Genomic DNA, 115,343 nt, shown 5'->3' with positions numbered 1-115,343 from the left:
ATCCGTCGCACATCGATTTTCGGCGGATGAGCCTTGTCGGCCAGGCGCAGGATCGCCGCGTGATAGTCGTCGCCGACGTCCCCGCCGATCGTGCCCAGGTCCGCGGTATGGATCGCACGAACCGACGTGGTGGCCTGCTCGAGGATCGTCAGCCAGTCGATGACGGTGTTCCACTCCCACACCGTGGCACTGCGTGAGGGAATCTGCGCGAGAATCTCTTCGGCGCGTTCCAACTGCCGATCGGCGATAGATCGCAGCGGCTCGATCTCCTCTCGCGCCCCGGACGCGTCGATCAGGCTCTGCGCTATACCCAGCGCCCGCTCCACCAATTCGGGATCTTTGCCCAGCAGCACGTTGAATCGCATTCGCAGGTCGTAGTAGGCGCTACTGGTCGGATCGGTCGCGGGATCGGCGCTGCCGTCGGTGGGCAATTCCGCGCCGAGGGCGAGGCTCAGACGTTCCCGCAGTGCGAGCGGCGGAATCCGGCTGCCGTTCTCGATCTGCTGAATGAGACTGCGAGAGCAGCCCGCCCTGGTGGCGAGCGTCGCCTGGGTGTAGCCGCGTTCCAGTCGTAGCCTGCGAACCAAGTTGCCGACCTGCTCACGGGAGCCGGAGCCAGCCATACCGAGCCTCCATCCTGCACCTTGCGTACGCATGCTCACGCAGTGTCACGTTGCGACATTCTAATCATCAAGTGTCAAGCGGCGTCGGATGAAACGCTTTCGCCGAATTTCGTTGCCAACAAGAGATTCGACCGCACGAGCAGCGACCCGAAGCCGAGTGAAGCCAGACTGCCACACAAGCTCGAATTTCCGCTTCACAAGGTCCGCCCAGTGATGAGAAACCACAGATCGTGACATCTGTTGAGCCATATGACCATTCTCGAACTCTGACGCTTAAGAAGTATCTTCAGAAAGCGTTGAAGCTTCATTGACAGCACGAGGTGTCCTTACCTAGCCTTGTGTCAAAGCCACCGCAATTCGATTTCGGCGCAACGTGTTCCACCTACATTCGCCGACCTCGGTGGCCCGATAGCTCTAGGAGGTGCCGGACACGGATACCTCGATATGGCGCGGGCCGGGCCGCACCTGCGGCCAGGCGTGATCGACCGACTTCCGCCGCTCGCGCCGATCTGCCCGAGACCCTCGGGCCCGAGCAATTCAGGCACGGACGATTCCGCCGCGTTCGGGCCGTGGCCGAGCACGGCCACCGTCCCCGTGACGAGCGGCGGGTCCGCGTCATCCCGGAACAGAGTGAATGAGAGCGGATCATGGCACTCGACATCACCGATTCGATCATCACCAGCGACATCACCCCGGAAAGCGCGCGGCTGCTTTCCTTTTCCTCCGGCGAAGTCTGGGAACTGAGCTGGCTGCCCACCGTAGGATGGACTCGCGCACAGGCAGTCAGCGGCATGGTCCTGGACGAAATGCTCAGCGATCCCCGCACGCTCACCAGCGACCTCGCCCTCGAAGTGGCCGCCATTCACGCCGCCGAGCTGGGCCTCACCCTGCGCGAGGTGCTGATCCGGCTGTACGCCCGCATCGCCGAACGCGACAACGCGGCAGCCCGCTGCGCCGAAACGCCTCTTTCCGCCGCCTGAGCGGCCTGGTGGAGAACCGCCGGAAATGCGAGCGGCCAGGCCGCCGCTTCCGCTCCGATTCGTCCTGCTTGCCGCACGACTTCGGCGGGCGCGTAGCCCGATTCTCCGCTGGGCCGATGCCTCATCGATGCACCGGCGTCCGGCACTTGCGTGCGGCCACCGAGCGGCGAACGATTGACTGTGCGCCGGCCGCCGTCGCGGGCCGTGCGGTGTCCCGCTCCTCGGTGGACCACGATGTGACGGGCCGGCGACACCGCGGAGTGGTCACTCCGCCCCAGGAGGAACCGATGTTCATCCAAGTCATTCAAGGAAAAACCGCCGACCCCGCCCGCCTGCGCCGATGCATGGATCGGTGGAACGAGGAACTGCAGCCGGGAGCCGTCGGCTATCTCGGCACGACGAGCGGACTGTGCGACGACGGCACCTTCATCGCGCTGGCCCGATTCGAATCCGCGGAGGCCGCCCGCCGCAACAGCGAGCGTCCCGAACAGGGCGCTTGGTGGGAGGAGACCAAGCAATGCTTCGACGGCCCGGTCACCTTCATGGATTGCGCCGATGTCACGCAGTGGATGGGCGGCGGCTCGGACCGCGCCGGATTCGTGCAGGTCATCGAGGGTCACACGCGTGACGCGCGCCGGATGCGCGAGATCTTGGCGCAGTCGGGCGATCGGGTGCACGAAGTACGCCCGGAGATTCTCGGCGGCACGCTGGCCACCTTCGGCGACGACGGATTCGTCGAGACGGTGTACTTCACCTCCGAAGCCGAAGCCCGCGAACACGAGAAGATGGAGATACCGGACGATCTGCGGTCGCTGTTCGAGGAGGAGAACGCGCTGATGGGCGACGCCACCTACTTCGACCTGCATGAACCGCAGCTGAGTTCACCCCAGAAGTAGTGGCTTGCCGACCCCGGTCGAGTCATTCCCACATGAGGGAAGAGGTAGCGCGCCGCCAAAAAAGTTCCAATAGGACAATGTCTTCTCTCGGTGTCGTTGACGCAGGGTGAAGGGTTTGCCGCGGTATGGCTCAATCGTTGCGGGTGGATGCGGACCTGCTGCGAGCCCTGACCCCGGAACTCGCCGCCATCGCCGAAACGGCACAGCAGGAACTCGCGCGCCTGAAGGAAAGACTGGCGAGCGAGGGCAAGTGCTGGGGCCAGGACGAGCCGGGCCGGGTCTTCGGTGACAGCTACGAACCCGCGGCCGAGAAGGGAATCACCGGATTCGAGAACCTGGTCCACAATCTGCGCGGAATGAGTAGCAGCGTCGCGGACGCCGGCCACAACCTGCAGGATCAGGACCAGAACTTCGGCTCGCAACTCCGCGAGCAGGACCCGTTCTCCTCCGTCCCGGTTATCAGCCCCTCCTATGACCAACCGCTGTGGCAGAGCCCGGCGACCCAGCCCGTCGTCGCGCCGGATGTCATCGGCCAGGATTCCGCCCCCCGCACCGCCGCACCCGGCCGGACTCCCGACCCCGACGCCGTCCAGACATCGAACCAGTCCGGTTCCCAGCCGGGCAGCAACCCGGTGATGCCGGAGCAGCCGTACCCCGGCGAGTACGGCCCGAACAACAGGCCCGACCAGCAACCGTCTTCCAACTCCACACCCACACCATCGTTCCCCGACCGGCCGACGCAGAGCGCTCCGAACCCCGCCCCGAGCGCCCGGACACCGACGGCACCCACCGCTTCCGCACCTCCTGCTGCCGCACGTCCTGCCGCGACGCCACCCCCGGCCAACCCACCCGCCGCGACAGCGACCCCCAAACCAGGGGCACCCGACCAGGCAGCCGTGCGCCGCCCGCCGGAGAACCGATGGTCGCGGCCACCCGCCGATTCACCTTGGCTGCGAAACACCCCCGGCACGCCGTGGTCGCGCGGCGGCTCCACACCCGGCCAGGTCCCCCCTCCGCACCGCCGGGGTCCCCAGTCCGACGCGGCGAAACCGGCGAAATCCGGCAAGGAAGGCAAACAGCGCAAGCCGAAGCCGACCTCGACGCGAGCGAAGCGCTCCCGCGTGCGGACCGACCCCGATGCCGTGGCCGCCGCCGACGCGCTCGCGGCCCGCCGTAAGCTGCGGATCGCCGGATTCGGTACCTCCGGCGTAGCGAAGCCCACGGTCGAGGAGATCGCGGCTGCCGTCGACACCATCCTCGGCAAATACCCGTTCGTCCAGCCGGCCGGAATCGAGATCACCGATCTGCCGGATAGCGCCGTGTCCCGCGTGGTCTGGGATCGCGAGATCGTTGAGGGGGAAGAGCCGGTCCCCGGCGGATGGATCCTGCTCGACCGCGTGGCAGCGGCCAGTCCCGTGCTGCTGGCCGAGAAGGTCGGCGCCGCAATTCGGTCGGGCGAGCGTGTGGCCGGGTCCGAGGATCGGCCGATGTATGCGACCGTCGTGCGCGATCTCGGCCGGATACTCGAAGCGGGCGCTGGTCCCCATGTCCGGCAGTCGGCGCACCGGTCGTTGGTCATGGAGTACCGGCGCATCAGCGGTCCGTGGGACCGCGGCGACACTTTGGCGGAGGTCGTGCGCGGGTACCGCCAGTGGCGCGCCCAATTGATCCGGGCCTGCTTCCCAGACGGCCTTTTCGATCCGCTGACGGCGGTGGTGGAAGCGTTCACCGAGGTCGAATTACGTGGCGACAAAGCGTGCGCACCGGCGAAAGTGCTGCACCGATCGCTCATCGAGCACGCACGCGGGCGATCGAGCGGCTAGTGGTACAGATCCCGGACTATTTTCCCGAGTGGCTGACCACCATGGTGCTGGGTCACTTTCCGGAGGGGGACCCGGAGGCAATGCGGCGCGACGGGGACGCCTGGTCGGACTCGGCGAACACGCTCGTGGTGGTGCTGCAGCGGACCCGGGCGGCGGCGGAGCGGTTGGACAGGGCGGTCGAAGGGGAGACCGGCGCGGCGATCCAAGAGCAGTACCGCAAGATCATCGCCCACACCCAGTCGCAGATCGAGTTCAACAACACCATGGCCAAGCAGTTGTACGACAACGCCACGGCCATCGAGTACCAGCAGTACGTCATCATCGGCATCGCGGGAGCGCTGCTGGCCCAGGTGATCATCGATATGGCGATGCCTCCGCCCGGCAGCATCGTGAAGGCGATCGCCGATCGCGCCGAGGCGAGAGCGGGGATGGAACTCGCCAAGCGCGACTTGGTGCTGGCCATGCTGGGAAAGGCCGCGCGGTTCGTCGCGGAGCATCCACGGCTGGCGCTCGCCACGAAAGGTGTGTTCTTCGGGACGGCCGTCGGTGGTGGGGTTCCCTATGTCGCGCAGCGTGTTCAGATGGCGCAAGGCCACCGGCAGGTGGTGGATTGGCAGCAGGTCAAGATCGGGGCGGCAGCAGGCGCCGTCGGTGGATTGGTCGGTGTCGAGGTCGGTCGTCGCGTCGCGCCCGCGGTGATGCGAGTGGGCGGCCGGGTGCTCGGCACCGTGGCCGCGGGCGGCGTGGGTGGTATGGCCGGTGGTCTGGCGGGCGGCCTGACCGCATTCGCTTTGACAGAGGGCGAACTGCGCGGCAAGGACCTGGCCACCATGGTGTGGACGGGGTTCGGCTCCGGCCTCGTCGGGTCGCTCGGGGCATCGGTGCGGGCGGCTCGGACCAGTGCGTACATGGGTTCGCCCGAACGGGTCGCGTCGGAGAATCCGGCGCTGCCCCCGGACGCTGCCGGGCCACTGACCAGGATCTCCGCGCCCGGAGATGGTCAGCCGCCGCAAACGCTGGCGGCGAGTCCTGAAGGTATTTCCACCACCAGCGAGGTAGGCCCGCCGCAACCGGGGCGGCCCGCGGCCGGGTTCGATGGCTCCGTGCCGCCGCCGGACGGCCTGACTCCCGAGCTGATGGCGGAGGGCGAGCAGATCTTCCGCGATATGTTCGACAACGCGACGGTGTCGGAGCGCAACGACCTCGCCCGGTTCCTGGACAGCGACGGCCCTGGGCAGCTGCCGGACGGAAGCGGCGGAACCACCTTGCCCGGGAACGCGCCGAACCACCCGTCGGGAGGGCCAGCGCATCCCTCGTCACCCTCGTCTTCTGGACGCGGCGGCCCCTTCCCCGCCTGGGGAGATACCGCAGTCGCACGTACCTCGTCCGCCGTGGTCCCACATCCCGAGGGCGGCTCGGCGACACCGATGCAGACCCGTCAGTTCCAGATCAGCGATCCTCAGGTCCGTCCGGACCAAAGGGGGATCACGGTGATCACCGAAGGAACCGTCGCCCAACCGGACACGCCCGCGTTCGGCGCCGAAGTGCTCGCCGACGGGAGCGGTACTTATGAGAGTCCGTACATGATCAAGCACGGGCCTGACGGAAGCCTGTACATGGTGTCGCCGGAGCAGACGGCCGGTGGCACTGCCCCGGACGCGACGACACCCCCGTCTACCGGCAAAACGCTGGAGGAAGGAACCACCGCCCCCGAGGAACAGCCGCTCCTCGACGTCGACGCGGAATTCGCGCGCATGGCAGCGGAATTCACGGCGACCGCGGACAAGACGGATTCGAGCGATCCCACCGCCTCGGTGGATGCGCGGAAACAAGCCGTCGACGTCACGCCGCAGGCATCACCGACTCCCGATACGAGCAATCCCCAAGTACCGCCGAGCACACCGAAGCAAGAGGTCACACCAACGGCGGCGACCGCACGCCCCACCGCAGAGGCGGACAACCCGGTCGGTCATACGAACCCACCGCGGCCGGTTCCGGATGCCACGCCGTCGCCGACGCGCCCCGGAACCGACACGAACAGCTCCGGCACCCCCCCTGTCTCGTCGAAATCGGATACCGCCCCCACACCATCGGCGTCGACCGCTTCCGCCCCGGGCGCAAACAACTCCGCCACGCACCCCCCATCGTCCCCGGGCCATCCGCAGCCTCCTGGCCGCGGCGGGGCCGAAACGAGCGACCCTGCGCGACAGACGAGGTCACCGCAAGCCCCTTCTACCGCTTCCGCGCAAGCTACGGCGGGCAGAACACCCTCTGGCGCAACCCCGCCGAACCCCATCCCTTACGCCGCACCGGCGGCGCTGTCGGGTTACACACCGGATAGTTCTGCCACGCACACGAGCACGTCGACTCAACCCACAGGATTCCTGACAAACAACCCCGGAGAAACCCCCCAGCCAGCCGCAACGCCACCGGATCCCATCGCCGCGACCGGCCGTCCAGACGCCGACGAACCCGATGCAGATCCAGAGGAGTTCCCCACGCCACCGGGAACCGTCGTGGACGACCCCCGCGACCACAACGTCTGGAAAGACCCGCGGGAGCACAGCGTTTGGGAAGACCCCCGGGACCACAGCGTCCAGAAAAAGCCGGCGGGAGATCACGTCACCATTCCCGGTGTCTCCTACCCGCTGGAGGACGAACCACCCGCCGACGCCATACCTGTCATCCCGCGCACACCCGCGCTGAGTCCGCTGCCTGTCGATTCCGTCGGCTTGGGCCGTGCCTTCCAAAACCCCGACAACCCCGACTCCGCGTCACCACGCCCTCCGGACATCGCCAACCCCCTGTCGGATCGCCACGTCGCCGCACCGGAAACCGGTCTGGACGCCGGGCTCGACAAACCGCCCGCGTCACCCACCATGGCCACGCGGTATGCCACCGAACCGAACCCCGGGACCCCCGGTGCTCCGCAGACACCCGCGGGGCCGCACCTGAACCCGCATTCCCTCGAATATCACCAGGACCCCAGCCGTCTACCCCCCGTAGGCGGCGTTCCGCACCTCCAACCTGCCCCCCAACCGAGTGGAAAGACGGAGCATAAGCGCCTCATCGCCCAGATGGGTGGCGGCGACAAACCCCGAGGGCGCAAGAAACAACCCTCACCCGAACCGGAGCCGACGCCCACACCACCACCACAGCCGACGCCCGAACCCCCGACACCCACACCGAAACCGGATCCGCGGCCGAAGCCGAAGCCGAAGCCGCGTGGCCAGCCCTCCACACCGCCGGTCCCTGAGCAGCTGGTGGAGCGCGAGGGCGCCGAAGCGACCGGAGCGGTCGGTGCGAAAGGTCAGCGCGCCTCCACGACCGCGCGCGACGGCTCTGACCGTAAACGTCCGCATTCGGGTGTAAGTCCGGGAACGTCCGCAGGACAACCGGATCCGCGTTCGCTCCTGCATCGGGCACAGCAAGGTGACCCGGAAGCGTTCAACGAGCTGCGCGAGCAGTACGGACTCGACACCCTCCACCACGTGCGCCGGGCACTCGGGGTATCCGAGTCGGAGTCGACCGACCAGGACGAGCAATTAGCGCAGGCGGCAGGGGCGATCAACGGAGCCGTGTTCCGGTTCGCGGAACAACAGCGGTGGCCTGTCCCCGCGGGAGAGGATGTGGGCAGTTGGTTGCGCCGCGTCGCGGATGATGCGGTCATCCAATCCGGCGTCCTCGGGGGAATGCCGGACACAGCGGCGGCCGAATCGGCCGCGCCCACCGACCTGCACGAGGTCTCCACCGGAAGCCCCATTGCCATCGAGTCCGGTAACCCGGTGGACGCCACCACGGACGTGGGGCGTCCTGCCGCCCCGGTCGCCCAAGCAGTTGCCCTCGCGAACGAAACCGCGATCGGCCCGTCGTACGGCGCGCACGCGCCCGACGTCGAAAACGCGCCCCTGGCAACTCCCGACGATCAATTCGGCGATGCCGCGAATGATCAGCCCCCGGTCGACAACTCACCGGAGGCTGAACAGGGCGCCGACCAAGTTGTCGATGCGATGCGCCAGGCCGCGGAAGCGGTGCTCGCGGACTACTACGCCCAATCCGGACCCGATATTCCAGAGGCCGACCGGCTGAACAACATTCCGGCCGCCACGCTCGCGGAGATGCTCCGCAGCGAGGACCCAGCCGACGCCACGGCAGCGGTGATCGAGGTGATTCGCCGCGGCGAAGACAAGATCTTGCGCTGGACCCAGGTCGCCGCCGTGACGGAGATGCGTCGAGTCCCGGTGAACATGGACGCCGGAGAGGGCAAATCCCTTGTCTTCCTCGCCCATGCCATCCGCGAGGCCATCGAACACGGTGCCGTACAAGTCATCACCACCCGTGACAACCTTGCCAACCGCGAAGTTGCCAGATACGTCGCGGTTCTGGCCGAGTACGGCATCGATATCGTCCGCATGAATCCCGACCACGCCCCTCGGCCCCCCGAACCCGGCCGGCCCACCATCTACATCGGCACCCAGCAGGACGTCGGCTTCGCCGCGCTACGCGACAACTGGGTTCCCGGTCGCAGTGCGGCGATCGACGAGATCGACGAAGCCCTCATCCACGCCGACACCCAGTACATCCTCTCCGACGGCGCCGACCAGCTCGCCGACGCCGCCACCGCCGCCCAGGTCACCGATGCCCGCGATTTCCTCACCGCGGCACTGCGCGACAACCGGCTCACCGAAGACGATTTCGGGCGCACCCCCGGCCAACGCGGCGGACCGGCGCGGCTGACCGAGGACGGTAGGCAAAAGCTGGAGCAACTGCTCGGTCGTGCGCCCACCGAGACCGAATCGACCCGCATCGCCATGGCCGCCGCAGCCCGGTGGGAATACGTGGAGAACGTGCACTACGTCGTGCACAACGACAGGGTGTTCATCATCGATCAGACCACCCACAAAGTCCTCTTCGATCCTCAGACCTCCTCCGAGAGCCGCTGGAACGGCGGCCTCGCGCAAGCCATCGAGGCCGAACACGGCTTGCGAATCCGCAACGACCCCGCCAGTTCGAAATCCATCACGGCGCAGCAACTGTTCAGCCAGGAGAACTACGACCACGTGACCGGCGCTTCCGGCACCGCCGAGGGTTCCGCCACTCAGCTACAGCAGCGCTACGGCATGGGCGAGGTCGCCAAGATCGACCGTTTCCACGAATCCCAGCTCATCGTCCACACCGACAGCATCTCCCCGGACGAGGCCTCGAAGCTGCGGACCGCCGCCGCCGATATCAAGGCCATGCAGGAAACCGGCCGACCGCAACTGGTCCTGGCCGACCGCAACGATCTCGTCGATCCGCTGTCCGCCCTCCTGGACGACCTCGATGTCGCACACACCGCCGTCGACGCGAAATGGTTCCTCGACCACGGCACCGATGCCGAGACCGACCTGCAAGCGATCTTCGATCACGCGGGCGAACACGGCAAAGTGCTCGTCATCAACATGCAAGGCGCTCGCGGCGTCGACATCCCGATCTCCGACGCCATCCGCGAACTCGGCGGCCTGCACGTCATCGTCACGGGCCGCTCCGCCCGCTCCCGCGACATCGACATCCAGGCCGAGAACCGCTCGGCCCGCAACGGCGACCCGGGCAGCGCCCGCTACTACACCTCACCCGAGGACGACCTCTACGCCCTGTCCCCTCATCCGCTCGTACAGACCGTCGTCGTCCAGTACACCCAAGCCGCCGCCGAGCATCAGACCCAACCGACTTCCGAAACCGAGGCAGCGCTCAACCAGGCAGAAGACGGCCTCCGCGCCCTCGTCGACCCGCTTCAGGAATTCGCTGCCCTGCTACACCAGCACACCCATTCACCCACCGATCCCACCGCAGGCCCGACCACACGCGGACCACCCGCCACACCCACCGACCGAAGCGCCCGGCAACCACAACACCCGCCGCCTATCGGTTTCCAGCCGCCCATCTCCCCGCGGCAGGATGCTGCGGAGCCGTCGCCCCGTGCGGACGACTCCCCCGCGCCCACCTCCGTCTCCGATGCCGGGACGGCTGTCACACAGCACGCATCCGCTGACATCGAGCAGCCGCGGCAGGCTCCCGAAGAACAGCGCTTCCTCGACTGGTATCGAGGGCGGCTGGCCGATCGATCAGGGTTGCCTCGTCAAAGCCTGGCGGAGTATGTCGAAATGCACCGCCTCGAGCTCGATCAGGTGCGGCGATGGCTGACACGAGCGGGGATCGAGGCGAGTAGTCACGCGGCGGAGCCGATCGGGCAGCTTCCATGGCCGGGCGACGGCGACAAAACGGCGTGGCTGTCCGAAATGCGCCGATATCTCGGGGTTGCACCAGCGGAGATGGACGCACTGGTAGGCGCGGCGCATGGCACGTGGGAGGCAATCGAGCAGGGGACTCGGGACCTCGAACTCGAGCAGATCAGAGCCTTGCTCCGTCGGGTGCCGTACGCCCGGAGAATGTACACGGATGCGTCGTCCTATTATCCGGAGCTACTCACCGACAACGGCGCTGCCGCATATCCCGAAGGTTATTCTGATATCGGGAAATACATTCGATCCCTGCGCACCGAATCCGGGCTGGAGGAAGAGGACTTGGCTGCTGCGGTAGGCAAGTCGAGCGGCACCGTCAAGAAATGGGAAATAGGAGATATCTGGCCCCCGGCAACAGCGGTTCGAATAGTTACCGAAGCCTCGCCGTTCTCGCACAACGCCACCTATGACGAACTTGTGGAGTGCTTTACATATCTCCCCAGAGCCACCCCGGCATTGCCCGATCCACGCGCCGTCGCATCCTTCGGCGAGTATGTCCGGTACTTCCTCCGAGTCAACCAGATGAAGGACTCGGACGCTGCGCGCGTTTTCGGACTGACACGAGTACAGATCGGGCGTCTCAAAAAGGGTGCAGAGATCGACGAATTGACGATTCTGCGAATGTACCGTGATGTTCTGCGCGGGGGCGGGATCGACCGATGGAATGATCTGGGCGAGGCGTGGGGTCTCACCTACCGGATGGACCCGGCAGGTGAGACCGTCCCCGACCCGGCCTTTTTCTCGACAGTTCATGATTGGCTGACCGCAGTACGTCTTTACTACGGAATGAGCCGGTCGGATTTCGCCTCGCTAATCGGAGTAACGAAGAACACGGTCGCACTACGAGAGAGGCGAACCACACCGAGCGTGGTGGCTCTCCGGCAACTGCGGGACCTCCTCGAAAATCTGGATGAACAACTGCCGGGAGAACCTTTCACCAACGACACCCTGGTGAAGGCCTTGCAGAAATTCTACGCCCGCCAGGACGTGGGAATCGGAGACGAAGAGGATACTCGCCTGCTCTGGGATCTGATAGCAACTCGGCCAGAGTCTCCCGAGGAGCGGGAAATTCGAAGCCGGCTTCTGGAAAAATATCTCTGGATTGCGGAGGCAGCGCCTCGGTTCTGGACAGTGCCGGGAGAAGAGTACCAAGATCTCGTCCATCGAGCCATCGAGGCCATCGCGACGGCCACCAGTACCTTTGTTCCGCCTGGCGAATTTCCCCGGGCCGCCATGGCGAATGCCCGCTGGGCCATGAAGCTCAACTACTACAAGCAGATGTATCCGAACTTCGGTTCGAAGGATTTCGAGCTGATCTACACCGTGGATACGTACATCAGGAATCGAACCGATGTCCCTGGATCGGCCGAACCGGATGACGCCGAGATCGGTGCGGCTCTCGGATTGGATCTCGCCACCGTCAAGAAGGCGAAACAGTGGATCCAGCTGCGCAAACCGGTATTCCTGGAGCATTCGAATCACAGCACCGCCGAATCCGAGCCAGACGGGAGTGACAATACTTTCCCGGTCGACGTCGTGGCACCCGACGGCACCCGCTCCTCTTCGGAAGAAGAACTCTTAGACGAGGACTTCGCGGTGAAGCTGAGACAAGCCCTGCCCGATCTGTCCGAGGCAGCGCGGCGCGCCGTGCTGCTCTACCTCATACAGGACATCTCGCTGGCCGAGATGTGCACGCGACTGGATATCGGGCAAGAATCGGCTCAGGACCTGATAGCGAGGGCCACCGAAAGCATCCGGCAGGTCTACGTCGCCGAGCGGGATGGTGACCCCACTGACGCCTCGCGCCCGGACGCCGAGCAGCCGGGGCCCTCCGCCGAACCCACCGGCGATCGCGGGCCGGGACGGGACAACAGCTCTCACGATGATCCGCTAGAGGGCCGGTTCGCCCCCATCCGTGCATCTCTCTCCGATTTCCCGGACGGACACATCGATGCCGCCGAAGCGATGTTGGCCGCCCTGCTGTCGTCGACTCATGGGCGTACACAGGTGCGGCACGGTGCTTTCGGAGATCGCGGCAACCGGTGGGTAGTGGTCGAGGTGATCGAGGAATTCGACCCGTCGTTCGACGTGGCGTCCGAACCAGCGCTGCCCGTGCGCGACGCACCCGGCGCATCGACGGACGCGGGCCGGCTCACAGCGTTGCTCGACGCGAACGCCGCGGCTTGGGGCTACGAGTTGAGTCACTTCGGGCAGCACGCCCGCAGCGGACACGGAGGAAGAAGGAAGAGGTGGTTCAAGCTTTTCGAATCTCCCGGGCAGCATGACCCGTCGAATGTGCTGACCGACCCGATCGTGAAGCTGAACTTCGCGAGCGAATCGGTGCCACGCGGAGTCGGGACCTCGCGCCATGCCGTCCGCGAGGTGCTGACCGGCGCGGGGTGGGAGGACACCGACCAGATCGAAGACGTGGAGCTTTCGGTCACCGAGCTGGTCACCAATGTGCACGTGCACGAAGCAGGGGACGCCGAGGTCCGGTACTGGTTGTTCGACGATGTGTTGCGAGTAGAGGTCGCCGACCAGAGCCGAGGTCTGCCGAAGTGGCAGCCGGAGAGCAACTTCGCCGCACTGGAGGACACCTCACAAAGCAGCCCTGACGAGGCGGCGGCCGAATTCGAGGTGGACGACTTCCTGAAGGCCATCGATTTGGACGCACTGATGGCGGGTCAGCGAGAACCGGGCATGCGCGGCCGCGGCTACGGGCTGCTGGACGACATGGCCACCGCGTGGGGCGTAGACCTGGCCCGCACCGGGGGCAAGACGATCTGGTTCGAGGTGCGACGGAACATCCCACCGGGGACCGCCCAGACCGATCCCGGAGCACCGGGCGCCTCTCCGGCGGCTCCCCAGCTCCCTTCGGATACACGATCCGGCCAGGTGTCGCAGGTACCTCCACGGACAGAACCGCCACATGACATCGCGGCCACGGCTGAAGACTCCCCAGCGAATGGCGTGACCGGTCTCGGTGAGAACCAAGCGGCAGGGAATCCGGAACCCGGGCGCACTGTAGCGCCGACGGATCCCGACGCATCGGTCGAGCCGCAGGCTGCGCCGAAGCAGTATCCGGGTACCCCGGACGACGCGTTGGATGCGCCCCCGGGGCGCGTAGCGCGGGGTGACGGTGCAATGGCCGTAGCTCCCTATGCGAAGAGATTGCCAATCGAGGGACCACTGGTCTTTCACACACCGCCCGGTGATGTACCAGGCGTTGGTCGAGGCACGTCGGGTCAGGATGCGGACGGCGGCCTCGATGCCCTCGCCCGACTGCGTGCCGCCGTCGATACCGACCAACTGGAGTTGGTGATCGAGGGGGTCCAGGCGGAACGCGAAGCCGCGGCGGTGGGCGTGCCCACGGAGGTGGAGCCGGTCGAGCGGATCGAACAGATGCTTGCCGGGCTCTACGAGCTGCGCGCCGCGATGGGTCAACCGAACGTCCAGGTCTCGCCGACGCATTTCCAGACACTGGTACAGCTCTACCACGCGGTGATGGAGCGACTGGCGGCATTGACGGACGCGAACAATCTCACCACCGCGAACCACCTTTCTTCAGGCGGAGTGCAACAGGTTTTCGACCTTCGCGACCGCAGCCAGCGGGTCGCCGAAGCCGGACAGCGGTTCGCCGAAGCCGACAGCCGGGTCGATCAGCTCGCGGCGAGGTTGGACTCGACCCCGGCCAGCGCACCGACGAACGCTGGAGACCGGGGTCTGCTGGAGACTGTCGACATCGGTCTGCTGCGGACGTTGCAGGCGCACCTCCAGACGGCACGCGATGCCGCGAGGGTGGATCCGCGTACAGCGACACCGGCGCAGATAGCGAGATATCAGAAGCTCAGCGGTATGTTCCGCCTAGTCGACGAACTGCTGAGGACAGCGGACGACCCGGATGCGGAGATCGCCCAGGATCGCCTGCGGAACCTGGTCTTCCACTTCCACGCGGCGACGGAGTGGGTGGCATTCGAGAACGCGAGCGATGCCGATGCGACGAGCGTCCGGAACGCCTACGTGCGTGGACGAGAAGACCTGGTCAGGGCAGCGGTTGACCGTTTCCGCACTGCCGACGAGCGTGTTCGCTCGCTGACGCATGCCCTGTTCCCGAGCGCGCCGGACGACGCGCCCCCCCGGTCGGCTCCTGCACAGCCGAAGCCGGGGACGGCATCCGAAGTACCGGTACCCGGACCGGTCGTGGCGCCGCAGGCGGGAAGCGAAGTAGCTCTCGACACCCCGCAGCTACTCGATGCACTCCGGCAGATGTTTCCGAACGCCTCGTTCGACGACATCGTCGCGTTGCGCGAACTGTCCTTCCAGCGGAGTGGGACGAGCGCACCAGACCGTTCCCGCGAGAGTTTGGAAATCCTGCTGCGCAAAGCATGGGAGAGGCGAGCGGAGATCGGTACGCCGTTCCAGATCTACTCCATACAGATCGGCTACGGGGAAGGTGTTTCCACCTCTGATCCCGTCTCCTATCTCCGCGAGCTGGTGGAAATCCTCGAACATCGCTCTCCGGAGAACAGGATCGCCTACTCGCAAACTTCTGCTGGCGAGCTCGAGGTGCGCCTCGGCGACCTGGCTGCCGTGACCGGAGATCCTGCCGCACTTCCCTTTCTGAGATTCTCCCGCCCCAGCGAACCGCGGATGCGCGGCTTCCGCGTCTATATTCATCCGGCTCCGGACACCGCGCCCGATCTGATGCGCGAGTTCGTGCGGGAGGTCATCGACCAACCGGATCGGTTCCCCGGTGTCCGCAGCGCGAAGATCGCCGGACCGGTTGTACCCAGGAATGACGGCATCGTCACCAACGTGAACACCCTGGCGGATGCCGTACGGGTCCTCAACTGGCTGCGTGATTATCAGCAAGCCCATCCTGACTCATTCCTGTGGTCCGTACCGGCGATGACTTTTCAGGTGCTGCCCGGCGTGAGCCTCGGTGCGGAACCGGTTTATCCGCTGAGCTTCGGCGAGGTGCGCTCGCAAGCCATCTTCGTCGCGCTTCGATCGACTCTGGAAGCCGACGGCGATTTCGCCGCATTCCGGCAGCAGGCACTCACCACACTGGCCGCGGCCGACGTGGATCCCGACCATCCCTGGCTGCCTGCGGGCTCGTTCGCGTGGCGGGACCATCACGAAGTCGATCTGATCTCGGCAGCCGGTGTGACCGACCGGGGCGGGCGGGTCGGTGAGCGGCACGACGGGAACGAGGATTCCTTCGGGCTCACGACAGCCCGAGTCGGCGACGAGCAGTGGACCGCGGCGGCAGTTGCCGACGGTGTGTCCACTCAAGGGCACAGCGAAGAGGCCTCGGAGGCGGCCACCCAAGCGGCCACGGCAGTCCTGCATACGGAGGCAGCCCGTGTCGCACGCGGTGAAAGGCCGGACCCCGAGGCAACCGCGAAGAGAGCGTTCGAGGCCGCCGAGCGTGCCGTTCACGAGTTGATATCGACGAAATACGCTGATTCCGAAGTACCGCCGGCCACCACGCTGGTGCTCACCATCGCCACTTCGGCAAAGCTCATCACACTATCCCGCGGTGATTCACCCGCATTCTGGATTCCTCGCGACGGCGGCCCCGCGATCCCGTTGACCGAGGTCGACCCGGCAATGGTCGAATTGGCCGAGAGCCTCGGTATGAGTGTCGACGAGCTCAGACACTCCTGGCTGGCCTCGAGCCTGCGGGACTACCTCGGTAAGGACACCGAATCGGGCGAGCTGAATCCCCTTGTCCATGACGTCACCGAGCACGGATTCGTAGCACTGTTCTCGGACGGCGCGGTGAACATCTACTACGAAGACGAGTCGAGCGCGGACAGTCCCGAGCAGAGGATCGCCGACACGCTCCGCCAGAAGCTGGCGGAATCGTCGGGCAATCTGCTCGGTGCGGCGAGAGCGTTCGTGCAGCACGCCATCGATGCGGAAGAGCACGACAACGTCACAGCCGTGCTGATCGACAGCCCTTTCCAGAACCCTGGTACCGCGAATTCCCTACCCATTGCGACCGAAAGTGGCGAGCCACTCGCCGCACATGATCCCGAAGCGTCCGATGCCGAGCAGCGCATGGCGAAACGCGGAACCGATGTCGGCGAGCATTACGAGATCGCGGATCGTCCCGGGCCCGCGGCTGCTCAGGGCAGCGAATTATCAGCCGACCTCGCTGCTCGGGAAGGCCCACCGCAAACCGACGTGCCGCGAGAACGTCTGGCCGCGTATATCCAGCTAGGGGAACTCCAGCCCGGAACACCCGAGCATGAGCGCTCGGCCGCCGATATCGCTCGACGCGACGCACTGGCCCACGATTGGCTGACGCTCGCACTGGGCATGTTCACCTTGGAACACCAGTTGGCCGCACCGGGTCTCTCCCCAGCCACCGCGGCCGAGCTGACTCGCCGGCGCGACGAGCTGCGTACCGAAGTCGAACGCGCCGGCCGGGCGCTGGCCCCCGGACACACCGATCCGGCCGCGCTGCTGGGGACGCCGCCTGATGCGCGCCTCCAGTCGTCGATCATGCAGCCGGAGGAAGCGCGACTGGCTTTTCAGGTGGTCAACGACCGCTACGGACGCGAGGTGGTCCCCATACCCACCGGTGTGCGAACGGCTCTCATCCATTCCCGGGGAGATCTCACGCGGGCGGTAGGTGACGACAACCTGCATGAGTTCTCCTCCCTGACCGGAGCTTTCGACCTCATCGACCAGATGCCCGCCAAAGCGACAGCGATCGTGCGAACGCTGTCGAACGTCAATACCGACAACGTGGTGGTGTTCACCAAGGACAGCGGCGGCCCGGTCATCGAAATCAGCCCCCCGATAGCCCGCATGAAGCCGATCGACCGCTCCACGGGTGCCGCGCAATACGATTCGGTCGTCCGCAAAGTCTGGGTCGCGCTCTACGACGAGAACGGCGTGCTGGTTCCCCCTCCGGCGCCGAACACCGACGCCCCCTCGAGCCACCCCGCGCAACAAAAGCGTCCTGGAGGCGGCAGTCCGTCCCCCGGCCCGGTGGTGTCCTTCCAAGCCGTCGATCCCTTCGCCCCCGAGCGCCCCGCCCGCAGGCGTCACCGCACATTGACCGGCATCCTCGGACCCGACGGACTCGATTGGGGCGTAGTCAACTACAAGAATCCCGTCACCGGCCAGCTCTCGGGTATGGGCGAGCCCGAGGAACCCGCCGACAACTCGAACTCGGAAAGCGCCGCGACCACATCCGGGCTCACCGGAGCGAACCAGCAACCAGTCCCCCGCGAAGACACCACTACCGGCCCGCCCGCCCACAACACACAGTTCACGGTGCGCGCGCAAGGTCCTGACCCCCGGAGCGAGCTGGCACGCATGCGTGCGGGCTCGCATGCCTGGGATCAGCTGAGTGAGCTGCTGTTCGACTGGCCCGCCGACACGATCGACGACTTGGGGTTGGAACTCGCTGAGCGCGTGGTGACCGCCCTCGAGGACAGCGATGGCGGCAGCGTTCGGGTAGCACTGGAGGAGAGCGGCAACCCGGGCGAGCGCCTTCTCCGCGTGACAGTGGCTGATTCGACCTTCGAATTGCGGGAAGCTCACGAGCTGCCGCAGTGGCTGGCCGAGATCATCGCACCGGTACGTCACGTGCGCCTGAATGTGCCTGGGGAGCTGGCTATCGCAGTGCGGTTCCGCGACATCCCCAAGATCGCCAAAGCACTCGCGCCGCACAACCATCTCGGTGCCCCGGCTGATGTCGCACAGGACGATATCGACCGCGGGTTGCGTCATCGGGCGCGAATCAACCGCGGGCGACTGCACGCGTCGCTCCGCAATGTCCTGGCCGAACCGACCTTGTACCGCTCCGGCGACTCCGTGGTGGAACTCAATATCTACCCGTTCTGGGACCAGGACTTCCGGAGCGGGCTGAGTCAGCTGAACCTGACCGGACGCGACGATCGAACGCTGCCGCTCGATGAATTCGTCGACGCCATAATCACCGACCTCGAGCAACGCAGGCAAGCAGCCGGGGCGGATGACCAGCCACAGCAAGTCCCCCACCCCACCACGCCCTCCGCATCCGCGCAGGACAGCGCAGCTGAGCCTCGCCTCGTGCCGCCACAGGTGAACGCACCCGATGTCTTCCACGACGACCGCGCCGCGACACCGCCGCGTCTCGACGCTGCGCCCACTCCAGAGCGCGGGTCGGCACACTCCGCCTCCCAAGACTTCCATCACCACGAAGACGATCCGCTGGGTCGGCCCGATGGCCCGGGCGCACGGCATCAAGACGATGGCGAATCGGGCCGCCGAGAGAACTCGAACCTACGGCAAGTGCTCGACCAGATCTCCGAACGGTTGGTCTTCGACGGCCGCGGTGCTGCCGTGTTCGACGCCGACGGCCTGACACAGCGGGAGATCGAGGTCTATCAGCAGCAGTTCGCTTTGCTGAGCGGAGGTGCCGGCACTTTCCATGACCAGGTCATCGAGCAGATGCGCCAGGCTGCCCGGCATGCCCCCCTGGACAGGTACGTCAACAGATACGGCTTGAACACGCCCATCGATGAATTCCACCCTCCCGAGGGAATCGCGGGAGAGGTCGATCGTGACGGAGTACTGGAAGCCAACGTCTACGCAACCGAACGCACGCCGAGCGGGTCGGTGATGTTCGACCAGATGATGGACGAGATCGGCCATCACGTGCGAGGAATCCGGGGAGCCTGGGAAGTCGGTCTCGGGGAACGCGACAATCTCGACACGTTCAACGCGCTGATCCAGGATCTGTGGTCGTCCCCGGAGGACGCGGCCCGGGGTACCTTCACCGGAAAGATCGCCGTCCGTTACGGGTTCACCCATGTCTCGTTCGAAGGACTGGTCGGCTCTCTCGGTGACTATTCCCACGTCCGGGTGCTGTTCACCAAACCAGTCACGGAAGCGACCGAACCCGACCAGCCCGACGGCAGCGACATTCCCACGCCTGGTCGGCAAGTCGGAGGAGGTGCGACGCCATCTCCACGCGAGCAACCGCATTTCTACGACGACGTCGACCCGCACGCGGCCCTCGATACCCCCGCCCGAAACCAGCGCATCGGACGCCGAGCCGGACCCGACCCCCGCGTCTTCCATCACGACGAGAACGATCGGCTGGGCCGACCCTACGGGCAAGCCGTACCACCTACCCCGCCCGATGCGGGCGAACCGTCACCCACCGCTTCCGGCCATGGGACCGAAGGCTCCGCACACGCGGGAAGCGACGATCCGCCTGTGCGACGACCATTGTGGCCGGACAAGGCCGGCGAGAAAGCTGAGCCTACGCCGGGTGCTGCGCCTCGCACGGCTACACCGGGCAGCGAGCAGGCCGCGCCGGAGAACTCGGACCACGCTGCCCCGTCGGCCACGCAGTCAGCGGAAGCAACGCTGACGTCATCGCCCAATCAGCGGCACACGCCCGACCACGCAGTCACCCCTGCGGCACAGGGCCGGACGTCGCCTGCCGCTGCCGGCCAGGTTCCGGATTTCCGCAGGCCGAGCGATGAGGCGGTGGAGCTGTTCCATCGGATACTCGACGCGGAGCAGGCCGATGACCCGCATGCGCCCGAACTCCGGGCAGAGGCTGAACGGCGCATCCCGGATGACGGGGAGCGTGCTTACCTCGAACGTTACGTCGGCAATGAACGCAGGGCCGCGGCGTTGGCGGCGGAGCTGGGAATGACACCGGAGCAGCTGCGTGTGTCGATGACCGAGGAGCTGAGGCAGGCATTCAGCGGGGAGATCGTTATTCGCACCAGGGCCATCACTCTGGTGCGCATTCTCGAGAGCGGCAGATTCAAAACCATTTTCGAGACCGCGGCTAAAAGCCTTCTGGGGCGAGCGCAGTTGGCGCGTAGGGCGGAGATCGAACAGAAGCTGTTCGGATACGCACACGACCTGGCGGCGACACTACGGCCGGTATATGCCCGTGTTCGTACGACCCAGGGATCGTGGGCTCACGAAGGCGATATCGCCAAAGACCACGGCGACGTGGACGTCATACTCAAATCGACTGTGTTACAGCGTACAACGGCGAGCGTCGGTGACCCATGGGGCGTGAAGGCGATCCCGAGCAGCATCACCGACCCGCAGCCCGAGTCTTTCGCGGCCACCCCGAGCAACCATCGCGAACTCGCCTACTTCGGGCTCGAAGGCATCGGCCGCGATTATGGCGGGGAGAGGTTTCTCCGTAACAGCTATATCGAGGCCCAAATTCACGGTGGTGTCCCGGTCGCCGATATCGCACACGTCGTCTTCCATCGAGATCCGCCGGACAGGGCATTACAGGCAGCGCTTGCTGCCCACGGCATCCCATGGTCGATGGCCTCCGATTACTCGAGCAACCCGCGACAGCCGAACAACGGTCGACCGTCGGACAGCCCTGATCGCCCTCGGGGTGCCGCCGAAGCTGGTTCAGCTACTACATCGACGCCCGTCCACGGGGCCGTACCGGATTACGATTCGACCGACGGCAACGCCACCACACCCCAACCGACATCCCGCTCGAGCACACCATGGGGCAGTCATCCCACCGCGGCGACGACGCGCGGCTCGGACCAGGTACAAACCCAGCAGACGAGCACCAACGACGGCGGCGCAGCGACCACCGCACTCGATCCCAGCGCCCAGGCCGCTGCAGCTCCGGCAACGAACCCTTGGAATCGAGCCGCGCAAACGAACACCGCAGACGGGGCGCCGAGTCCGCGAGACCACGAACCGGAGCCGGCAAGCAACGCATCGGGGACCGCCGGCACTCCCGATCGACAGGACAATGGCACTCGGTCGCAGAGCACCGGCGCCACACACACGCCGACATCCACCACGAACCCGTGGGCTCCCGGTACCGCCGCTGCTAGCGATCACCGACCTGCGCCTAGCGACTCACCCGACACCGATGCGGTGCCGGAGATCGCGCGGACCGAGCCCGCCGAGCCGACGCCGCAGCACAGCCCGACCGCGCGCACCACCCCATGGAACCGCCGCACACGCACCGCGCGCGAGACCGCTGCGATCTCGGCGCAGACATCGACCGGCACGCCTACAGGGAAAGCCGAGTCCGAAGGTGAAGGCGCCGTCGTCGATCCGGACGGCACACAGGACAGCAGTGGAGCGCGTGGTTCCGAGAGCGGCGACAGGGCCGATGGCGGCGGTGATCCGCAACGAACTCGCCGACTGGGCGATGCGACCTCGGAACCGGAGGCCGGCACGGCCGATGCCGCCGCAAACACAACCGGCCGAGAAACTGGGGTCCGCACGAAATACGATGCCGTGTCACTGCCGTCGGACAAGTACATGTACACGCCGGAAGTCGCCGCATCGCTGGACTACACAAATGTGTATACCGCTGTCGGGGGCGGGATTCACGACGAAGACGCGCCCTATACCACCGGCCCGGAAGGTGATGTATTCTTCCTGACCGCCAATGGCGACCGCTCGATGCCGACCCCGGCTGGAACGCATGCCTTGCTATACAGTTCATTTCCCGAGCCCGACATACATGTATATTCATTCGGGCACTGGTTCATCGACGGCGGTCGGCAGGTATACATTATCTTCGGCAGTAATATGCTCCCGAAGGCATCGGCCGACTTGAAGTACGTCGCCCAAGGCCTGTTCGAAATGGCCGAGCGCGGTGTACCGGTGGAATTCGACGACACCATCCTCGGTGACCTGTGGCGAAAGCAGATTCCGGTCGGCGTGCCGACCGCCGGTCAACTGATCGACCAGCGCGGCGAAAGCCCCCACCCAGCAGTTCCCGATGCTCGCGCTATGTTCCCGGGGGCCACCGCTCAGTTTTGGATGTACGTCACGGCCGTTGTCCCGGCGGATGATTCGCTGTCGATCGTATTTTCGATCAACCCGGTTCTCGGTAAGCAGGGCCGGATCACCCTCGTACTCACGCGCGAAGATGACGTAATCACGGCCGAATACACGGATGTCGTCCTCGGCGAGGACGCCGATCGGGTATCCGCCGCGATCGACGAATTCCACACCAGGGCTGTGGATCCGTGGCTGGCCAGGTCGGGAGCTATTTTCACCGGCAGCGATGCGCCTGTGGACAGCGCGGCCGATGATCCGGGAGCTCGCCTGCAAGAACTGCGCATTCGTTTGGAATCGACACGGGCCGAACTCGCCGAGGCATTGGGCGGCGTGCTCACGGATCTGGTGCGAGCCGGGTGGGTGCGACAGGCGGTGACCATCGCTCAGGGGTGGATTCGGGGGCTGAGCGAGACAGGCTGGGCGGCGGTAGCTACAGCCCAGGAGATGGATCTTGTCATCGACTGGGTCGCACTGCGGCTTGCCGTGCTTCGGGACATCGAAGCCGCGAATGCGGCGCAGGCCGATCCGGTGACACAGCAGCAGCTCGCAGATTCAGGCGAGGAGTTGGATCGCAAATTGGCGAACCTACTAGGACTATCGGAACCTGGCCCGACAGCCCACGCATCCGCCGACAATTCACTGATAGAGCTACGCGCGCTCGCCGATGCGACGAGCAACCCGGACCTCCAGCGACTCGTCGATGCGATCGAGAACTTCCTGCTCGCCGACCACGCCGTCACTCGGCTCGAGAATGAGATGCGTGCCGGCAGCGAGCGCCGCCGCGGGCGAGCGGAAGCTACCGAAGCACCGGACGATGCCGCGTCCGAGCCAGACGAACCAACGCTGTCCGACACCGGTGTGGTCGACTCCGGCTCGTCGCCGCAGGCTCCTTTTTACGGTTGGGACGATACTGGTGGCTACATCGAATTCGAGTTCGACGATATTTGGATCATTCCCGTGTCTTCGTCCGACGGGAAGATTTCTGGCGCAGGATTTCCAGGGGACGAGCAAAATGCCGATGAGATCCGAGCGTGGGGCCTGACGGACAACAGGCCCGGAAACCGAGAATTTATACCCGTCTGGCCGGTGTCGGATGTGGCAACAAGAATGCCGGATATAGCTCCGACATCGCAGTGGGCTGAGGACCCGCAGCCCGAGAAAGCGCCGTACTTCGATGCGGATACGAATTCTGAGCCGATCGTCTTGTTCGCGCACGCAGAAGAAAACGGCTATCTGATCAATATCGAAGATCGGCAGACCGGGCAGCGTCGGGGAGTCCTCGTCGACGGAATCGTATTCGGCCGTATTGTGTGGTCGAGTGGTTACTTCCAAACCGCTTCCGCCCAACACCCGGGAAGTCAGTTGCTGCTGATCGGGTGCAGCGCGGCGGCCGGACACGCACATCGGTTGCTGTCGAACTATCTGCACGAACAAGGTTTCACAGGGGATGTCTGGGGCGGCCGAGACATCATGCTCACGAGTGATGAGGGGCATGTATGTATTCGGATCGAAGTGGCACCGGACGGCACCATGGTTCCGCCATTCGACGTTACGCGCGCTCCCGGATCTCCTCGGGAGGATGCCCCCGCAGAGTTGCCGCCGCAGCAGGCGGCACAGCCGCAGGTGCGTCCGCCCAGCCAGGTGGCTGAACCGTCAACCACCCCGGGCGGACTCCCACCCAATCCGCTACCCCCGGGGGTAGAACTCTTCCACCATGTCGACCCCAACCCTATCGACGCCCACTTCCCACACCGCCCACACGGCATCGGAGCGAACAAACAACGAAACCTCAACCAACACCTTCTCGAATTCCACCACCATGGCAACGGCGATGACCGATTGTGGAACGAACCACATCCGAAGGACGCTCGGGACACCAGCACCGACCCCGGCGCCGGCGAGGCATTGCTGGCGGTCGAAGCAGCGGCCAAGGCGGCTCTGGACGCAGCCGCCAATGGGGACGAGCGCCAGCTCAAACGGCTGCGACGGACCATCCGACAACTCGGCAACCCCGACTACGAGCAGTACCTCGAACTCCGTTTTCTGCAGGATCTGACGGTTGCCGACGCCACGGCCGCGATCAGCGCCAACCGTACGGCTGATGCTGCCAAGTCGCTACGGCGCCGCGCCGTCCACGCTCTCGCCGCGGTGCTCCCGGTGAGCCCGGCAGAGTTGCTGGACAGTCTCGACGCAGCAGCGCCGAACGCGACCCTGGTGGAGCTTGCCGACCGGATCAGTTGGCAGACCGCGCTGACCCAAACGTTACGGGCGGCGATCCTGTCGGGTCGGTTGGCCGCAGGCCGTTTGCTGCCTGTCGATGACGCATTGGCCAAGCACTTGGGCCTCTCGTCCAGAGACGTTGTCGATAGCGCGTATCGGCAGCTCTCCCGCGAGGGTTATGTGGTGGTCCACCGTGGAGGGGTCGGAACGAAGGTAGCGAGCCGCGATCAATGGCCTGGTACGCCGCCATCGGAGGTCGCTTCGCCGATTACTCCCGAAGAGATGCTGGGGATCTTCACGGAGGAGGCGCCGATGAGCGAGTTGTTGCAGGCAGCCGGGGGGAACTTGAAAGTGATGGTCTTGTCCGCGTTGCGCCGAGCGGTGCTCTCGGATCGTTTGGCCGGTCGGATTCTGCCTCGGGCAGAGCAACTCGGCGCCGCTATGTATATGTCGAGAGGCCCCGTGGAGAAGGCTTATCGTCAGTTGAGCGTGGAGGGGTATGTAGCCATCACTCCCGGGTTGGGAACGACGGTTAAAAGTCGGAACCGATGGTCGACCCCGCCTCCGGCGACGCCTCCCCGAGGGCATGGCCTGTCCGATCTCGACGTCGAAGTGCTCGAGCTGACCGCGGCAGGCCTGTCCGTCGGAGAGATCGCCGAGGCCGCCGGTGTCCCTCGGAGCAAGGTGAATTACAGCTTCGAACGTATTCGCGTCAAGCTCGGCCTCAGCGGTGATCGAGCGGAGATCGTGGCGGTAGCCAAGCAAAGACGGATCATCGGCGACCACGACCATCTCGAGGCGCGCAACGCTTCCGGTGAAGACCACAAGAGCCGTAGACCGCCGACCGATGTCGAACCGGAGGGCTCCACCAACAAGCGCGACGGCTCCGAACCACGGCATGTCACTAGGCACGTAGGCATGATCGGGCACGCAAGCGTCCCCCCCTGGAACGACATCGACGGCGCCGGTGCCGTCTCCGAGGGTGGCCTCTCGAATCTCGGAAAACCGCGCCAAGTGCGCAGACGGCTGCACGAGCTCAGCGAGACCCACATAGATGGGGGTGGTTGGGTCTCCGGAGGAGGGCGACAGCACGAGCAGGGTGACGGTGCCGTGTCTCCGGATTCGAACGATGGGTTCCGCTATTCCGGCCGGAACTATCTCGATCCCTACGAGGCCGCCGTTGCCGCGGTACGAGATCTGCCGACGGATCGGGGAGATCTGAACCCGGATCTCACCCTGGAATTCTTCCCGCTCTACGCACCCGATGGTCTGCGGACCGAGGAGGACTTGGAGGCGGTCGCGACGGCCGTGGGCGACCTGATGCACGAGCGTGGCTGGCGAGATCGGAGTCAGATCGAAGCCGCCTCCGAGGTGGTGCGCGTTGCGGGGCGCAACGCGATGACGTACATGGAGCGGTATACCCGCTCGCTGCAACGGTCCGGCGTCGAGTGGTATGAGGAACAGACCGCCGTGCAGGACATGAAGGCTCGGCTCACACTGCGGATGTCCACGCAGGCCGATGCTCGGTCGCTGTACGTGTCATTCGACGTGGACCAATACCGTCCCGAGCGATCTCCCGACATCGAGCTGTTCACGTGGCATGCGCCGCTGTTCAGCCATACCGAGGTCGGAACCGAGGTGCGGGAACTGCTCGACTCGGCCACCGTGTCGGGTGTCGAGCAGTGGGGTGAGGTCTGGGCTCGGTTCGACGAGCCGCGGTCGGAACCGCGCGGCGACAGCGTCGCGCCGCCGCCTCGGAGCGATCTCGAAGCGAAGGCCCGCATCGTTCGGAAACTGTACGACGACCACCATATCCGTTTCTCCGAGTGGGAAGATCCGGTCGTCACGGTGCAAGCCGTCGAATCCGTCGACCGTGCGCTGCGACACCTGATCGCGGAATACGGCGGCCGATTCGCACTGCGCGATTTCAGGTTCGACGAAGAAACCGAGGGCTTCGGCGTGACCCGAAGTTTCGGCACCACCACTCCTGACACCAGGGACTACTACGCGTCGATCAGGCTCAACAGAAGAATCTTCACCGATCCGGAATTCGCCCAGTCGTGGGCGGATCAAGTTGCCGACCACCGTTGGGCGGAGTCGGCCGAGGACATGATCTACCAGTTGACGCACCACGAGTTCATTCATGTCGTGGCGGACGAGGGTAACTGGACGCTCCATGACCTCGCACCGGCGATGCTGCGGGCGGCCTACGAGCTTTACCGTGGATTCGATCTGTTACCGGCCGAGGTCCAATTCACCGACTGGCTTGCCCTGCTACCTCATTACGCACTGCTGTCGTTCGTACACCCGCTCCTGGATATGTTCGATTCGGTCGAGGGTGTGGCCGAAGGAGCCAGGACCGGTGCGGTCGTATCGTCCTTGCCGTTGACCGATCCGGCACGAGTGCTGCATTGGCTGACGGTGACACGTGACGGATCGTCGCCGGCGGAGTTCTTGGCACGATGGGCACAGCGGCGAGCATCGGGCGAGCCGGACGTATCACTACTTTTGCAGGACTTCCGCGACCTCACCGGCCGGGACGATGTCGCGATACCAAACCGTCTCCGTCCTGAGCACACGACAGCCGACGTTCTGGCGGCCGCAACCGGCGGGCAGCTGCGCCGTTTCACGGATGTCGGGCAAATCGACGCCGAGTTGCGCGCCTCGAGGCAGTCGCCAGATGGTCGAGACGACGATCGCGGCGATGGTGTATCGGCGATTGTCATCGAGCCGGACGGCCGCGCCTACTTACTGGTGCGCCGCGTCGCCGAGGACGGCCCAGTCCGGATCGAGCTGCGCAATCCGGCCGAGGGCATCCTGTATGCCAATCACGTGCCACCGGCAGCATCGCCGGGATCGCCGGGTTTACAGGCCATCTTCTTCGACAAGTCCGGCGAGGGCTTGTCGTCCGTAGTGCCGCTAAGGGAAGTTGATGACGCGGAGCAGTTGGGCGCAGCCGAGAAGCTCGGTCCCGAAACGAACGAAACGACCCCAGTCCACGGGCGAGATGCGGCGAGGATCACTCCCGACCGGGATCTGGTTCAGCAGATACGGGGACGTCGCGACTCCGTTGCCGAGGAATTGTCGATCAATCCAGCAGAGCTTCAACCGGGCTCCCTGCGCATCGTCGAGCTGCGGGAAGAACTCAACGAGTTGCGGACCAAGCTGGCACCGCTGGCCGGCGTGCCGCGGTCGGAGCTGACCGACGAGCAGCGCGCCGACCGTCGGCGCGCGGCCCAACTCCACGACCTGATCGAGGCGACCACCACATATCACGAACTCGACACGCGAACAGCCGGGACGAATGCCGTCGAACCCGGCCAAGTGCGCGCACCAGTGGGACGGACGATCGTCGAGGATCTCGGGCTGCCCGCCGAGGTTGCCACAGCCGAGATCATCGGCGAGGACCCCACCGCTGCGCTACTGCCACAGGAACAGGTGCTGATCGAGGCGATCCAGTCGGATCCGGAGGGGGTGCGCGAACGCGAGATCGTGTACGGACGCACGTGCGCCCACCGGGCATTGGCGCGCCTGGGCGTGCCGGTCGAACCGGTGCTGCGCGCGGGGGGGAACGTGCCCGGCGGAATGCCTCTGTGGCAGCCCGGCATCGTGGGAAGTATCAGCCACACACTGGGCTTCACCCTCACCCAGAAAACCGGGTACTACGTGGCCGCGGTATCTCGACACCATCGATCGATCGGCATCGATGCCGCGCACAACGAGCCGATCTCCGATGTGCTGCGAAATCGCATCGCGCTGCCCGAGGAACAAGCTTGGCTGGGCCGCATCGGGACGCACCGCGGCGTTCACTGGGACCGAGTGCTGTTCTCCGCCAAGGAAAGCGTCTACAAGGCGTGGTACCCGCTCACCCACCGCGCACTGGACTTCGAAGACGCGCTGATCACGTTCGATCTCGATGAGGGCACCTTCATCGCACGGCTGCTCGTCGAGGACCGATCCACCCTCGACGGCCCGCCACTGACCGAATTCCACGGTCGATTCCTGGTCGACGGCGGCGTAATCCTCACCGGAATCGCTGTTCGGCAACCACTGCCGGATGCCGCGCCGCCTGCGCGGAAGCGCACCGAGCCACACGCGGACAGCGAGCCCGCAGCCGGTGAAACGACACGATCGGCGCAGGAAAGCAGCTCGGCCGCACCCGAGGTGGCTCTTTCAACCGATACGACCACCGAGACAACCGCGCAGCGTGGGACCACACATCCGACAGGAGGAATCACAGTCGCCGAGCCGCACGCCGACATGGCGTTCCATCACCCCGGACACAACCCCCTCGCCCCCGAACGCCACCGCGCCGCCGGCCTGAACCGGGCCGAATACATGCTGAACCAGCACCTGGGACATATCGACAACGACGAGATCCCCGGTGACCGCGTGCCGTGGGACGACCCGAAACGGCGGCACCGAGCGGAGCAGGCGACCGACCACGTAGACCCGGACAAGACACGTCGGCGCGCCCTGCGACCAGCCGACGCCGGCGCATCACCTCCCGACAACCAGGCACAAGATTCCCGCGCCCCGTCCGGTGAACAGTCCTCGGGTGGCCGCCCAGCCCTCCAGGCCGAGCCGGGGATGCCCGCTGGCGGCATCGACGGCGTGCTGCGGCAATTGAAGCAGGCCGTCACCGCGGCATACACGGATCTCGAAGGTGTTGAGGAGTCCGACCCTGTCGTCGAAGCGCTTTTCCAAGCGTCCAATGAGGACTTCGCAGCTCATTTCCATAGACTTCGGCCGGTCCAGCAAGCAGCCGTGGTCCTTCGATATCAGCAAGGCCGCTCGGAAACCGAGACAGCACACGTGCTGAACGCGGTTGCGGAGCCGACGAAGCCGCTCGGGGATGTCGCGACACGAACCTTGGTGTCCGGTGCGATACGGCGACTGGCCAGATCGATCGCCGCCGAGCGTGGCGTTCCGGACACAGACGACAAGCTGACCCCGAACGAGACCCAACTCTTCGAGCTGTTGGCTCAGGGGTTGACGGCCACAGAAATTGCGGAAACGGTCGGATGTTCTCCGAGAACCGCAATGGAGGTGATCGATGGGATTGTCACGAAATTCAGGGCAGAAAACAAAGCAGCGGCTATAGCGGAGGCCACACGCAGAGGGTCTCTGAACATTCTCGATTTTCCCTTTACACAGAAGGATCCCATCGCACTATCGACCGACGACAGGACCGTCCTGATCCTGACGGCGAAAGGATTCACCGGCGCGGCGATCGCGAAGACGATGACGGCGTCGACGAGCCGAACTGTCTCCCCCGGGAACGTGAAGGGAATCATGGACCGAGTCGGCCGGGCTTTCGGAATTCGCGATCGAGCCGGAATTGTTTCGGTCGCGTTCCGGGAAGGAATCCTCGACGTCGATGGCTCCGAGTGGTCGCGGTGGGGTGATCCGAGCGGCGTCGAAACAACTTTATCCGAGCGCGAAGCAGCGGTCCTCGAATTACTGGCCAGAGGTATGACGAATGCGTCTGTTGCCGAGCATCTAGGGTTATCGCCCGGAGCCGTCGGAGCCTACCGACAGAAGGTGCACAGGAAGCTCGGAGCCTCGACTCGGGAAGCATTGATGGAAGCCGCCCGGCGTCGCGGCATGGACATCGCCGACCCGGAAGAGCCGAGCCCGCCCGAATTGTCCGAGCGTGAAGTCGATGTGCTCAGGCGGATTGCGATGGGCGCGGGATACGGCGAGATCGCAACGGAACTCGGAATAGCCAAGGGCACTGTACTGACCTATGTGCGGAGAATCCGCGGAAAGCTCGGCGTAGGTCCGGAGTCCGACCTGGTAGAGGCGGCACGGAACAACAGCATCGACTTGGATGTCGACCTTGCGACCTCCACTGCGGAGGCTGATCCCGCTTCCACCCGAGAAGAACCGGTAAGCCATACCTCACAACGACCGCATCCATCGCACGATGACGCCGGTCGAGTTGCGCCCAACGAACACAATTCGGGCCAGGTCGCTAACTCACGACTCGGCTCATCGAAGTCCAGCCCTCCAACATCCAGTGAGGAAAAGCGGTTCGTCCGGTGGGTGCGGCGGCGACTGGCGGACAAGTCCGGACAACCACGACAGAGCATGGCTCAGTACATGGAGATGCACCACCTGCTGCCGTCACAGGTGAACAGGTGGCTGGCACGCGCGGGGCTCGACCAGACAGCACTCGCCTCGGCGCCGAGTGGACAGTTCCCCCGCCCGGACAGCGATGATTCCACAACGTGGACGCACCGAGTGCGCGGATATCTCGGCGTGCCGCACCACGAGATGGACGAACTGATCGACGCCGCGTGGACCTGGAAAGCAGCAGAAGAGGGAAGCCGGCAGCTCAAGATCACTCATGTCCGAGCCCTCCTGCGCCGAGTACCCGGCGCGCGCGAGACCTACATGCAAGTGGCACAAATGTATCCCGCTTTGCTGACAGCAGATGGTGAACCGGCTTACCCGGAAGGCTATGCGCATATCGGCGAATACTTGGCGTTCTGCCGTAGATACCATAGTGAACGTATCAAGGATTTCTTCGAGTCCGCCCGCGATTTCCTTGGATTCGAGACATACACCAAGGCGGAAGTCGCACAATCGGCCGGAATTTCATCTTCTTACTACGATGATATCGAGAAGGGCCGAGACCGTCCGTCTGGAAATATCGCAAAAAAGCTGCTCGCCACAATACCTCCGCCTTACGGAGTCATCGAAGACGAAATTGCCGAATGCTATGCCCATCTGGCGAGGACGACTCTCAGATACCCGAACCCATCCGTCGCCGGATCATTCGGAGAGTACAGCCTCCACTTCCGCGCGGTCAATCACTTGTCCCAGGCGGAGACCGCGTCGATATTTGCGATCCGAGCCTACGCGCTGAGCGACTATGAGAACCAAATAGGAAGGAGTCGAGAGCTTCAGATATTGAAGGTCTACGATCACGTTTTACACCGTGCGGGACCTTGGAACGAGCTTGCCGAAGCGTGGGGATACGAATACCGGATGGATCCAGCAGGCGAAACAGACCCGGATCCGGCGGCCTACGATTCTGTGAACGATTGGCTCAAAGCACAGCGGCTGTACCGTCGAATGACTACAGCCGAATTCGATGCACAAGTTGGAGTAGCTAAGCTCGCATATTACCTGCGTGCAGATGGACACAGACCGCTCCTTACCTACTTGCGTAGAATCCGCGACAATCTGGGTATACCTCGAGACAGCATGAGAGCAGCCGTGCTGCGTTATTATCAGCGTCGCGATATTGTCGGCCACACCACCGACGACGACCTGATATGGAAGCACATCGAAGCCCCGGTCGGATCACAGGAGGAAGCGGCAGCTCGCGATCAGCTATTCGAAAAATATGCTTGGATCGCTGAAATCGCCGCCCGACGATGGCGGAATGCCGGGGAGCACGAAGATCTCGTGCAACGCGGCAACGAGATGATTCTCTCTGCTATCCGCAACGCCACTCCCGGTACGAACTTGCGCGCTCTGTCATTGGCGGATGCGCTTTTCTCCATGCGCAGAGCGTACGCCGAGTCCAGAGATCCGGATCATGACAAACAAACTGCCGAGATGCTCCGCGCGGTGTCCGCGTATATAAACCGGCATGTCGATGAGACCGGCCGGGAACCCGACAATTACGAGATTGAGCAGGCCACGAACCTGACCGCAGCCCAAGTTACCGAGGCGAGGACCTTGCTCGCGCGGCGGGTGCGGTCGTTGGACGAACCGATTGGTGATGAATCCGGAACAAGCCGACACGATGTCAGGGCGCATTCGGTTTTCACGAACGAGGACGGGCCCTCTTCTGCAGCCTATGACGTGGAATTCGAGGACACACTGGACAGTGCGTTGTCGGATCTCACCCAGCCCAACCTCACGAAGCAGATAGTGCTCCATCTGATGGAGGACCAGTCGCTCGATGACGTGGCCACTTCACTGGGGATCACAACCGACTACGCTGGACAGTTGCTCGACGAAGCCCGCGACAGGCTGCGCACGGCATTCGGCCGACCCGATGAGAAGAACGTCGTCAAGGGACGCTCGCCACAACCACCGGCCAACCCACACGCCGCCGATGTCCCTCACTCCTCGGAGGGCGCTGTGCACCCCGTCTGCGCGGTAGGTGCCTTCGCCGACGCCCGCGACCTGGGATTCGACGTCCAACAACCAGTCGGCGTGACAGGACCCGTGCCCCCAACAGCAGTAGCCTGGCTGGCCGGAGCCCACCACCAACGGTTCGACGGCGGATTCACCGAAATAGCCCAATTGCTCACCGAGCTGGGAGCCGGCGCCGGAATGCTCGTCAACGCCCGCCCAGTCGGCGAACCGATCGGACACCTCACGCTGTGGCACAACGACGGCGAACACATCTGGATCCACGACCGCCACGCACGACAACCCGAAACCGTCTACGACCCCGACAACCCACCCTTCACACCGGAGACCACACACGCGCTGCAACTGACCCGCCTCACTGGCACCAGCACCCTGGAATCACGACAACACCAACTGCAAGTTGGCAACCCCCACACCGACCCCGACCCCGCACGCGGGCGCGCCCTACGCCCAGCCGACGCCGGCGCGCTACCACCGGACAACGGAGGTGCACCGGCCGAGAGCGAGGCCGCTATGGCGGCCACGGTGTTGCAGCGACGCAACGGAAAACCGGTCGAGGTTGTGCTGGTGCTCAACGTGGCGGGCGGCTCGACCGACAGCGCTGCGGCGGCGCGAGATGAGGCGATGACTCACCTGGAGCGCGCAATTCGGCGGCGTCGCTTCGATCCGGAGAAGGCGGTGGCCGGCGCGATCGACGCGGCGCAGCGGTCGGTGGTCGTTGCGGAATCCGGGCTGGAATGCTCGCTTGCCCTCGCTCTAGTCGAAGAAGACCGGATCACCACCGGCGCGATCGGCGACAGCCAGGTGTTGTTCGTTCCCGCCGAACCCGACTCCCATTCACGCCCACTGACCCCGGTGCGTTCGGCGGTCGCCGAACCGGCCGTCCGCGGGGCCGGGCGACGGCACGGCGACGGCGCTGTCACTGTTCGCAACCACCGGATCCCCGAGCACGGCACGGTGGTTGCCGGTACGGAAGGGCTGGCCGGCACACTGCCGGACGCGATCGGCGCGATCGTCCGGCAGCGTGCTGGTGATCGGGCGGGCGCGGCGCGGGCATCGGTCGACCACGCCCGGGCCAACACAGAATTCGGCAACATCACCATCGCGCTGGCGCGGTATCCGGCTCGCCGCCCGGAATCGGCGTCCCGGAACGTGGCCCCGGAGACGCGATCGACCAATGGCGGCGACTCTGCCTTCGGACCGAAACACGGGCTGCGCGACCAGAATGGCCGACCGGTCGAGGAACTCGACGAACCCGAGCGTGCCGAGCGATTGGCCGGGCAAACCCGGTCCGCTGCGGGGGTCAGCAAGAGGGGCGCTTCCCACGACCGCAACGAGGACGCGATGATGGTCACCGAGTTCACCCGCCGCGGGAAGCGGGTTGTGGTTGCCGCGGTGTTCGACGGGGTGAGCGGAGCGCCGGATGGCCACCGCGCGGCGCAGGAGGCGGCGACCGAGCTCGGGGCGTATCTGGAAGAGCATTGGTCACGGGCGCGGTTCGGGCGCAGACTCACCCGGGAGGCGCTGTTGCAGGAAGCGCTGCATCATGTCCAGTCGAAGATGCAGGCTTTCGGCCGACAGCCGGAGTACGCCGACCACCCGGACAAGCCCCAGTGCACGGTCGCGGTCGTGATCGTGGAATCGGATCGGTTCACCATTGGGTGGGTCGGGGACAGTCGAGTGGGCTGGGCGTCCACGGACGGTCGGCATGCGATGTGGTTGACCGAGGACCACTCGTCCATCCGGATGTTCGCGACGGAGAGGGGAATAACCGAGCGCGTGGCGCTCGAGCGGAACCCGTGGCTGGAGGGTTACCGGCACGCAATCGAATACGCGCTCGGACGGGAGGGCCGCATCCCGGCGGGGCTCAACGAACACGCCGCGCCGGGGGAATACATCACGACCGTTCTGGTGTCGGAGGACATCGACGCGCCCGTGGTCGCCGAGGACGGCACGATAACCGTGCCGCGCGGCGGTGTCGCGGTGACAGTCACTGACGGCGCGGTGAAGACGATGCCGGGCCTCCAGACGCTCGGCGACGCCGTCAGCCGTCACGCCGGTAACCCCGGCGCGATCGCGTCCGAGGTGGTCGACCGGGCGGACGCCGAAGGAGAAGTCGACGACATCACCGTCGTCGTCGTGCGTGACCCACGGACCGCGGCTGACGAGGAACTGGTCCGGACCGCAATAGACCGCGTAGCGACGCAGTGGCCGACCGCCGCACGGGCGGCCGCGGTCGAGACGGCCGACCACCACCCGGTGATGACCGACCTTCCGGTTGCGACGCCTGATTCGCTCCGATCACCCAGTGCGGCGCGAGAAAGTCGCTCAGGTGCCGCCGGGTCGGCGCTGGATATTGCCGAGCGGAAAGCCTGGGACATCGGCACGGTGCCGCCACCGCGTGGGCAGAGGTTCGATCCCGGCCTTGTCCACGCGATGGGCCCACATCCGGAGGGATGGGCGGTCGGTGGACGTGGATCCCGACCCACTTCGAGTGAAAGCGCCGAGACCGCCGGTCCCGGGACACACGAGTCGGCATCTCGCTCGACCGGAAGCGTCGGGCAGGCCGGCGACGACTCGGTTGATCGAATCCTGGCGTCTGAAAACGGTGCCACAAGTCCTGCGCCTGAATCCAACGCGCACACGGCGCCGTCCCATCAACTCCAGGAACTCATCGCGCAGGATGTCGCCAACGGCCACGCCGAGCAGGCCACCCACCGCATTCAGGAAGTGTTCGGCGACCGCGTCGTTCAGCTGGCCGGCAGTGCACTCGGGAGCCGACATGCGCCTGAGATTCTCGAAGAGGTTGCCGGCAATGTGGTCGCCCATCTCGGCCAGATCGGTGATCGGAGTCTCGAGGAATGGGTCGTCCTCGTTGCCCGTAACGTCATTGCTGAGCATCGCCGGATCGCCGAAATGTGGTGGAGTGTCCGGCGTTTTCTGGTGCTCGGCGCGAGTCTCTCGGAGTCCGACCCGTTGATCGCGGCGTGGAACGAGGCGACCACCGCGGACATGCGACGGGAATTGAGTGCCCTCCCCGCATATCACCGAGCCCCGCTGCGCCGGTTCCAGACCGCGCAGCGGACAACGACGGCCACACAGCTGCGTCTGCCCGGTGATCCCGCGAACGAGTCTCCGGTCCTGTGGGACGCGGCTCGCGCGTTGGGTATCGCCATCGCCGCCGGACAGGGCGTGCGCGCGACATTGCCGGTCGAGCCGACGCCTCGTCGAGCCCTGACCGATCGAGAACTCGAGGTGAACCGACTGCAGGCGGCGGGCCGGACAGTCGCTGAGATCGCAGAGAGTTTGCATATCGCCGCCTCGACTGTACGGGTTCTGCAGTCACGAATCCGGACCAAACTGCATCCCCGGCCCGGGGTGGACTCGCCTTCGCTCACGTCCCCGGAATCGCGTGAGGACGAGGCGACCGACACGAGCACTTCAGCCCCGGAGATTCGGATGCTGCCCGGTCGCGGTGGCCTCACCGGCTCGGAGATCACCGTGCTCACGCTGCTTTATCAAGGTCTGTCGCTCAGCGAGATCGCGACCGCACTCGGCATGGAACCACGGATGGTCACCTACCACCGAATAACAGCCGCCACGAGACTGGGTGTGAGCAAGTCGATTCCGACGGTGGTAGAGGCACGCCGTCGCGGACTGCTCAGCAGCGTCGTCACCGCCTCCGCGACACCGGATCTCTTCGGTCTCAACGCCAAGGACATGGAATTGCTCCGCCTGACAGCGGGGGGGTTGACGGATGAGCAGATCGCCGAAAGGCAGCAGATGACGGTACGCCGCATCAGCGAGCGCCGGGTAAGTCTGGGCGAGAAACTCGGAGTCCGCGGGAAGATTCCGAGCTTCATGAAAGCACTGCGCCTCGGACTACTCGACGGTGATGACCACGCGGTGGCGCCCCCGAAGCGGGAAGCGCCGCCACAGCACGTCGAATCGCCCGAGGGGGTAAGGGGGGACGACGCAATCCCAGCGTCCGTCGAAACAGCGACCGACGGGGCTTTGATCCGACACGTACTGCCGGACGACATCCATGCGGTGGAAACGTTCGGCAACGAGCGCAGCTCCGTGTTGAGCGTATGGCTGAATGCCCAGCAGGCACTCCAGGCGCTCGGCTACGGCGACGAGCCGATTCGGACGGGAGACGATGGTTCAGCGCTCTGGCCGGGAGATCTCACCGGTGCCACCGCACGCACGCAGAAGTATGCCGCCGTGGCGCTCGGTCCCGCAGGAACGTACCGAGCGATCAGCCTGGACGCCAAAGACCACGCGACGGCTGAACTCCACCGGGATTCGGTCGTGGTCTCGGCCGAGGACAACGTCATCGACCTGTACCACCGGCTGACCGGGCAGCAGCTCGAGCACAACCAGGTGGAAATCACCCTTCATCCCGATACCGCCGACGCTCCGGCTGGGACGTTCGAAGCGCGGGTGACAACCGACGCGGCGTCCGACCCATCGCTGACCGCACTCTCGGGCCGCTTCCACCTCCAGCACGGCACCTTGGTCACCGCGATCACGCTGCGAAACGACGAAGGCGTCGAGGGCAGCGATCCAGAGGGCACGTCAGGCCCGCACGTGGGCCCAGGTGGGCACGCGTTCAGAAGGCCCGGTCGGGAAAAGACCGATTCCGGTCCCCACGAGACCGCATCGGGTCCCGCTCGATCGCCCGGCGACTCCAGCCCGAACGTGTTACCAGCGCTGGACCTCGTATCGGTGACGAGCTTGCAATTGATCGAACTGCTGGATAGTGGGCAGATCACCAGCGTGCAATTGACCCAGCTGTGTCTGGAACGCATAAAGGCGCTTTCGACATTGAATGCGGTGATCGGCATCAACCCCCGAGCACTCGAGGAGGCTGCCCGCGCAGACGAACTCCGGCGGACCGGCGCCGCGCACGGCCCACTGTTGGGGGTACCGGTCCTGATCAAGGGCAACATCGACATCGCGGGCATGCCGACCACCGCAGGCTCGGTGGCTCTGGCCGACTCCTACCCCGCCGCGGATGCCGCTCTGGTGACGCAATTGCGTGCGGCGGGCGCGGTTATCCTCGGCCACGGCAATCTCACCGAGCTCGGGACCTACCTGAGCAGCACGTTTCCTTACGGGTACAGCTCCTACGGCGGCCAGACCCTCAATCCGATCGACGCCTCGCTAGTACCGGGGGGTTCGAGCTCAGGACCTGCCGTCGGTGTCGCGGCCGGGATTGCACCGCTCGCCGTAGGCACCCAAACATCCGGGTCGATAACGACTCCGTGCAACTGGAACTCGATTGTCGGGCTCAAACCCACTGTTGGTGCTGTGCCTCGCACGGGCGTCGTACCCACGGCCGCTACCCGGGACACCCCAGGGGCGATCAGTCCGGACGTCACCGGAGCCGCGATGTTGTTGACGGCGCTCGTCGGCGTCGATCCACAAGACCCTGCGACCGCGAGCAATCCCTTGGTGGGCCACGATTTCACCGCGGATCTGGATCCGGAAGCCCTCCACGGTGCCCGGATCGGCGTGATGACGGTAGGGATCGAATCGGAGGGTTCCATAAAGCGCCCCTTGTGGGATGCGGCGCTGGATACGCTGAAGGCCCAGGGCGCCACCCTGGTCACCGTCGATCTCGACACCTCACACAGCTTCCAAGACAACGACCCGCCCTGGTCGAGTGTTTTCACCTACGAATTCAAGCGCGACCTGAACGCATACCTTTCGCGGCTGCCCGCAAACGCCCCGATGAAGAACCTGGCCGACATCATCGCCTACAACAACGCCCACGCCGACAAAGCGCTGAAGTACGGCCAAGACCTCGCCCTCGCCGCGCAGGCGATAGACCTCGACCCGGGCAGCATCGACACGGCGAAATACCACGCAGACCTCCAGTTGGACCTCGCCGAAAGCAAAACCCGGATCGACGCGGTGATGGCCGAGCACAAACTCACCGCACTGGTATCCGTCTACGAGTACGGAACGATCATGGGCGACAAGGCCGGATACCCAGCCATCATCGTCCCAGCAGGCCGCACCCCGGCCGACCACGACCATCCAGCGGGCGAGCATGTCAACATAACCTTCCGGGCCGCGGCATGGAGCGAACCCACGCTGATCGGCTACGCCTACGCATTCGAGCAAGCCCACGCGGTGCAACGGCCGCGGCCCCAGTTCGCGGATCAGCTGTACCTCCGGGCGACGGCCGAGAATAAGGGGACGACGGTGGCCACCGAAGGTGTCACCGATTCCGATGACCGGCAACGATCCGCAACGGTTGACGGTGAAGCGGATGCGGGGCGGGTACCCGCGGCGGCCGATGGTACCGACGCCCCGATGCGCAGACCTGCCGCTGCCCGGCGCGTCGGCCTGATCGGCGGCGTCCCCGACCTCGTCGATCCCTTCGACGACCGGGGCAAGCCATGGGACCGTGGCGGCCCGGTCTCCAAGCACAAGCGAATAAATAGGCTGGTGGAACCCCACGCGGACGGCGGTGGATTCGCCCGCGGTGGGACGCGGGACGATCCGACAACGAACGAACCCGCTACCCCACCCGAAACCGCGGAACGTCCCGGATGGCGACCATTGCGCATGCGGGACGAGGTCGAACTGGGGCGCCGGCTGTACCAGCGGCCGGAGACCAGGGAGGTGACTGTCGCAGTGCTGGACCGGCTACGAAAGCTGTTGAGCGCCCTGCATCCCGAGGCCACGCCGGAGGAAATCGACGCCGCTTTCTACGCACCGGAGAACAAGCTGTGGGGCGGCATGGTCGAGCGTTCGGTGTCCTTGGCGGAACTTCGCCGCGACGGCAATCCCCGTGAGTTGATGTCGGCCGTGCTCAACGCGATGATCCGGAACGCGCAGCTGGGCGATGCCGCCGCTGGCACGACGCTGGACGAGGGTCTGGCGAAACTGGTGAATCGGCCGGATTGGGTGGAGAAGGCAGGCGAACTGGGACTGGACGTCGCCGCGCTGCGCGACGTCCGAGCATCGATCCTGCGAAACGATCCGACGGTCACGGCGGCCGAGTTGCGCGACGTGAGACATGCCGTGCTCGACAGCGCCGCGGCACGCGAGGCGTTCGCGGAATACGAGGGCAGGGTCGAGGCGAGCAAGAACCGTACGCCCGACATGATGCTGCGCAGACACCTGACGGTGCAGGACTGGGCGCTGCTCGGCATGCCCCTGTCACAACGCGAACTCGAGGCGATCCCCGACGAACTGCATGCCTTGCGCATCGATCGGCTCGACCTCGACGCGAGTCTTCCCCGTCGCCGAGGCCGGGTCGATGTGGTGAAGCTGGAAACTACCATGCGGGCCGAGGACGACACGGTCAGTCACGTACTCCCGCTCTACCGCTACGACGAGAACGGTCGCCGCGTCCGCGATGACGCCGGGGACGCAGTAGTCGAGGCTGTGCTCGTCTACCGCGACGAAGGAGTGGTGGACGCGGCGACAGCACTGGCGCTGGATCCCGATCGCTATGCCGTTCCACTGACCTGGCGCCCCGGCGTGGCACTTGTCGAATTCGAACCCGGCAGCCCATGGTTCCGCGAAGTCGCTGTCGAGCGAGGCATCCCGCTGGCAGCTGGCATTTCGGGCAGTGCGGCCCGCTTGATGTCGCGCTTCACCTGGCTGGGGCTGCCGGAAGAGTGGGAGGGAGCGTTCCGTGGCGCTGTGGCAGCGTTCATGATCCCGCACCACCACACGTTGTACGAAACCGAGTTGGGCATGCGGATGGTCGGCCAGGGAATGGTGGACGAGTCCGTTTTCCCCACTCGCGACGGCGATCCAGAGGATCTCTTCCGAGCCGCACGCGAGTTGCCGCAAACTTCCACGCCCATGTCACCGGACGACGCCACAGACCAGACGCCCGACGACGAGCGAGGCCACAGACCGGACGACGTTCTCGCTTTGCGAGGTGAGGTACCCGGTTTCAAAGCGGAAGCCGGTTTCGGTCTCGATGTACCCGAGCGAAAGAAATGGGATAACGAGGGCGCCGTCCCGCCGCCGCGCGGGCAGCGGTTCGACTTCGGCATGCTGCACGCGGTCGATCCGAGCGTGGGGCTGGATGGGCATGCGTTCGAGAGGCCCGGTCGGGAACACACCGATTCGGCAGTTCACGAGACAGAATCCGGCGCCGTCGGCAGCACCGGACAGTCAGGTGCATACGCGGCTACAAGCAACGGCATTCGTATTACTCCCGCCGGCCTGATAGTGCCCGCCGACCCCACCCGCAACTTGATCGTGCCCGACGTGCACGTGTTGCCCGCCGATCCATCGCTGGAAGAACTCATGGAGCGGTTGCGTCCGTGGAAGGAGATCTTCTGGTACTTCTGGGAATTCCCGCTGCCTCGCGAGGGTGAGCTGTCCGGCCGGAAGTGGATCGAAAGCGCCGAGCGAAAAGCTTGGATGCGGCGGCGGGCGATCCGACGGACTCCGCTCTACGCGGGGGTCGACGCAGCCGTACGGTTGACACTCGGAGCCGAGAGATTGCTGAACGCGCCCCATGCGACTTCCGGACCGGCGACGCTCCAGCAACGACGCGTCATTCCGGGCAGGGGGGAAATCGATGCCTTGAAGAATCGGACCATGCGGGTTGACGCGCAGGAACGCGAGTCGAATCGCGCCGATGTGAAGGAGATGACGGCTTTCGAAAAATTCTGGCGGGGCGTGTCCGGGGATGAGCTGCCCCAGACCAAGCAGATTCGCCAGGGAGATATGGCCTACGTCGGGGGACGCCTGCTACGCGCGGAGGGGCACAACTTCATGGTGGCGGGGCGTTATGCCGAAGACTACAACCTTATGGTGGCGGACCGCGATCCCGTCCTCACTCCGGAAGAGTACGCATTGTGGCTGATGTTCAGCCACGACGCCCTGTGGACTGTGCACTATCCCGGTTGCCGGGAGCTGGAACCGCAGTCCCCCGAGTTCCTGCTCACGCGCTATCTGACCGTTGCCATATTCGACAAGATCGCCTCCAAGCCGCTCGAGGTGCAGTACTTGAATGAGGTCGTCCGTCCGTACTTGCGCCGTCAGGGTCTAGCAGCCGGCCGGGTCTTGCTCCACGAACTCTCCCATCACGCGAGGAACTCATGCCGATCCACAGTCGAGCAACTCGGCATGTGGGCACTCATAGGCATGGGCCGGAAGGTCGGGGCCGAGGTCGAGGAGCACCTGGAGAACTGTGCGGCCTGCCGGAACTCCGCTGCGGCTCTCCCGGGGGTGGACAGTAGCCTGGGCGGCCGCAAGCTGATCGTTCCGCCCGGCCCCGCCGGTGACGGCTCCAGCGCGCACCGCCTTGCTTCCAAGCACTCCACCGCGCCCGATCCTCGCGATCGCGAGCCGGAAACACCGATCGCGGAACGAGGTGCGGCGGTCGACCCCAGCCCAGAAACCACCCAACGGATCGAAAACCTACAGGCGCGGATGGCCGAAATGAACTGGATCACCGTGCAGCGCCATCGGGAGGGCAAGGCGGTCAGCGCGGATCGGTTGAATCGGGCGTACAACAAGATCGAGGCCGAACTCGCCCGTCTCAGCACTACCGGCACAGTGATCGACGACGTGCCGGTGGTCGCCGGCCCGGACCACCGACTAGCGATGGACTCGGTCTTCCATCCGCAACGCGCCTACCAACGGGCCTACCGTGACGCCATGAACAGGCTGCTCGGCTATCCCCTCGTCCGCGCGACCTTGGCACCAGCCGAAGCCCAAGACCTGCTGGCCGAGATTCGACGGTCGATCGACCGCGTCGCCGAGCTTGCCGCTGACGCAGGCCGCGCGGAAGAAGTAGGGGAGATCGAACTCCTCATAACAATTTTCGAATGGACCGAGCAAGCCGACTCAGGCGGTCGACTGATCCTCCCCGAGAGCGAACAGGCAGAGCAGCGGGGTGCCGCCGCTCCCGAAAGAACGGCGACACAACTGCTCGATTCCGCCGACAGTGACACAGGCGCGGCCACCGAGATCGCTCCGGCGAACTCGATGCGAGCCATTTCCGTTGGACCGGATCACGACTCGATCGAGGCGCGGCGCGAGCGGACCCGTCATGGAGGCCACCGAGCAGCACTGCCGGATGAGACAGTTCGAGCGGTTCCCGAGCCCGATGAAACCGCCGACTTGGGCCGTGTTTCGAAGCTCTACGCCGCCCGGATGCCGGACGGCAGGACTGTTCATTTCCGCCTATTGGGCCATCCATACGGCTACCCGGTCCTACTCTCGCCCGGCACACCGGTCGGAATCGATGGTCCGCTGCCGGATCATCACCAGCTGTACGACCGCGGATTCACGGTAATCGTCGTGGAAAGACCCGGTTACGGCGACTCGGATCCGCTGCCTGGGCGCACCGTGGCCGATTGCGCCCGCGACATCATTCACATCGCGACCGAGCTATTCGCGTTCGAACGCTATTCCGTGCTCGGACGATCCGGCGGTGGATCGGTGGCCATCGCGGTCGGCGCTCTCGACCCCGACCATGTCGACCGCGTCGTCTCCCTCGTGGGTACCGCTCCGCGGCTCGACGAGATGGGTGAGTGGATGACAGGCATGGCCGAGGCGAACCAGCGGATCTATGCCAGGCCCGACACCGAAGCCATGGCCGCGACGCTCACCGAGATGGCCGAGAACATCGCGCGGGACGGGGAGTGGTTGCTCCGCTACAACCAGGATGCCTTCACCACGATGGACCACATGTGGGTGGGCACACACCGCGATGAGCTCGCTCGCGGCTATCAACGCGCGTTGCGCAACTACCTGCAAGCATGGGCCGACGACGCCATTCAGCTGACCGGCCACTGGGGAATCCGGTTCGACCGGTACCACGTCCCGGTAGACATCGTGCACGGCACCTCGGACCAATTCTCACCTGTCGACCACAGCCATAACAACGCCAGGTTGATCCCGACATCGAAGCTGTATCTCTTCCGCGGCGTCTCCCACATGATGGGCATGGACGCGCTGCCCGTCATCGCGAGCCACTTCCGTGCCGAACGAGACGCGTGGGCGAAAAAAGCCTTCCGGCAGGACGAACAGCGGATACAAGCGATCCGGCGCGCCGAATCCGACCCACTGCCATTTCCGAAGTGGATGTACTGGGCACGCGGCCGATGGGACTCGGTACCGGACTACGAGCTGGATCTTCCGCCGCAGCGTGCCCGTGGTCTCGATGGGCTGGGTTTCGATCCGCCATCCCCAGTTCCGAATCCATTCAGCGGAGTGGCGCGCGGAGTGCCCCACGGTGCGGTCGCGCATGCCGCCGACCCGAACCGCCGAGAGGACGGCGCCTTCGCGGTGAGCCCTCACGCCCCGGCACCATCGGTCGCAGCGCAGTCCAGGGATGAGAAATTGCCTGTCGAAGACGCGAACACCACTCCTAAGACCGAAGACCTTCCCGCGCCCCTGGTCGATCAGCGAGACGTGGCATACGACCCGAGGACCGCCCGGCATGCGCAAGCGCTCGGTCCCGGCGCACATGCGCCATTCGATCCGGCTGCGGTGCTGGATCTTCCGCCGCACCGTGCCCGTGGTCTGGATGGGCTGGGTTTCGGTCCGCCATCCGCAGTGGCCGATCCATTCAGCGGCGTGCCGCGCGGTGTGCCCTACGGAGTGGTGGCGCATGCCGCCGACCCGAACCGCCCAGAGGACGGCGCCTTCACTGGAATCGATCACACCCCGGCGCCGGCGGTCACAGCGCAGTCCGGGAATCACCCTGCATCCGAGGACCGCACTGGTGCCCCCGGCGACGACAACCCTGCGCCCGAAGCACAAGCCGGGGAACGCAATACCGAGGCAGGAACACCCGATGTCGCCACCAACCGCGGTGCGACCGAAGACGATGGCGACTTCGACGAACCGATATTGGTGGTTCAGGCCGACGTGCTCCTGAACGAGCATCCTGCCCTGCGGAACCGGCGTTCTGCCCAGGAGTACCGACACCTCGGTGGTGACGATGGCGAAGTGATGCCGCCCGAGGTGGCGCGCGGGTTGCGGGAGTACGGGGTACGGTACGGCGAAAAGCGTTCGGGAACCCAGAAAGACGTCTACCTGATCGGCGACTTCGCGGTGCTGATACCCAAACGATCACGCAAGTCGCTGGACTACGTGCTCTGGCCGAAGGAGTACGAGGTCCTGCAGGCGGTCGCGGAAGCCAAACCGAGCACCGAAGAACTGCTGCTACCTCGGGTGTTGTATGTGGAGTCGGACGCCGACGGCAGCGTCTTGTGGGAAGTGCAACCGCGCAGCTATGGCATGCCCGTGAACTCCCTCAACGACAGACGAATAATCGAGACATTGGGCGCGATGGGCAAGCAGTTCGAACGAGTGCGGCTGCAGCGTGATTCTGAACCACGACGCAAAGGCCACCTGCGGGTTCCCGAGGATTACCCGACAAATTCACTGGAATACTTCTTGATGAGGAAGGAACACCTGGAAGAAGTATATCAACGTCACCGCACTCTCGAGCCGTATCAGACCATGTTCCACAAACTAAGATTCCCTGATTTGCTTACTAACAACATGGAGAGATATGCCGCCGATATTCGGGCTCAGCCCCTTCTCCCCCGCCACGCCGATGTGACCAAGGACAATGTTTTGGAGACGGCCACGGGGTACCAGGTAGTAGACGTCGGCTTGGCGCATCCTGCGCCTGCTGATTACGAGGGCACCGTTCTCAAGCATCGCAATCCCGGCGCAGATCGGGGTGATCCAGTTAAGAGATATGAATTACCCTGGCTGGTTCTACTCGACACTGCACGAGTCCTGCACGATACGATCCGCCTCGTGGACCTGCTGACCACGCCCGATCCCGAACGCAGCAAAATAACCAAGCTGGCCGAGAGTATTGCTTTCGCACTCGGTCGCCCACACGATAATTGGTACGGCTCTACAAAACTGGTGCCAACTTATGCTGATGTAATCAATATCGCCGACCAGCTGCGCACCCAACTACATTCCGGCACGACACCGGACGCACTGCAGGTATCCGATGGATGCCAATCCACCGACACCGACATCGAAGAGCCTCTTTACGTGCTCGAGGAACCTCTTTATGTCGAAGAACCTCTCTATGTGGCAACGGATCCCGAGGAGCCGACTTATGTAGTAACCGCTTTACCAACTGAGCCGGAAGAACATGAGACCGCACAGGTACCCACGGCAGCGAGCGCCTCGAAGTCGACCGAGGCTTTCCATGGAACACCTTTCGCGCGCATCTACGCCGAGCGTTACGACCTGGTTTCACGGCTCGAGCGAGATGGGTGGCCACCGTCACACAGGGGGAACGCCGGATCAGCTCTCGCTACTTTGTTCAGCCAGGTTTTCAGCCGCGCACACCTCGATCCCGCCGCAGTCGACTCCGACACAGTCACCTCAGACATCACCGTCTCCGGAGATCCCGGCGCACGGCGGTTGCGAGTCGCGATCACCGACCGCCGGGCCCCGAGGTCCGAGGCCGCAGGAGCTCTGTTCCCACTGTTCGAGGAGTGGTTTCTGGAGGTCGAGTTGCTGGATCCGCTAACCCACGCGCATGACATCGAACACCACGCCGACGGCGCCAAAACGTTTTGGTTTGTCATCGACGAATCCCAACCGTGTGTCGTTCCTCCCGGTCTCAGGGTTGTGAATGACGACGCGAACATCCCGGAAACGTCGGTGTGGAGCAGCCCGGCAGCGCCTTCTCCAGACAGGGCATGGTCGATCACCGACGGCGCGGGCGACGACCATCCTGGACTGGCGGATAAACGGCCGGCCGGAGAATACACCTACCTCGGGGAGCCTCGCGAGACTCGGGAAGCTCGCGGTGCCATTGTGATGTCCGACGATGTGGCGAGGGCGCTGCGGGAGACGTCGGCACGGCACGGAATACGTCGGCACGGGAACAACAACAACGTCGATCTGTGGCGGGATATCGCTGTCTCCAGCCCCCGCCTTCACGGCCCCGACTACACCCAGATCGACATGGAGATCTGGCCAGGCCAACAACATCTGATCCTCGGAGCGGTCGGCCGGTACATCGACCAGGTGTCCCGGGCACCCAAGATCCCCAGGGTGCTGTATGTGGCCGATTCCCCCGATATCGCCGAACGCTTCACCGTACTCACCCGTTTGAGACTCGGGCGGCGGGTGGACATTCTGCAAACCGCGGGACCCAAGGCCGCGCTGCGAGGACTCGAGCAGGTATTCGAGCATGTGCCGCTGGAGTCGCTTCCGCCGCTGCCACCGGACTGGCCGGCATCGGGGGACTCCGCAGGCTTCCTGTACACCGTTCTCGGCCACACCGAGCGGCACTTCCAGAAAAGCAAGAGGGACCCGTTATTCGCCTGGGTGGCAGACAATTTGGGTTTTCCCGCGTCGCTGTACGACGGTCTGGAGGGACATATCGCATCGGTGCGGCCCCAGCGGTTCCGTCTGTTGCACGGTGATCTGTGGGGAAACTTCTTCGTCGACGGCGAAGGTCCCGAAGTCACCCGAGGCGACGAGGAGAAGTACGCGGTCCTGGATTTTGGTTCCGCAACCTTCGGACCGCCCGATTACGAAGAATCACTCATCGTGCACCGCGGCGCTCCCGCCCCTTATTTTCCGGCTATCCGGGCCGTTCCCCGGCACCTGCGGGGATACACCGCGGTGAACGCCGCGGAGCGTGCCGAACACGACCTCACTCGCCTGATCCAACACCGTCGGTTGACCGGCGGGCCGCCGGACAACCGGGCGGTCGAACTCGCCCACTACGTCAACAGCGCGCTCGGCACCCTACAGTCGGCGGTGTCGCCCGCGTGGCGGCCTGCACCGCTCGGTGTCCCCAGAATCCTTCAGTTGGTGTACGAAGCCTCCGAGTGATGGGAGGACCTGATTCGCTACCGCAGGCGGCTTGGATAATCTGCGCCAGTCGGCCGTACGGGCGACTGGTCCGGCCGAACGCTGGGACGCCACCAGAGTTGCTGCGTTGACCACAGGAGCCTGGCGTCAAGACTGACCACTCTGAAGGAATTGGGCCGATGATGTCGTCCGATGCTCTGATACCGGATTCGGCCGCACGTCAGGTCGTACCCCAACTATCTACGACGTTCGCGGTGCCACCGCCGACGAAGTCGGCATAACTTACTCGGCGGTGCCGATAACGGATGGCTCGACATCAATGAGGAGGACGACGTGGCAGACGAACCAGGTGGGCTGACCGTCGAACACCCGCTCGCTCGTGCGCTGGCGGCGCACGCGCCCACGGGGTGGACGCGGGTGGACGCGGCGTTCGCGGTCACGGTGGCGGGCGAGATCGCCCAGCTCGTGTATACCGTCGGCGAGCAGGCGATGTCGGTGGACCCGCCGGAGTCGGCGCTTGTCCTCGTCCGGGAGCATCGTGCGATCGCGGCTGCCTCTGGTGCGGAACCGTGGTGGCGGATGGTGATGGCGATGACCAGCTCCGGCGAGATCGAGGTCGCCTACGACTACGGCGACGAGCCCTTCCCGGACGGCCAGTTGTTCGTGCCGGAGGCATATCGCGCCGACCTCGAGGCGTATCCGCGCGGAAAGCTGCCGGTGTGGCTGGCCGCGTATATCGGGCATGGCGACCGGCAGCGGCGTACTCCGCAGCAAGCCGCCGCGCAGGCTCGTAATGATCGGGCCGAGCAGGTGTGGGCGGTGCTGGCGGAGAACGAGTTCCCGCCGTTCCCGCAGATGTGGGCGCGATGGACGACGATCGCCGCGGCCTTCGTGGCCGCGAAGTCGGAATGGGGGCCGCGGATGCTGCCCTGGGTCGGGGTGTTCGAAGGCACCGCACGCGGCGGGTCGACCTTGCACGCGCTTCCGGCGGGGCGGGCCGTGCTCTCGGGTGGCGTGTGGAACGCACCCACCTTGGACGCTGTCTACAACGCGGGCGCACCGATGCCGGAGCTGTACGGCGGTGCGCCGGACTGGGTCGCCGACCCGGTGTTGAATCCGCGGGCGGCCTCGGGGCTGCTGTCGTTCTGTTACTGGTGGGAGGCAGGGCGCTGGTACCGCGGGCAGTCGCCGCCCGCCCAGGAGTGCGCGCCCGCGGTGCCGGGCGTGTGGACGCGCGAGACGGCGATCAAGATCGTAGCGGGAACCCTTTCCGACCGCCTGGGCCAGGACGCGGCCGAGGCGATCGGAGCTTTGTTGTCCGCCGCAGAGGCGGGGAGAGTGACGCGGGCGGCACTGGTCGCCGTCTTCGGTGATGACGGCCGATTCGACATCGACGGCGCGCTCTATCAGTTCTCGGTGGCCGGGCTGCTGTCCACGGCGCCGGAGCCGATGCCCGCCGAGCAGGCGATCAGCCGGGTGCGGGACTACATCACCGGACGGCAGCTGGACACCACCGGTTACCCGCTGTCGAAGCTGAACGCCGACCGCTTCCGCTTCGGCTGGAAGGTGTATGTGCCCGCGCCCGAGAACGCGGCGGCAGCCGAACGAGCCGTCTTCTACATCACCGACGACGGCGAGTTCGCGCCGTCGTCGTCGGCGGTGGATCAGGCGAGAGTCATCGCGGCGTTGGAACAGCGCTTTGTCGACCGCCACGGTCCGCAGAATTGAACGGATATCTTGCTGACAGTTCGCTGTTATACCTATTCACCGTCCGAAGCTGCTGAAAATGTGTGTTGCTGTATCGCAGCAGCTAGAGATGCGCGAGACTCGGGTGACCGCCGCCGCCACTCACGGCGCGGCACTCGAGGAGGAGGTCGATCATGTCGCTGGAGGCCAACAAGGCGCTGATCCGCCGGTTCTATCGCGAGATCGACGCGGGAAACATCGAAGCGATGGACGAGCTGGTCGCCGAGAACTACCTCGATCATTCGCCTCCCCGTTCCCCGGCATCGGTCCGGGCCGCGAGGGCCTGAAGCAGACGTTCCGCATGTTCTGGGACGCCACTCCCGGGCGGCACGAGATCGAGGATCAACTCGCCGAAGGCGACCGGGTCGTCACCCGCCTCACCGCCTACGGTCGCCACACCGGAGACCTGCCGGGAATCCCGGCGACGGGTCACGATCTGAGGATGACCGGAACCGCGATCCACCGGATCGAAGACGGCAAGATCGCCGAGAAGTGGTCCGACAAGGACGTGCTCGGGTTCTTACAGCAATTGGGCGTACTCCCGGCCGTGGGAGGGGCGTAACAGGTCCCCTGCCGCCGACGAGGAGCTCCATCGGCAACCGCCCGCGCGCAGCGGGCAACGAAACAGGAAAGCCGCGTATCAGAGGAAACTGATACGCGGCTTTCCGCAATTTGTGGGCGAAGGGGGGCTTGAACCGTTCGTATCGCCCCAACTAGCAGCGCGTGACCTGGGGTTTCACCGGGTTTCACCGGGATTGGTCGGGGCAAGAATAGCCCGTTCTGTGGACGGGGTCCACACACGTTGCAGGCGCTACGCCGAGACGCCGGAGGGGCGAATCATTGCCGCAGTGATCAGTTTTCGCGCGGCCTCGGCGTAGACGGCTCGTTCGGTGAGCGCAGCGAACGCCTTGTCGTAGTAGGACAGCTCCCGGGGCTGTGTGATGGTCAACTGTGCCGTCGCGGTTTCGACGTGCACCCGTCGGCGATCGTACATGACGAAGTTGGTTACCGTGTACAGGAACTCGGCCGATTTCGGCACCACGCCGAGCACCACGCGCGTCAAGCCCATGAGGTCGAGCAGGTGCAAGAGTTGCTCGATCCGCACGGCTTCGTCGCCGACGCCGGTGTACAGCGCGGCCTCGCCGATCAGGAAATGGAACTGATGCACGCCCTCGCGTAGCACGCGCTGCCGCTGCATTCGCGCCTCGACTGCTTCGGCGAGATCGTCGGTGCCTCCGACGAAGTCGATGCAGCGGCGCAGGATAGCCTCGGCGTAGGCGCGCGTCTGTAGTAGCCCAGTGGGAATCAGCGGGTCGAACCCGCGGATAAGGCGTGTTACCCCCTCGAGCTCGATGCTCTGCCGTTGGCGGCGGGCGTGCCCACCGGCAACTACACGCTTCCATTCGAGGTATGCGGCGTTCACGTTGCGCACCGTGGCGACGAGATCCGGCAGTGCAAGCTCGGCATTGGTGAGCTGGCACCAGTCGACGAGATCCTGCTCGGTCGGGACCTGGCGGCCGTGCTCGATCTTGGAAACCTTACTGGCTTGCCACCCCGCGAGATCGGCCAGCCGGGCACCGGAGAGGCGCGCCTCCTTGCGAAGTTCGCGGAGACGCGCCCCCAGGGCCTGTTTGGCCTGTTCTACTCCGGTCACTGCTGGTACTGCTGGTGCGGCGTCGCTGCCGCCCATACCCGATCGCGCAGTTCGCAGGCGTAGCCGACGATCACGGGGTCTGTGGTTGCGGCGACACCGGACCACCACTCGTTCTCGTCGAACACGCTGTAGGCAACGAGATCGTCGTCGATCAGCCAATAGTCATCTGCTGCCGCGTCCGCTGGTAACGCGTCCTGGCGTGGCAGCCAGCGGACCTCTTCGCCCGCCGCAATGTTGTGTGGGGTGAGAGCGAGCAGGTATCGCGTGTACGCGCCATGCGGTGTGGTGACGATTCGGGCGCGCTCGACCGCGACGCCTCGCTCGGTGGTCTCCGACACCAGTACCGCCCACGGTTCGAACCAGGGCCCGCCGGGGTCGATCGTCTCGTCGGCGAGGAACTCCGACATGGCACTGTGCTCAGACGAGGACAAGTACTCGTCGCGGGTCTCCAAGTGGAACGCGCGATGTTTCGCGCCCGCGAACAGCTCCGCGAGCCCATCACGCTGGTACAGCCGCATCCGGCATCACCTCTCGTCCGATCTCCACCTCGACGGCGGCCTCGTGCGCGGGGATCTTCATGATTTCCAACGCTTCTACATCGGTGACCAGTTTGCCGGTCACGAGGAACGTGCCCCGGTTGGTGTCCGTCAACCCTGTGAGACATGTTCCCTCGGCGGTGAACATGAGCAGCCGGTGCGGGATTTCGATCTGCTCGTCGCGGTCGGTTTTCCAGCCCTGGACGACGTACGTACCGCGGTCGCTGGTCCACACACGCGGTGAACCGCCATCGCCGGAACCGCCGCCGTTCAGTGTTACCTGCATATCGCAACCTCAATCGTGCGCATGTTGGATGGTTACACTACCGATTCTCACAGCTCACCCACCACCGTGCGAGCCGAAGCAAGAAATGTCGAGCAAGCTTCTGGCCCCGATGAGCGGCGAATCCTTAGCGTCGAATGCAGCACCCGCCGCCGGGTGACGCTCATCCTCGGCGGCGGGTGCATGCCAAGACCCAAACCAGACGCCGGGGGTTGTCCCATGGCCATACCGTCCGATATCGCCGCCTTGATAGCCGTGGATGACGCGCTGCTCGATCGCAGTGTGCTACCGCATGGCTGGCCGCATGAAGCACCAGACCGGCCGCTGAGCATCGAGGGCGCACACCAAGCGATGCAGCGGCACGCCTCGTGCCCGCGCGACACCTGTGCCCGTAAGCGCGCAGCGCACAAGGCGCTCGTCGAGGCCGGCCACATCGTGCCCGACCCGCGCAACTCCAAGAATCTCGAGGTCGGGCGGTGACGGCCGCCGGGGCGGCCCTGCCGCGACCCGATCGGCGCGATGCCGGAATCCGGCAGTACTACAGCCTCGGAGCGTTCGCGATGCTGGCGGGCCACCCGTACGCCCAGCTCGTGGCATGGCGCCACAGCACCCGGGTATGGGTGCCTTCGCCCGACATCGAAATCGGGCGGTGGCCCGGGTGGTCGCTCGCGTGCATTCGCGCGTGGTCACCCGACGGCGCGCCGTTCGGCCGCCCCCGCACAGTCGCGTTCACCGACACCGCCGAGACCATGCGGCAGTGGGGCACCACGCGCCAAATGCTGTGGACGTGCATCGACGACGGCTCGATTCCGGCCCCGGTCGTCTGGATCGACGACCGACCTGGGTGGGGTGTAAGCGAGCGGTTCTGATCTCTCCCGTGCGGTGCGGGAGTAGTAGGTAATGGAGGATATCCATGAGATACAACGCGATTCGGGCAGTCGTCACGGTCGTCGCTGTCAGCGCCGCATTGCTCGGCGGGCAGACGCTCACCACCACGCCGGTCGCGCAGGCGGCTGGCGGTGCCTGCGGGTTCGCCTTCAACAAGGAGCCTTACCTGCTGCACAACGCCGTCGTCGTCGGCGGCACGGTGAAATGCGATTCCGCCCCGATCGAGTTCCACCTCACGTTGCAGCTGTGGTACCGGTCGAGCCACAGCAATCCCACGCCGAAGGGGGAGCCAGCCGTTGTTAAGGACATCCCTAACCCCATTCGCCACGTCGCCGCAATGGCGTTGGACTGCCTGCCCGGCGTGTGGCAGGGCAAGATCGTCATGCGGGCTGCCTGGGACACCGGGACTGATGAGGTCCGCAAGGAGACCACGCCCATCATCATCCCGTGCTAGGTTGACCCCGATGAAGGTGGCTTATATCAGTAGCGGCCCTGCCACATGGTCGACCCGGTGGTTCCGGCTGCGCTTCTACCTTTACTACCGGTTTCGGGATGTCTCCCGGGAGCCCGGTTACACCAGGAAACTCCAGTGGAATTCTCGCCGCGAATACGGCGGTTGGGTCATCCGTCCATCCATCGGGTGGCGTCGGGTCCGCTGGATAACCCCGCCGCTGCACTACACGCGCGCCATTCCCGCTGACGACATGCATGCCGTCGGCAGTTGGATGCTGGCGAAGCTGGAGAAGTAGACCGGTAAATCTGATACAGCGGCCCCACCCGATCCCCTTCCGGGTGGGGCCGCTCCACGTCCGGGCTCGGGCTGCGGCCGCCTCCAAATCGAGGATCGGGCGCATTCTGTAGCGCAGATCGATACGCCAACGACGCACTCGACGACAACCGCGTCCTGCGCGCCGATGAGGGGACTTCATGAAAGGATGCGGGGGTGTAGTCCCCATTGGGCATGGGTCCTTGCACTCAGGCCGAATCCCCTCAGATTCCGTGTGGACCGCTGTGTGGACGCAGAAGGGGCATAACCCGTGGGTTATGCCCCTGATCTGCGTCGATATTGTGGGCGAAGGGGGACTTGAACCCCCACGTCCCGAAGGACACTGGCACCTGAAGCCAGCGCGTCTGCCATTCCGCCACTCGCCCGAGCGACTGGGAGACAGTATCACGGCCGCGCTCCGGATACGAAATCGCCATTTCAGAGGCCTGACCGGGGGGCTGGACAGACCTGGGAACCTCGGGCCGTCGCCGAGAGTTACAGGTGTGGACGATCGTGGATATCATGCAATGAACGTGGTCGATTGACGACACGCCATACTCGCGTGTCGTTGTTACGAATCAGGAAGAGACGCTCACCGAAGGGAGGCCGAGATGGGCATCGTTTCGCGATTCGAGCGTCGCCTGCAAGGCGCCGTCGGTGACGTGTTCGCCAGAGCATTCGGCGGCAGTGTCGTACCCCAGGAGGTGGAGGCGGCGCTGCAACGCGAGGCCGCCGACCATGTCCAGGAACTGGGCGGCGGGCATCTGCTGGCACCCAACAGCTATGTGATCACGATCAACTCCTCCGATCACCAACAGCTGGCTGCCGACCACGACCTCACCACCCGCGCGTTCGCCAAACACCTCCAGGACTACATCCGCGACCAAGGCTGGCAGACCTACGGCGAAGTACACGTGGCGTTCGAGGCATCACCTACGCTGCACACCGGACAGTTCAGGGCGAGTGGCCGCGTCGATCCCGACGTCGGACACAGAGCCAGCGCGGCTCGCGGCCCCGAATCACCGCCACAACGACCTGCAAACCCGCAACCAGGAGCTGGCCCCATGACGCAGAACTCAGGCTACGACCCGAGCCGTGAGCCCGCGGAGTCCGATCCACGCAACCGCGGGTACGCCCCACCACCTGCCGGTCGCGGCGGTCCGCAGAACGGCGCGTACCGCGACGACTACGGCCGCGGCGGCGCGTACGGGGCGGATTACCAGGCCCCGGACGCGCAGCAGGGTTACGGCGACTACCAGAACGGCTACGACTACCAGCAGGGTGGCCAGGGCTACGGCCAGCAGGGCTACGGCGAAGCGGGCTACGGCCAGCAGGGCGGCTACGCCGACCGGGGTTACGGCCAGCCGGGCTACGGCGAACCCGGTTATGGTCAGCCGGGCTACGGCGAGCCGGGTTACGGTCAGCCAGGCTACGGCGAACCGGGCTACGGCCAGCAAGGTTACGGCGAACCGGGCTACGGCCAGCAGGGCTACGCCGAACCCGGCTACGGGCAGCAGGGCTACGGACAGCCCGGCTATGGTCAGTCCGGATACACAGATCCGAGCTACGGCGACCAGGGATACGCCGATCAAGGTGGCTACGCTCAGGAAGACCAGGGCGGCTACGGTCAGGCATACTCGCAGCAACCAGGCTACGGCGCTCCGCAGGGGTACGCGGGCGCACCGGGCTACGGCGCCGCGCCGCAGGCCGGTTCCGGCTACTCGGCGACCCTCCAGCTGGACGACGGCAGCGGCCGGACTTACCAGCTGCGGGAAGGCAGCAACATCATCGGCCGCGGCCAGGACGCGCACTTCCGCCTGCCCGACACGGGCGTCTCGCGCAGGCACATCGAGGTGCGCTGGGACGGGCAGACCGCGATGTTGTCCGATCTGGGCTCCACCAACGGCACCCTGGTGAACGGCTCTCCCGTGCAGGATTGGCAGCTCGCCGACGGCGATGTCATCCGTGCCGGGCACTCCGAGATCCTGATCCGTATCGTCTGATCCCGTAAGCTCGCGGTGCAGGTCACGACATGGCTCTCGAGGGATTCGTCGGTCGTATCGTGATCGAAGTCGACCGACGGCCCTATGATGCTGCCAACACACGCGCGGCGCCGACACCGGGGCTGGCAAGACCAGCAGGCTGGTGGGGGTGGTCGAACCGCACCTACGGCACCGACGTACACGGTCGAACAGGAGGTGGAGCGCCGTGCAGGGACTGATCCTGCAACTGACCCGTGCGGGGTTCCTTCTGCTGTTGTGGTTGTTCGTGTGGGCTGTGCTGCGCACATTGCGCAGCGACATCTACGCGGCATCCGGCATTCGGATTCAGCCCAGGGCCGCTCGCGGTTCCGCGGTGCTGCCTTCCTTCAGCCGGGGCCAGAAGGGCGCCAAATTTCTTGTGGTGACTCAGGGTTCACTCGCCGGCACCCGCATCTCGCTCGGCACCCAACCGGTGCTGATCGGGCGTGCGGACGATTCCACGCTGGTACTCACCGATGATTACGCCTCGACCAGGCATGCGCGGTTGTCTCCGCGTGGTGACGACTGGTACGTGGAGGACCTCGGCTCGACGAACGGCACCTACCTCGATCGCGCGAAAGTCACCACCGCCGTCCGCGTTCCGCTCGGCACGCCGGTCCGTGTCGGCAAGACAGTGATCGAGCTGCGATCGTGACACTCGTTCTCCGCTACGCAGCGCGCAGCGACCGCGGTCTCGTCCGAGGCAACAACGAAGACTCCGTGTACGCGGGCGCCCGCCTGCTGGCACTCGCCGACGGCATGGGTGGCCATGCCGCGGGAGAAGTCGCCTCGCAGTTGATGATCGCCGCGCTCGCCCACCTCGACGACGACGAGCCCGGCGACGATCTGCTCGGCAAGCTCGACGCGGCGACCCGGGAAGGCAACGCCGCCATCGCCGATCAGGTCGAGGAGGAGCCCGAGCTCGACGGCATGGGCACCACGCTCACCGCAATCCTGTTCGCGGGCAAGAAACTCGGGCTCGTGCACATCGGCGACTCGCGCGCCTACCTGTTGCGCGGCGGCGAGCTGACTCAGATCACCCGGGACGACACGTTCGTCCAGTCGCTGGTCGACGAGGGCAGAATCACACCGGAGCAAGCACACACGCATCCGCAGCGTTCGCTGATCATGCGAGCTCTCACCGGCAACGAGATCGAGCCTACGCTGATCATGCGCGAGTCGCGCGCCGGTGACCGCTACCTGCTGTGCTCCGACGGTCTCTCCGATGTGGTCAGCGACGAGACCATCGCGAACACGATGCGTGAGGGCACCACCGACGAGTGCGCCGACCGTCTCATCGAGCTGGCGTTGCGCAGCGGCGGTCCCGACAACGTGACCGTCGTCGTGGCCGACGTCATCGATCTGGACTACGGGCAGAGCCACCCGATCGTGGCGGGCGCCGCGTCCGGCGTCGACGAGGACTCGCCTCCGCCCAACACGGCCGCGGGCCGGGCGTCGGCGTTGCGTCCGCCGCGCGCCGCGCCGCGCCGGGCCGCCGCCGCCCCCGAACCGCCCGCGAAGAAGTCGCACCGGCTGCGCTGGATCGTGCTCGCACTCGCGCTCGTCGTCGCCGTCTGCGTGGGGCTCGTGGTCGGTTACAAGATGATTCGCAGCAACTACTACGTCGGCGCCGACGACGGCTCGGTGGTGATCCTGCGCGGGCTGCCCGGTTCGATCCTCGGTTACTCGATCCACGACGTGAATCTGGTCGGCTGCGTCACCCGCAACGGTGAACTCACCCTGACCGAGCCCGGCGCGGATGTGCCGTCCTCGTGCAAGCCGTTGAAGGTCAGCGATCTGAAGCAGACCGGACGCGATCAGGTGGACAAGGGGTTGCCGCCGGGTTCGCTGGACAAGGCCAGAGACTCGATGACCTATCTCGCCCAGCGCGAGCTGCTGCCGCCGTGCCCGGTCAAGGAGACGGCACCGCAGCCGGGCATCGTCCCGCCCGCCGAGCCCGCACCTCCCGCGCCCAACGGCGCGCCGCCCGCCCCGGCAACCGGTGCACCCGCGCCGGCCCCGGCGCCGGAACCGGGTGACGCCAGAGGCTCCGAGATCAAGACGCCGACGAAGTCGGAGGCTCCTGCCGCGCCGTCGAGCGCATCGCCGAACCCCCAGACCACGGGGGAGAACTGCCGGGTGACGGACTGATGTCCGCGCCGGCACCGCCGTCGGCTGGAGCTTTTCCCAGTCCCCCGGGCGGCTTCGCTCCCGCGCCACCGCCGAGCACCAGACGAAATGTCGAGCTGTTGCTCCTCGCGGCGGCGGCGGTGATCACCACCGTGTCCCTGTTCCTGGTCGAGGCCAGTCAGGAACAGTCGATCACCTGGGACATCGCCAAGTACGGGCTGGCCTATCTGGCGTTGTTCGCCATCGCGCACTTGGCCGTGCGGCGGTTCGCTCCGTTCGCCGATCCGCTGCTGCTGCCGATCGTCGCGTTGCTCAACGGGCTCGGTCTCGTGCTGATCCATCGGCTCGATCTGGCCGATCAGCAGACTGCCGCGTACAACTCGTGGGCGATCCCCTCGCCCGACGCCACGCAGCAGATCCTGTGGACCGCGCTGGGCACGCTCGTGTTCATCACGCTGCTGATCGCCCTGCGCGACTACCGCACCCTGGCCCGCTACAGCTACACGCTCGGCCTGATCGGTCTCGTCGCGCTGACCATCCCGGCACTGCTGCCCAGCAAGTTCTCCGAGACCAACGGCGCGAAAATTTGGATCCGGCTGCCCGGCTTCAGCGTCCAGCCGGGTGAGTTCGCCAAGATCCTGCTGATCATCTTCTTCGCGTCGGTGCTGGTCGCCAAGCGTGAGCTGTTCACCGCCGCCGGTCGCCACGTGCTCGGCATGGAGTTCCCCCGCGGCCGCGACCTCGGCCCGATCCTGGCGGTCTGGATCGTCTGCATCGGCGTGCTGGTGTTCGAGAAGGATCTCGGTACCTCACTGCTGATCTTCAGCACGGTGCTCGTGATGCTCTACATCGCCACCGAACGGGTCGGCTGGCTGGTCATCGGCGGCGGACTGCTGGCCCTCGGATTCGTTTTCGCCTACCAGTTGTTCGGCCATGTGCGGGTCCGGGTGGAAACCTGGCTGCACCCGTTCGACGACTACAACAACACCGGCTATCAGATCTCCCAGTCACTGTTCGGCCTGGCCACCGGCGGTCTCGCCGGGACCGGTCTGGGCAGCGGCAGGCCCAACCAGGTGCCTTTCGCCAAGACCGACTTCATCATCACCACCATCGGTGAGGAACTCGGGCTGATCGGGCTCACCGCGGTGCTGGTGCTGTTCCTGGTTTTCGTGGTGCGCGGGTTGCGCACCGCCCTCGCGGTGCGCGACAGCTTCGGCAAGCTGCTCGCGGCCGGCCTGTCGTTCACCATCGCGATCCAGCTGTTCGTTGTCGTCGGGGGTGTGACCAAGCTGATTCCGCTGACCGGCCTCACCACACCCTTCATGTCCTACGGCGGCTCTTCGCTGTTGGCCAACTACGCGTTGCTGGCATTGCTGATCAAGATCTCCGACGCCGCCCGCGCACCCGCCCCGGTGCGGAAGAAGGAGCCGGCACCACTCGCCGACGCGCAGACGGAACTGCTGCGCCGCGACGCGGGACGACCCGAGGCGGGACCCCTGACATGAACACACCACTACGCCGAGTCGCGGTCGCGGTGATGGTGATGGTCGTCGCGCTGCTGGCCAACGCCACCTACGTTCAGGTGATCAAGGCCGACGACCTGCGCTCCGATCCACGCAACTCCCGGGTGCTGCTGGACGAGTACGCCCGCCAGCGCGGGCAGATCTCGGCGGGCGGCACCGTGCTGGCCAGCTCGGTCGCGACCGACGACCGCTACAAGTACCTGCGCGCCTACCCGACCGAGCCGGAGGCCTACGCACCTGTCACCGGTTTCTACTCGATGCAGTACGGCAGCACCGGATTGGAACGGTCCGAGGACTCGGTACTCAACGGCTCCGACAACCAACTGTTCGGCAGCCGCCTCGTCGACCTGATCTCCGGACGTGATCCGCGGGGCGGCAACGTGCTCACCACGATCGACCCGGCGATGCAACAGGTCGCCTACGACCAGTTGACCAGCAAGGGCTACACCGGCTCGGTGGTGGCGATCGAGCCGAGTACCGGCAAGATCCTCACCATGGTGTCCACGCCGAGCTACGACCCGAATCTGCTGTCGGGGCACGACGGCGCACGCGGCACCCAGGCGTGGGAAACCCTGAGTGCGGATCCGCGCCATCCCATGTTGAATCGCGCTATCTCCCAGACCTACCCGCCCGGGTCCACGTTCAAGGTCGTGGTCACCGCCGCCGCGCTGGCCAACGGCGTCGCGACTCCCGAGGACCAGTTCACCGCCGCGCCGAATATCACGCTGCCCGGCACCAGCACCACACTGGAGAACTACAACGGCTCTACGTGTGGTCCCGACCCGACCGCTTCGCTGTTCGAGGCGTTCCGGCGCTCCTGCAACACCGCGTTCGCCGAACTCGGCGTCAAGGTGGGCGCCGCGAAACTCAAGGACGAAGCGGCCGCGTTCGGTATCGGACCGCACCCCGGGATTCCGATGCCGGTGGCGGAGAGCACCGTCGGCACGATTCCCGATGACGCGGCGCTGGCGCAGAGCAGCATCGGGCAGCGCGACGTGGCGTTGACGCCGTTGCAGAACGCGGTCGTCGCCGCGACTATCGCCAACGGCGGCGTCCGGATGGAGCCATATCTGGTCGATCAGTTGCAGCGCCCGGATCTGAGTGAACTGTCCAAGACCAAGCCGGTCTCGGTCGGCCAAGCCGTCAGCGCAGAGGTAGCGTCGAACCTGACCAACCTGATGATCGCGTCGGAGAGCAACACCGCCGGAGGTGGCCGGACCCCTTATCAGATCGCGTCCAAGACCGGCACCGCGGAGCACGGGTCCAACCCGCGCAACACGCCGCCGCACGCTTGGTACATCGCGTTCGCCCCCGCCCAGAACCCGAAGATCGCCATCGCGGTGATCGTAGAGAACGGTGGGGACCGGGCGCTTGCCGCGACCGGTGGTTCGGTGGCCGCGCCGGTGGCTCGCGCGGTCTTGGACGCCGGTCTTCGAGGGGGCTGAACGATATGGATGTGCGAGTGAAGGTACGGGGACCTCGATGCTGAACAACGGTGCGATGATCGCCGACCGGTACCGGCTGCAGCGACTGATCGCGACCGGCGGCATGGGCCAAGTCTGGGAAGCGCTGGACACGCGGCTGGACCGCCGGGTCGCGGTCAAGGTGCTGAAGTCGGAGTTCTCGGCCGACCCGACGTTCCGGCATCGATTTCGCACCGAGGCGAAGACCACCGCCCAGCTGAATCATTCCGGTATCGCGGGGATCTACGACTACGGCGAGACCATCGATCCGCAGGGCAGCGAGATCGCCTATCTGGTTATGGAGTTCGTCCAGGGCGAGCCGCTGAACACCGTGCTCAACCGGCTCGGCAGATTGTCGGTGGCCCAGGGCCTGGACTTGCTCGAGCAGACCGGGCGAGCGCTGGAGGTGGCGCATCGCGCGGGCGTCGTGCACCGCGACGTGAAACCGGGCAACATCCTGGTCACCCCCACCGGCCAGGTAAAGATCACCGACTTCGGTATCGCCAAGGCGGTGGATGCCTCCCCGGTCACCAAGACCGGCATGGTGATGGGCACCGCCCAGTACATCGCGCCGGAACAGGCGGTCGGCGAGGACGCCACCGCAGCCAGCGATGTCTACTCGCTCGCCGTGGTCGGTTACGAGGTGCTGGCCGGACAGCGGCCGTTCACCGGCGAGGGGGCGCTCACCGTCGCGATGAAACATGTTCGCGAGACTCCGCCTCCGATGCCTGCCGACCTTCCCGGCAACGTTCGCGAACTGATCGAGATCACGATGGAGAAGGACCCCACCCGCCGATACGCCAGCGGTGGCGAGTTCGCCGACGCGGCCGCCGCGGTGCGCGCGGGCCGGCGTCCGCCTCCGCCGAGTGGAGCCCACCCCGCCGCGCCGTTGACCGGCGCCACGCGGGTGCTCCCACCGGGCCCGACCGCCGTGATCCCCTCCGCGTCAGCCGACTTCGACGGTGCGACGGTGCGCTACTCGACGCCCGCGGCCGGCTCGGTGGACGCGGCGAATCGCGCGGGTACGGTCGCAGCTCCGGCCACCATGCTCAGCCGTGGCGCGGCGGGCAATCCACCGCCCGGCGACGACAAACGCTTCACCCCCACACAGAAATGGCTGGCCGGGCTCGGCATCGGCGCCGTACTGCTCGGTGCCCTCACGGTCTTCCTGCTGTTCGGTGGGGACACCAACCCGGGATCGACGCCCTCGCCGACCACGGCGATCGTGCCGAACCCGAAGCCCGCCCCGCCGGTTGCCAGCACCACCACACCCAAGCCCGCACCTCCTCCGGTGGTGACCGAAGCCCCGGAACCGACCACCATCGAGCCGACGACCACGACCCCGGAGCCGACGACGACCACCCCGCCGCCCACCACCACGGCACCGAGCACGACGAAGCCGACCACAACCGCGCCCTCGGCCACCACCACCCGGCCGCGGGTCCCCACCATCGAAATACCATTCCCGGAGATTCCCGGCGCCCGAGGTCCCTCGGCTACCCGCAGCGGATTCGCCACTCCTTCGCAAGGACAGCCATGACGACCCCGAAGAATCTCTCGTCTCGCTACGAGCTTGGCGAGATCATCGGGTTCGGCGGTATGTCCGAGGTGCACAAGGCGCGCGATGTCCGGCTGAGCCGGGACGTGGCGATCAAAGTGTTGCGGGCGGACCTGGCTCGCGACCCCACCTTCTACCTTCGGTTCAAGCGCGAAGCGCAGAACGCCGCAGCGCTCAACCACCCCGCCATCGTCGCGGTCTACGACACCGGCGAGGCCGAGATCGACGGTGGTCCACTGCCGTACATCGTGATGGAGTACGTGGACGGCGATACGCTGCGCGACATCGTGCGCGGCAAAGGGCCGATGCCGCCGCGCCGCGCGATGGAGATCATCGCGGATGTCTGCGCCGCATTGGATTTCAGCCACAAGGCCGGAATCGTGCACCGCGACATGAAGCCCGCGAACATCATGATCAACCGCTCGGGCGCGGTGAAGGTGATGGACTTCGGCATCGCGCGTGCGATCGCCGACAGCTCCAACCCGATGACGCAGACCGCGGCGGTGATCGGCACCGCGCAGTACCTCTCGCCGGAACAGGCCCGCGGCGAAACCGTGGACGCCCGCTCGGACGTCTACTCCGTCGGTTGTGTGCTGTTCGAGATCCTCACCGGCGAGCCGCCTTTCACGGGCGACTCGCCGGTCGCCGTCGCCTACCAACACGTCCGGGAAGATCCGCGGCTGCCTTCGCACGTACATCCCGGGGTACCGCGCGAGCTGGACTCGGTCGTGCTCAAGGCGATGAGCAAGAACCCGGCCAACCGGTATCAGACCGCCGCCGAGATGCGCGCCGACCTGATCCGGGTGCTCGGCGGCCAGAAGCCCAGCGCACCGATGGTGATGACCGACGAGGACCGCACCACCATCATGGGCGCGGACGAGCCCCCGCCGCGCAGCTACCGCACCGTCGAGCGCGACGACGACACCGCCGAGCAGGATCCGGCCGAACCGAACGGCCAGCGTCGGCCTGCCTATATCGCCCTCGGGGCCGTCGCGGCCGTCGCCGTGGTGTTCGCGCTGTTCTGGGTGCTGCTCGGGCCGGGAAGCCGACCGGATCAGGTCGCCGTTCCCGACCTGTCCAACAAAACCTCGCAGCAGGCTCAGGAGGCTTTGCAGAAGCTCGGCTTCACGGTGGCGATACAGCAGAAGCCCGACAGCAAGGTCGCCACAGGCAACGTGATCGCGACACAGCCGCTCGGCGGCTCGCGGATCGATGAGGGAAGCACCGTCACAGTCCAGGTATCCACCGGGCCCGCGCAGGTACAGGTGCCGAAGCTCACCGGTCTCACCCAGCAGCAGGCCGAGCAGGAGTTGAACTCCAAGGGCCTGCGGATGAACCCGAACGTCGAGCGCATACCGTCGAGCACCGCCGAGAAGGATCAGGTGATCGAGCAGAATCCGTCACCGGGTTCGAAGGTCGACGTCGACTGGGAGGTCGTCGTCACGATCGGCACCGGCCCCGAGGCGGTCCGCGTCCCGTACGTCGTCGGCCAGTCGATCGATGTGGCGCAACCGAACATCGAGGGCAACGGATTCAAGGTCGTCGTCCAAGAGGTGCAGTCTTCGAAACCCAAAGGCGAAGTGGTCGCTTCCAGTCCGGCGGGCGGCAGCAACGCGGAGAAGGGCTCCACGGTCACCGTCCAGGTGTCCGCGGGTGATCTCAAGATGCCGTCGCTGCTCGGTCTCACCGTCTCGCAGGCCGTGGAGAAGCTGCGCGCCGAAGGCTGGACCGGTAGCACCAGTCAGATCAGCCAGTCTCCGCAGGGCACCTTCGACGCGGGCAATGTCGGCCGCATCCTCAGCCAGCAACCGTCGGCGGGCAGTTCGATCCAGAAGAACAGTGCCATCCTGGTCGGCGTGGGGGTGCTGGGGCCGCCGTGACCGGCCGCGGTCGCCGGTATCGAGAAAACGAGACCACCCGGTGTGAATTGCGGGAGAATGATGCTGCTCCATCCCAATCAGCGCAGCTGAGCACGAGGAGGTAGCTCATGACCACTGCCAAGGACATCATGAAACCCGGCGTTCAGTGGATCCAGAAGGACACGACCATCGAGCAGGCCGCACGCACCATGGCCGAACTCGATGTCGGGTCCTTGATCATCTCGGACGAGAACGAGCGGATGTGCGGCATCGTCACCGACCGCGACATCGTCGTGAAGTGCATCGCCCAGGGCAAGTCGCCATCGGCCTGCAGGGTGTCTGAACTGTGCGAAGCGACGCCACGGTGGGTCGACGCCAACGCCGACATCGAGGTCGTTCTCGATGAGATGGAAAGCAACCGGGTCAAGCGCATGCCGGTGATCGAGAACAAACGGCTGGTCGGCATGATCAGTGAGGCGGACCTGGCCAGGCACCTGGACGACAACCAGCTCGGCGAGTTCGTGACCGCCGTATACGGGCGTCCTTAGCTTTCGGACCGGCGCAGGGGGCGGTTCAGCGAAACTGCCTCCTCGCGTCACTCCCGTCGCCGCTTTCGGTCGGCGTGACTGCCTCGTCGGCGCCTGGTCGAGGCGCTGCGAGCTGATGCCGACCACGGGCGGCCGCGCGTCGGCGCGTGCTCCAGCACGCGATATTCGGCGTGCGACTCCAGCGTCAGGCTTGGTCGGTTTTCGGCAGATATCGCAGCACGGCGACATCACCGACCTGGGTCACGCCCGCGAGTCGCATCCTGCGGTACGGCGCCCCCGGGAAGTCGGCCGGGCCGAGAAAGCGTGGCGCCGCGGCGTCGCCCACCAGGATGGGAGCGACCGCCAGGTGGAGTTCGTCGGCCAGATCGGCGGCGAGGAACGCGGTGTGGATGCGGGTGCCGCCCTCCACCATGAGGCGATCGACGCCGCGTCCGCCTAAATCGTCCAGCAGTGCGCCGAAATCGAGTTCGCGACCGAGATCCACGATCTGGGCCAGTCCGGTCAGCCGGGCGGCGAGTTCCGGCGCGCCTGCCGTCGTGGTGTACACGAGCTTGTCGCCGCCGTGGTGCCAGAACCGCAGCTCAGGATCCAAGTCACCGCCGGCCGAGACCGTCACCTTCAGTGGATACTCCGGTTTACCCGCCGCGACGCGGGCCGCCCTGCGTTCGGCGCTGTCGACGAGCAAGCGCGGATTGTCGCTGCGCAAGGTCTGCGCGCCGACCAGGATCGCGTCCGATTCCGCGCGGACCTGATCCACGCGATCGAAGTCCGCCGCGTCGGACAAGCGCAGCCGCTCGGGGCTCGCGTCATCGATGTACCCGTCGATGCTCACCGCGACCGACAGCAGCACATGCGGACGGGTCACTGCAGCACCAGCGCGGCGACCTCCGCCTCCAGCGTCCGCACCAAACCTTCGGCGGGACGCTTCCCGCACACGCCGAGCCAGTTCGCCAGCATCCGGTGCCCACCCTGGGTCAGCACCGATTCCGGATGGAACTGCACGCCGTGAATGGGCAACGTGTGATGTCGCATGGCCATCACGATCCCGCTCTCGGTGCGTCCGAGCACCTCGATCTCCTCCGGCAGGGTGTCCTCGACCACGGTGAGCGAGTGGTATCGCGTGGCGGTGAACGGGTCGGGCAGACCGGCCAGCACGCCGGCGCCGATGTGAAAGACTTCGCTCGTCTTCCCGTGCAGCAACTCCGGAGCCCTGGTGACGGTGGCGCCGAACGCCTCGCCGATCGCTTGATGGCCGAGACACACGCCGAGCAGCGGAACAGCTTGTTCGGCGCACGCGCGCACCAACGGGATGCTCGCGCCCGCACGGTCGGGAGTACCGGGACCGGGGCTGATCAGGATGCCGTCGAAGTCGCGCACGACCGCGTCTACGTCGGCCAGGTTCGGATCGTCGTTACGCCAGACGACGGCATCGACACCCAGTTGACCGAGGTACTGCACCAGGTTGAAGACGAAGCTGTCGTAATTGTCGACGACCAGAACACGCATGGCATCGAGATTACGTCCCTGCCCGGCGCGGCGTCGCATCCATTACCTGTTGGGATAGCCTAGAGACCACGACCTGCACGCCGAATACGAGGACGTCATGCCCAAGTCGAAGGTCCGTAAGAAGACCGACTATACGATCAACCCTGCCAGCCGGACCCCGGTGAAGGTGAAGGCTGGGCCGTCTCCGGTCTGGTATGTCGCCATCATGCTCGGGTTCATGCTCGCCGGTCTGGTGTGGCTGCTCGTCTACTACTTGGCGGCCGAGCAGATCAGCTGGATGAACGACCTCAACGCATGGAACTTCCTGATCGGTTTCGGCCTGATGGTGGTCGGCCTGATCATGACGATGCGCTGGCGCTGAGCTCCGCCGCGTCAAGACGGATTACAGACACGGATTACAGACGTGTCATTCATGCACACCTGTGGATGAGCCTGTGGACAACTCGAGGAGCGATTGAGGAGTGCTGTGAGTCCGGAGCCCCCGGTCCCCGGCCCGCGGGACCGCGATGAACCGAGCCTGGCCTGGACCACGCCCACAGCCGCGCTCGTCGCGGTCACGGTGGGCGGCATCGTCCTGGCCGTTGCCGCGGTCGTGACCACCGACGCGCCCAGTCGTCTGCTCGTGGGACTGGCAGCCATCGGACTCCTCGCCTTGGCCGGACTCGGATTCCGGCAACGCCCTCGCCTCTCCGTCGTGTCCGGGGCACACCCTCGCTTGGTAGTCCGCACACTGACGGGACCGGACGAGTACGTCCCCGATCAGATCATTCGCGCGCGGGTGGTGAGCTACCGGCGATTGGGGCGCAAGATGCCGATGCTGGAGATCGACGTCGAGCGCGACGGCTCGGATCGACTGCTGATCTTCGGCCGCTGGGATCTGGGCGCCAACCCGGAGTTCGTGTACCGCGACTTGGTCGAAGCGCTACGGCTCACCGAGAACAAGGCCCGCTGACTCCGCGTCCGGGACCTCGAGCAATCCGAGGCGGCCGGACGCCGAATGTTTCACGTGAAGCGAATCCCGCTGTCAGGCAGCCAAAGTGAGGGCGCTCACAGTCACCGTCGCCAGGGCCGCGATCGCGACGACCGCTACCGCCACCCAGCCGATCGCCCGCGCCGTCTCAGGCGTCTTCACTCGCAACCAACCGGGCAGGAACAGGATGCCGAGCGTCGCGAGTGTCCCCGCGGCCAGACCACCGAGATGCCCCCACAGCGAGATTCCGGGCAGCGACAGACTGATGAAGACGTTGATGCCGATGATGATGAGCATCTGATTCGGGTTCTGCCGCAGCCGGATCAGGATGACCGTGATCGCGCCGAACATGCCGTACACCGCGCCGGACGCACCGGCCGTGAGACTGTTCTGCGCGAACAACATCACCCCGGCGGACCCGCCGAGCAGCGAGACCAGATACACGGCGAGATAGCGGAGCCGGCCGAGCACCAGTTCGGCGTCCCGGCCCACGACGTACAGGGCGAACATGTTCAGCAGCAGATGGATCGGCCCGTAGTGCAGAAAGCCGGAACCGAGCACTCGCCACCATTCGCCCTCCGCGACCGCGGGCGCGTACAGCACCCAGTCCAAGAACAGAGCAGAGCCACGCTGGTTGTCCATCAGGCTCTTCGCCTGGGCCGCGGTGATCGCGTAGACCACTACATTCAACGCGATCAGCGCGTAGGTCACGTACGGCGCGGCCGTGCGAGCAGCCGCCGCGCCGGAAACGGTGCGCACCGGCGCGACGCTGCGCTGATCCGAACGCAGGCAGTCGACACAGTGCTGGCCGACGGCCGCCGGACGCAGGCACTCGGCACAAGACGGCCGCCCGCACCGCGTGCAGGCCAGGCCGGTCGGACGATTCGGGTGGCGGACGCAGGAAGGTGCGGGCGGCTGGGGATTCATGAGCTCATTCGATCGTGATCTTGGTGATGACTACGGGTTCGATGGGCCGGTCGTTGCGATCGGTCCTGGCGGTCGCGATCGCGTCGACGACCTTGCGGGAGTCCGGATCCACGACTTCGCCGAAGATCGTGTGCTTGCGGTTGAGGTGCGGCTGCGGGCCGACCGTGATGAAGAATTGCGAGCCGTTGGTACCAGGGCCCGCGTTGGCCATCGCCAACAGGTAGCCGCGGTCGAACCGCAACTCCGGGTGGAACTCGTCGCCGAATTCGTAGCCCGGGCCGCCGCGACCGGTACCGGTGGGATCGCCACCCTGGATCATGAAGCCCGCCATCACACGATGGAACAGGGCGCCGTCATAGAACGGGCCGGTGTTGCCTCCGCTGGCGTTCGCGGTGGTGTACGGCGCCGAACCGTCGGCGAGAGTTAGAAAATTGCGGACCGTCTTGGGCGCGTGGTTACCGAAAAGCGCGAGCTTGATATCGCCGTGATTCGTGTGCAGCGTTGCCACGGATGTCTGATTCGGTGAGGTCACGCCGCCCATCGTGCCACGGTCGGCGCCGAGACCGCCGAACTGGGCCGCACCACGCTGTGAGCTGGGCCTCCTGCGCGAATCGCCGGGCTGTGCATAGAGTGGTCCAATGACCTCGGGGCGCCTGCATGTCTCTTCGCGTTCACGTAACCGGCTCATCGTCGCGGCCGCCGTCGCGCTGGCGGGCGGCGTGGCCTATCTGGTCCGCGCCCGGCGGCCGCAGCAGCCGGAACCCGCCCCCGCGCCGCCGCGCATCGGATACTCCCGCAACGGCTCCGCGCCGACCCACGTCGCGGGAGCCGGCGCGGAACACGATCGCTGACACGGGCTCGCAGGTCAGCGACTGCAGGTCAGCGACTGACCGTCTTCTTGTACTGACGCAGGGCCAGCGGCACGAACACCACCAGGATCACCACCACCCAGACCAGGGACGTGATGACCGGGTGCTGCAACGACCAAGCGTCCGGCGTCGGTGCCAGGGGGCTGGTGTTGCCGAACAGGTCACGAGTCGCCTGAGTGAGTGCCGACACCGGGTTCCATTCCGCGATCACCCGCAGTACGGTGGGCAGCTTCTCGCTCGGGACGAAGGTGTTGGCGATGAAGGTGAGCGGAAAGATCACCATGAAGCTGGCGTTGTTGAACACCTCGGGCGCCCGCACCAGCAGTCCGACCACGGCCATGATCCAGGACACCGCGTAGGCGAACAGCAGCAGCAGGATGTAAGCCAGCACCGCGTCCAGGAACGAACCGCGTATCCGCCAGCCGACAGCCAGGCCGGTCAGCGACATGACCGTCAGGCTGACCACGTTGATCACCACGTCGCTGATCGTGCGGCCGACCAGCACCGCCGATGTTGCCATCGGCAGGGAGCGGAATCGGTCGATGATGCCCTTCTGCATGTCCTCGGCCAGGCCCGCACCGGTGAAGGTCGCGCCGAACACCACGGTCTGCGCGAAGATGCCCGCGATGAGGAACTCGCGATAGCCGCCGGAGAGCCCGGGCACGTCGATGGCCGCGCCGAAGACGTAGGCGAACAGCAGCACGAACATGATCGGCGAGAGCGTGGAGAAGATCAGGACGTCGGGTACCCGCTTGATCTTGATGACGTTGCGTTTCGCGATGGTCACACTGTCGCTGACCACTATGGATAGCCGCTCGCCCAACGAGGGCCTGGTCAGGGCAGGGGCCGTCGCGGTCATCGGGTCGTTCCTTCCGTAGCTTCCAGCTTGCCGATCTTCTTGTCGCCGTCGGCGGCCCGCGCCGCTTCATGGCCGGTGAGGGTGAGGAAGACGTCATCCAGCGACGGGCGCCGCAGACCGACATCGTGAATCTGCACGCTGTGCTCGGCCAGCCGCCCGACCGCCTCCACCAGAGCCTGCGATCCGTCGGCGACCGGGACGATGATCCTGCGCAATCCGGGCTCGAGATGGATCTCGCCGTCGGCCAGGCTCTTCAGCGCGGCCTCGGCCGTCGCGAGGTTTTCCACACGATCGACGGTCAGCTCGATGCGGTCGCCGCCGACCATGGTCTTCAGTTCGTCCGCGGTGCCCTTGGCGATCACCTTGCCGTGATCGATCACCGCGATGGAGTCGGCGAGCCGGTCCGCCTCTTCCATGTACTGCGTGGTGAGCAGCAACGTGGTCCCACCGGCGACCAGTTCCTCGATGACGTCCCAAAGGTCCAGGCGCGCACGGGGATCGAGACCGGTGGTCGGCTCGTCGAGAAACAGGACGGGGGGATTCGCGACCAGTGCGCCGGCCAGGTCGAGGCGGCGGCGCATACCGCCGGAGTATCCTTTGACCGGCCGGTCGGCGGCGTCGGTGAGCCGGAATCGTTCGAGCAATTCACGCGCACGTTCCTTACTCCGCTGCACGCCCATGTGATAGAGACGTCCCACCATTTCCAAATTCTCGAATCCGGTGAGGTATTCGTCGACCGCGGCGTACTGGCCCGACGCCCCGATGCGGGAGCGCAGCGCCTGTGGATCGCGCAGCACGTCGATGCCCGCGACCGTCGCGCGCCCGGCATCCGGCACCAACAGGGTGGTGAGCACACGTACGGCGGTGGTCTTACCTGCGCCGTTGGGACCGAGCAGTGCGGTGACGGTCCCCTCCGGGACGTTCAAGTCGAGTCCATCGAGGGCCACCAGCTGGCCGTATCGTTTGACCAGACCCTCGGCGACTATTGCGTCGGGCATGATTCTCCTGAGATCTATGAGTTCGATGTGGTTGCCTGCGACGGCCGGGATTCCCGGGCGCCGATCAATTCGCCGGTCGGATGACCGGCCGATACCCGAGTCAGTATTGTCCCGCCGACCGACAGATTCACCCGATTTGTTTCGAATGGCCGGGCAATGATCCAGCGACGCCCCAGCGCGAGAAGGCCGCATTCCGATCCAGTCGGTGCTCGGGGGTACCGGATCGGAATGCGACCTGCTCGATGGTCCCGCGCGGTCGGGCATCGAAGCGCGCGTAGCGGACTACCCGAATCGTGGAAGACCGGTACTCGGACAGCGAACGCCGGAACGCTGACCGTACCGTCGAGTGGGTATGGGCCGGACGGGTTGTCGAGTCGGTGGACACGAACACATGTTCGCATCGGGGTACGACAAGTTCGGGCGGCACGCGCAATCCGGCGACACGCGGACCGACCGGTTCCGACGTGATCGACACCCCGTAAAGCCCCCTCGATTCGTCGCGTGGCGATTGGTCGGCATGCTCTGCGGCACCTGACGCCGCGGCAGGTCATGTCGCCAGCGAAGCACCGAACCACCTGTCGTCCAAGGATTTTGGCAAACACCCGGCCAACGGTCAGGAACGGCACGGAGAGACGATCGGCCGGCGACAGTGACTGTCGAACTCCCCGGAGGTAAGCCAACCCGAAAAATCTCGAGAACGTGGACGTCCTCGCGCACACACAATCGCGGATCATCGAGTAGCATCGTTCAAGTCGGCCCCTCCCCCCCGGGCCGACCCTACGCGGGCCTCGGCTAACTCCCCCCCTTCGCCGAGGCCCGCTCCCCATTTCCGGGCCGGTTCGGACGCTTATTCCGGCTGATCGACGTCTGGTTCCACCGCCTGCCACGCGGCGCTGAGCCGTTGCCCGCGCACGCGCCCGGCGGTGGCGAGCAGTGGCCGGTCGCGCTCCCACCTCCGACGTGTCACCGGGTCCGCGGATTCCCACAACGGATCGAGTTCCGCCAGCAGTCCACCGAACAACTCGAAGACGCCGCCGAGCGCGATGTGAACGCCCGGAGAACTCGGCGCGGCGATGTCCAGTCCGCGCACGGCGGCCACGGCGGTCAGCAGTCGTTGCCTGCTCGCCCGCGGCCAGTCCGACGCTCGGGCGACTCGCGTCAACCAGCCCAGAGTGGCGGCGAGCACATGGATGTCCTCGATCGTGCGGAACGGTTTGAGGTAGTCCAGATATCCGTCGCCGGGCAGTACTCGCGCGGGTACGCCGCTCAGCACGACCGAGGCGTGTGGAACCTCGGGCGCGAAAGGGAGAGCGGCGCGATCGGTCAAGCACACCCCGGCTGCTCGAGCGTCGATCATGCACGCGCGCAGTAGGTTTCGCCCGTCGGACCCCGCGCCGACGCTGGCGATCACCACCAGCTGTCGCGCGAACGTGCCCATGGTCGCGAACGACTTCGCGCCGTCGACCAGCCAGAGGCCATCTCGCTCGGTGAGTGTGGTCTGGATCGCGGCGGGATGAGCGCCGCCCTCCTCGGTCGCGCACATCGCCACCAGCTCGTCATCCGGCAGCTGGGGAATCAGCGTCCGCAGCGCCTCCTGATAGCCGGACAGGAAAGCGAACCCCAGCCGGTCGGCCCCGAAGCCGCCCGCGACCGCCACCTCCACCGGCTGGTCGAATCTGTTCGCCGCCACGCGATGTCGCGTCCACGCCGCGGCGACATCGTCCAGCGGCGCCGCCGCCACCGGCTCGGTCAGCAGGAAGTCGAGCAGAGTATCCACCTCAGCACGGTAACCGAGCAGCGACTCCTCGGGGCGGGCCCGGCCGAGCGTCTCCGCCGCTATCCGGGGGCGCCTGCCAGATTCGGCTCCGCAGATCCATGCCGCGGATCACCTGGATGCGCCACGGCTCCAAGCGCAGGATCTGCAATTGGGGATCGTTCGGCGACCGCCAGAACTGTCCCAGGTCGTAGCCCGCGCCGCGCGGACTCGTCTTGCGGTACAGCTCCCATACCCGCTCCCGGATGTCGGGAGTATCCACCCACTGCGCGGTTGCGTCGACCGCGACCGAGTTGTTGGTGCCCTGCGCCCAATAGGAGAAGTTGACATGCGGATTGTTCGCGATGTGAGCTTCCTTGACCGGCGTCCGGTAGGTCCCCAGCCAGCCGAGCGGGCGCCCGCCCACGTTTTCCCAGATGGGAATCAGCACCCTGGTGCGCGGCCGATTCCGTTTGTCCACCGTCACCATGGTCGCGTAGACGATGCGCCCGACGTAGGCGTCGAATTCCGCCTCGATCTCCGCGAACGTCGCCACCTTCTGCGTCATGCCGCCGCCTCTGCTACCGACCCGGGCACCCCGAGCCCCTGCCCCCAGCCGCCGTCGACGGGAAATTCGACTCCGGTAGTGAATGTGGCGTCGAAAGCAAGGAACAGCGCGGCCTTCGCGACCTCCTCGACGGTTCCGTTGCGCCGTAACGGCGTACTGCGCTCACCTTGTTCCAAGAACTCGGCTCGCTGCTGCTCGGTCAGCCCGACCACGCCCATCGTCGGCGTCTCGATGAACCCCGGCGCCACCGAGTTCACCCTGATCCGGCGCGGCAGCAACTCGGCCGCCAGCACCTGGGCGATCGCCCGCAGCGCTTCCTTCGAACCGGAATAGGCGCTGAGTCCGGGAAACACGACGTCGTTGGCGACGGTGGTGAAGACGATCGAGCCACCCGCGACCAGGAGTGGAGCCAGTCGTTGAACGGTGAAGAACGCGCCCTTGGTGTTGACGGTGAATTGGCGGTCGAACGATTCCTCGGTGGCGAGTTCCAGCGTCTGGAATTCGGCCGTGCCGTGGTTGACGAACAGCGCGTCGATGCTGCCGAGACGCTGTTCGACGAGGTCGCCCAGCGCCTCGATATCGGTCGCGCTGGCCGCGTCCGACCGCAAGACATGGGCAGCCCGGCCGGACAGTCTGGCCCGAGCTTGCTCGAGCGTGTGCTCGTTGCGCCCGGTCGCCACCACCTCGACCCCCTCGGCGAGCAATGCCTCGACGATGGCCAGCCCCATGCCGTGCGTCCCGCCGGTGACCACGGCCTTCTTTCCTGCGTTCACGATCGGAGATCCCTTTCTCGGTCAGTTACTTTTCGTAACCGACATGATCTTGCGTCACCGGGGCGGACCAGGGAAGACGGCACTTCCAAGTCACTCGGTTACCACGCGGGAACCAACCGGCGACCGCACGCGTTCGAAGTACCGGCGATCAATGAGCAACCCTCGGCGCTGCGTGGGCGTATTCCTCTCAGGGGCCTGGTTCACTGAGGCATCGCCGCACCGGAAGGAGTTCGACCGTGCCGGAACTGAAAGAAATTCGTAAACAGGCACTTTTCGACTCCGAGGCCAGACTGTCCTGGGTGCTGGCCGCGCTCGCCGGGTTGATCGGTGCGGCGGCGTTCATGCACACGGCCGGCTACTTCGTCACCTTCATGACGGGCAATACCGAACGGGCCGTCCTCGGGTACTTCCATGACGAGCCGGACATGGCGTTGGCTGCCGCCGGATTGCTGACCTCGTTCCTGTCCGGTGTCGTAGTGGCCTCGTGGTGCCGCAGACGCTACTGGTCCGGCCACCCGCACGGAGCCACCCTGCTCACCACTGTCTGCCTCGCGCTCGCCTCGGTCATCGACATACTCGAGTACCAGACGGCCACCGAGCCGATCGGCCTGCTGCCGATCATGTTCGTCGCCTTCGGAGTCGGAGCGCTCAACACGTCGTTCGTGCAGAACGGCGAGGTGTCGGTGCCGCTGAGTTATGTCACGGGGACACTGGTCAAGCTGGGCCAGGGCATCGAACGCCATATCAGTGGCGGCGACTACGCGGACTGGCTCGGGTATTTCCTGCTCTACGCGAGTTTCGCGCTCGGCGCGCTGATCGGCGGCTTGCTGAGCCTGCTGGTCGCAGGCTGGGCCATGCTGATCACCGCGACCGTCGTGTGCCTGCTCGTCACCGGTTACACCTACTTGCACCTGGACCGGCACGGTCCCCTCAGGCAGTAGGCCTAGGCCGCGGCCATGCGGTCGCCGACCTGACCGGCCTCCCCGATCCCGGACCTTTCCACCCCGGAAATACGAAATTTGCTAGAGCCCGAGGTCCAGAGCCTGGCCGAACCGAAGCCGCCGTTTTCCGATCGTCGCGCAACGCAACCTCGACGACGTACGCAAACGCACATTTCACAGGCGTTCGCGGGAAATCGGTGAACTGCTCGAGCCGAGCGCTCATGAGGCACTCGTCTGCCGGGTGGGCGACCAGCTCTGCCTGCCTGCCTTGGCCAAGGTGCTGAGCGGCAGGACTGCCTATGACGAACGCGTTTACCGCCGGACACAGGCCGGAACGAATCTGCATGAGCGGTACGTGAGCAAGCGCGAAAGTCAGGACATCGCCGCGAAAGATCTCGATACTCGTCGCACGGAAAGCTGGCTGCACAACGAGTTCGAGAAGATCAACGAGGCGGATCGGGACGATCGGGCGCAGCGTGAGATCGACCGGCGCGACCGGATCACCACACTGGCGAACCGTCTGCGGAAGAGGGGGATTGCCGGATGAGCTGGACCGCGCGGCACTGGCGAAGGATGCCCCACTTGGTCGGCCGGGACAATCAGCGCATTCACGCTGCCTGGCGAGCCCTGGAGCTGGTCATCGGCTTGGTCAAGCATGCCGAGACCAAATCTGTCGCCGCGCTGGCTACCGCGGGCGTGCTGGGAGAGGTGCTTTTCGTGCTGCTTCGAGCGTCTACGACCAAAGCAGGAGCCGTGTTGTGGTCTGCGCGGGCGTGTGCGCGGGTTGCGTAGTGGGGGCCGGCATCTGCGCTGGCTGCGCGATGGTGAGCTTGGCTGGGGCCGCTTGCTCGTCGCTGCTGAACCGGTGATGGCCGGAGTCGGTGATTGGTCTCAGAATCGGCGGGCGCCGGTTACCGGCATCGAGGAGAGGGGGGAGGTGGTCACCCCTATGCCGTAGGTGGACGCATGGATGACTTTGCCGTCGCCGGCGTAGAGGGCGGAGTGGCTTCCACCGTAGTAGGAGACCATATCGCCTGGCCGCAGGTCTTCGAGCGGCACCGGCGTTCCGGCGGCGAGCTGGTCGTAGCTGGTGCGTGGCAGGTCTATACCGGCCTGCTCGTAGGACCACTGCACCAGTCCCGAGCAATCGAAGGAGTCGGGGCCGACCGCGCCGTAGCTGTAGTCGGAGCCGAGTTTGGTCAGTGCCGCGTCGACTGCCATCTCGCCGGCGCTCTTCTGCGGTACCACCGTCGCGGGTGGGGTGGGCGCCCTGGGCATGATCTCCGGGAACTCGGCGAGGAAGGGCAGCTCGATTTCCGGCAGTACGCCCAGCAGCGGAATTTCGATCGCCGGAAGGACCGTCGGCATATGCAGCTCGATCACGGGAACGACCACCGAGACCGGGAATTCGACCGCCGGGCCGAGAGTCGCGGGAGCGATCTCTATTTCCGGGACCGTCATAGCGGCAGAGTGCTCCATTCCCGAGATCGCGGCCTTCACCGGCGTATCGGTGACCGGAAGTATTGCGTTGTGCCGCAGCAATTCTTCTGGCGCTTCGGGAAGCGGAATTTCGGCGGGAAGTTCGATCGTTCCCACGCCCGGGATGGTTACCGGCTGTGCGGATGCCTCCGCGGCGTTGAACAACATGCCCAGCAGTACGGCCGCCCCGGCGGCGAGTACCCAGTAAACAGCACGTCGCAGGTAGCGGGTATATCGGACGTCGGTCTTTGATGCCATGATGCGGTCCTCCGATGCTCATATCGCCGTTCTCCGGAGAGCCGTACGACGCCGCGATTCGCGGCGCGATTGGCTTCACCGAAGACCTCGAATTGATTCGAAAACCATCACGGTGCTTCTTCAGTCCCAGCGGATCCGATCCGAGCATTCACCTTTCGGCATCATGCACAACACGCAAAGCACAACACGCCATAAAATCATAACGAAACAATAACTCGTTCATACCGTGTCATTCGTGAATATGAACTTTCCTTCCCGGAATTCTGTGCCACGACGCAATGGCCCCACAGGGGAATCCATCCCGCTGCGGGGCCACCGCTGGTTCACCGGCATCACACAATGATCTGTTCCTCGATCTGCTTCGCGATCGTCCTGAGCTTCGCGGCGAATTCCCGTGCGGCCCGGGGGTCGCCGCTCGAGCCCTTGACGACGCGTCTGGTCAGCGCGGCGAGCCGAGACTCCATGGCGGTGAAGATGTCTGCCGCGCGGTCGTTCTGGCCGTCCGGCAACTCACCGCGCAACCACGCCCGCAGCCGCTCCACCACCTCTTGCTCGTCATAGCGTTCGGGAAGCAGTGCGACCGCTTGCCGCAGCTTTCCCGCGGTGACCTTGACATCGGCGCCCGCGGCCACGGTGGTGTACACGGTGACCGCCGCGTCTTCGCCGTACTCGGCCACCACCGGTAGCAATTCGCGAACTTGTCCCTCGTTGATCGCGGGCGCTATCGGATGCAACCGAGCGGCCAGCGGCCAGGCGCGAATCAGCTTGTGGGCGTAGGACCGTTGCATATCCCAGCGCTGTTCCACGTACTCGTCGAACGTCTCGTGGCTGTCGCGATAGAGCCGGCCGTCACGCACGATCTGCAGTGCGCGCCCTGCCGCCCAGAATGCGATGCGCAGCGTATCGATCGACGACTCGCACACCGTCAACTGTGCCCGCTCGCGGTCGCTCAGCGGCCCGTCGCCCGCATCGGGGACCGGCATGGTCAAGACGTTCGGGCTCACGGCCGGCTTCGACCGTCGCCATTCGGCATCGCGCAGCGGCGAAACCGGTGGCGTATGCTCGGCGCCGTCGGAGAGCGGGTTGGCGCCGCCGATAGAGGCTTTCCTGCGTTGTGGAGGCATCAGGCCGGCACCTCCATCAGTGCCCGGTACGAGCGCACCAGCTCGTCGCCCACCTGCTGGTACTCCCCCAAATTCTCGATCGGATTCTCGGCGCCCTCACCGACCTCCCCATCGGCCGCCTCCCGATACCATTTCCAAGCGCTCAAATAGGAGTTGAATACGTCGTAGCCCGCGCTCTCCAGGTGCCCCCGCTGCGCCCGGTATTCGGTGGAGACGTTCACGCCTTTCTTCATGATCACCGGAACTTTGGTCATCAGCACCCGCACCCGGATTTCACGGTCACTGCCCGCCGCCGCCTCCTCGGCGGCCTTGAATGTACTCGGGACTCGTTTGACTTCGGATGGGCTCACACTCGTCAACAACAAGAGCTCATCGCTTTTCGGTATCGCGGCCTTGAAGATCTCGGCGGACTCACCCCCGGCGTCCACGATGATGACGTCGAAATCGGCGGCATTGTCGGTGATGCAGTCGTCGACATGCCGGGAAGGGAACGCAACCAGGTCGAACGGCACCTCGATGCCCCCCTTGACCAGCCTGCGGTACCAGGAGTATCCGGTCTGGCTGAGCGGGTCGGCGTCGATCACCAGCACCCGCAGTTCGTGAACCGAAGCGAAGTAGCTCGCCAAGAAGAACGCTGATGTCGTTTTGCCGACACCGCCCTTCAGATTCCCCAGCGTGATGACGAGGGGTTCGGGCAATTCGAGTGGCGCAACAGAATTCGTCATAGACGGTCCTCCGGAGGGTGAGGAGTGCATTACTGTGCGAGGCCAGTTTGGCACAGAAACGTCTGATTTCGTCTGATTGCCCGGCCTGGTAGCGACTGTGGCGTCACCGCTCTGTGTCCAATTGGACACAAAATTTCAGCTGATTCGGTTTTCGGGTAGCGCACTTGCCGCTTGCATCCCGAACCGGTAATCAAGCAGCGTTCCAGTGGAGCCTAGGGGAATCGAACCCCTAACCCCTGCCTTGCAAAGACAGTGCTCTGCCAATTGAGCTAAGGCCCCGGGGGATCAGCGGGTGGTCACCTCGTGCCACATGTCCGCGTCGCCACGCCGGCGCAGCTTGGAGATGCCGAAGAGGACCAGAACCACCACACCGGCGGTGAGGAGAATTTTCATGGTCTCCACCCTACTGTGCTGCCGAGAGCCCGCCCAGGGGTCTCAGGCCGGGAGTCCCGGCTCGAACACGGCGTTCCGTCGATCTGCCTCGAGATCTCGGAATGAATATTTCGTCAGCCATGATCGAGCCGTCAGTCATTCATGTTCACCTCTATGGCGCGACCAGGGCCGAATCGAGGCATGACTGCGCAGAGCGCCTCCAAGTCCATGGCGCAGCACTGGACAGCGCCGTCGGGCCGGACGAGCGCGGCACGGGTACCGCCTCGGCGCAGCCAGCGCCGCAGTTCGCTTCCGGGACTCGCGACCACCACTGCCGCGCCGCGTTCGATGATCCGGGTGCGCTGCAAAGACGACGGCTGAATCGTGGTGACGATCGTATAGCGGCCCGCGGCCACATCGTCGTAGCGACGGCCGTCGTCCAGGACCACATTGGGAATCAGATGCCCCGCCCGGCCACGACCCAGACGCGGCCGCGTGACGAGCTCGGATCGGCGCAGCGGCGGCGTCTCCCCGCTGGCGACCAGAGCGTGGAAGCCAGGCAGGCGACGCAGTTGCGGAGCGAGGAGTCGGCGCACCAGGTTGCCCAGTTCACCGCCGTCGGTCATGGCCATCCCGGTGACCTTGGCCAGCCGGATCATCGTCCGGGTGTGCGGTTTTCGTTCGGTCTCGTAGGAGTCCAGCACCTGCTCGGGCAGGTCTCCGGCGAGCACTCCGGCCAGCTTCCAGGTGAGGTTGGCCGCGTCGCGCAGTCCGGCGCCCATGCCCTGACCGATGAAGGGTGGCGTGAGATGAGCCGCGTCGCCCAGTAGGAAGACCGGTCCCGCCCGCCAGCGGTCGGCGAGCTGGGCGCGGAAGGTGTACTCGGCCACTCGGAGCAACTGGAGGTCCTCGATCGGAACGCCACCGGTCCACGGTCGGATCAGGGCGTGTATCCGACCGATCTCGCCGTAGTGGGCCGCTGTCTCACCGGGACGCAGCCGGAACTCCCAACGGTGGCGTGCCTTTCCGATGCGCATGTAGGTCGCGGCGCGGACCGGATCGCACACCTGATGTACGCCGTCCCACGCGCCGAGTTCGACCGTGGTGGCCACGTCTACGACCAGCCACCGTTGCTCGAAACTCAGATCCCGCATCTCGGCGCCGATGGCGGCGCGGACCACGCTGTTGGCGCCGTCGCAGCCCAATACGTACCGTGCGTGAACCGACGCCGTCGCGCCGGTGGTCCGATCGGTGAACTCGACTCGGACGCCGTCGGTTTCCACGGTCACCGCGGTGACTTCGACATCGCCTCGAACAGTCACCGCCGGGTGGCGACGCGCGGCGGCCCGCAGTATCCCCTCCAGCTCCGGTTGGTCGAACATGTTCGCGTCCGGGTAACCGTTGCTGCTGCCCGCCGGATCGCGATGGAATTCGGCCATCACCCGCAGGTTCCGGTCGAGCAGGCGCAGGCCGAGTGCGGGCCTGGAGATGGCGTCGAATGCCTCCTCGACGCCCATCCTCGCCAAGACCCTGCGGATCTCCCCGTCCAGGTGAACCGCGCGCGGTTGCGGGTAGATGCCTTCCCACCGTTCCAGCACCAGCGACTCGACACCGTATCGGGCGAGCAGGACAGCCGCGGTGATCCCGGTCGGCCCGGCTCCGACGATCACGACCGGAACGCTCATCGGGCGGTTCCGAACAGCGTCTCGAGAGACACGACGGTGACGAGGCGAGTCACGATAGTGGCCACAGCGGGTCCAGGGTCGGCACGTTCTCGGTCACCGGTGCCTCACCGTGGTGCGCTGGCGGCCCAGGTCGATGGCGCCGTCGTCGGTGGACACCGTTGCCTCGATGACGTCACCGTCGTGCAGGTACTTCATATTCTTCGCCTGGCCTTTGAAGAAAAGCTTCCACTTCACCGCGGGCGGCAGCAGCGAGCCGATGATTTCGACCGGCTTGGGCGGTGCACTGATCGCCGTGCCGACGGGTGTTCCGGTGAGCAACAGGTCACCGGCGTCCATGCGCTGGAAACCGGTCAACACGCGCAGGGTTTCCAGCGGCTGGTAGATCATGTCGGCGACGGTCATGTCCTGCCGCAGCCCGCCGTTGACCCACAACCGCAACCGCAGGTCGGTGAACCGCTCCAGTTCGTCTGCCTCCAGCAGCACCAGAGCGGGCCCGACCGGGGTGAATGTCGGATAGGACTTCGCCTCGTAGAACTGGGTTTTCGGCAGCTGGAGGTCGCGGGCGGAGATGTCGTTGGTGACGACCAGACCGGCGATGTAGTCGGCGAGGTTCTCGCTTGTGATCGTCGATCCGACCGGCATCTCGCGGCCGAACACCAGCCCGATCTCGACCTCGTAATCCAGCAGCCGCACGTGCGCGGGCCGGATGACGTCGTCGTGCGGGCCGCTGATCGACCCCGAGGTCTTGCGGAAGAACGTCAGCGGCACCTTTTCCGGATCACCGCCGGAATCGGTGACGTGCGAGGCGAAATTCGTCATCTGCGCGACCACCCGGCACGGCGCGGTCACCGGCGAGACCAGCGACAGGCTCTCGACCGGCACGACCTCGCTGCTCGCGGATGCCGCGCGGATCGCCGGACGGTCGACCAGCAGTTGCCCGGTGGTGGTCGCGGCGGTATCGACCTCGGCGGCGCCCGCTGGTGTGGCCACCCACCAGGCGTCGGCGGTGCGGAGAACGGAAATGCTCATGAGCCGGCTACTTTCAACAGGCCGCGCAAGCGGCGGAGATCGAATTCGTTGTCCTCGCGCAGCGCGTCGACCATCGCGCGCAGCTCGCGAACGGATTCTCGGCCCGGTCTTATGCCGAGGAAGTCTCTGCTGGCCGGCGGCCCCCATTGCGCAAGCCCGGAGGCGGTGAACGGTGCCCACCCGGGTTCCACCGTGCAGTCGAACATGTCGCCGTCGCTGAAGTGCTCGACCAGCAACCCGTCCGGATCACGCCAGTAGTCGAAGATCTGGCTGCCCTGGATGTGCCTGCCGATCCCCCACGACCGGTGGTAACCGCGATCACGCAGGTACTCGCCGCCCACGGCCAGAGCATCCAGGTCAGCGACTTGGTAGGCCGAATGCACGTACCGGTTCGCCGGCCCGAGCACCAACGCCAATGTGTGATGGTCCGCCGGCGTCCGGCCGCGATCGCAGCGGATGAAGCTCATCACCGGACCGCGCTCGCGTTGGTCCGGGTAGTAGAGGAAGTCGCTGACGATCAGCCCCAGACGCCGCAGGTACCAATCCAGCGTTTCGCGGTACTTGGTGGTCTGCACCACCACATGCCCGAGCCGCTGCACCCGTGCCGGCTCGCGAGGCGGCCGCTGCGTCCGATTCGCGCGAGCCACCTCGTGTCCGAAGTTGAGCGTGTGAGGTGTCTGCGCGGGGAGGGCGGGAAGTTTGTGGGTGTCGGCGACAACCCGCACCCGCAATCCGGTCGGGTCGGTCAGATCGATCGCCGACCCGCCGAGGCTTTCCGGCAGGTTCACCACCTTGCTTCCACCGGCGTTCGCCAGCCGGAGCAGGTCGGTGGTGTCGGCCGCGCGGAAGGCCGGGCCGATGAACCGCGAGCGCATGCCCCGGCGAATCACCACGCAGGGAGACTGCGGGTCGGTACCGCGCAAGTACAGTTCGTCCGCCGTGCGCAGCGAGGTCGCGAAACCGAACGCGCGCGCGAAGACCTCGGCGCGCGCCAGGTCCGGCTTCTCGAACTCCAGCCACGCCAGATCGTGCACTTTCACGATCGGATCGAGCGCTCGGCCCGGATGTTCGCCCGCCACCGCGCCGTCCTCGCTGTGCAATCCGGTGTGTGGGTCGTGATGGTCGAGCATCGACCCCTCCCTCCATATATGACGATATCGTCACATGCGACTCGATACTCAGTCAACAAGCTCTGATGAATTCGTCATAAGTGAGCCGCGGCGGCTACCATGGTCGGACGACCGACAGGGACAGGAGCGCGCATGACCGATCAGACCGGTGCGGAGCCCAACCGCTTGCAGCGCCGCAAAGCCCGTACCCGCGCCGCCCTCGTGACGGCGGCGCAGTCGTTCATCGCGAACGGAAGACTGAACGCGCCGATCCTGGAGATCACCCAAGCCGCCGACGTGGGCATGGGGTCGTTCTACAACCACTTCCAGAGCCGGGAAGAGCTGTTCCATGCGGCAGTCGAGGAGGCGCTCGACCAGCACGGCGCCGTCCTCGACATCCTGACCGAAGGCATCGATGACCCGGCCGAAGTTTTCGCGCAGAGTTTCCGGTTGACCGGACGCATGCACCGGAAGAACCCGACCCTCAGCAAGGTGCTGCTGAACAACGGACTCGCCCTCACCGCCTCCGAGAAAGGGCTCGCACCGCGCGCTCGTCGCGATATCGAGGCCGCGGCCCGCGCAGGCCGATTCCAGACGAGCGACGCGGAATTGGCCATGACGATAGTGGCCGGTGCCGCCCTGTGCCTGGGCCAGTTGCTGCACGATCAGCCCGAGCGCGACGACGCGGCCGCCACCGATCAGGTCACCCAGGACCTGCTGCGGATGTTCGGCGTCCCCGCCGACGAGGCGCGCGAGATCTGCTCGCTTCCCCTGCTGTCCCTCGACGCGCTGCCGCGGCGCGACGACGCCGCCTGACCGCGCGGGCGTTCAGCAGTCAGACAGTCGTGCTACCTGCGCCACTCCGGGTGAACTCTTTTTCCAGTTCAGCGCCCTCGATGTCGAGATCCGGAACGTAACGACCGAACCAGCGCGGGTGGTACCGGGCCTGAAACGGGTCGACCACCGGGGCCAGCTCTCGTATACCGGCCATTGCCCTCCTGTGGCCGCGCCATCCTGCCGTTTTGACCACGTCAACGGCGAGAAGGTACCGTTTTCGAGGCGTCTGTACGTCGGAAGCCGTGACGGGGCCTTAGCTCAATTGGCAGAGCACTGCCTTTGCAAGGCAGGGGTTAGGGGTTCGATTCCCCTAGGCTCCACACAATCGAAGGCGGGTGCTCATGAGAGCACTCGCCTTCTTGTTTCCCGCCCTCCCCGTACGCGGGCCGACCGTCGCCGCCTCGTCGACGTGTTCCGGAATCGGCACCCCTCTGCGATGCTCCGGATAGCGAGTCAGCGGAGGACGGGCGGACCGTCGGTCCGCACCGATGAGTTCGTCGGCCTCGTGCCGTCTGCACTGATATGACTACACCCACGATCGGCAGTTTGTTGTTGTCCAGCACCGACCCGGTCCGCCTGCGTGACTGGTATGCGGCGGCGTTCGACCTGAAGGTGGACCGCACGCCGGGCGAGCCTGGCTACGATGTCCTGGACTTCGGCGGTTTCTATGTTCTGATCGACAGCCGCGACGACATCGGGCCCACGAACCCCGAGCCGGGCCGCCTGATCCTGAACGTCGACGTGGACGATGCGCGGGCGATAGCCGGGCGGATCGACGACCTCGGAGGGCGGTGGCTGGCCGAGCTCGATGATCGCGACGGCAGCCTGTTCGCCACCGCGATAGACCCTGATGGGAACTACGTCCAACTTATCCAGCTGAGCCCGCAGCATCGGGCCGAGATGACCGAGAGGGGCTAGTGATGCTTGCCGACAGCAGCGCGTTCAGCGGGTTTTCGGTGAACGATATCGAGGCGGCCAAGACCTTCTACACCGATACATTGGGGATACGGGTCTCCGAGGAGAACGGGATGCTCCAGCTGCACCTCGGCGGCGGGGGCACGGTGCTGGTGTACCCGAAACCCGATCACAGTCCCGCGACGTTCACGGTATTGAACTTTCCGGTCCCCGACATCGAGGCTGCCGTCGATGAGCTCACCCGCCGCAATGTCCGTTTCGAGCGCTATGAGTTCGCCGAACAGGACGAGAAAGGCATACACCGCGGAGGTGGTCCCCTGATCGCCTGGTTCACCGACCCCGCGGGCAACGTCTTATCCGTCCTCCAGCAGTAACCCACCAGACGAAGCGCACGTCCCGCATCCAGCTGCGAAAGATCCTGCCCGGCAGCGGCCGCCGGCGCGGTCACGCTGCCGGCCGCCCCGATCGGCAGCGTGACCGCAGGCGGCGTGCCCCCGCTCACCCGAAGACCTTGCTGCGGATGACCGGGAGCATGTCGCGCGGTCGAACAGCTCGCCGAGCGACTCTGGGTCGATGGGAGCTGGCTGCGCTAGGCGGCGGTGGCGTGCCGGATGACGATGTTGCCGTAGGAGTTGCGTGCGTACACCTGCACGGTTTCCTCGTTGTCCTGCGGCCGGCCGACCGGTTGCATCTGGTTCTGCACGGTGCCGTACTGGGCGTTGACCTCCAGATGTGCCGCACTGCCCGGGCGGATACCTACTTCCAGCTCGCCCATCGATGTCTCCAGCCGGAGCACGCCGCGCGAGGCTTCGCCGATGCGGATGTCGCCTTTCGCGGTTTTCGCGGTCACCGAACCGTGTGGGCGCTCGATGATGATGTCGCCTGCGGAGATCTCCAGGTCGCACTGGCCGAGTTCACCGCTACCCAGCAATCGGCCCACAGCGGCGGTGCCCTTCAGCCGGGAGCCGGTGGGCACCTCGATGGTCACCTCGACCGACGGGTTGCCACCGAAGGGGGTGTACGTGCGCCATCCTTTCGGCGTCTTGACCGTCAGTGTGCCTGCGGCGAAATCGACCTCTGTCTGCTCGGCGGCACGCACGTCACCGGTCTTGGACACATCGGCCGGCCTGACCTCGACGACGGTGTCGGTACGGTCCGAGGCGATGACCGTGACGTTGCCGGACAGCACCTCGACGGTGACGGCGATCGGTTCCGGTGTCTCGAATGCGGGCATGGCTGTACTCCTTCAGCGCGAGTTGGCTTGTGAACCGGACGGCGGGTCAGCGGACCCAGCCGGTGAGCTGCGCTTGCTGTGCCGCTCACATGAATACTGTCGCCAGCCCGGCTGACACCGGCCTGACGCCGACCTGACATGCCATCTGACACGGAGTTCGGTCTGGTCCCAGTGCGATTCGAAAATCGGGGTTGACCCTCACGCTGCGTGAGGCTCCAGGGTGGGTGCATGAGTGACTACTACAACGCGTTCGAGATGAGTCCCGTGCCCGCTCCCGGCCCGGATGCGGTGGCACCGGAGCCGTTCCGTGGCATCTATGGAATGCCCGCGTTCGTGACGATCCCCACGAGCGATTTGGCGGAGTCGGTGGACTTCTGGATTCGTGGGCTCGGGTTCATCGAACTGTTCAGCATTCCCGGCAGGCTCGTCCATTTGCGCCGGTGGGCGTTTCAAGACGTACTGCTCATCGCGGCGGCGAGCGTTCCGGAGCAGACACCAGAGATCAGCTTCAGTTTCGCGTGCGTGCTCGACCAGGTCGATTCCCTTGTCGAGGCTTGTCGTGCCTTGCGCCCGAACTCGGTCGATGGCCCACGGGATACTTCCTGGAACACCCGCGATGTGGCGGTGATCACCCCCGAAAACGCACGGATCGTTCTCACCGCGGCCAAGCCCTTCGATCCGGCAAGTCAGGAGGCACGCGACCTTGAAGCCGTCGGGATCACCCCACCGGGCGTCGGTCGCGGCGACAATGCGGAGCATGCCTGATGCCATTGACGCCGATGGCCTGACCGTCGGTCAGGTCTCGACGCGTCTGGGCGTGACAGTCCGCGCGCTGCACCACTGGGATGAGATCGGTCTGGCGCGACCGTCGCTGCGCACGGCCGCCGGATACCGGCTCTACACCGCTGGTGATCTGGAACGCCTACACCGCATCGTCGTCTACCGCGAGATCGGTCTCGGCCTGGACAGGATTCAGGCCATCTTGGACGACTCGACCGCAGACGTGCCCGGCGCATTGCGCGCGCAGCGCACCCAGGTCGCGGCACGGATCGACCGCCTCCAGCAGCTCAGCGCCGGGCTGGATCGGATGATCGATGCCCACGAGCGCGGCCTGCTGCTCACCGTCGAGCAGCAGGCCGCGATCTTCGGCCCCCAGTGGAACCCGGACCGGCCCGCCCAAGCCCGTCAGCGCTACGGAGACACGACGCAATGGCAGCAGTACGCCGAACGCTCAGCCTCTCGCGGTCCGGAGGAATGGCAGGCCATCGCCGACGCCGTCGCCGGCCTCGAACGCGCACTCGGGGATGCGATGGACGCCGGCGTCACACCTGGTAGCCAAGAAGCGAATCGACTCGTCGAGTGGCACCGCGAAGTTTTCGCTTCGTACTTTCCCCTCACCAGGCAGATGCAGGTCTGTCTCGGCCGCATGTTCGAAGCCGATCCGGGGTTCGCTGCCCATTACGACAGCATCCGCGCCGGCCTTGCCACGTGGTTCCGTCGAATCGTCGACGCCAGCGCCCGCGCCCACGGCATCGACCCCGACACCGCGAGCTGGCAGTAGAGCGCGGGTCCGGAAGCCCGCACCCCGACATGCCCACGGTCTGGTGCTCGCGGCCATGCGGGGGCGGGCATCAGGGTGTGATTCCGGTGCGGGAGAGGAATCCCTAGGTCGGACTCGCTCGTGTGGCCTTATCCGGCCTTCCCACCGATGGAGCCAGCCGCCGCAGCGGTGGTGGTGGGACACTCGAGCGGTGAACGAGAACCTCGGCAGCGAAAACAACGGTGGTACATTCGATTTCGACGATCAACTGCCTCGACTCCCGATCCCGAGGTTGGATGAGACGTGCAAGCGATTCCTCGAGCGATGTGTGCCTTTGCTGACAGCCGAGCAACTGGCTGTCACCGAGACTGCGGTGGAGGAATTCCTCGCACCGGAGAGTCCGGCACGGATGTGGCAGGAGGAGATCGAGCGATTCGATCGGATGCCCGGCGTCCACAGTTGGCTCGATGCATTCTGGGCGTCTCGCCATCTCGGCTATAGAGACAGTATCGCGTTCAACGCGAACTCGTTCTTCTTGTTCACCGACTCCGAGCATGGGCAACTCGAACGTGCCGCCGAACTGATCTCGCGCACCGCCGAATACAAGCTCGAACTCGACGCCGAGCTGGTATCCCCTGTGATGCTGCGCGGCCGGCGACAGTCCATGCATCAGAACAGATACCTATTCGGTACGACCAGGATTCCCGGCATCGAATGCGACTCCGTGCGCTCCGCCTACAACGCCGTGCAGCCGGGGCCCTCGACGGCAAGCCACATAGTCGTCTTTTTCCGTCGACATGCGTTCCGCTTGGAGATCATCGCCGATGACGGAACCGCATATTCTGTCCAGGACGTGATGGCCGGGCTGGACGCGATCAAGGCCACCGATGCGGCTGTGACGCCATCGCCGGGAGCGCTGACGACGACTTCGCGTGTCGCATGGGCGAATGCCCGCCAGGCCCTCATCGAAGATGCGGCAAACGCCGCCGGACTCGAGACGATAGAAACGGCCCTGTTCTGCGTAGCGCTCGAAGATTTCGTGCCCGAGGACGAGCGCGCGGCATGCCGCCAGCTCATGCATGGGGATGGCGGAAACCGTTGGTACGACAAAGCGCTGACATTCATCGTGTTCCCCGATGGCCGCGCGGGCCTCAACATCGAGGAATCCGGTCTGGACGGAACAACCGTGGCCAGCTTCTGCGACGCCGTTTTGGGCGGTTCGACGACGATTTCGGCGGAGAAGACCGGACGAGTTCCCGCGATGTCGCCGATCGAGTTCCGTCTCAACCACCATCTGCAGAAGGAGATCCGGCAAGCCTCGGCGGATTTCGGTAGACAGGTGAATGAGACGGTTACGGAGGTGGTCACGATCGGCGGATTCGGGTCGGACACTGCCAAGCGTCTCGGAGTGTCCCCGGATGCATTGGTACAGATGGCCTTCCAGCTGGCTCATCAACGGTCGAGAGGATTTCTCGGCACCACCTACGAATCCGTTGCTGTACGGCATTACCGCAACGGCCGCACAGAGGCCCTCCGGGCGGTGACCCCCGAGGTTGTTCGCTTTGTAGCGTTGATGGACGATCCGACCGCGACTGCCGGTGCTCGGGCCGAAGCGCTACGTGCCGCGGTGGAGGCGCACGCCGCCAACACCAGAGACTGCCAAGCGGGGCGCGCGCCCGAACGGCACCTGGTGGAGCTACAGCGAATTCAGCGGCAGCGCGGCGATGAAGCGCTCGCGCTTTACGAATCCCCCGGCTGGACAATTCTGCGCGATGATTACCTCAGCACCAGTTCCGTCTCATCGGGCAATATCCGATTCTTCGGTTTCGGCCCGATAAGCACCCGATGCATCGGTATCGGCTACACCTTGCAGCCGCTACGTCTCGATATCCACCTCAGCGCGTTCAAGGAGATAGAACAGCAACTGAAGGGATTCGCGCACGCTATGTCCGTCGCCATCCCAGAGTTGTCCGATCTCCTGGAGACGGCAGTCATCGCGCAGTGACGCAGAATATTGACGAGTAGAATGCCGAAGTAATCACGAAACAGTGCACGAAAGTTATAAAGCCCGGATTCAAGGGCGCTGTGGCGAAGATACTCGACATGCGCTTCTGATCGGTACCCCGATACCTTTCAACAAGACGAGTTACACACCGGGTGAACGAAGGTGAAAGCCTATCTCGACCTTCTGACGAATCGAACAGTATGTGAAATGGTGTTGCTCAGCCTACTGTTCCGTACTGTTCTCAACTCCCAATCTCTGTTGCTGGTCATGCATGTGCGGAGTACGTTGGATCTCTCCTTCGCTGCTGCAGGCCTATTGAGCACCATAGTTTACCTGTGTATGGCCGGAACCGAGCTACGCCGCGGCCCGCAGCTCGACCGTCTGAGCACGCGGCTCACTCTGGTTCGAGCTATCCTGATCAACGGAATGTGCTGGGCTGTAGCGCCATTCACTCCGTTCACAGTGCTGCTGTTGCTCGCAGCACTGGCAGCATGGTTCGAAATACCGGTCATCAACGTCGCAAAACAGGCTATAACCGTCGCCACGACCGACCGTCAGCGGCGTCCAGCGCTGGCGGCGTACGAAATGACCGCGGATGTTTCTGTTCTGGCCGGGCCGCCGCTGGCGGTTGCAGCGATGAGTATCCTGGACACCGATGTGGTGCTTTTGGCGGCACGAATGGTGGTCTTGTGTTGCGGGGTAGTCCTTTTGCTGAGACCCAACCCATCGCCGCCAACCGATACGAGCCGAATACATCGAACAATCCCACGGCGGTCTTGGTTACAGTCCGGATTCGTCGCAGCATGTATCGCGTACGCCGCAGCCGGTGCCATAATAAGCGCAGAGGAAATGTTCGTCATCGCGATGATGAGCGATTTCCACGCCGAGGAAGCAACTGGTCTGATGCTCGCCGTCGGCGCGGCCGGCGCCGTGGTAGGCGGGTACCTATACGGTTCGATCTCCATAACCGTTTCGCCGTATGTACTGCTGGTGGGGCTCGGAACCGGCTTGGTGCCTTGCGCCTTCGCGTCCGGACCAGTTGAGCTGGCGATAGCCGTCTTCGTCGTGGGCATGCTGGCCGGTGCTGTTTTCCCGGCATGTACCGATCACATGAATGCGGCATTTTCCCAGGATGCGCCTGGTGAAGCTCTTGGTTTCCATTTCAGCTTGATGTGGGTAGGGATTGCCATGGGAAGTACTGTGGCGAGCCAGACCGTTCATTTCGCCGGTTCGTCGGTAGGAATACTATCCACGGCTGCACTCGGTATCGGTGCGGGAATCGTGCTGGGCCGAACCGCAGCGCGCGCCCTCGCCGTACGTGGGCAGACCGGTAAAGCGGGTGGAGCGCGCATTGTCACTGCCGCGCGATGGATACTCGATATCGCGCAGGTTGTGTTTTCCCGGAATAGCGATGGCTCGCTCGACATATTCCTCGGTGGAAATAGCACCGCCGAGGAAAAAGAGAAGCTGCTGGTTCTCGAACTTCGCGATGCGGATCGATTCCGGGACGGATCATCAGCGAATTCCAGGGCAAGCGTCCCCGGCCGGTCTGAGGTTCGCGATCTCCGAACACCCTGGACCGGCATCACCACAGAAAAAACAGGATCACCATGGAACCGATCACCGAGTTGATTTCCTGGTCTCGCTGAACCGCTGTGCACTTCCGGCCATCGCCGTAGAAAATCCGATACGCGACCGAGCCAAACCGTCAGAATACAACTACAGATACTCGAGGTCAACCGAGCGTGACAAGTATCCAAACGCGAATTTCAAATTCCGATCCGACCGCGCAAACAACTAGCACCACGTACGAGCGACGCAGTCTCGATCAAGCCATAAATCTATCCGACGCCCATTGCCGGCAACCTCTGACGTCTACGCAGATCGACATAATCGACCGATTTCCGGAGCTCTTCCACGAAGCCCGGAAGTGGTCCCAGTCCAAGTTGGAGGAGGTGTTCATCAGAGCGTTTATGAACCTTGCCGACGAGCCGATACACCAGGACTTTTCCAGGTATATGCTGTCGTATTCCGCCTCGTCCGCAATAACAATGGTGGTAAGCCACTGCGCCCGCGCAGGCAAGCGAGTTGCGTTGATCGAACCGGTTTTCGACAACATCTCGTCTATCTTGCTCCGCGAAAATGTCGAGGTTGTACCGCTATCGGAAAAGGATTGTACGGTCGAGCAACTTCCTGTGGCATTGGCTCGGCTCGAACCTGCGGTGGTATGGCTCGTATCGCCCAACAATCCAACCGGATGGGTGTTGTCCGAACCCGAATTCAGAATACTGGTTCAGTACTGTGTCGACCACCGTTGCACTCTTGTACTGGACGCGTCTTTCAGATTCTTTTCGCCGGCGCCGATCGGTTGGTCGCAGTACGAAATCCTCGAGGATTCGGGCGTCTCGTATATTATGCTCGAGGATACGGGTAAGACATGGTCGAGCAGTGAAATAAAGGTCGGGTTGACGGTGTGTAGTCCGGACATGTACGCAGGTATGTACCGACTGCACGATGATTTGCTGCAGAGCGTCTCTCCGTTCCATTTGCGGGTCCTGACCGAGTTCATCCAGGACAGCGCGAGGAATGGCATCGAGAATAGCATTCTGCCTGCGGTCTCGAAGAACCGGGCTATCCTCCGATCGGTCTTATCCGACGGGAATCTCGAATTCATAACCGAAATGCAATCACCTGTTTCGGTGGATTGGCTGCGCCTACCGGAAGGAAGTGATTGCGAAGTCTTCGTCCACGATGCGATTCGAAACGGAGTCCACATTCTACCCGGGACCAACTTCTTCTGGCATCAGCGGGAACAGGGGCGAAATCTCGTACGCGTTGCCTTGGCTCGGGATCCACAGTTGATGCTGGAGGGTGCGCACTTGCTACGACACACCGAAACAAGACTCGCTGCGCGAGAGATCCAACGATGAGAGCTCGATCGAACCGTAGCCGTGTCTTGGTCACCGGGACGGATTTGATGCCAGCCGATGTCGACTGGCTGCGCCAACAGGATCTCGACGTCGAGGTGTGTCACCGCCACCTGTCCGAAACACAGTTGGCGCGTGCTCTGATGGACAAGGATGCATACATTCTGGGTGGTGTGGAGCGTGCGACATCTGCCGCATTGGCCACCGCCGACGACCTCAAAGTCATTGCATTCATGGGTGTCGGGTATCACGCGTACATCGACACCGGTGCAGCGACCGCGGCGGGAATCGCAGTGACCAACGCGCCCGGAGCCAATGCGCGGGCGGTCGCGGAATTCACGATCGGTCTCATGGTCGATGCCTGGCGCAGGATCACGGATGCGGCCATGGAAACGAAGGCGGGTCGATGGAACAAGACCATAGGACGCAACCTGCATTCGAGGACGCTCGGAATCGTCGGTATGGGTACCATCGGTGCCATCGTCGCCCGGATAGCGGCCAACGGATTCGGCATGCGGGTGGTCTATGTGAGCCGGACAGCCAAACCGGAAGTGGAACGAGATATCGTCGCTCGTCGAGTCGAGCTACCTGAGCTGCTTGCCGAGTCCGACGTAATCAGCCTGCACATTGCATACGGACCGCAGACGGTGCGGATGATCGGCGAAACGCAACTTGCATCCGTCAAACCCGGTGCGATTCTGATCAACACGGCCGAGGCGGAGCTGGTGGATCCGGCATCCCTGCGATCCGCGCTGCTCGATGGTCGTCTCGCTGCCGCCGCTATGGACAGCTACTACATCGTGCCGACGCCATCGCACCGGACCGATCCGCTCGGGCTGATGGCATTGGGCAACGGACGGTTCCTCGTCACCCCGCACGCGGCCGGTGCTACCGAAGAGTCCTTCCGCGGGATACTCGCGGCCAACGTCGATTCCATAAAGAATGTCTTGGAAACCGGAGAAGACCACCGAGTTGTCAACCTTGAATACCGTGACAACGCCCATTGGTTGCCGGTTCGGCAGAGACCTTGACCTCATAATCCATGGCCGTGTTCTACGGCGTTCGAACAAGCGCATGGGTAGGGCAGTTCATCTCGCGCTCCGACTCGGTCACGTATGACCCGCCGGCAGCGAACTCGCGAGCGGCGAGAAGCCGCAGCAAGGAGGCAAAGTTGATCGAGGAACAACAAAACGTGGGCATGAATCCGCTACCAGGTCGGGTACCGCGCTACAGGTTCGACACCGAGATCGAGGGCGAGATCAGAAATCTCCGAAAGCTCGACAATTGGCATGGGCCGTTGGCGTTGATCGCTGACTGGCTGGTCATCGCCGCCGTTGCAATCCTTTGCGAGCAGCTTTCGGGATTGATGTGGTGGGTTTTTTATCTCACCGTCGCTCTGCCTGTCATCGCAACCAGGCAGCGGGGTCTCGGAACTCTGGTTCATGAAGCCGCGCACGGGACGTTGGCCGAGCACCGCGGCTTGAACAGATTTTTGGGAACGTGGTTTTCAGGGTATGTGATACTCCAACCTTTCGATGCGTTCCGGCGCAGCCACATGCGAGATCATCATGGCAGTTTCGGCGATGTGCGCAGAGATCCGGATTTCCGTGCCCATATCGCCGCCGGCGTGTACAAGCCGCAGTCCGGCGCAAGGTTCGTTTGGCGTTACATGTTATTGCCGCTGCTGGGGCTGACGTCGGTGGCTATCGTAAAAGAATTGCAACTGCGCGGTTCCTGGAACAAGGCACGTCCCGGGCTGGCAGTTGTATGCTACTTGGCAATGCTGGGTATACTCTGCTGGGTGAACGGGTACGGCACCCAATTCCTGCTCTATTGGATCGTCCCACTGCTGCTCATATTCCCGATGATCAACTGGTATATGGCGCTGCTGGAACACTTCCCACTCGTCGGACACAACAATGTCGATCTACGAACTACTCGCCATCGCGCGCTGGGGCCGTTCTCCTACCACTTTCTCGGTATACACAATGAGGGATACCACTTGGATCATCACCTCTCGCCCATGATTCCGTATTGGAATCTTCCCAGGGTTCACGAAATTCGATTGCGCGACCCGCTGTTCGCGAGCACTATCGAGCACACCGCACCGAAGTCCAGAACATTTTTATGGCAATTCCGAGATATTGTCCGTGACGTTTCGGAGGGCAAAGCCAGTGCGCGGCTCGGTGAATTCGTCGATATCGAACTCATCGACCGAACAGATCGTCGATCAGGATAGTGCACTTTTGGTCGCATTCGATGACGGTAGCGTCATCGCAGTTTCGGTGCGGCGTTCGTAGCGAGAGCTCGGACGTTGCCGGTCCAGCTCGGCCGCGAAGAATGCCGACCCGGCATGAGGTTCCCCGGACATGCCGGGCCGGCTCATGCAGGCCCGCGCCGCGGCGAAGCTGGCCGAGGTCGACGCGAAGCTCGCCGAGCTGACCGTGGTGCGCGACACCCGCGCGCTGCCCTCGCGGCCGGATGCGGCGACCTGATCGCCTGCAGTGAGAGTCCCTGTTGCCCAGTTCATCGCCACCGGCGACGGCGGCACCGGCCGTGCGGGAGGCGAGTGTGGCTGCTGAGGACAGCCGGACGCCACGCTGGTGGTGCCGATCGGGCTGGGCGCGCTGCTGTGTCGGGTGTTGCTTGGCCACGATCCAGCTCGCCGCCGCAGTTCTCGGCAGCGGGATCGCCCCGGTGAGCCTGTCGTGGCTGGGAACCGCTGGGCACCGCCGGGTGATGAGGTGCTGTGGTCGCGAGCCCGCACCCCGACATGTCCGCGATTTGGTGCTCGCGGCCATGTGGGGTGGGCATCAGGGGGTGATTCCAGTGAGGGAGAGGAATTCTTGGCGGGAGCGGGCGTCTTCACGCAGGGTGCCCAGCAAGGTCGAGGTAACGGTGGTGGCGCCGGTGGCTTGGACGCCGCGCAGGGTCATGCATGTGTGTTCGGCTTCGATGACGACGCCGACGCCTTGTGGTTGCAGGTGTTCGGCGAGCCAGTCGGCGATCTGTTTGGTGAGTCGTTCCTGGACTTGGGGGCGGTGGGAGAAGTGCTCGACGATGCGGGCGAGTTTGGATAGTCCGAGGATGCGGTCGCCGGGCAGATAACCGACGTGGGCGACCCCGACGAACGGCAGCAGGTGGTGTTACATACCGAGCGCAACGGGATGCGGCGGGCGAGGACGAGTTCGTCATAGCCCTCTTCGTTGGGGAAGGTTGTCAGGTCGAACGGCCGTGGGGTGAACAGTTCGGCGTAGGCGCGGGCCATCCGCCCGGGAGTGGCACGCAGATGTTCGTCGTCGAGTCCGATACCGAGCGCGGTGAGGAACTCACCGGCGGCACGTTCGGCGGCAGGCATGTCGATGGTGTGGACCGGTTCATGGACAACGCGTAGCGCGGGGCGTGACACGGGCTAGCTCCCACCGACGCCGAGAGCGGTCAACAGCACCAGCACGACGGTGGCGACAGCGAACACACCGTGCCCACCGACGATCGCGACGGGGAAATGCCGTTCGGCCGGAGAATCCTGCGCTGGGGTGGCACGGTCGCGGTAGACCGGAAGCCACCGTGCCAGCATGGTGAAACCGAGCAAGGCGACCGGCACCAGCAGTGCGAACGCGGTCCAGGCCAGCGCGTCGGTGTCGGCGACCAGATACGCGATCCAGACGACGAGCCCGGCGACGGCGAGCAGGAAATGACCGAACACCACTGGCGGTGGCAAATGGGTGGTAGCCGATTGCCGTGTTCCGCCCTTGGTGATCCACGTGCCCAGCAGGACGAACCCACCGGCGGCTGTCGACAACCAGGTGATCAATGCCGCGATGCCCATGATCTGCTCCTCGGAAGTTCGGATCGAATGGTGCAGTGCCGAAATCCGGCGGCCTGGGTGGTTTCGTCGGCCACGCGGACGCCGTAGCGGTAGGCGAGTTTTCCGCCGAGATAGCCGCAGACTGCCAGCGCCGGGCTCACCGGCTGCTTGCCCTGTTGCGGTTCGCCGCTCATCGCACCTCCACACCGGTCCAATAATACCAAAAATTATTGGCGAAATTACTACGTCAGTCAACCTATCACTCATTCTGGGCAGGGACTGGCATTTTCGCCTACTCTGATATCCGTTATCATGGTCTAGTGACCAACGAAGCGGCGATCGGCGCCGTCGCGGTTCTCGATGACGACTCGCGGCGCGGGATGTACTGGTTCATCCGGCGAGCCCGTCGGCCCGTCACCCGGGACGAAGCCGCGGCCGAGGTCGGGATCTCCCGCAAACTGGCCGCGTTCCATCTGGACAAGCTGGTCGACGCCGGACTGCTGCGCGCTCGGTACGAGGCACCTGGGGGCGTTCGCCGCGTCGGGCGAACCCCGAAGGTCTACGAGCCCACCGACGCCGATGTCCGGGTGAGCATTCCCGATCGCCGCTACGAGGTGCTTGCCGAAATCCTGATGGGTGCCGTGCTGAGCGAGCGCGACGAGGAAACAGCGCGCGAGGCGGCGATGCGGGTAGCGCAGCGACGCGGCGAGGAACTCGGCGGCGCCGAGCGGGAACGAACCAGGCCCGGCCGACTGGGGGTCGAGCGCGCTCTGACCCTGATGCAGGGCATGCTCGCCGAACACGGCTTCGAACCCAGCCGCGAAGCGCCGACCTGCGTGCGACTGCGCAACTGCCCTTTTCACCCGCTGGCGACGACCGCCCCCGAGTTGGTGTGCGGTCTGAACCATGCCTTCTGCTCCGGCATACTGACCGGTCTCGGCACCGACAGCGTGCACGCGGTACTCGCACCACGGGAGGGCGAATGCTGTGTCGAAGTGCGCGCGACAACCTGAACCACCGCCGATCCGCAGTTCGACCGATGCCGCGCCGCTTTCCGCCGACCGCGGGGGCACATCGGAGCGTGGCGGCGTTGACGGTATGTCGCCGAAGAACGGCTCGATGTCGTTGCCGATGTGGGCGTACTACTTGCGTCGAACGGGATCGAAGCCGCCCCACAGCTGTCCGGTGGGGCGGGTCAGCCGGTCGGTCAGGCGGAAGCCTCCGGCGCCACGGCGCGGTGACGGACGCGGTCGCTGTCGTATGACTGGAACTGAACCTGCCAGGCGATGGAGCCGTCGGTGCGGTGCCTGGGGGCGGGGGCGAGCATGTGAAGGTGTTCCCTCAGTCGGAAACACTTCGGAATGCGGATCGAGAACCGTCTATCGGCAACAGGGTGACATGAAATCGATGCCTACCGCGGCGAAACACGGTCTTGACTTGGCGTTCTATGGGTGGGCCTAGGAGGACTTGAACCTCGTCCGCACACCTGTCGTTTTACCAGGTCAGCAAGCTGATCCTTGCGTAACACTGCCGCTCAACTGCCGTTTCACGACGCGTCACTACATTTCACGACAGACCATACCAGTTCTGGTGATGACACGGTCATCACCAGGTGAACGATCGATCCGATGCTCCGGTGATGACAGCGTCATCACTCGGGTCGCGCCATCGGAGGGCAAACCTCCGCGAGTGGTACCGCAACCGTCCGCAACTCCAACCCCGACTTGGCGACGGAAAAGTGAAACAGTTTTCGGTTCCAGTCAGCTTCCGACACCTGCCAGATCGCAACTTCACTGACGTCGTCGTCGCACCGATCGAACATGCAGGCGGGCCGCTGCTCTGTTGCTCGTCGTGGCGATGCCGCCCCGGGCTTGTGTAGGGCTGTATTGCCGGTCACCGCGGCCGCGGCCGTTCTGCTCAGGGCTGCGTCGTGCCCGACGGATCCGGTGCTGTGAGATCACACCGGGTAGGGGTGAGCTGGAAAAATCTGCTTCAATTCCGGGCGCGGCATTGTCTGATCACCACGCCGATGGATGATGTCCACTGCTCGACGCGTTTGCGCCGCCTTGCCGTGGCTATCCGCCCGAGGAGGAGGTCTAAGAGGCACGGCTCTAGCCGCCCCGCTCCGCTAGTGAAAGGGGACGATCCGCGATGACCACGGTTAAGGACATGCTCGACACTTACCCGGCTGACCTCGGCGACGTCGATCGGGACAAGCTCACCACGTGCATCGAGGAGTGCATCACCTGCGCACAGGCGTGTACTGCCTGCGCGGACGCCTGCCTGTCCGAGGGTATGGTCGGCGAACTCACCAAGTGCATCCGCACTGACATGGACTGCGCAGACATCTGCAACACGACCGCGTCCGTCCTGTCCCGTCACACCGGCTACGACGTTAACGTCACTCGGGCGATCTTGAAGGCATGTGCCACGGCCTGCAGCGCCTGCCGCGGCGAATGCTCTGCCCACGCCGAGACTCACGAGCACTGCCGAGTGTGCGCCGAAGCATGCCGCCGCTGCGAACAAGCCTGCAACGACCTCATTCAGGCTCTCGGCTGAACCGCCTCCCCGCCACTGGTCCTTCGGCCCGCTCGGGATTCCACTGCAACAGCCACCCGTGGCCCGCGACGGGCCGCAGAGCAGTGCCGGCACCGGTAATTCTCACATCCGCTGCCCGAACTCGGACACCAAGCGGATTGGTGCACATCAATGAGGCCGCTTGCTTTCAACTGATTGACTGAAGGACTCACCTCCGGCAACCTCGGTGCCGCTTCGGTAGCATTCACGGCCCCGCGCAGGTGGTCCGATGTGATGGAGTTCGACGAGCGCCGATTAGCAGACAGAACAAGTTGCCCTTGTCGAGTATTGCAGACGCGGTTCTCGTCCGCGTTGCCCGTAGACCACCGCACGCCCAGGGGCAGGTCGTGATCGCGACACGGTCAGCATCCCTGCATTCAGCCAGCGCGCATGTACCCGCAAATTCCGAGCCATGTCCTGCCTTACTTCGTATCAATCTCCTGGCTTACTCAGTAGGATGGAGATGTTCCGAAATCCGGTCGAATTCGAGTAATCCGGAAGGTGTTCGTCGGAGATGACAATCAAAAATTCTGTACGTAAGTCGCACTGGGGCCGGGCACGAGTGGCTCTTGTGGCGGTATTGGCCCTCGGTCCCGCCGTGGCGATCACGGCACCTGCTACTGCCGAGCCGGCGCCGGGTCCTGTCCAGATCCAGACCGTCTCCCACCCGCACGGTGGCCAAGGAACAGCTGGCCACGGAACCGGCGGCCACGGCAACCACAGACACGGGCATGGGCACGGCACTGGATATTGTGGGCACGGTCAAGCACACAGCCCTGCATATTGCAGTGACGGTTACCATGGGCCTTGGTGACCGTGGGTCAAGGCTGGCAGTAGGGCTAATTCTCGTTCTTGCCACCGGCAGTGCTTTCCAGAAGTTAGGCGCAGTCGCCGGTTGATTGGGTCATGTGATTGACCAGCCTAGCCGACGCGCAACGCTGGCTAGATTTCTTTCCCGACCTCTATCAGCTCTACCGGCGCTGCGGCCCACAGAAGGCCCTGCGCGAGTTCCGCAAGCTCAGCTTCGGCACGTCAGATCGTCCCACCATGGCATGCCCCCGAAAGGACGCTGATGCCGTTTACTGGTTCGAGCATGAGTTGCGCCAGTACCCCGCAACCGAACTCGACCTGGATTCTCTAGTCGAGCGACCTGACCGAATTGTCCCGGCAATAGGACACGACTCCATTGGTTACCCCCGCCGCCAGCGCAACGATCGAGCTGGCGCGGGGACTGGGTTGCGCCGTACTCGAACTGCTGGGCGGCCATATCGGCCATCTCACCCGCACGCCCGACTTCGCCGCCCGCCTCCCAGAGCTCCTGCTCGACCCCCAAGCGCATCGGCTCAACCCGTGAAAATTGCATGTGCACGACGTTGGGACCGAACGGGCCGGACATGCGCCCACCGCTGACCGGGCGATGTCTGCTGGATGCCCCTCGCAGCGTTACAGCGATACTCCTCACCACCTGCGGTGAGCATCGGTCAGTTCTGGCCGAGGATGTCTTTCATCTGGTCGATCTCGCTTTGCTGTGAGGACACCACAACGTCGGCGATTCTCTTGGTGTCAGCATTGGTACCGTCGGCCTGTTCGGTCTTGGCCATCTCGATAGCGCCGCTGTGGTGGTCGATCATCATGGTCAACCACATCCGGTCGAACTCCGCCCCGGACATGGTCTTCAGCTCGGCCATCTGCTCCTGCGACATCATTCCCGGCATGTCATGTCCCATGGGCGCGGCGGATGGTGCCGGCTTGCCGAACTGCTGCAGCAGCGAGCTGATCTGCTCCATTTCCGGTCCCTGCGCGGCCTTGATACGCGCGGCCAACTCGAGTATCCGCGGGTCTTGCGAGCGAGCCAGGGCCAGATCGGCCATCTCCACCGCCTGGGCGTGGTGCGGGTACATCATCTGCAGGAAGGTGACGTCGGCATCGTTGAAGTCGCTGCGTGCCGCACTACTCGGTGCCGCGCTGGGGTGCGTCATCCCCGGCATAGTGGACGGCATTCCGTCCGAATCGTCGCCATTACCGCATCCAGCCAGGGCGAACGCTGCCACGGTCAGTGCGATGAACCCGGATCCGAGCGTCCTGGAAGGTGTGTGCATGGCGAGACTCCTCAAGGGGTCGACCGATACGATACGGCCTCTTTGGACATATGGCGGAATGTAGGAGCAGCCCCGCTTGGCGACTCGGTCGTGGGTGTGAGCGACCTGTTCGGACACGCCGGGGCGAAGGTGCCGCTTCATTACTGCGACGACATACCCCGCGGGGCATCCGGGTATGCACGCGGCTTACGGCTCCATCCTGGCCAAAGCTATGGAGCCCGGGTACGTCGGCTATGGCCGGACCACCGACCGGCATGGCGCGCCGGTGGTGTCCGTAATCCTCGTCACCACCGATGATCATGCGAGGCACCCGTCGAAGCGGTGGCCGAGGCAGCACCACCGTGCAGGTGCTCCTCACCGCCGAGTAGCGCGCAGTCGAGCGTCGGCGCAATCAGCAGCACCGCCATCGACAGCCTCGCGCCTTGGCGTGTTGACTGCTGAACGGTAACCGGTTAGCACTTCACCGGTGATCCGTTGGGCTTGCTGATGGCCTGAGGGTGACGGCGGCGATAACCGCCCCGGCAAGCGCGATCACGGCGGCGATGCCGAACCCGATGCTCCACCCGGCTGTGATGGCCGCTGTTGTTGCTTCCCCTTTGGCGGCCAGTTGTGCGGTTCTGGTGGCGCTGGCCGTGGTGAGCACCGCGAGACCGATAGCGCCGCCGAGCTGCTGGCCGGCGTTGAACAGCGCCGAGGCGATCCCACCATCAACGGGATCCGCGCCGGACACGGCGGCCGCGGTCAGCGGTACGAAGGCCAAGCCCAGGCCGAGTCCGGCCAGCACCACCCCCGGCAGCACAGTGCCCGGGTAACCGGCCTCCGGTCCGATGCGCATCAGTAGTGCGACACCGGCGGCAACCAGTAGCGAGCCGACGGTAGCGAGCCGGTGAGCCCGGACCGAAGCTAGCGGCCCTCCAGCCAGCCGTGCCGCGAGCGCGATGGCGACAGTCATCGGCAGAAACGCCAACCCGACCTGCACCGGGCTATACCCGAGAACAGTGGCCAGGAAGATGCTGAGGAAGTAGAACAAGGCATAGATCGCGACACCGAAAATCAAGCCGATCACATCCGCTCCCAGCACCGTGCGGTTCCGCAACAAGCGCAACGGCACCAGCGGATCGTCGCGGCGGGCCTGCAACAACCCGAATACGGCAAGCAGTAGGAGCGCTGCCCCCAGCGCGACCAGTGTTTCGGTCGAGGCCCACCCAGTGTCGGTAGTACGGACCAGGCCGTAGACCAGGGCCATCAGGCCGCCGGTGGCGGTCAGTGCGCCTGCCACATCGATGCTGCCGACCCGGTCGCCCTGCCCGGTCGGCAAGACGACAGCTGCCAGCCCGGCAGCGGCGACCGCGACCGGTACGTTGATCCAGAACACCCATGGCCACGACAACGTCTGGGTCAGTAGGCCGCCCAGGATCAGGCCGAGCGCGGTGCCGCCAGCGGTGACACCGGCCCACACTCCCAGGGCCACTGTCCGGTCCCGACCGGCGGAGAAGACCATCATCAGCAACGCCAGCGCTGCTGGGGCCATCACGGCCGCACCGATACCTTGCATGGCCCGTGCCGCCACCAGCAGCGCGGCCGTATCGGCCCAGCCGCCCACCAGTGAGGCACCGGCGAAGACCAGTGCTCCGGTGGCGAACATCCGGCGGTGCCCGAACCGGTCGGCTAGGCGCCCGCCGAGCAGCAGCAGCCCGCCGAAGGCGAGGGTGTAAGCGGTGATCACCCACTGAAGGTCTTGGAGTGAGAAACCCAAGTCGTCGCGAATAGCCGACAACGCTACGTTCACGATCGTCGCGTCGACCACGATCAGTAGTTGGCTGCCCGCCAGCACCGCTAACGCCCAGCGCCCCCGCTTTCGGACTGGTGCCGTTCTTTGCTGCTGCGGCGGGGCCGCGCTCGCATCGTTGGTCATGAATTGCCCTCCTCCTGATCGTCTACTCAACGAGCGTAGAGTGAATGACACATTCGGTCAACGCACGTAGAGTGAACGGCATGGTAGACGCAAATCAGGAGCAGGTTTCGCGGGCAGAGCGTCGCAAGCGAACCGAGGAAGTGGTCCTGTCGGCGGCCCGCAGACAGTTCGCCGAGTGCGGCTTTGAACGCACCACGATCCGAGCCGTGGCCGCCGACGCCGGGATCGACCCGGCACTGGTGATGCAGCTTTTCGGCAACAAGGAGCAGCTGTTCAGTGCAGCCGCGCATGCCAGCATCGACCTGCACAGCTTGGTCGAGGCGCCGGTCGCTGATCTGCCTAAAACAGCTGCGGCACATCTATTCTCAGGGTTCGAGGACCCTTCACGACGAGACAGCTCCGAGGCGTTACTGCGCAGCTGCCTGACCCACCCCCTGGCTGGGCAGATTTTGCGCGACCAGGTCATGGCGCCGGCTCAATCGACCGTCGCCGCGACAATTGGTGGCAACGACGCCGAGTTGCGGGCAGCGGTGCTGAACGCCTGCACGCTGGGCGTCACCATCGCTCGATACCTGCTGAAAGTCCCAGCCATGGCCACAGCCGACCGGGACGACCTCGAGAGAATTCTCGAACCGGCGCTGCGCGCTCTGGTGCAAGCGCAACCAGATCCCTCAGATCCACAACCGGCATAAAGCTACACCCGTTACCTATTTCGGCGATTACTTCCGAGACCCCATAAGCACCGATCGTGCGCGCTTCCTACTCGTACTCGGCTCAAAACAGGGTGTCGCGCACCCGCAACGGCCGGTCGCTCGCCCCGGCCGACCGCCAGCTCAGATGCTGGGCCACCAGCCTCAGATCGCGGTGCGGGTCTGTGCCCGGCGGCCGTACGAATGGATCTGCGACGCATCGATTTTCAGCTGATCCGCCCACCGAGCCACCGCCACCGGCGGCGCGGCAGCGACCTTGTCCGGCACGAACCCCAGCCACGGCAGCGTGCACAACGCCACCGCCAGGCCGAGCTGGTCCTCCAGACCACGCCCCCGCCCCGGCGCGACGAACGCGATATCGGCCGGGGCCAGCGTGAAGAACCGGAACGACTCCTCACGGCTGACCTCCGGGAATTCCCGCAGGCGCTGCAACTCCTCCTCCGCGAACACCCGCGTCGCCACGAAACCCGACCTCCCGCACGCCGACGAACCTCATCGGCAGCCAAGCCAAGCACCTACCGCACCCGCCCGCAGCCCGAGCGGACCACAACGCCATCGCTGCTGGCCCAGACATTTGTGTTGTTTTCGCGCGATTACTACCGGGACCCCAAGGAGCGGCACACGTTACCGACGATGAACAGGCCAGTTACGAGTTGACGTAGTACCGCAAGCCAGTAGAAGCGGTTGAGAACATGTCTTCAACGGCTTCTCCACCCCATTAGGACGAGGGGTGCTGCCGAGCCCTTCGGATAAAGGGCTCGACGAGTCCCATCGGCCACCATTGACCATATACCCATGGGGGGTATATGGTGAGCAGGCGGCCGCACTCCTTAGAAGCGGTTAGAACTTGCCAGCGGACGATCGAAAGCGAATGGAGGTTGTCATGAGTCAAGCGACTCGCCACTCCCGGCGCCGTATCGCCGCTGACGCAGCCGCCGCCGCCATCACGAAGGCGGGCATCGGGCTATTAGATCGCCAATTCGCCACCAAGGCGGGCGCAGCAAGCCCGTCAGAATTCGGACGCGGACCCAAAGTTCGAGGCGCCGTCAACCTCATCGGCCGGTTGCTGCGTGACAGCTCCGCGGTGGTGCTGTTCCTAGCAGTACTGCTGGTAGCGCCGATGATCGACTGCGGGCTACTTGAAGCCGGTGCACATGCGCATGCTTCGGTCTCCCCCGCCGAGAGTGTCAGCCAGGCAGCCGTGCACGGACACGACCTCGATGACGCGGCCTTGAGCGACGCAGACGATTACTGCGGTCCGCACATCGCTCACTGCATCATCAAGTCGCTGCTGCCCGGCACTGCATCAACCGTTCTGCCGCTGCAGTTGCTCGGGCTGATGCTGTTGGCGGCCCTTGCCGTCCTTGTGTCCGTGCTCTCACTCCCCCGCGGTGGTGTCCGCGCTCCACCCGACCGATCCCTGCCCGGCACTGGGCGGGACATTCTCACTCGACTCTGTATCGCCCGACGCTGACAGGTCAGCGCCAGGCCGACTCCTTGTGCTGTCGGCCGGTGTTCGCTGCCCTCTCATCGTTCGCGCCGCAAAACAGCGGTTCTGATACAGGAAGCGACAGCCATGAGCCACATCACATTCGACAACCGCAGCGACGTACCCACCGGCTTGATCAGCGCGCCAGGGGCGGCCCGGCAACCACATGGGCTGGTCGGCAACACCCCCGTGCTCTGGATCGGCGCCCCACTGGCTCCGGCCGGTCGCGGATTCTGGGCCAAGCTGGAAGGATTCAACCCAGGTGGAATGAAGGACCGCCCCGCACTGCATATGGTGCAGCGCGCCGAAGAACGAGGGGATCTCGCACCCGGCGCGCCGATCATCGAATCCACCAGCGGAACACTCGGTTTGGGCTTGGCCTTGGCCGGAATCGTCCACAACCACCCGGTCACCGTGGTAACCGACCCGGGATTGGAGCCCATCGTTTCGCGGATGCTGACAGCCTACGGCGCACGGGTCGACCTCGTGACCGAACCGCACCCTGTTGGCGGGTGGCAACAGGCGCGTCGCGATAGGGTCGCGGAACTGCTGGATCATCACCCCGGCGCCTGGAGCCCGGACCAGTACAACAATCCCGACAACATCGACGGCTACGAATCCCTGGCGCTCGAGCTGCTAGAGCAGCTCGGCGATGTGGACGTCCTAGTGTGCGCCGTCGGCACGGGCGGCCACTCGGCCGGGGTGTCACGGGTGCTGCGCCGCTTCAACCCCGATCTGAAGCTCATCGGCGTGGACACGGTGGCCTCGACCATCTTCGGTCAACCCGCGGGTCCGCGCCTGATGCGTGGCCTCGGCTCCAGCATCTACCCAGCTAACGTCGACTACCGCGCATTCGACGAAGTGCACTGGGTGGCACCCTCGGAAGCCGTGTGGGCTGCCCGGACACTGGCCGCAACCCACCACGCGTCCGGTGGCTGGAGTGTGGGCGCGGTGGCGCTGGTCGCCGGCTGGGCGGCACGCGTCTACGACGCCGACACCAGGATCGCGGCAGTGTTCCCCGACGGGCCACAGCGCTACTTCGACACGATCTACAACGACACCTACTGCAACAAACATGGATTGCTCGATGTCGCCCCACCGATCGAACCGGCAACGATCACCCATCCCGGCGAGCGTGTCGTGACCTCATGGACCCGATCCACGACCGTCATCGACCCGAAGACAATAGCTCTGCCCAAAACGACCGCCTCATAATGATTTCGGCAGATCGGCGAGACCGTACGGGGCGCGAACCCGTCATACGGCGCACTCGAATCGATGAGTGCGGCGCACCACAACAGCTAGGCTATGGACCAACGCTTCCTCAACGGGGTGCGGTTCGAGGCACCTGGCAGCCTAGGGCGTCAACGCACGTAGGACAGGACGCTCATCATTCCGGCCTCGCCGTGGTAGGCGTTGTGGCAGTGCAGCATCCATTGTCCGGGATTGGTGGCGTCGAAGTCGACCTCGATGGTCTGGTTGGGCAGAACGATCGAGGTGTCCTTGCGTGCGCCGGTGCCGTTGCCGTCGACCAGCTGGAAGGTGTGGCCGTGCAAGTGCATCGGGTGGAACATCATGGTGGAGTTGATGAACCTCAACCGGACCCGCTGCCCTTCGTGCACGTCGAGCATGGCGTGTTCTTCGAAGGGTTTGCCGTTGATGGTCCACAGATAGCGCGTGTCATCCGCGCCGAGGGTCACATCCAGCACCGAGTCCGGAGCCCGCACCGCCAGGAGCGCGCTGTCATCAGCCCTCAGCCGGGCAGCGGTCAGCGGCGGGTCGCCGAGTTCACGAGGCCGGACGTCCGCCGGTGGCGGGGTGCCACTTCCGGTGCGGATCAGAGCCGAGCCCTGTCCCCGCTTGCCTTCGGCGGCGGCGACGAGTGGGAAGACTCCGTCGCGCAGTTCGACAATGACGTCGTAGCGTTCCCCCATGCTGATGAGCAGGCTGCCCGTGGTGACCGGATGCACCGGGAATCCGTCGCTGTGTGTCACTGTCAGCTGGTGTCCGCCGATGGCGACTCGGAAGGCGGTGTCGGCCGCGGCGTTGATAATGCGCAGCCGCATCCGCTGGCCCGGGCGGGCGGTGAAGGTCGCCGGGTCGGCAGGGAGGCGTCCGTTGATCAGGTAGTGCGGATAGGTGACGTCGCCGGCGTCGGACCCCAGCGGTGCGTTCGGGTCCGCCGCCCCAGAGCCGTGACCGCCGTGGCCACCGGTGCCACCGGTGGGCATCGGGCCCATGTTCATGCCCGCCATGCCTTTGGCGCGCAGTTGTTCGAGCTCTTTGTCCGGGTCACGGCCGTCGACGCCGTCGAGCCAGTCGTCGAGGACGACTACGGCCTCGACGTCGTAGTCGTGGCCGTCGGCGGGATCCTCCACGATCAGGGGCGCGTAGAGTCCACGGTCGAGCTGGACACCGACGTGTGGGTGGAACCAGTGGGTGCCGGGATCGGGCACAGTGAATTCGTACCGGAACGTGCTGCCGGGTGAGATCTCGGGTTGGGTGAGGCCGGGCGTGCCGTCCATGTCGTTGCGCAATGCCAGACCGTGCCAATGAAGGGTCGTCGGCGCGGGCAGTCCGTTGGTGACGTCGGCGCGCAGCACGTCGCCGCGGCTGAGCCGGATCTCCTGTCCGGGCAGTCGTCCGCCGTAGGTCCAGGTCTGCACGTGGACGCCGCCGAGGTCCACCGTCGTAGGTTCGGCGCGCAGCGTCACCTCCCGGACCGCCGCGTTTGCCGTGCGGCGCTGATTCTCGGCGGCGCGAACCGCGTCGGAGCCGGGCAGGACGAGGGTGTGCGGGTTCTGTGAGCTATTCGAGCACGCGGCCAGCGCGGCAGCCGCCGCGATACCGCCGCCGAGCGCGAGGAATCCGCGCCGAGGCATCGGTGCCGAGAGCTGCAATTTTGTGGGGAACATGGATTCTCCCTGAGTCGTGGTGGTCCTGGTGAATGGCGAACGAAATCGGTTTCGGGCAGGCGAGAGCCGCGTCCGGGTCGTGGGAGACTACGGAAGCGGCGAACCTGTCAGATCCGCAGCATCGACAATTCGGCCAGAGACAGCACGGTCCAGGGCGGGGGTCGTTCGCGCCGCATCCGCCAGTGCAGGGATGTGGACCGCTGATCGCCCGGCAGACCGGTATTCAACAACCTGTACAGCAGCACGAGGCCGAACGCGAAGGCCATCACCGACAGGATGAACACGCACCCGTGCATGGCCCTGTGCACGAAACCGTGGTCACCGCTCGCCGTGGCCGGGTGCGGGTCGGCTGGCGTCGCCACGACGCTGTGATGTTCGGGCGAGTGATGCCCAGGGCCAGGCTCGATCGCAAACACGCCGACGTGCATGGCAGCGACCGCGAAGAGCAGCACGAGCAGTCCGGCCACCCGGGTCTGCCCGGACACTCGGCGCGGCAGCTGCAGTTCGACCACGCAATCATCATAGTAAAATTCCCCCCAACCCCGTAGGGGTATAGCGCAAAGACCACCGTCGTTGGTCGAGGTCGTCGACGCTCCCGTGCTCCCGTGCTCACGGTCTACGGCGGCCACCTCACGCTCGAAGACGCACATCAGCCCCACTTCGACGCCCCGATCACGATTTCCCGGTAATTCCGACCTCCAGATTGTCGCGGCGAGAACCGCGTCCCCGCACTAGCGGCATGTAACCGCGTAGCACTACTTGCGGTCTATACCCTACGGGGGTACCGTACGTATCTCGTTACTGGCTCGGAAGAACGGAAGTATTCGTCATGAGTACGCAGACACAGCCCGCCGCCCGGCGGTGGTGGGCCTTGGCGGTGATCGCCGCCGCTCAGTTCATGGTCATCATGGACACCTCGATCATCGGGATCGCCTTGCCGAAGATGCAGGCCGAACTCGGTTTCTCCCAGGAGAACCTGTCCTGGGTGTTCAACGCCTACGTGATCGCCTTCGGCGGATTACTCCTACTTGGCGGACGATTGTCGGACATGCTCGGCGCGCGTCGGGTGTTCGCGGCGGGCTGGGCGGTGCTGCTCGTGGGTTCGGTCATCGCGGGCGTCGCAGGCAACGTGGCGATCGAGCTGGCGGGACGGGCGATACAGGGCGGCGGTGCGGCCCTGATCGCTCCCTCGGCTCTGACCCTGCTGATGATGCTGTTCGGCTCTTCGCCGCAGGAATTGACGAAGGCGCTCGCCGTCTACGGCGCCGCGGCGCCCGCCGGCGGCACCGCGGGGGTGTTCCTCGGTGGAGTCATCACCGAATACATCAGCTGGCCGTGGGTGTTCTACATCAACATCCCGATCGCCATCCTCGCGTTGATCGCGGTTCCCGCCCTGATGCCTGCCGCCCCGGCGCGTTCCGGATCGGTCGACCTGCTCGGTTCGGTCACCGTCACCGCGGGTTTGGCCGCGGCCGTCTACGCCATCGTGCAGGCACCGGAGGTCGGATGGGCCTCGGGACAGACCCTCGGTGTCCTCGCCGTCGCGGCGGCGCTACTGGCCGGATTCGTGTTCATCCAGTCGCGCCGTACTGAACCGTTGATGCGGCTGGGCATCTTCACTGCCCCGAACCTGGGCGCCGCCAATATCGCGCAGTTGCTGCTGGGTGCCGCGTGGGTGCCGATGTGGTTCTTCCTGAATCTCTACCTGCAGCAGGTGCTCGGTTACAGCGCCTTCCCCTCCGGCGCGGCGCTGTTGCCGATGACGACCCTGATCATGCTCGGCATGGTGGTGCTGGCTCCGCGGGCGATGCAGCGGTTCGGTGCCAAGCCGATGATCGTGACCGGCCTGATTGTGCTCGGGCTGGGGTTGGCGATCATGTCGCTGGTGCGTCCGACCGGCAATTTCTGGGTCGACGTGCTGCCCGCCTCGCTCGTGGCGGCGGGCGGTATGTCGCTGGCCTTCATTCCCTCCCTCGGCACAGCGATCTCCGCGGCCCGACCGGAGGAGGGCGGTCTGGCCTCCGGCATCGTCAACGTCAGTTACCAGGTCGGATCCGCGGTCGGGCTGGCCGCGATGACCGCGGTCGCCGCCGCGTTCGGCGCGGGTCAGACCGGTGACCTGCCGGAACTGACCAACGGGTTCTCCGCTGCCTTCCTCGGCGCGGCGGTCATCGCACTGGCAGGCGCGGGCATCACCGCAGTGACCATGCGCCGCCCCGCGCCGGAGCGCGTCACCGTAACCGCTTGACTCGATACTCCTACGGGGTATTTGTCAACAACGAGTTCGGCGGCGAAAGCCGTTATGGATAAGGAGGCAACACCATGAGCACCGCGACCACTACCACTGTGACGGTCACCGGCATGACCTGCGGTCACTGCGTCTCGTCGGTCCGCGAGGAGGTCGGAAAGATCGACGGTGTCACGTCCGTCGATGTCGACCTCGCCAGTGGGTTGGTCACGATCGGCAGCGCGGCGCCTGTCGAGCGGGACGCGATCGCCGCGGCGGTCGATGAAGCCGGCTATCAACTCGCCGACTGATCTGATCACTTACCCGCGTTACCTGGAACGAGGAGCCTCCCGATGACCGCGACCAGCAAGTTCGCCGGCTTCGCCCTCGCGGCGGTCTTCGGGATCGCTCTCGGTGTCGGCGCCGCGATCGGTCCGGAACCCTCCGGCCCGGTCGGTCGCGACGCCCGCGCGGCCGGACCCGCCACCCCCCGGCGGGTCCGGCCTGGACCAACTGCCCGGCGGAATGCTCGCCAGCGAGCGCGGCTACACGCTGCCACTGGACAACTCGCAGGCCCGCGCCGGTGATTGCCGGGTGTTCGCCGACTGCACCCCCGAAGGCGGCGAGAACCTCACACTCGGTGCCGGTCTTCAGGTCGCGGGCAACTACGACGTCCAGCCACTGCCCGAACCGGCGACCACCGTCGTAAACGACAACTAACTGAACGGCACCGTCCCCCTGCCTGGACATCGACAGTCACGCTCTCGGTAAGCCGCAACGGCCAACCGCTCACCGACCTGCAGCCCTCGGCGCGCCTACGGCCACCTGGCCGCCCTCGAGGAGTCCGATCATGTCCGTACGCTCCACGATGCTCCGGCGGGCGCTACCTGGTTTCGTCGCGATCGCTGTGATTCTGGCCGGATGCGGCGACGGCGACTCCGGCAACGTGCCCGACATTGCGTCCGAGCCGGATATGCCGGGGAGGTCGATGACCACCGGCGGCACCGGCGCCCGGGTCGGATACCGCGTACATCGAGGCCGATGTGACGTTCATGCAGATGATGTATCCGCATCACGCACGAGCGGTCGCGATGGCGGATCTGGTGCCGACCCGTTCGCAAAACCAGCAAGTGCTCGACCTGGCTGCGAACATCAAGAAGGCCCAGGACCCTGGGATCACGCAAATCAGCTCGCTGCTGCAACGCTTCGGCAAGTCGGCACCCTCCGCCGGCACAGGCATGGGCCACGGAATACCCGCCATGATGTCGCCGGAGCAGATGTCATCGCTGGCGCGTTGTCCGGCCCGATTTCGACCGGATGTAGCTGGAGACGATGATCAACAACCACCACACCGGGGGCATCGACATGGCCGAAACCGGACAGGCGACCGGGACGAGCCCGGAAACCAAAAGCTCGCCGACAACCTCATTTCCTCACAGCAGAGTGAGATCGACCAGGCGAAGGCCATGCTCGGGCAGAACTGAGCGGCCCACATCAGCGACCCTGGGCTGTGGAGCGCGCAGCGTGTACTCGCCTCGCTTCGCTGCCTCGGATTATCGATGCCGAAGCTGGCCGGTGCCGTGCAGGGTCAAACCCATTTGTTACTCATCCGTTGCTACGATTGGTTCACTGTGAGCGTCATAGGTCGATTACGGCACGGCAGCTATGTTGCGGCACTGCTGATGGCAGTGCTGCTGGTAGCGCCGATGATCGACTGTGCGCTGCTGGGTGACGCTGGACATCTGCATCCGACCCACACCTCGGCCGCCGGGCACGTCACACATTCTGTGTCGGCGGATCTCGAGCACGAAGTCATCGACATTTTCCACGATGACTGCGGTCCGCATATCGTCCACTGCATCGCCAAGTCAGTGCTGCCCGGCCCCGCAGCCGGCCTGCTGGTGATGCAGCTGTTGACCTTGATCCTTTCTGCAGTCGTGGTTGTCGCGACCGCTCTGTGGTCCACCGGCGGTGGTATGCGTGGCCCGCCGGTGGCGTGTCTGCCCGTTGCCGATGGGCGCGACATTCTCACGCGGTTCTGTATCTCGCGACGCTGATCGGTCAGCGCCAAGCCGACGCTTTGCTGTGTTGTCGGCTGGTGTTCGCTGCCCGCTCACTTCGCCGCCTCGTTACGGCGGTCTCGATACAGGAAGCGACAAGATGAACAAGGTTGTGCTACACAACCCCAGGCAGATGCCCGCGGCTCTCGTCACCGCGCCGGATGCTGCTCGGCACCCGCGCGCTTTGGTGGGAAATACCCCGGTGCTGTGGGTCGGCGCTCCGTTGGCGCCCGCAGGCCACGGCTTCTGGGCCAAGCTCGAAGGATTCAATCCCGGCGGCATGAAGGATCGCCCGGCGCTGCACATGGTGCGCCGCGCCGAGGAACGCGGTGACCTGGCACCGGGGGCACGGATCATCGAATCCACCAGCGGCACACTCGGTTTAGGTTTGACACTGGCAGGGATGGCCTACCGGCACCCGGTCACCGTGGTGACCGATACAGGTCTGGAGCCCATCGTCGCGCGGATGCTCGAGGCCTATGGAGCGCGGGTAGATCTGGTGGCTGATCCGCATCCGACCGGAGGCTGGCAGCAGGCGCGCCGCGACCGGGTGAGCGAACTGCTCGACCGGGAACCCGATGCGTGGTGCCCGGACCAGTACAACAATCCGGACAACGTCGCCGGCTACGAATCCCTGGCGCTCGAGCTGATCGAACAGCTCGGTGCTGTCGATGTGCTGGTGTGCGCGGTGGGTACCGGTGGGCACTCGGCGGGAGTGGCGCGGGTGCTGCGCCGGTTCAACCCGGACCTGAAGCTGATCGGCGTGGACACGGTGGCCTCGACGATCTTCGGCCAACCGGCGGGTCCCCGCCTGATGCGGGGCCTCGGATCCAGCATCTACCCGACGAATGTCGACTACGGCGCCTTCGACGAGGTGCATTGGGTGGCGCCGTCGGAGGCGGTGTGGGCCTGCCGCGCCTTGGCCGCGACGCACCATGCCTCCGGCGGCTGGAGTGTCGGTGCCGTGGCGTTGGTCGCGGGCTGGGCGGCCCGCACCTGCGATGACGACGCTCGGATCGCGGCGGTGTTCCCGGACGGGCCGCACCGCTACTTCGACACCGTCTACAACGACGCCTACTGCCGTGAGCACGGTCTGCTCGACGCCGACCCGCCGGTGGAACCGGACACCATCGCACATCCAGCCGAGCGGGTGGTCCGTTCCTGGACTCGCTGCACCACGATCGTCGATCCGCGCGACTCGGCCGGGGTCGGGGAGTCGGCGTCGTGACGGTGTTCAGGAAGTTCCGTAGCTTCGACCTGGCAGCCAGGTTGTTGATGGTCAACCAGTTCGGCATCAACCTGGGCTTCTACATGCTGATGCCCTATTTGGCCGGATACCTGGCCGGTCCGCTCGGATTGGCGGCGTGGGCGGTCGGGCTGGTGCTGGGGGTACGGAACTTCTCCCAGCAGGGCATGTTCCTGCTCGGTGGCACCCTGGCCGACCGGCTCGGCTACAAACCGCTGATCGTCGCGGGTTGCCTGCTGCGCACCGGCGGTTTCGCGCTGCTGGTGTTCGCCACCTCGCTGCCGGGATTGCTGATCGCTTCGGCAGCGACGGGTTTCGCGGGAGCGCTGTTCAATCCGGCGGTGCGCGCCTACCTGGCGGCCGATACCGGGGAGCGGCGGGTGGAAGCGTTCGCGGTGTTCAACATCTTCTATCAGGCGGGCATCCTGGCAGGGCCGCTGGTGGGTCTGGCACTGATGGCCCTGGATTTCCGGGTGACTGCGGGCGCGGCGGCGGTAGTGTTCGCGGCGCTGACGGTGGCGCAGTTGTTCGCGCTGCCCGCGCGCCGGGCCGAGGTGGCGATCGAGAAGACCCGAGTGCTCGATGATTGGCGGATGGTCGCCGGTAACCGGCGGTTCGTGTGGTTCGCGGTGGCGATGATCGGCTCGTATGTGCTGTCGTTCCAGGTGTATCTCGCGCTGCCGCTGCAGGCGGAATTCATCGCGGGCGCACGATCGCAGCTGCTGGTGTCGGCGGTGTTCGTGGTGTCGGGAGTGGTGGCTGTGGCCGGGCAGTTGCGGATCACCGGATGGTTCGCCGCCAGGTGGGGCTCCGGGCGCAGCTTGGTCGTCGGGATGGGCATTCTTGCGGCGTCGTTTCTGCCCTTGATGGCGATCCCGGACTCGCACCGATTCGGTACCGGTGCCGCGGTCGGGGCGTTGCTGGTGTCGGCTGCGTTGCTGGCCGTGGGCACGGCGGCGGTGTTTCCGTTCGAGATGGACACCGTGGTGTCCCTGGCAGGCGGAAAGCTGGTGGCGACCCATTACGGCTTCTACAACACGGTGGTCGGTGTAGGCATCCTCGCGGGCAACCTCGCCACCGGCGCGGTCGTCGGCGCTGCCCGCGACCTCGGCGCGGACTGGGCGGTGTGGCTCGGGCTGAGCCTGATCGGTGTGATCGCGGCCTGCGCGTTGCACCGACTCGACCGGCGCCAACCCCCCTCGCACAGCGCAGTCAGCACCGGTCGGTCCTTGCCTGGGGAGATCGACGGCCGCCACCGCCCGCACACCGACACGGCGAAACCGGGGCCGGTGTCGAACGGTCGGACGCCGGAGACAGGCCCTCACCACGCACCCGCCAGTGCGGCGAAACAGGGTTGGGAGCCGACCGTTAGGCGCGCCGAAGGCGACGGAGGCCGGACAGAGCCGTGGCCGACCAGGACAGGGCGGCGATAGTACCGCCACGCCAAGTCCGGTACGAGACCTTCACCAGCGGCGCACGACGCGAGCGTGCGGACGGATGCCCGGTTCCCCGGCCGCCCGTTTGGTGATCACGGTTGGTGCTGGTGTGAAAGGTGCATCGGTGCGCTCTCGAAAGGTTCGGGGGTGATGACCCGGTCGAGCCACAGCGAGGACCAGGGTCAGAGGAATCCGGCGCCCGCGATAAGGCGCCGACCAGTCGACCGAGGTGAGGCCCCGTCCCCCGTCGATGGCTGCGCCGCCGAGCCAGATGCCGAGTGCTGAGCCGAGGGTGAAGGCGAGGTGTTGGCCGCCGAGGCGATTTCCGGCGCATCCCCGGCCTGGTGCATCACGTGCAGCTGTCGCGGGGCGACGACGCCGTGGGCCAGGATGCCGAGGGCGGCGGTGATCGGGTTGTGGATGAACAGGGTCATCGCGAAGAGGATCACCGCGAGCGACCCGGCAGCAACGGCCAGTGCCAGGGGCAATCTTTGGTCGGAGAACTTGCCGCCGAGCTGATACCGGCGAACAGTCCGACCCGAAGAGCAAGAACATTAAGGCTACCTAGCGGAGCCGAGGCGGGTTGCCTCGTTCAGTTGCGGAGCGAAATACATTTAGCTGGTGAACACACCGCCGTAGCCGAGCAGCGTCGTCAGCAATCCGACCAGGACCGCGGGCCGCCTCAGTGCGCGCAGCTGCGCACGAAGCGGGATGCTACCGCCGCCGCCCAGGTGCGTCTTCGCGTGGGCGTCGAGCGACGACGAACTCGTCGGCGCCCATGGCGAAGGCGGCTATCACTAGGTGTTGCGGGTCGTGACGTTGGTGACGCGGTGCAGGGGTGGTGTGCTGAGGGGCGGTTCTTTCGGCGGCAGGATGTGAAGCGCCAACTCCCACGTCCGCCGTAAGCCGAAAGAACCGCCGTGATTCAC

General features: G+C 65.2%; 78 protein-coding genes, 3 tRNA genes and 2 pseudogenes (1 of these 83 running past the window's edge). 50 read left to right on the top strand and 33 right to left on the bottom strand.

The features are described 5' to 3' along the window. Positions 1-623: the 5' portion of a helix-turn-helix domain-containing protein gene (locus M8859_RS13125; protein ID WP_159922289.1), read on the bottom strand. Its footprint begins 427 nt before the window's first position; only the first 623 of its 1,050 coding nucleotides appear in the window; the start codon lies at positions 621-623; its stop codon lies off the left edge, out of view. Between the two features lie 647 nt (positions 624-1,270). Between M8859_RS13125 and M8859_RS13120 the strand changes: the two genes are divergently transcribed. From M8859_RS13120 to M8859_RS13090, 7 genes are all read left to right on the top strand, one after another. Further along, positions 1,271-1,603, top strand: a complete 333-nt coding sequence (locus M8859_RS13120; protein ID WP_159922287.1) for a hypothetical protein — start codon at positions 1,271-1,273, stop codon at positions 1,601-1,603. A gap of 287 nt (positions 1,604-1,890) precedes the next feature. Continuing rightward, positions 1,891-2,499 carry a hypothetical protein gene (locus tag M8859_RS13115; RefSeq protein ID WP_159922285.1) on the top strand — a complete coding sequence of 203 codons (609 nt, stop codon included), beginning with the start codon at positions 1,891-1,893 and terminating at the stop codon, positions 2,497-2,499. Between the two features lie 125 nt (positions 2,500-2,624). Beyond that, on the top strand, positions 2,625-4,322 hold the full coding sequence (locus tag M8859_RS13110; RefSeq protein ID WP_195069859.1) for a WXG100 family type VII secretion target: 1,698 nt from the start codon (positions 2,625-2,627) through the stop codon (positions 4,320-4,322). Continuing rightward, complete coding sequence (locus M8859_RS13105) at positions 4,322-47,575, top strand: alpha/beta fold hydrolase (RefSeq protein WP_249644284.1); 43,254 nt, start codon at positions 4,322-4,324, stop codon at positions 47,573-47,575. The genes M8859_RS13110 and M8859_RS13105 overlap by 1 nt, the downstream gene beginning before the upstream one ends. A gap of 312 nt (positions 47,576-47,887) precedes the next feature. Then, on the top strand, positions 47,888-49,282 hold the full coding sequence (locus tag M8859_RS13100; protein ID WP_249644283.1) for a hypothetical protein: 1,395 nt from the start codon (positions 47,888-47,890) through the stop codon (positions 49,280-49,282). Positions 49,283-49,434: 152 nt separating this feature from the next. Beyond that, positions 49,435-49,587, top strand: coding sequence for a nuclear transport factor 2 family protein (locus M8859_RS13095; RefSeq protein ID WP_249644282.1), 153 nt, complete (start codon positions 49,435-49,437; stop codon positions 49,585-49,587). 14 nt (positions 49,588-49,601) lie between these two features. Next, positions 49,602-49,862, top strand: a complete 261-nt coding sequence (locus tag M8859_RS13090) for an ester cyclase (protein WP_249644281.1) — start codon at positions 49,602-49,604, stop codon at positions 49,860-49,862. 249 nt (positions 49,863-50,111) lie between these two features. Here M8859_RS13090 and M8859_RS13085 read toward each other — a convergent pair whose 3' ends face one another. From M8859_RS13085 to M8859_RS13075, 3 genes are read right to left on the bottom strand one after another with little or no spacing between them, the layout of a single operon-like run. Continuing rightward, on the bottom strand, positions 50,112-50,990 hold the full coding sequence (locus M8859_RS13085) for a helix-turn-helix domain-containing protein (RefSeq protein WP_249644280.1): 879 nt from the start codon (positions 50,988-50,990) through the stop codon (positions 50,112-50,114). After that, on the bottom strand, positions 50,951-51,472 hold the full coding sequence (locus M8859_RS13080) for a DUF6879 family protein (RefSeq protein ID WP_195069864.1): 522 nt from the start codon (positions 51,470-51,472) through the stop codon (positions 50,951-50,953). The genes M8859_RS13085 and M8859_RS13080 overlap by 40 nt, the downstream gene beginning before the upstream one ends. Continuing rightward, positions 51,453-51,776, bottom strand: a complete 324-nt coding sequence (locus tag M8859_RS13075) for a hypothetical protein (RefSeq protein ID WP_159922272.1) — start codon at positions 51,774-51,776, stop codon at positions 51,453-51,455. Before M8859_RS13075 ends, M8859_RS13080 begins: the two co-directional genes overlap by 20 nt. 216 nt (positions 51,777-51,992) lie before the next feature. Between M8859_RS13075 and M8859_RS13070 the strand changes: the two genes are divergently transcribed. Genes M8859_RS13070 through M8859_RS13055 form a run of 4 tightly spaced genes read left to right on the top strand, consistent with a single transcriptional unit; the run spans position 51,993 to position 53,410 of the window. After that, positions 51,993-52,253 (top strand): hypothetical protein, encoded by a 261-nt coding sequence (locus tag M8859_RS13070; protein ID WP_249644279.1) that lies wholly within the window; start codon positions 51,993-51,995, stop codon positions 52,251-52,253. Next, positions 52,250-52,642, top strand: a complete 393-nt coding sequence (locus M8859_RS13065) for a hypothetical protein (RefSeq protein WP_195069865.1) — start codon at positions 52,250-52,252, stop codon at positions 52,640-52,642. Before M8859_RS13070 ends, M8859_RS13065 begins: the two co-directional genes overlap by 4 nt. A 44-nt stretch (positions 52,643-52,686) precedes the next feature. Further along, the gene (locus M8859_RS13060; protein WP_195069866.1) at positions 52,687-53,115 is read left to right on the top strand and encodes a hypothetical protein; all 429 of its coding nucleotides are present in this window, start codon (positions 52,687-52,689) and stop codon (positions 53,113-53,115) included. A gap of 10 nt (positions 53,116-53,125) precedes the next feature. After that, positions 53,126-53,410 (top strand): hypothetical protein, encoded by a 285-nt coding sequence (locus M8859_RS13055; RefSeq protein ID WP_159922268.1) that lies wholly within the window; start codon positions 53,126-53,128, stop codon positions 53,408-53,410. Between the two features lie 320 nt (positions 53,411-53,730). On the opposite strand, the gene M8859_RS13050 is transcribed toward M8859_RS13055, so the two are convergent. Next, a tRNA-Leu gene (locus tag M8859_RS13050) sits at positions 53,731-53,813 on the bottom strand. Between the two features lie 225 nt (positions 53,814-54,038). Between M8859_RS13050 and M8859_RS13045 the strand changes: the two genes are divergently transcribed. The 8 genes from M8859_RS13045 to M8859_RS13010 all read left to right on the top strand — a co-directional run bounded on the left by M8859_RS13045 (position 54,039) and on the right by M8859_RS13010 (position 64,529). After that, the gene (locus M8859_RS13045) at positions 54,039-55,430 is read left to right on the top strand and encodes an FHA domain-containing protein (RefSeq protein WP_249644278.1); all 1,392 of its coding nucleotides are present in this window, start codon (positions 54,039-54,041) and stop codon (positions 55,428-55,430) included. Positions 55,431-55,635: 205 nt separating this feature from the next. After that, positions 55,636-56,103 carry an FHA domain-containing protein FhaB/FipA gene (locus tag M8859_RS13040; RefSeq protein WP_014980860.1) on the top strand — a complete coding sequence of 156 codons (468 nt, stop codon included), beginning with the start codon at positions 55,636-55,638 and terminating at the stop codon, positions 56,101-56,103. Continuing rightward, positions 56,100-57,599, top strand: a complete 1,500-nt coding sequence (locus tag M8859_RS13035; RefSeq protein ID WP_159922264.1) for a PP2C family protein-serine/threonine phosphatase — start codon at positions 56,100-56,102, stop codon at positions 57,597-57,599. The genes M8859_RS13040 and M8859_RS13035 overlap by 4 nt, the downstream gene beginning before the upstream one ends. Further along, positions 57,599-59,083, top strand: a complete 1,485-nt coding sequence (locus M8859_RS13030; protein WP_159922262.1) for an FtsW/RodA/SpoVE family cell cycle protein — start codon at positions 57,599-57,601, stop codon at positions 59,081-59,083. The genes M8859_RS13035 and M8859_RS13030 overlap by 1 nt, the downstream gene beginning before the upstream one ends. Further along, the gene (locus M8859_RS13025) at positions 59,080-60,546 is read left to right on the top strand and encodes a peptidoglycan D,D-transpeptidase FtsI family protein (protein WP_159922260.1); all 1,467 of its coding nucleotides are present in this window, start codon (positions 59,080-59,082) and stop codon (positions 60,544-60,546) included. Before M8859_RS13030 ends, M8859_RS13025 begins: the two co-directional genes overlap by 4 nt. A 37-nt stretch (positions 60,547-60,583) precedes the next feature. Beyond that, the gene (locus tag M8859_RS13020) at positions 60,584-62,104 is read left to right on the top strand and encodes a protein kinase domain-containing protein (protein ID WP_159922258.1); all 1,521 of its coding nucleotides are present in this window, start codon (positions 60,584-60,586) and stop codon (positions 62,102-62,104) included. Further along, positions 62,101-64,002, top strand: coding sequence for a Stk1 family PASTA domain-containing Ser/Thr kinase (gene pknB / locus M8859_RS13015; RefSeq protein WP_159922256.1), 1,902 nt, complete (start codon positions 62,101-62,103; stop codon positions 64,000-64,002). Before M8859_RS13020 ends, pknB begins: the two co-directional genes overlap by 4 nt. Positions 64,003-64,109: 107 nt before the next feature. Next, positions 64,110-64,529, top strand: coding sequence for a CBS domain-containing protein (locus M8859_RS13010; protein WP_159922254.1), 420 nt, complete (start codon positions 64,110-64,112; stop codon positions 64,527-64,529). Between the two features lie 184 nt (positions 64,530-64,713). Here M8859_RS13010 and M8859_RS13005 read toward each other — a convergent pair whose 3' ends face one another. Together M8859_RS13005 and M8859_RS13000 are read right to left on the bottom strand one after the other, a co-directional pair. Further along, positions 64,714-65,394: a RibD family protein gene (locus M8859_RS13005; RefSeq protein ID WP_159922252.1), complete on the bottom strand. Its 681-nt coding sequence runs from the start codon at positions 65,392-65,394 to the stop codon at positions 64,714-64,716. Beyond that, the gene (locus tag M8859_RS13000; protein ID WP_249644277.1) at positions 65,391-66,035 is read right to left on the bottom strand and encodes an aminodeoxychorismate/anthranilate synthase component II; all 645 of its coding nucleotides are present in this window, start codon (positions 66,033-66,035) and stop codon (positions 65,391-65,393) included. Before M8859_RS13000 ends, M8859_RS13005 begins: the two co-directional genes overlap by 4 nt. 97 nt (positions 66,036-66,132) lie before the next feature. Between M8859_RS13000 and crgA the strand changes: the two genes are divergently transcribed. Both crgA and M8859_RS12990 read left to right on the top strand, forming a co-directional pair. Then, positions 66,133-66,396 carry a cell division protein CrgA gene (crgA, locus tag M8859_RS12995; RefSeq protein ID WP_040871406.1) on the top strand — a complete coding sequence of 88 codons (264 nt, stop codon included), beginning with the start codon at positions 66,133-66,135 and terminating at the stop codon, positions 66,394-66,396. Positions 66,397-66,501: 105 nt separating this feature from the next. Further along, positions 66,502-66,987, top strand: a complete 486-nt coding sequence (locus tag M8859_RS12990; protein ID WP_159922248.1) for a PH domain-containing protein — start codon at positions 66,502-66,504, stop codon at positions 66,985-66,987. 72 nt (positions 66,988-67,059) lie between these two features. On the opposite strand, the gene M8859_RS12985 is transcribed toward M8859_RS12990, so the two are convergent. Together M8859_RS12985 and M8859_RS12980 are read right to left on the bottom strand one after the other, a co-directional pair. Continuing rightward, positions 67,060-67,932, bottom strand: a complete 873-nt coding sequence (locus tag M8859_RS12985; RefSeq protein WP_249644276.1) for a rhomboid family intramembrane serine protease — start codon at positions 67,930-67,932, stop codon at positions 67,060-67,062. A 4-nt stretch (positions 67,933-67,936) separates the two neighbouring features. Beyond that, entirely contained in the window at positions 67,937-68,464 is a 528-nt protein-coding gene (locus M8859_RS12980; protein ID WP_304654079.1) for a peptidylprolyl isomerase, read from the bottom strand. Positions 68,465-68,570: 106 nt separating this feature from the next. Between M8859_RS12980 and M8859_RS12975 the strand changes: the two genes are divergently transcribed. Then, positions 68,571-68,783, top strand: coding sequence for a hypothetical protein (locus tag M8859_RS12975; protein WP_159922242.1), 213 nt, complete (start codon positions 68,571-68,573; stop codon positions 68,781-68,783). Between the two features lie 28 nt (positions 68,784-68,811). Here the strand turns inward: M8859_RS12975 and M8859_RS12970 are convergent, their stop codons facing one another. The 5 genes from M8859_RS12970 to M8859_RS12950 form a co-directional block, all read right to left on the bottom strand. After that, on the bottom strand, positions 68,812-69,660 hold the full coding sequence (locus M8859_RS12970; protein ID WP_195069869.1) for an ABC transporter permease: 849 nt from the start codon (positions 69,658-69,660) through the stop codon (positions 68,812-68,814). Beyond that, the gene (locus M8859_RS12965; protein ID WP_159922238.1) at positions 69,657-70,658 is read right to left on the bottom strand and encodes an ATP-binding cassette domain-containing protein; all 1,002 of its coding nucleotides are present in this window, start codon (positions 70,656-70,658) and stop codon (positions 69,657-69,659) included. The genes M8859_RS12970 and M8859_RS12965 overlap by 4 nt, the downstream gene beginning before the upstream one ends. A gap of 847 nt (positions 70,659-71,505) precedes the next feature. Then, a complete protein-coding gene (locus tag M8859_RS12960; RefSeq protein WP_249644275.1) occupies positions 71,506-72,435 on the bottom strand; it encodes an acyl-CoA dehydrogenase middle domain-containing protein in 930 nt (309 codons plus the stop codon). A 1-nt stretch (position 72,436) separates the two neighbouring features. Next, the gene (locus tag M8859_RS12955) at positions 72,437-72,979 is read right to left on the bottom strand and encodes a pyridoxamine 5'-phosphate oxidase family protein (RefSeq protein ID WP_159922234.1); all 543 of its coding nucleotides are present in this window, start codon (positions 72,977-72,979) and stop codon (positions 72,437-72,439) included. Then, positions 72,976-73,752 (bottom strand): SDR family oxidoreductase, encoded by a 777-nt coding sequence (locus M8859_RS12950; RefSeq protein ID WP_249644274.1) that lies wholly within the window; start codon positions 73,750-73,752, stop codon positions 72,976-72,978. The genes M8859_RS12955 and M8859_RS12950 overlap by 4 nt, the downstream gene beginning before the upstream one ends. A 236-nt stretch (positions 73,753-73,988) precedes the next feature. On the opposite strand from M8859_RS12950, the gene M8859_RS12945 reads away from it, so the two are divergent. The 3 genes from M8859_RS12945 (at position 73,989) to M8859_RS12935 (ending at position 75,485) form a co-directional block, all read left to right on the top strand. Further along, positions 73,989-74,693, top strand: a complete 705-nt coding sequence (locus M8859_RS12945) for a YoaK family protein (protein WP_223519743.1) — start codon at positions 73,989-73,991, stop codon at positions 74,691-74,693. Between the two features lie 241 nt (positions 74,694-74,934). Then, positions 74,935-75,240 (top strand): hypothetical protein, encoded by a 306-nt coding sequence (locus M8859_RS12940; protein WP_159922232.1) that lies wholly within the window; start codon positions 74,935-74,937, stop codon positions 75,238-75,240. After that, positions 75,237-75,485 (top strand): hypothetical protein, encoded by a 249-nt coding sequence (locus M8859_RS12935; RefSeq protein ID WP_159922230.1) that lies wholly within the window; start codon positions 75,237-75,239, stop codon positions 75,483-75,485. Before M8859_RS12940 ends, M8859_RS12935 begins: the two co-directional genes overlap by 4 nt. A gap of 99 nt (positions 75,486-75,584) precedes the next feature. Here the strand turns inward: M8859_RS12935 and M8859_RS12930 are convergent, their stop codons facing one another. From M8859_RS12930 to M8859_RS12900, 7 genes are all read right to left on the bottom strand, one after another. After that, entirely contained in the window at positions 75,585-76,061 is a 477-nt protein-coding gene (locus M8859_RS12930; RefSeq protein WP_159922522.1) for a C40 family peptidase, read from the bottom strand. A gap of 701 nt (positions 76,062-76,762) precedes the next feature. Beyond that, the gene (locus M8859_RS12925; protein WP_159922228.1) at positions 76,763-77,554 is read right to left on the bottom strand and encodes a hypothetical protein; all 792 of its coding nucleotides are present in this window, start codon (positions 77,552-77,554) and stop codon (positions 76,763-76,765) included. After that, positions 77,554-78,279, bottom strand: a complete 726-nt coding sequence (locus M8859_RS12920) for a ParA family protein (RefSeq protein WP_159922226.1) — start codon at positions 78,277-78,279, stop codon at positions 77,554-77,556. Before M8859_RS12920 ends, M8859_RS12925 begins: the two co-directional genes overlap by 1 nt. 206 nt (positions 78,280-78,485) lie before the next feature. After that, a tRNA-Ala gene (locus tag M8859_RS12915) sits at positions 78,486-78,558 on the bottom strand. Positions 78,559-78,803: 245 nt separating this feature from the next. After that, positions 78,804-80,336, bottom strand: coding sequence for a bifunctional 3-(3-hydroxy-phenyl)propionate/3-hydroxycinnamic acid hydroxylase MhpA (gene mhpA / locus M8859_RS12910; RefSeq protein WP_195069871.1), 1,533 nt, complete (start codon positions 80,334-80,336; stop codon positions 78,804-78,806). Between the two features lie 93 nt (positions 80,337-80,429). Further along, positions 80,430-81,365 carry a fumarylacetoacetate hydrolase family protein gene (locus M8859_RS12905; RefSeq protein ID WP_249644273.1) on the bottom strand — a complete coding sequence of 312 codons (936 nt, stop codon included), beginning with the start codon at positions 81,363-81,365 and terminating at the stop codon, positions 80,430-80,432. Continuing rightward, the gene (locus M8859_RS12900; RefSeq protein ID WP_159922220.1) at positions 81,362-82,495 is read right to left on the bottom strand and encodes a VOC family protein; all 1,134 of its coding nucleotides are present in this window, start codon (positions 82,493-82,495) and stop codon (positions 81,362-81,364) included. Before M8859_RS12900 ends, M8859_RS12905 begins: the two co-directional genes overlap by 4 nt. A 132-nt stretch (positions 82,496-82,627) precedes the next feature. On the opposite strand from M8859_RS12900, the gene M8859_RS12895 reads away from it, so the two are divergent. After that, the gene (locus M8859_RS12895; protein ID WP_195069874.1) at positions 82,628-83,290 is read left to right on the top strand and encodes a TetR/AcrR family transcriptional regulator; all 663 of its coding nucleotides are present in this window, start codon (positions 82,628-82,630) and stop codon (positions 83,288-83,290) included. 19 nt (positions 83,291-83,309) lie between these two features. Here M8859_RS12895 and M8859_RS12890 read toward each other — a convergent pair whose 3' ends face one another. Next, entirely contained in the window at positions 83,310-83,465 is a 156-nt protein-coding gene (locus tag M8859_RS12890; RefSeq protein WP_159922216.1) for a hypothetical protein, read from the bottom strand. A 93-nt stretch (positions 83,466-83,558) separates the two neighbouring features. On the opposite strand from M8859_RS12890, the gene M8859_RS12885 reads away from it, so the two are divergent. The 3 genes from M8859_RS12885 (at position 83,559) to M8859_RS12875 (ending at position 84,600) form a co-directional block, all read left to right on the top strand. Beyond that, a tRNA-Ala gene (locus tag M8859_RS12885) sits at positions 83,559-83,631 on the top strand. A 202-nt stretch (positions 83,632-83,833) separates the two neighbouring features. Next, complete coding sequence (locus M8859_RS12880; RefSeq protein ID WP_159922214.1) at positions 83,834-84,229, top strand: VOC family protein; 396 nt, start codon at positions 83,834-83,836, stop codon at positions 84,227-84,229. A gap of 2 nt (positions 84,230-84,231) precedes the next feature. Continuing rightward, complete coding sequence (locus tag M8859_RS12875) at positions 84,232-84,600, top strand: VOC family protein (RefSeq protein ID WP_159922212.1); 369 nt, start codon at positions 84,232-84,234, stop codon at positions 84,598-84,600. 215 nt (positions 84,601-84,815) lie between these two features. Here the strand turns inward: M8859_RS12875 and M8859_RS12870 are convergent, their stop codons facing one another. Beyond that, positions 84,816-85,460 (bottom strand): DUF4097 family beta strand repeat-containing protein, encoded by a 645-nt coding sequence (locus tag M8859_RS12870; RefSeq protein WP_195069876.1) that lies wholly within the window; start codon positions 85,458-85,460, stop codon positions 84,816-84,818. Between the two features lie 228 nt (positions 85,461-85,688). Here M8859_RS12870 and M8859_RS12865 point away from each other — a divergent pair, with 228 nt between their 5' ends. The 8 genes from M8859_RS12865 to M8859_RS36850 all read left to right on the top strand — a co-directional run bounded on the left by M8859_RS12865 (position 85,689) and on the right by M8859_RS36850 (position 94,427). Further along, positions 85,689-86,225: a VOC family protein gene (locus tag M8859_RS12865; protein WP_159922208.1), complete on the top strand. Its 537-nt coding sequence runs from the start codon at positions 85,689-85,691 to the stop codon at positions 86,223-86,225. Beyond that, positions 86,218-87,021 carry a MerR family transcriptional regulator gene (locus M8859_RS12860; RefSeq protein ID WP_249644272.1) on the top strand — a complete coding sequence of 268 codons (804 nt, stop codon included), beginning with the start codon at positions 86,218-86,220 and terminating at the stop codon, positions 87,019-87,021. Before M8859_RS12865 ends, M8859_RS12860 begins: the two co-directional genes overlap by 8 nt. 190 nt (positions 87,022-87,211) lie before the next feature. Then, positions 87,212-89,005, top strand: coding sequence for a choline/carnitine O-acyltransferase (locus M8859_RS12855; RefSeq protein ID WP_249644271.1), 1,794 nt, complete (start codon positions 87,212-87,214; stop codon positions 89,003-89,005). 162 nt (positions 89,006-89,167) lie between these two features. After that, positions 89,168-90,637, top strand: coding sequence for an MFS transporter (locus tag M8859_RS12850; RefSeq protein ID WP_195069878.1), 1,470 nt, complete (start codon positions 89,168-89,170; stop codon positions 90,635-90,637). Positions 90,638-90,960: 323 nt separating this feature from the next. Beyond that, positions 90,961-91,935: a pyridoxal phosphate-dependent aminotransferase gene (locus M8859_RS12845; protein ID WP_195069879.1), complete on the top strand. Its 975-nt coding sequence runs from the start codon at positions 90,961-90,963 to the stop codon at positions 91,933-91,935. Next, positions 91,932-92,963: a 2-hydroxyacid dehydrogenase gene (locus tag M8859_RS12840; RefSeq protein ID WP_283779635.1), complete on the top strand. Its 1,032-nt coding sequence runs from the start codon at positions 91,932-91,934 to the stop codon at positions 92,961-92,963. Before M8859_RS12845 ends, M8859_RS12840 begins: the two co-directional genes overlap by 4 nt. A gap of 140 nt (positions 92,964-93,103) precedes the next feature. Then, on the top strand, positions 93,104-94,171 hold the full coding sequence (locus M8859_RS12835; protein ID WP_249644269.1) for a fatty acid desaturase family protein: 1,068 nt from the start codon (positions 93,104-93,106) through the stop codon (positions 94,169-94,171). Positions 94,172-94,301: 130 nt separating this feature from the next. Beyond that, a complete protein-coding gene (locus M8859_RS36850) occupies positions 94,302-94,427 on the top strand; it encodes a hypothetical protein (protein ID WP_283779634.1) in 126 nt (41 codons plus the stop codon). A 318-nt stretch (positions 94,428-94,745) separates the two neighbouring features. Here the strand turns inward: M8859_RS36850 and folE are convergent. The 3 genes and pseudogenes from folE to M8859_RS12820 form a co-directional block, all read right to left on the bottom strand. Further along, positions 94,746-95,290 (bottom strand): annotated as a pseudogene (gene folE, locus M8859_RS12830) (GTP cyclohydrolase I FolE). A gap of 54 nt (positions 95,291-95,344) precedes the next feature. After that, positions 95,345-95,761 (bottom strand): hypothetical protein, encoded by a 417-nt coding sequence (locus M8859_RS12825; protein WP_159922202.1) that lies wholly within the window; start codon positions 95,759-95,761, stop codon positions 95,345-95,347. Next, complete coding sequence (locus tag M8859_RS12820; RefSeq protein WP_159922200.1) at positions 95,743-95,934, bottom strand: hypothetical protein; 192 nt, start codon at positions 95,932-95,934, stop codon at positions 95,743-95,745. The genes M8859_RS12825 and M8859_RS12820 overlap by 19 nt, the downstream gene beginning before the upstream one ends. A gap of 126 nt (positions 95,935-96,060) precedes the next feature. Between M8859_RS12820 and M8859_RS12815 the strand changes: the two genes are divergently transcribed. The 3 genes from M8859_RS12815 (at position 96,061) to M8859_RS12805 (ending at position 99,671) form a co-directional block, all read left to right on the top strand. Then, a complete protein-coding gene (locus M8859_RS12815) occupies positions 96,061-96,753 on the top strand; it encodes a helix-turn-helix transcriptional regulator (RefSeq protein WP_159922198.1) in 693 nt (230 codons plus the stop codon). Positions 96,754-97,891: 1,138 nt separating this feature from the next. Further along, positions 97,892-98,299, top strand: coding sequence for a four-helix bundle copper-binding protein (locus tag M8859_RS12810; RefSeq protein WP_249644268.1), 408 nt, complete (start codon positions 97,892-97,894; stop codon positions 98,297-98,299). Between the two features lie 1,204 nt (positions 98,300-99,503). Then, entirely contained in the window at positions 99,504-99,671 is a 168-nt protein-coding gene (locus M8859_RS12805) for a hypothetical protein (protein WP_249644267.1), read from the top strand. A gap of 127 nt (positions 99,672-99,798) precedes the next feature. On the opposite strand, the gene M8859_RS12800 is transcribed toward M8859_RS12805, so the two are convergent. From M8859_RS12800 to M8859_RS12795, 3 genes are all read right to left on the bottom strand, one after another. Beyond that, positions 99,799-100,296: a DUF305 domain-containing protein gene (locus tag M8859_RS12800; RefSeq protein WP_308221195.1), complete on the bottom strand. Its 498-nt coding sequence runs from the start codon at positions 100,294-100,296 to the stop codon at positions 99,799-99,801. Between the two features lie 404 nt (positions 100,297-100,700). Continuing rightward, on the bottom strand, positions 100,701-100,823 hold the full coding sequence (locus tag M8859_RS36845) for a hypothetical protein (protein WP_283779632.1): 123 nt from the start codon (positions 100,821-100,823) through the stop codon (positions 100,701-100,703). 53 nt (positions 100,824-100,876) lie between these two features. Continuing rightward, positions 100,877-102,331 (bottom strand): MFS transporter, encoded by a 1,455-nt coding sequence (locus M8859_RS12795; RefSeq protein ID WP_249644266.1) that lies wholly within the window; start codon positions 102,329-102,331, stop codon positions 100,877-100,879. Between the two features lie 80 nt (positions 102,332-102,411). Between M8859_RS12795 and M8859_RS12790 the strand changes: the two genes are divergently transcribed. Further along, positions 102,412-103,023, top strand: coding sequence for a TetR/AcrR family transcriptional regulator (locus tag M8859_RS12790; RefSeq protein WP_249644265.1), 612 nt, complete (start codon positions 102,412-102,414; stop codon positions 103,021-103,023). A gap of 115 nt (positions 103,024-103,138) precedes the next feature. Here the strand turns inward: M8859_RS12790 and M8859_RS12785 are convergent. Next, positions 103,139-103,503 (bottom strand): annotated as a pseudogene (locus M8859_RS12785) (DUF4158 domain-containing protein); the annotation flags it as partial. A 421-nt stretch (positions 103,504-103,924) separates the two neighbouring features. On the opposite strand from M8859_RS12785, the gene lpqS (M8859_RS12780) reads away from it, so the two are divergent. Both lpqS (M8859_RS12780) and M8859_RS12775 read left to right on the top strand, forming a co-directional pair. Next, a complete protein-coding gene (gene lpqS / locus M8859_RS12780) occupies positions 103,925-104,515 on the top strand; it encodes a putative copper homeostasis (lipo)protein LpqS (protein ID WP_249644263.1) in 591 nt (196 codons plus the stop codon). 102 nt (positions 104,516-104,617) lie between these two features. After that, positions 104,618-105,745 carry a PLP-dependent cysteine synthase family protein gene (locus M8859_RS12775; RefSeq protein ID WP_249644262.1) on the top strand — a complete coding sequence of 376 codons (1,128 nt, stop codon included), beginning with the start codon at positions 104,618-104,620 and terminating at the stop codon, positions 105,743-105,745. Positions 105,746-105,894: 149 nt separating this feature from the next. Here M8859_RS12775 and M8859_RS12770 read toward each other — a convergent pair whose 3' ends face one another. Continuing rightward, complete coding sequence (locus tag M8859_RS12770) at positions 105,895-107,445, bottom strand: multicopper oxidase family protein (protein WP_249644261.1); 1,551 nt, start codon at positions 107,443-107,445, stop codon at positions 105,895-105,897. A gap of 107 nt (positions 107,446-107,552) precedes the next feature. Continuing rightward, positions 107,553-107,957: a DUF6153 family protein gene (locus tag M8859_RS12765; protein WP_249644260.1), complete on the bottom strand. Its 405-nt coding sequence runs from the start codon at positions 107,955-107,957 to the stop codon at positions 107,553-107,555. Positions 107,958-108,274: 317 nt separating this feature from the next. On the opposite strand from M8859_RS12765, the gene M8859_RS12760 reads away from it, so the two are divergent. The 7 genes from M8859_RS12760 to M8859_RS12730 all read left to right on the top strand — a co-directional run bounded on the left by M8859_RS12760 (position 108,275) and on the right by M8859_RS12730 (position 114,411). After that, on the top strand, positions 108,275-109,693 hold the full coding sequence (locus tag M8859_RS12760) for an MFS transporter (RefSeq protein WP_249644259.1): 1,419 nt from the start codon (positions 108,275-108,277) through the stop codon (positions 109,691-109,693). Between the two features lie 74 nt (positions 109,694-109,767). Next, positions 109,768-109,983 carry a heavy-metal-associated domain-containing protein gene (locus M8859_RS12755; protein WP_249644258.1) on the top strand — a complete coding sequence of 72 codons (216 nt, stop codon included), beginning with the start codon at positions 109,768-109,770 and terminating at the stop codon, positions 109,981-109,983. 103 nt (positions 109,984-110,086) lie between these two features. Beyond that, positions 110,087-110,392: a hypothetical protein gene (locus tag M8859_RS12750; RefSeq protein WP_249644257.1), complete on the top strand. Its 306-nt coding sequence runs from the start codon at positions 110,087-110,089 to the stop codon at positions 110,390-110,392. 332 nt (positions 110,393-110,724) lie between these two features. Next, positions 110,725-111,156, top strand: a complete 432-nt coding sequence (locus M8859_RS12745) for a DUF305 domain-containing protein (protein ID WP_249644324.1) — start codon at positions 110,725-110,727, stop codon at positions 111,154-111,156. 75 nt (positions 111,157-111,231) lie between these two features. After that, positions 111,232-111,729 carry a putative copper homeostasis (lipo)protein LpqS gene (gene lpqS, locus M8859_RS12740; RefSeq protein ID WP_249644256.1) on the top strand — a complete coding sequence of 166 codons (498 nt, stop codon included), beginning with the start codon at positions 111,232-111,234 and terminating at the stop codon, positions 111,727-111,729. Positions 111,730-111,832: 103 nt separating this feature from the next. Further along, positions 111,833-112,960 (top strand): PLP-dependent cysteine synthase family protein, encoded by a 1,128-nt coding sequence (locus M8859_RS12735; protein ID WP_372492907.1) that lies wholly within the window; start codon positions 111,833-111,835, stop codon positions 112,958-112,960. Continuing rightward, the gene (locus M8859_RS12730; protein ID WP_249644255.1) at positions 112,957-114,411 is read left to right on the top strand and encodes an MFS transporter; all 1,455 of its coding nucleotides are present in this window, start codon (positions 112,957-112,959) and stop codon (positions 114,409-114,411) included. Before M8859_RS12735 ends, M8859_RS12730 begins: the two co-directional genes overlap by 4 nt. A 185-nt stretch (positions 114,412-114,596) precedes the next feature. Here M8859_RS12730 and M8859_RS12725 read toward each other — a convergent pair whose 3' ends face one another. Next, positions 114,597-114,848, bottom strand: coding sequence for a hypothetical protein (locus tag M8859_RS12725; protein WP_249644254.1), 252 nt, complete (start codon positions 114,846-114,848; stop codon positions 114,597-114,599). Positions 114,849-115,343 lie beyond the last annotated feature (495 nt).

This window comes from Nocardia sputi (genome assembly GCF_023501985.1).
The sequence above is the reverse complement of the archived record's forward strand: the minus strand, read 5'-3'. Positions and strand labels throughout refer to the sequence as shown.

What these genes read in the sequence shown, in the direction of transcription:
- M8859_RS12795 (WP_249644266.1), bottom strand. Translation starts at nt 102,331, where the DNA reads ATGACCAACGATGCGAGCGCGGCCCCGCCGCAGCAGCAAAGAACGGCA.
- M8859_RS13095 (WP_249644282.1), top strand. Translation starts at nt 49,435, where the DNA reads ATGTCGCTGGAGGCCAACAAGGCGCTGATCCGCCGGTTCTATCGCGAG.
- M8859_RS12955 (WP_159922234.1), bottom strand. Translation starts at nt 72,979, where the DNA reads ATGACGCAGAAGGTGGCGACGTTCGCGGAGATCGAGGCGGAATTCGAC.
- M8859_RS13010 (WP_159922254.1), top strand. Translation starts at nt 64,110, where the DNA reads ATGACCACTGCCAAGGACATCATGAAACCCGGCGTTCAGTGGATCCAG.
- M8859_RS13110 (WP_195069859.1), top strand. Translation starts at nt 2,625, where the DNA reads ATGGCTCAATCGTTGCGGGTGGATGCGGACCTGCTGCGAGCCCTGACC.
- M8859_RS13075 (WP_159922272.1), bottom strand. Translation starts at nt 51,776, where the DNA reads ATGCAGGTAACACTGAACGGCGGCGGTTCCGGCGATGGCGGTTCACCG.
- M8859_RS13085 (WP_249644280.1), bottom strand. Translation starts at nt 50,990, where the DNA reads ATGGGCGGCAGCGACGCCGCACCAGCAGTACCAGCAGTGACCGGAGTA.
- M8859_RS12735 (WP_372492907.1), top strand. Translation starts at nt 111,833, where the DNA reads ATGAACAAGGTTGTGCTACACAACCCCAGGCAGATGCCCGCGGCTCTC.
- M8859_RS13055 (WP_159922268.1), top strand. Translation starts at nt 53,126, where the DNA reads ATGAAGGTGGCTTATATCAGTAGCGGCCCTGCCACATGGTCGACCCGG.
- mhpA (WP_195069871.1), bottom strand. Translation starts at nt 80,336, where the DNA reads ATGAGCGTTCCGGTCGTGATCGTCGGAGCCGGGCCGACCGGGATCACC.
- M8859_RS12745 (WP_249644324.1), top strand. Translation starts at nt 110,725, where the DNA reads ATGCAGATGATGTATCCGCATCACGCACGAGCGGTCGCGATGGCGGAT.
- M8859_RS12825 (WP_159922202.1), bottom strand. Translation starts at nt 95,761, where the DNA reads ATGGGCATCGCGGCATTGATCACCTGGTTGTCGACAGCCGCCGGTGGG.
- M8859_RS12770 (WP_249644261.1), bottom strand. Translation starts at nt 107,445, where the DNA reads ATGTTCCCCACAAAATTGCAGCTCTCGGCACCGATGCCTCGGCGCGGA.
- M8859_RS12755 (WP_249644258.1), top strand. Translation starts at nt 109,768, where the DNA reads ATGAGCACCGCGACCACTACCACTGTGACGGTCACCGGCATGACCTGC.
- M8859_RS12965 (WP_159922238.1), bottom strand. Translation starts at nt 70,658, where the DNA reads ATGCCCGACGCAATAGTCGCCGAGGGTCTGGTCAAACGATACGGCCAG.
- M8859_RS12810 (WP_249644268.1), top strand. Translation starts at nt 97,892, where the DNA reads ATGACCACGGTTAAGGACATGCTCGACACTTACCCGGCTGACCTCGGC.
- crgA (WP_040871406.1), top strand. Translation starts at nt 66,133, where the DNA reads ATGCCCAAGTCGAAGGTCCGTAAGAAGACCGACTATACGATCAACCCT.
- M8859_RS13090 (WP_249644281.1), top strand. Translation starts at nt 49,602, where the DNA reads ATGTTCTGGGACGCCACTCCCGGGCGGCACGAGATCGAGGATCAACTC.
- M8859_RS36850 (WP_283779634.1), top strand. Translation starts at nt 94,302, where the DNA reads ATGCCGGGCCGGCTCATGCAGGCCCGCGCCGCGGCGAAGCTGGCCGAG.
- M8859_RS12800 (WP_308221195.1), bottom strand. Translation starts at nt 100,296, where the DNA reads ATGACGCACCCCAGCGCGGCACCGAGTAGTGCGGCACGCAGCGACTTC.
- M8859_RS12900 (WP_159922220.1), bottom strand. Translation starts at nt 82,495, where the DNA reads ATGCTCGACCATCACGACCCACACACCGGATTGCACAGCGAGGACGGC.
- M8859_RS12875 (WP_159922212.1), top strand. Translation starts at nt 84,232, where the DNA reads ATGCTTGCCGACAGCAGCGCGTTCAGCGGGTTTTCGGTGAACGATATC.
- M8859_RS12925 (WP_159922228.1), bottom strand. Translation starts at nt 77,554, where the DNA reads ATGCCTCCACAACGCAGGAAAGCCTCTATCGGCGGCGCCAACCCGCTC.
- M8859_RS12970 (WP_195069869.1), bottom strand. Translation starts at nt 69,660, where the DNA reads ATGACCGCGACGGCCCCTGCCCTGACCAGGCCCTCGTTGGGCGAGCGG.
- M8859_RS12935 (WP_159922230.1), top strand. Translation starts at nt 75,237, where the DNA reads ATGAGCTGGACCGCGCGGCACTGGCGAAGGATGCCCCACTTGGTCGGC.
- M8859_RS12760 (WP_249644259.1), top strand. Translation starts at nt 108,275, where the DNA reads ATGAGTACGCAGACACAGCCCGCCGCCCGGCGGTGGTGGGCCTTGGCG.
- M8859_RS12895 (WP_195069874.1), top strand. Translation starts at nt 82,628, where the DNA reads ATGACCGATCAGACCGGTGCGGAGCCCAACCGCTTGCAGCGCCGCAAA.
- M8859_RS12920 (WP_159922226.1), bottom strand. Translation starts at nt 78,279, where the DNA reads ATGACGAATTCTGTTGCGCCACTCGAATTGCCCGAACCCCTCGTCATC.
- M8859_RS12890 (WP_159922216.1), bottom strand. Translation starts at nt 83,465, where the DNA reads ATGGCCGGTATACGAGAGCTGGCCCCGGTGGTCGACCCGTTTCAGGCC.
- M8859_RS12870 (WP_195069876.1), bottom strand. Translation starts at nt 85,460, where the DNA reads ATGCCCGCATTCGAGACACCGGAACCGATCGCCGTCACCGTCGAGGTG.
- M8859_RS13000 (WP_249644277.1), bottom strand. Translation starts at nt 66,035, where the DNA reads ATGCGTGTTCTGGTCGTCGACAATTACGACAGCTTCGTCTTCAACCTG.
- M8859_RS12930 (WP_159922522.1), bottom strand. Translation starts at nt 76,061, where the DNA reads ATGCCGACGGTCCTTCCGGCGATCGAAATTCCGCTGCTGGGCGTACTG.
- M8859_RS13045 (WP_249644278.1), top strand. Translation starts at nt 54,039, where the DNA reads ATGGGCATCGTTTCGCGATTCGAGCGTCGCCTGCAAGGCGCCGTCGGT.
- M8859_RS12840 (WP_283779635.1), top strand. Translation starts at nt 91,932, where the DNA reads ATGAGAGCTCGATCGAACCGTAGCCGTGTCTTGGTCACCGGGACGGAT.
- M8859_RS12975 (WP_159922242.1), top strand. Translation starts at nt 68,571, where the DNA reads ATGACCTCGGGGCGCCTGCATGTCTCTTCGCGTTCACGTAACCGGCTC.
- M8859_RS13115 (WP_159922285.1), top strand. Translation starts at nt 1,891, where the DNA reads ATGTTCATCCAAGTCATTCAAGGAAAAACCGCCGACCCCGCCCGCCTG.
- M8859_RS13120 (WP_159922287.1), top strand. Translation starts at nt 1,271, where the DNA reads ATGGCACTCGACATCACCGATTCGATCATCACCAGCGACATCACCCCG.
- M8859_RS13070 (WP_249644279.1), top strand. Translation starts at nt 51,993, where the DNA reads ATGGCCATACCGTCCGATATCGCCGCCTTGATAGCCGTGGATGACGCG.
- M8859_RS12905 (WP_249644273.1), bottom strand. Translation starts at nt 81,365, where the DNA reads ATGAGCATTTCCGTTCTCCGCACCGCCGACGCCTGGTGGGTGGCCACA.
- M8859_RS13020 (WP_159922258.1), top strand. Translation starts at nt 60,584, where the DNA reads ATGCTGAACAACGGTGCGATGATCGCCGACCGGTACCGGCTGCAGCGA.
- M8859_RS12775 (WP_249644262.1), top strand. Translation starts at nt 104,618, where the DNA reads ATGAGCCACATCACATTCGACAACCGCAGCGACGTACCCACCGGCTTG.
- M8859_RS12860 (WP_249644272.1), top strand. Translation starts at nt 86,218, where the DNA reads ATGCCTGATGCCATTGACGCCGATGGCCTGACCGTCGGTCAGGTCTCG.
- M8859_RS12725 (WP_249644254.1), bottom strand. Translation starts at nt 114,848, where the DNA reads ATGACCCTGTTCATCCACAACCCGATCACCGCCGCCCTCGGCATCCTG.
- lpqS (WP_249644256.1), top strand. Translation starts at nt 111,232, where the DNA reads ATGCCGAAGCTGGCCGGTGCCGTGCAGGGTCAAACCCATTTGTTACTC.
- lpqS (WP_249644263.1), top strand. Translation starts at nt 103,925, where the DNA reads ATGAGTCAAGCGACTCGCCACTCCCGGCGCCGTATCGCCGCTGACGCA.
- M8859_RS12865 (WP_159922208.1), top strand. Translation starts at nt 85,689, where the DNA reads ATGAGTGACTACTACAACGCGTTCGAGATGAGTCCCGTGCCCGCTCCC.
- M8859_RS12985 (WP_249644276.1), bottom strand. Translation starts at nt 67,932, where the DNA reads ATGAATCCCCAGCCGCCCGCACCTTCCTGCGTCCGCCACCCGAATCGT.
- M8859_RS13025 (WP_159922260.1), top strand. Translation starts at nt 59,080, where the DNA reads ATGAACACACCACTACGCCGAGTCGCGGTCGCGGTGATGGTGATGGTC.
- M8859_RS13030 (WP_159922262.1), top strand. Translation starts at nt 57,599, where the DNA reads ATGTCCGCGCCGGCACCGCCGTCGGCTGGAGCTTTTCCCAGTCCCCCG.
- M8859_RS36845 (WP_283779632.1), bottom strand. Translation starts at nt 100,823, where the DNA reads ATGGCGGTGCTGCTGATTGCGCCGACGCTCGACTGCGCGCTACTCGGC.
- M8859_RS12880 (WP_159922214.1), top strand. Translation starts at nt 83,834, where the DNA reads ATGACTACACCCACGATCGGCAGTTTGTTGTTGTCCAGCACCGACCCG.
- M8859_RS12820 (WP_159922200.1), bottom strand. Translation starts at nt 95,934, where the DNA reads ATGAGCGGCGAACCGCAACAGGGCAAGCAGCCGGTGAGCCCGGCGCTG.
- M8859_RS13060 (WP_195069866.1), top strand. Translation starts at nt 52,687, where the DNA reads ATGAGATACAACGCGATTCGGGCAGTCGTCACGGTCGTCGCTGTCAGC.
- M8859_RS13080 (WP_195069864.1), bottom strand. Translation starts at nt 51,472, where the DNA reads ATGCGGCTGTACCAGCGTGATGGGCTCGCGGAGCTGTTCGCGGGCGCG.
- pknB (WP_159922256.1), top strand. Translation starts at nt 62,101, where the DNA reads ATGACGACCCCGAAGAATCTCTCGTCTCGCTACGAGCTTGGCGAGATC.
- M8859_RS12790 (WP_249644265.1), top strand. Translation starts at nt 102,412, where the DNA reads ATGGTAGACGCAAATCAGGAGCAGGTTTCGCGGGCAGAGCGTCGCAAG.